This is a genomic window from Bacillus sp. FSL W8-0640 (assembly GCF_038007725.1).
Lineage (GTDB): Bacteria > Bacillota > Bacilli > Bacillales > Bacillaceae_G > Bacillus_A > Bacillus_A cereus.
Genome location: NZ_JBBOXT010000002.1, coordinates 230,686 through 346,028, shown reverse-complemented (window position 1 = coordinate 346,028; position 115,343 = coordinate 230,686). Strand labels below are relative to the sequence as shown.

Below are 115,343 nucleotides of genomic sequence, written 5' to 3'. Positions count from 1 at the left end.
CAACTTCCCTGGATTTGAAAATGTGTCGTTAATGTACAATGAATTAAAGGAAATGGTTACTAATGGTGACACATATAAGGATTGGCACATAGCTTTAAGTTCGATTAATGCTATATATGCAGTAACAGATTGTTCTAACGGCAAACTTTATATAGGTTCTTCATACAATAAGAATGGACTACTCGGGAGATGGAAAGAGTATGTCCATACGATACATGGAGGGAACAACAAACTTATACGCACACATAAGCAGGATGCCAAGGCTCACTTACAATTCCAATACTCTATACTAAAAGTACTACCTAAAGATATTACACCTTTAGAAGCAGTTGAAGTTGAGAAAAGATATAAAGAGAAGCTACAAACCATTAAGTATGGTTACAATGAAAACTAGTGTTAAGTGTTGGTTTAAAAGTATGTTCAATATAATAGAAAAGGTGAAAACAAATCTCCAAAACTAATTTTTATACTAATTTCTTTAATTAACTACCTTTAGAGAAAAGAGTTTGTATGTATAAGGTACTCTAAAACTTTAGCTTGGATGATGCGTCGAGCCCCCCTACAAAAAGAATATGACCTTACACATACTCATAATTCTTGGGCGTTTCAGAGGCAAATAATAACAGTAATTAAGAAGCTTAAAAGCCCCTATGTCTTTGTTTTTTGTATGTTTTTTAAAAATAATAATTCGGTGCGTGAAATTTTAAATATGTCTTGTTATTTTTTTCTTTATAGTTTAAAATTTGTATAGTATTTTATATGGATTATATGTTAAAATATAGATAGAAAATTTGTTTCCATTGTTTATACTCTATTGTACGTAGCGTGAAGGACAAACCTTACGCCCAGTTAACTCGGGCGAGGTTTGTCCTTTTTTTTTACTTTAAGGAGGAATTTACTATGAATAAAGTCTACAAAATTGGAGCAATTGTTACTACATTATGCGTTGCTTGTATCGCTATCTTTACTTTAACTAAAAATGAATCTGTTAACCCAGAGACTGTAACACCAAACAAAACAATTGTGTCAGCTGCAGAAACAAAAGGATCACCCGAAAATATTAAAGATATTTCAAAAGAAGAATTAAAGCAAAAAATACAATCCCATGAAGAGTTTATTGCGTATTACTATCAACCAACTTGTCATTATTGTAAAAAGGCAGCACCAGATATCAATAGTATGTCAAAAAAGCATGATAGAACCATCTATCGTATTGATATCTCTACGCCAGAAAATCAAAGTGCCTTTCAAGAGTTCGACATTCCTGGTACTCCAGTTGTTGTAGCTTATAACAGAGGCGAAGAAATTGAACGACTAGAAGGTGCAGTGTCAGCTGCTACATATGACGGATTCTTTGCGAGACGTAATTCGAGCGCTAGTTAATATAGTGCTCGTTTTTCTTTGTAAGAAAGGGGAATTTACATGCAACAAAACGCCCGTATTTATTCTTTAGACATAATAAGGGGGATTGCCATACTATGTATCCTATTTGCTAATCTACCTACTATGACGGGACTAGATTCCTTTAATCAAGCGGGTTACTCCGGTACAGATAAATTGATTCGCTTTTTAATAGATTTGTTTATACAGGCAAAATTCTATACTATTTTTGCGTTCTTATTTGGAGTAGGGTTTTATATCTTTATAAAAAATGCTGAAGCAAAAGGCTATTCTATGTATAAGCTGTTTAGTCGTAGATTGTGTATCTTGCTACTCTTTGGTTTACTCCACTTTATCTTTCTATGGTATGGAGATATTCTACACGCATATGCCTTAGCTGGCTTTATCCTATTGTTCTTTTATAAGCGATCTACAAAGCTTATCTTTATAGTTGGCTGCATCGCTCTACTTATTAGCTATACACTACATACCATTTTATTTATACAAGCAGGTTCTTCTATTTCTGCAGTACCAAGTTACTATCAATATATGTTTACGGGCCACACTACCAATGACACTGTAAATCTATTTACACATTATTCACATCAAGTAAAAGCTCGTCTGTTCTTTTTAATGACCGAGGAATTTCAACAATTACTAATAGGAATTCCGGAATATACAGGCTTATTTTTAATTGGTTTATGGGCTGGTAAGAAAGATATTTTTAACAGGGTATCGGAATTAATAAAGGAAATTAGATTTATCCAATGGATTTCGTTATGCATTTCATGTCTTCTCTCTTGTCCAATTATCTACTATTTTATAAAAACGGATGTCTATTACTCTCAGGATATTAAACTATGGATTCTATTTGGAGGGAAAACGCTAGCTATATTCTATATTTGTACTCTACTTAGGGTTTGTGAGAATAAAAAATATATAGAGCGGCTGCAACCCTTTATGAACGTAGGTAAGTATGCTTTAACGAATTACATTAGCCAAAGTATACTAACTCTTGTCATTCTTTCGTTGTACTTTAAAGATGTCTCAGAGGTATATTACTGGCAACTATGTATCTTCGGGATTTTAATTATCTTTGTGCAAATTATATTCAGCAAAATTTGGAGTAAATATTTTCGCTATGGTCCCATTGAATGGATATGGAGAAAAGGAATTTACAAAAAATAACCTATTTTTCACCAGTTTCATGCAATTAATTAAAAAAAATGATAAAATATCATATGAAAGATTAAAGATATATTTGTAATTGTAAGATGATGTTATTAAAATTAAAGTGGTTCAAGTCAGAGGAAGGCACCTTAGGTGTCTTTTCTTTATTAAAATATGTATTTTAACAAACCTTTAATACTTATGTATTAGATAATAATATTATTTAGTAAAAGGCATTTTTGGAGATAAGAGCCAACAAAAAAAGCCCTAACAGGGCTAAATGATTTTCTTCATACCACATTGACGACATTCTCTTAGAAAGATGAAATCTTTAACGGAACTTTTGAACGCGGTATTGCCACAGTTATCACAACGACCGCTAATTTTATCTGGGAACTCTTTGTATGTGTATATTTTACTTAGATCGTAGTGTTGTTCAGCTTGTTTATTTTCCATTCGTTTCACCCACATAGCAATTTCAATTAGTATAGCTTAACCATAATAACATGAAGTGTCCGCATAGTGGGTGCTGTTTATTTTTTAAAGTAAAGCCCACCGTTATGAAACAATTTTAAAAAGCCTTGCTACGATATAAATGTAGCAAGGCTCTTATATTTTTATATAAAAAGTAAATCACTTTATTATGACTTTAAATATACACTTTCATCAAAATTAACAAAATAATGATCTTTCCTATATGAAACTGCCTCCATAGTCGCAATAAGATTCTGTCCATGGAAAATATCAATTCGATAGAAACCAGTACGATAGTTTCGTCTTATTTCCGTGGCACGAGCAACCAATTTATCTCCCGCTTTAGCCGATTCAATAAATTGAATGGTTGTGGAAAGACCTAATGATGTCTTTCCATAAGCGTTACAAGCTACAGAAAAAGCATGATCTGCTAAGGCATAAATAACAGCTCCATGAACAGTTTCATGAGCATTTAACATATGGCTTTGTACCTCTAAAGTCGCTTCTGCAAAACCTACTTTAAACTCTGTTAGTTGAATTCCTAAGGATTTTGCATACAGATCATTCTTTACTTGTTCTAAAATTTCTGCATAGTGTTTTTCGTGGATTTGAAGTTCATCAATTCTATTTTTCATGACTAATTCCCCTTTAATATTTATTTTAAATGCTACCCCATCACTTTAATAATATGGTTCAATGATGAGGATCTCATTTATTAACTAGCATAAATATTCAAAATAAGAACTGTACTAACACCATATAGATAATTGTGCCACCCGCTATGGACAACAACATTTGTCTCTTCCATAAATGAAGTACCATTACTAACGCTACAGCAATCAATTCTGGAATACCATGACTACCAGTGAATAAGTTTACATCTTTAAAACAGTAAATCACCAAAAGACCTATGACTGCTGAAGGTAGTACTCTACCAAGGTACTGAACATACTGTGGCGTAGGTCTATCTGATGGGAACACCACAAATGGAAGGAATCTTGTAAGCATTGTTCCTAAAACAACCATGGAAATTGTAATGATTTGCTGGAATATACTCATCGTCATACGGAACCCTCTTTTCTTATTTATTTTCTAAAAAATGTAACGATGATAGAAATTGTAGTTATTTTAAATGACTTCAAAAAGAATGAATAACGTATATATAAATTACTTTAAATTTTGGACTTATTAATTTAATAAAAGCGAGGAAGTATTATATATATTAATTTTCCTTTAATTGAATTTCACTCGAATTAAGTTTATTTTTCTTCCGTAATACACTAAAAATATAACCACTCAAGCCACCTATAATAGATGGAAGTAACCACCCTAGACCTATACCGTAAAAAGGAAGATATTGGTCAAAGAATTCGTTGATTATTACAATCTTTAAGCCTGCAGAATTTAAGCCATCAAATATACTAATAATAAATGTGAATAACAAACTAACTCTATATACAGTGGGGTTTCCATTAAATATTGGGTGTAAAAACGTTAAGAAAATTAAGGAAATAACCATTGGATAAAGGGCCATTAATACAGGGACTGAAATTGTAATTAATTGTGTTAACCCTATATTTGCAACTAGTGTGCTAAAAACCGATAAGATAATAGCAATTTTTCTATATGAAAATTTTGGGAATAACCCATGAAAGAAAGTGGCACAAGAAATGATTAGCCCTACACTTGTAGTCAAGCATGCTACAGTAATTAATAAGCCTAATAAAATTGCACCATAAGAACCAAAATAATAGTTTGAAACTTTCGCTAAAATTTCAGCTCCATTATTTAAATGACCTAGTTTTTCGACACTAGAAGCCCCCATATAAGAAAGGGCTGTGTATATAGAAACCAAAAGTGTGGTAGCAATAGCAGTTGCTTTTGCACAAATAGTCATTAACTGTTTTTTAGTAGTAGCTCCTCTTTCTTTTATTGCATTTACTATAATCATTCCAAAGACAAAGGCTACTAAAGCATCTAGTGTTAAATACCCTTCTTGGAAACCTTTAAAAAATACATATGACGTGTTATATCCTTCAGAAGGAGATTGTAACCTTCCCATTGGTTTAACAACGGATACGATTACAAGTAATCCAATAAATGTCAATTTAATAGGAGTCAAGAATTTCCCCACTATATCGATAATTCTTGATGGATTAAGTGATAACAGGCATGCTACGGCAAAAAGCACTACTGTAAATATGGTTAATATAGTGGGACTTGCCCCATTTGATACATAAGGTTTAATTCCAATTTCGAATGATACATTACCTGATCTAGGAATTGCAAAAAAAGGACCAATTGCCAGATAGAGAACAGTCGTGAATACAATACCAAAAAGTGGATGAACACGACTGGCTAGTGATTGTATATCACTTTTTCCCGAAAAAACAAAAGCTGTAATTGCTAATAGTGGTAAGCCAACTCCGGTAACTAAGAAGCCAGCATTGGCTAGCCATACATTATTTCCAGCCATTTGACCAAGCATAGGCGGGAAAATTAAATTTCCTGCTCCGAAAAACAATGCAAATAACATGAATCCTAGCATTAGGATATAGGAAAAAGAAACTTTATTTGTCATAATAAATCCTCCAACTATAAAGTGTTATACAGTATTTTATTTTTTGCAATAAAGCTTCTGAAGAGGAGAAATCCAGTACAGATTAAACCGATGCATAGTGTACATTTTTTTAATGTTTTAAGACAAACAATGTAATTGTGATGATCCTTTGGAGCATACAAATTACTATGCGGAAGCCTTCTTTTCTTTCTCAATTGGCTTTTTTAGAACAGTAAGCATTGCTACAATCATAATCATGGCAGGGATAATAAAATTATTTCCACCAAAAATAAAAAGACTACTTATGGAAAGGATGAGGCCTATAAGAGCACTATGATGTTTCTTTTGTTTCATCCACTGTTCTACAAAAATAACAACAAAAAGAGCTGTCATAACAAACTCTAAGCCTTTTGTATTAAATTGTACTAATGACCCAAAAATGCCGCCAATTGTTGCTCCTAGTAACCAATAAGAATGGTTGAGTAATGTAACAAAAGTCATAAACCACCCTTTATCTACATTTTTCGGAATATCAACAGTAGAATTAATTGAAAAAGATTCATCACATAATCCATAAATAAGATAGAATTTTTTTCTCCCGGTGCCTTTATACTTTTCCAACATAGAAATACCATAAAATAAATGACGTGCATTCACTGTTAATGTTAGAAAAAGTGCATTAATTGGATCAAACGTAACTAGTAATAAATTTGCTGCAATAAACTCCATTGATCCCGCGAATATAGCAAAACTCATTATAATTGGATATATTGCACTGAAGCCTAATGAGTTCATATAAATTCCATAAGCGATTCCTAAAAATACAAAACCAGCAAGAATCGGTGCTGTATAGGGAAAAGCTGCAAGAAATGCAATTTTTATTTGCTTACTATTTTTCAAATCATTCACATCCTTATCCAAAGCTTTATTGAATGTAAATTTAACACAACAAATCCATACAATGAACGAATTTATTGTATGGATTACAATTTTTATAAGAAAATGTGTGTTATTCTACTGATAGAAGATGTGAGAGTAATCTATTTTCATATTTGTTATATAGTTTGTACAAAATATAACCATCGAGGTGTAACATGCCAATAAATTCATTTGATAATTATTTTATGTCTTGGAAACCAGATAAAAATTTATTAAAGCGTCCTTTTTATTCCTCAATCGCCGCACTACTTGAACATGATATTATAAATGGTTTATTAGCCCCAGGAACAAAGTTACCACCGCAACGAGAACTGGCGGATTTTCTGGATTTGAACTTTACGACTATTACTCGCGCTTATAAAATTTGCGAAGTTAAGGGCTTAATTTATGCAATCACAGGAAATGGAACTTTTGTAGCGCCTAATGCTGCACGGTCAATTACCATATCAACAGAACAAATGACAAACAGTATCGACCTTGGCTTTGTAGCATCCTTTGAGAAATCTAATAATATAGTAGCCGAAGTTATTCAAACGGTCGCAGGTAAAAGTTATTTGGAACAGCTACTCAATTACAATGATCCAACTGGTCTTCCTCATCAAAAAATGGCAGGCTTAAATTGGCTGCGTTCTTTTGGCATTAATGTAACACAAGAACATATGGCAATAGTTTCAGGTGCACAAAATGCCTTGGCCATTACATTAACTGCTTTATTTAAACCTGGCAATCGCATTGCAACCGACTTATATACATATTCAAACTTTATTGAGTTAGCAAAAATGCTCCATATTCAATTAGTCCCAATTCAAGGGGATGGATTCGGAATGCTTCCAGATGAGCTAGATAAGCAGTGTAGTCAATTAGATATTCATGGGATTTTTCTAATGCCCTCTTGTTCAAACCCTACTACGATTATGATTGCAGATTTTCGTAAGCACGAATTAGCAGCTGTCATTCGAAAACACCATTTAATTTTGATCGAAGATGATATACATGCATTTTTGACAGCGGGTATTATATCTGATTATCAACAACCTATGTTCAATTTGCTTCCAGAACAAAGTGTTTATATTTGTGGAACTTCTAAATGCATTTGTTCTGGACTGAGAGTTGCTTATATGGCTTTTGGAGAGCCGCTGCGCAATAATATTTTGCAGGCCATCTTTAATGTCAATGTTAAAACGTCTTCTTTAGACGGGGAGGTTATAACTGAGCTGATATTGTCGGGAAAGGCTCATGAAATCGTTAATCAAAAAAAATACCAAGCTCAAGCTGCAAATGAACTCTATTCAAAATATTTCCCTGACATCCCGTCTATTGGACATCCTCTGAGCTTTTACCGTTGGCTTCCTATCACAACTCATTCTGATGCTTTAAAATTAGAAACTGATTTACAAACGTGTGGTGTTCGAATTTTTCATTCTGATCGTTTTATTAGTGGGCAGACTACTCCTAGTAAATATTTACGTGTTGCTCTTTCTTCTACAAACTCATTAGATGAATTAGAAATAGGATTAGAAATATTAAAACAATATCTCAGTTAACCCAATAGAAAAAAGGTCTATAGTATATACTACAGACCTTTTTCATTAACTAAGTGAGAACCATGCCATCCTCTACAATTAAATATCTTAAAACTTCTCCATTACTAGCTTTTTTTACTTTTAATCCCTACATATTTTCATGTTTCATCCTACAATTCTTCTCTCATTTGCGATATTTAATAAATAGTATACCAAAAGTTTTCTAGTACACTATTAAAATTCATTCTTTCTAAGCCGTAAATAAAAAAAGTAAACCATTTTCTTTAGATTACTTTAGCATAACAGAAGATTGATTACTCCATCACGATCTAAAAATATTGCTTTCTTTTTCGCCATATTACTCTCTCCTTACCTACAAAATTTCTATCAAAAGATCTGAAGTATAATAACTATTAAGTTCATACTAGCATGAACGACAAATGATACTAGCAACCTATTAGAACGCACATATATTGCTGAAAGTACAAGTCCAATTAGAAAATATCCAAATACAAAAGGAAAATCAAAATGCATGATAGAAAAAAACAATGAACTAATTAATATACAACTAATTTTATTAAATTTACGGCTTAATATATTTATGGCCGCGTAACGAAATACAAGCTCCTCAACTAGTGGAGCAAGAATTACAATTGATACAAGAGCAAGAGGAGAAATGGCTACAGATTCAACATTACTTGATGTATTTACTGATTGTGTAGTTAAGTGAAATATACTTTTATCCAAAATACTACCAATTGTCTGTGCTAAGAATACTGCAACTATTCCTACTAAAATCCAACCGAACGATGCTTTTGAAAATTTAATCGATAGCTTCGAATCTTCCATAAATTCTTTCTTATATATAAGAAAAGTGAATATTAATATGAGTGAAAATCCTATTAGTTCCCAATGAACCAGTAGCTGCTGAATTGCTTGCTGTTGATTCCCCTGAATATCATACCAGCCTGTCTTCGCTAGTAATTGTACTCCTATAATTCCAACAAATTGAGTCATTATCAAATATATGAGTATGATATAACCTGATTTATGTAAGTTACTATTATTCATTTTATTATATTCACCTTTCACTTTTAGCGTCTTATTTATTATATATATTGAATATACGATAATAAAACAAATGTTTATGTACTATCAAACGTATTCAGGCTGCTTGCAAATGTTTTAACCCAATCTCTAACGCGCCTGTTCCTCCAAACCCTTGATTAAATATCATACTTCTTTGCGTATTCTTTTGCTACATCAATAGACACATGGCCACATGCACCTTTCTGTACTACAATAACATCACATTTTTTTATAACACTACGAAACGTTTTCTTTACACCACCATGATTTTTCCCATCGTGAAAAATTACCTGACAATCTCTTTTTTTCGCTAATTTCTCTAATGTTCTACCATTTGAACCACCTAAAACTAGAATTGTACTCATTTCTATTCACTCTCCACATCTTTAGTTTTTTTATATGTACTTGGTAATACTAATAATACAATTGTACAGATGACAATATTCAGGAATACCACACCCACTATTAATACAATTGCAAAGACTGGTAACAATAACATGAAAATAAAACCACTTACAAGCAAGCAGATGAATATAAATCCATTGCTCATGTCTTCATAACCATCTAATCCCGTTACAATATCTAAACTGTGCATCCAAGCTGTGATACTATCCCAATTTGTGATCAACAGGTATCCACTACCTACTAATAAAGCCCAGCCAAATAATGTCCCTAAAAGTCCCGAGCCTCTTCCAGAAGAATATCCTGCAAAATAGTTTGCTGCGGTTCCAAATAATAATCTCATTCTTTTTACCTCCACATCTATATCATTTCACTAATATATATAAATTTCATTTAACCATAACTTCATTGTATCAGAAAATTATGAATATTAAATAAATATTTTTAGGTACTCTTTATATTTTTTAATAAGGGTTGTGATTTTTATTCACAACCCTTATCTTTCAGCTAATCCACAGGTACTTCTTCTTGTCCATGTGGTATTTGTTCAATTGGTGTTACAATTTGCGCATACTGATTTACCTGAATTTTAAATTGTCGTGGTTCCAAGAAGTTTACCTGTTGTATTAAAACCTCTATATGAAATGTATCTACTTTTTTCCCACGGTCAATTTTGATAATACGTGCATTGTAAAACTTATCTCCATTTAGGAAATATCTTTGAACAGCTTCTGTAGCAAGCATACGTTCATTACTTGTCATTTTCATTGGTTCAATACCAAATCCAGCCTTTGTAAACAAATATGGAACATCATAACTACTATTAGAAATTTTTCGTAGTAAATCCTCTACTGTTTTCGTTTTCGCAGTATATTCTTCTTCTTTTGTATCAAATCCCTTTGGTTTATCTCCAAGCATCTCGATTTCATCTTGATTTACTTGTTCTTCCTCTTGCACTTGTGATTTCTTCATATAATCATGAATAGTATTATACGTGGCAACACCTGCCACTAGTATGATGATACCTAATATGACCAAGTACTTACGAGGCATATTGGATAAAATGTTGATTATTTTCTTCATCTGAAATTGGCAAGGATACCCCCTACTTCAAGCGTGTGAAGGGCGTAGCCCAACGATAAGTGGAGGAGGAATTGCCGTCAGATACGGTATGGTAGTTAAAATCGTAAGATTTTGTACCATATCAAGTACCTGAAACTTCCACCTTGCCTTCTCCTTTCTTTGTTTTGATTATTCGCTTTCACTAAAAAATGATATAGTTAATTTAGGAAAAAGGTGGTGAATATAATAACTACAATTACTGCAAAAATACAAATCTATGTTTCTGATAAGCAAGCTAAAAGTCTAAAGATAACAGCTAACGCTTATCGTAAGGCTTGTAACTGGTTATCCAAATATATATTTGAAACAAAAACTCTAAATCAAGTAAAACTTAACAATTTGTACTATAAACAATTACGCAATCTATTCGGATTGAAAAGCCAAATGGCTCAATCTGTGATGAAAACCGTAATTGCTCGTTATAAATCGGCAAAGTCAAATGGAAATGAATGGTCCTTAATTGAATTTAAACTTCCAGAATACGACCTTGTATGGAACCGCGACTACTCTCTAACCCAAAATCAATTTAGCTTGAATACACTAGATGGTCGTCTAAGGCTAAATTATGAGCGTAAAGCCATGAAAAAGTATTTCAATGGTACTTGGAAATTTGGTACTGCTAAATTAGTTAATAAGTATAATAAGTGGTTCTTACACATTCCAATGACAAAAGACTTCCCCGAACCTGATCATATTAATGTTAACAACATTGTCGGCATTGATTTAGGAATCAATTTTCTTGCAACTACCTATGATAGTCAAGGTAAAACTACGTTTTACAGCGGGAAAATCGTAAAGCATAAACGTGGTGCATTTAAAGCTACTCGTAAACAATTACAAAAGAAGCAAACGCCATCTGCTCGTAAAAAACTAAAACTAATTGGTTCAAGAGAAAACTGTTATATAACTGATGTAAACCATCGAATTACAAAGGCACTCATTGATAAATACCCTAGAGGGACGATATTTGTTTTAGAAGATTTGAAGGGCGTTCGTTCTGCAACTAAAAAAGTGCGAGTAAAAAATCGCTATATCTCTGTTTCTTGGGCTTTCTATCAATTCCGTCAAATGCTTGAATACAAAACTAAAATGAATGGACAGAAGGTAATTATTGTAGATCCAAAATATACTTCTCAAACTTGCCCTAAATGTGGACACGTTGAGAAAGCGAATCGAAATAAGAAACTACACACGTTTAAGTGTAAAAATTGTCAATATCAATCAAATGATGACCGTATTGGTGCAATGAATCTACACCGAAAAGGGATTGAATATATTGGTGTAGTTACCACAGGAGTATAACTCTTGCGGTAGGGGCGAAGTCAACCGTCCTTATGTTCCACCACACAAAGGCAGGAGAGCTATGCTCGTTCGCACTGCTGGGTAGGAACAAGCGTAGTTGTGCTCTATGAGAGTAGAGGCACTGTCGAACCTTGACAGACGCAAGCCCCCACTTCAAACGGACCGAAAGGTCGTTAAGTGGTGGGGTGTTGACCTACTCTCATCCCTTATCAGTCTATTACATTACGGATTTGCGACATATGTTGTCCTCTTGCCGTATAGTTTAGACCTGTAATTTGTACACCCTTATTATCACCAATATGAATCATTTTCTGATTCCCTAAATAAATAGATACATGGTTAGGATTTTCATAGAAAATTAAATCCCCTGGCTGTGCACGACCGATATCTGGCACCTGTTTTCCTTGTCCAATTTGAGCACCTGTCCAATCTCCTAGCTGGACACCTATACTAGTTTTAAACACATATTGTGTGAATCCAGAACAATCTGCACTACCTGCAGCTGGATTTCTAGCACCGGATACATAGCTCACTTTCCCTTGTCCAACCCATTTTTTTGCTTCTTCCAATACCTTTTGTCGTTTAGCATTTGCCATTGTAGGAGAACCACCAGATGATAGACCTGGATCATCATTTTTCTTAAAGAATTTCATTGGATCCGTTGGCTGGTCGTTAATACGAATTTGGAAGTCTAAATGGACAGCATAGTCATTCATATTAAGGAAACCAGTGTCTTTATCATAGTTAGAACCACCCATCTCTCCAATAATTTGTCCTTTCGTCACCATAGTTCCTTGTGCAATTGATATTTTACTCAAATGTAAGTAACGAGATACAATACCATTTCCATGGTCTACATAAACACCTAGACCTCCACCATTTACATTACCTGTTCGGACTACAATACCTGCTTCCATTGACCACACGGGGTCTCCAGCTTTTCCAGCAGTCATAGCTCCAATATCTACAGCATTATGTTGTTTTCCAACACGAACTGCATCAAATGTATCTGTAATACGACCTGATTTCGTTGGCCATTTCCAACCTTTATCAGAAATCCATTCGCCAGATGCATCTGCCACACACCCTAAATCTTTGTAATACTTCAAAACTTTAGAAACGTACGTGTAATCCCCGTAGCACGCGTTAACCTTTGTCCTGAAGTTATTTGGATCGGAGCAACCTGCTGGGTTTAAATGATTCTTACTTCTCGAGAACTCAATAGCTGTTTCCTCTGAATAGCCACCCTTTGCTAATGCATAGCTAATGAATCCTGATCCAAAATTATACGATTGTAAGGCGAGGGCTATATCTCCATTTGCCTTTGCTAACACGTCTTTAAATTCTTGTACGCCTGCTTCAATAGAAATATTAGGGTCTTTAATACATCCTATACGAGCACTTCCTTTTAGGTCTACACAATATGAACTTAAGTTCCCATGACTCCCTTCCGCTGCTTGCATCGGGTCACTTCCCTCTCCTTGTGATTCCTGCATCATTTGGGCAGCCAAAATACCAACATATTGAGCAACACCATGTTTTTCTGCCATTTCTTTAATTTTAGGAAGGTATCCTGTAACTTTTGCATTAAGGTTAACAGGCTCTCCGCCAGGACTTACATTACCTACACACATACCACCAATAAATCCACCAGTAGTAGGAGCCAGATGTCCATATAGCCCTTCTAACATCCCTGCGGCTAATATCTCACGAGCACGATCTTTTTGACTTTCACTAAATTTTGCAAGTTCCATCGCTTTCTCTAAACCGTGAGAAGATACTGTTACCTTTTTACTTCCGCTTGCATTAATTTCATCTATTTTTTTCTTAAAATCTGTATCTCCTAATATCTTTTTTACATCTGGTCCGGAATAACTTTCTGATTTAGTTTTTTGCATCTCCTTTTTCTTTTTTTCACAGGGACCATTTGGCCCAGCCTCGCATACCTCTTTTTCCATATATCCTTCATATTGGATATCCAAGAAATATGATATAGCATCATGCGGATCTTTACCAGTCAAATCGTTATCATACCGCGCCATATTAAAAGCGACAACCTCTCTCCAGTCTACATTTAGCGCCATTGAAATTTCCATATACTTTTTCACTTGTTCTTCTGTTTTACTTTCATCATCGGTAAATGGTACAAAAGATGCTAGAATAACACATACAGTAATAATAAGAGCCATAATGAGGGCAACAGGCAATCCCACTGCTCCCACAATAGCTCCGACAATTTTCACTACACCAGCTCTTAGCAGTTTGGCAGCAGCTTTCGCTGCCGCTCTTCCTGCTTTTCCTGCCATTTTTGCCATTTTCCCACTTGCCTGCATCCCCTTTTTCTTAATAAAGTGAGATGTCGCATCTTTTAAAGGGTTACTTTTCTTCTGGTTATTTGGATCGTTAGGATTTTGACTCATAGACTTGCCACTCCATACTTTCCATTTTCATTATTTCTGCTTCTTCGCTGTGCTAAGCGTGGGTTTGGCGCAAATGGAATCAGGTTTTGTGGGTCATGTTCTGATAAATTTAAATGTGTCTCTGTACGTACAACTTCGTCCTGTGTATGAGTTACTAAGATTTCTTCTCTCGGTTTAATACTGCTATCTTGCACTTCACAAACTCTTTCAATCCTTTGGTTTACTTGTAATCGCGTATCTCCTTTGCCGAACGGAGAAATACGTGACACTGTACCATCTGTTGTGGTAGCAACCATATAACTACGATCTCTTTCTACCACCATTTGCACATTTTGGTATCCCCCTTGATCTAAATCAGACATATAGAAGTGACCATTGTCTACCTTATGACTTACTGTAAGTGGCGGTTCACTAAATACTGGTTTCTGTTGTAAAGGTCTTTGATTTTGATTTCCTACTAATTGATTTGGATTAATATTGATAGAACGATTGATACTAATTTTCCCGCCACTAGAATCTTGAATATACGCTGGCGTTGCTTTCATACCATTACGATACTGTGTTAATTGACCGTCTGAAATATTTAAATCTTGATATACCACTTGTCCTGAACGAATGCTACTATCTCCACTACCATAACGAGATACAACTTGTGTCATTCCACTGGAATCTTTCGCTTCAATCCATGATTTATTATTTGTCGTAACAAGACGTACTGCACCTTGAGCAACTGATTGTCTTCCAGTAGCATCTGTTGTTGTTGGTACCATTCCCTGAATCTCTTGAATTTCTTTTGCTTCTGTTTGAACTGCTTTATTATAAGGATTATGTTTACTTACCATACGTGCAGTAGCTTGGTAAGCACCTGCACCACCAATTACACCTGCTGCATAGCTTAATCCTTTTGTCACATTGTAATGGCGTTCTGCTGCATTACCTCCTAATGAAGTATGAACGGCAGCTGCAGTTCCACTCATCACTCTTTGTACTGCATTTCCACCAGCCTGCTGAACAGCACTAGACGCATTAAAGTATGCTTGTGATACATTTTCCATACCTTTTGTATGCACGAGATGTTTGGCACCTTCCATCATACTTACACCAACCATCTTACTTTGCTGTGTCATACGTCCCACTGCTGAAGTTGGAATCGCCATTTTCCCAGCACTTTGCGAAATATTTGCTACACTAGCTGATGCATCCGCATACGAGCGCTCAATTTCAGAAACAGACAGATTTCCTGCACGTGCCATACTCGCTTGCGTTTGCGTAGCTGCAAACACAGCTTTATTGATTGCACCACCTGTCGCAACACCGTGTGAACGAACACCTTGAATCGCACTAGTAATTCCAGAACCTACTTGTTGACTCACTGTTCCAAGACTAGCATGACTTTGTAAACCTTTCGTCAATTGCGTAGCAAAGGCATCTTTATTAATATACGATTGATTATGTAGACTCTTACCACTCGTATCTTTTGCCTGTATGGGCATCGCACCCGCTTGTACCGCTGCTTGCTGAGCGACTGCTTTAAATTCATTACCTTTATCATTTAAATGAGATTGCCAAGCTTCTACTTTTTGCGTTTGAGACATAGTTGGAGACAAGTTCTTCATAAAGTTTGCTTTGTTCTCTGCTGCATATCCTTGTTTAAAGGATTCTGTAGATGCTTGTACTAAATTCCCGACATTACTTACACCTTTTTGTTTCTGGTTTCCATATCCATTTGCTAAACTATGTGTTTTTACACCATTTACCGCTTTTTGAATGCCAGATACACTAGATACACCCATTGCATTTATATTTGGATTGTTTTGTAATTGTTGCGATAGCTGAGAAGCAAAAGCTTCCTTATTAGCATAGCTAGTCCCATCTTTTTGTTGCACAATCCCTGCTTGTTCGGCAGCTTTCTGAGCATGATTTTTAAATCCTTGCACTTTTTGACTCAAGTGTTTGTTCCATGCAGCCTCTTTTTCTTGTTGTGGTACATCTGCAGGTAATTGCTTCATGAATCCAGCCTTATGATCTGCTGTATATGCCTTTTTAAATGCAGCAGTGGATGCCCCCACAAGTGAGTCTACTTGTCCCATATTTTGATGGCCACTCTCTAGTGTTTCTCCTTTTACTCCTTCAACTGCTTTCCCAACTTTTCCAAGTGCAAGTTGAGAAGCAAAGGCATCTTTATTTACATAGGACTTATCAAACAGGTTGTTGCCTTGCTTATCTTTCGCATCAACTGGCATTGCTCCAGCTTTTATTGCCGCTTGTTCTGCATGATTTCTAAATCCTTGAACTTTTGAGTTTATATGGTCATTCCATTTTTTCTCTTTCTCTTCCGCTGACATGTTTTCTGGTAATTGACTCATAAACGCATCTTTATGGTCTGCCTCATATCCTTTTTGGAATGCGTTAGTTGCAGCGTTAACTAAATCTCTAGCGTTTCCATATGGTGTAGCATTTTTCTTCATATTTTGTAAATCTTGTTTTCGCTGATTTTTGAAATGAGACATTTGATCACTATTTGTTTTTGCTACTTTTTTTGCAATCTCTGTATCGGATGCACCAGGGAATGCTTGTTTTAAACGACTCGCAACTGCAGAATCAGGATTATCCGCTTTCCAATTTTCAAAATCTTTCGTAGCTAAGTCTTGTGCAATATCTTCATCTGTTAACTCTGGGTATTGTTCTCCATTTAACCCTTTATACGTATCTAGACCTTTCTTCACACTAGAACCAATATGCTTCCCAGCACTAGTAACTCCTTCAAGTCCAGCTGCCAATGTTCTTCCTGTTACTGCACCAGGAACTCCACCTGCTTTACTTCCAGCAAATGTTCCTACTGCCATTCCTTCTGGTCCAAGTCCTGCGCCCATTGCTAATCCTGCGAGTCCACCCGTTGCTTTTCCAACCATGCTTCCAATTTGACCTGCTTTTAACATACGAGCTGCACGAGATGTTGTACCTATATCTGTTCCTAAATTGGCTCCTAACGCATTTTTAGGATTATCAGCATCTTCTTTTTTATCTTCCTCGCCTTCTTTTCTAGCTTTTGTCTTCTCTTTATTACTACGATGGTCATCACGTATTCCTTTAATGATGCCCGCCATACTTGCTAAGGCACCCATTCCAAGCATCGTACCTGCTCTATTTACTGCTCCCACCGTATTTGTACTTAAACCAATGAATCCTTTTACAATTTCGCCTATAGGAATAAACATAGCAAATAAGATTAATTTAATAATGGTATTATCTGATTTGCCTACTAGTACAAAAATCAACCATATAGTAATCGCATGGATACCTTGGATGAGTACTGTACCAACAAATTCACGCATCCAATATAGAGTTTGTTGTTTTTTTTGCGGAAATAGCCACATACCAACCATAACCGGTCCCATTAACATCAAAATATAAAGAGATACCGCTCGCATTAAATAGAAGAAGTTGGCCCATAGTGATAATCCTACTTCAATCAACATCGCAAAAATTTGAAATAAATAATCATCCTTATTTTTATCCATAGACAATTGGGCAATTGTCTGACCTGGTTTAAAAACATCTAGCGATTGTTCTCCTATTGCTCTTTTAAACTCCGATGCTACCCAAGTATTCATATCAAATATAATGTTATAGAAGAAATCTAAATGCCATATACAAATAGAAACGATCATTAAATCCTTCGCATATTCAATGATATATGTTCGATTTGTTGGATTAATGGCAGCAGCTGAATACTTTGCACCAGCAATTACAGCACTGACTAAGACTAAAAAGGCTGCAAATTTAAACATGACTGGTAATCCCGTATTCAATACACTCCCAGCTGTGTCGTCTTTAAATAAGAAATTTAATTTTGCACTATCCCCACCAAAAATTAAATCGGGGATAGTATCAATTAATTTATAGATTGGAGAAAGAAAGGTCTTGACCATAGAAACAATTAAGCCGCCGACCCATCCTATTATCTTATCAAGCATAATTTCACCTTCCTTTTCAAAGGTACGCTTTTATCCTGCGTACCCTTGTACTTTCTTCATATTATTTAAAAGCTCTTGCAGTACGGCTTCATTGGATTCAATGAACATCATTTCTTTATCTGATGGATCTGTTTGAATCCAAACTGAACTATCTCCTATGCGGAAAATCCCTTCACCTTTCCCTGAATTGTTGAGAATAATGTCAAGCTCCCCAGCAGTTAAGTTAAAGTTCTCTTGGATTTTTTTCTTATCAATCTTATTTTGCTCTAAGAAGAAATAAGAGAAAGTAGATTGCAAGATACCACGTGCTTTCACATTTTCTAAAATACGAACAAAGTCCTGACTTGCCCAACACATACCGGCATTTCTTTTACGTGAACGACGTGCTACTTTTTCTAAGAAGTTAACCGTTTGTTCATAGTCGATAAACTGCCACATCTCATCCACATATAACACTTTTCGTTTGATAGCGTGTTCTGGACTCTTAATCCAATGCTCCCAAATATAGTTTAGGATAACGTGAAAGGCGATTGGCTTTAAGAAGCCCTCTTCTAAATGACTAATATTAAAGTTAACAACACGTGATTCATTTAACTGTGTTTCTACACCGCGTCCAAAATTACTTTGTCCATCAAATAATGGTTTTGAACCATCACGTAAGAACGGACGAATCGCAGCAATTAATTCTTCTGCTTTCACATCGTCTCCATGGTTTTCCACTATCACATCATAAATTTCTTTTAACTCTGGCTCTGGCTTTCTCACTTGAGACTGAATTAATTGTCCGTCTACCTTCTTCACTTCATCCGTATATAAAGATGAAGGGTGAGAAGTAATACCATGTTTACTGAATACTTCACGAATCGCATCTTCTAACATTGTGCGCTGGAATACATTTAATCCTGGTTGATCAAAATCTTGTCCGCGAATAATAATGTCAAAGAATCCTAGTATTTCATTGATTTTCTCTAAAATAGGTACAAATCTTACATACTTCAAGCCATCACGCTCTACGAGTTCTTTCTTGTCATATTGTTCAAGCGCTTCTAGCTCTTCATCTTTATCCGTAATCTGAAGTTCTGTTACTGCAATTGCACAAGGGTTAATAATGATATTACTTTCAGGTGAAATATTTAAGTTAATACCACCTAATCGTTTGGTGATTTTTACGAATTCTCCCTCTGGATCTATGATCATCGCATGTGTATCTGCAAGTGATGTTTCACGAGCTAGCTTCATTTTTAAGAGTAAACTTTTACCGGAACCTGAAATCCCTGTCACACCAATGTTATAGTTTGGTGGACGATAATCTGCGTTACCAAATGAATTTAAAAATTCTACTTGGCCAGTAATTTTGTTCTTTCCTATTGGTATACCACCGTTAAATCTTCCGGATCCTGATACAAAGGGAGCAAATGTACATAGAGCACGTCTATCAATATTTCGATATGTATCTTGCAGAGTATTTGGTGCACCTAGTGGCATAACCGCTTTCAAGCCACTCTTCACACGATTCCAAGTACTCGCTATTTTAAAGTGAGATGCTTGCATTTCATCTTCGATATACTCACATAAAACATCTAATTCTTTCTTTGAGTCAGCATACGCAACTCCCATCGTGCTTACCATATAGGAGTCATTTTCATTAAATTGAATTTCATCCATTAGATTGTTTGTATCCTGAATTTTTGCATCTAAGTCTTTTTCTTGGTCAATATTTCCACGTGTACGTTGGAAAGAAAGGTTCGAACGTAACATCGTTAGCTGCATGTCTAACGATCGCATCGCTTTTGCTTTTGGCTCTTTATGAATATCAATCATGACATCAACCTCTCCAGCTGAGGTTAACATGTTCAGCCAATTGGTCTGCATCATACGAGGATACCCATCACGCGGAATATAAAACGGACGGAAAAAAGTATTACTTCCCAAAGATTGCTTAATTACCCCATAGTCCTCTGAATCAATTTTCATACCTTCTGGGGCAATGACATCAAACACAGTCGTTTGATTGTCTAATTGAGGCGGAACTTCTTCTTGTTCATATCCTTCCTCCTCTAGTTCCAATTCATCATTCTTTTCAGCTTCTAATTTCTTTTTTTCTTTTTTCTTCTTTCCAAACAATTTCATACTTATGCCACCCCATTATTTGATTTTTCAGCTTTTTCTTCCGCTAGAACTTTCTTCATTAACTCTAGTTTTCTCTCATTTGTTTCACCTGTTGAATACAGAGAGAAGTTCTCATTTTCAATTAAATCTTGGAAACGTGCTTTCACCGCTTTACGACGGTTAAACGCTACGTATAATAGTTCTATTAATTTATCTTTCGTTAACATTTCTACACTAATTTTTGCTTTCGATAGTAGATTTCGAGAAGCATTATAGCGACGATATAATTCGTTAAACGCTTTATCTACAATCTTTTCTTCCAATTCTTCCTCTGTATCAGCTGTAATCGTGCTAATATCCACTTTGTATGGATAAATTAAATATCGCTTTTGTTCATATCGAGGCTGCGAACGTTGCCAGTACTCTAAGTTGTCGATAACTTCTTGCCCATAAAGTACTGTCTCCGGCGTAAGGTCCTTCGCACCTTTCATTGTTTCTGTCATTTTTCGTACAGGATCTGTTAAATCTACAAACTTACTTTGGATATATACCTTCGTATTAAACTCTAATGTGGTTAACCAAGATTCAATTTTGATATCAATCGCTTCTTGTTCCGCATTAGAAAGTAAGTAATAGTTTACTGGGTGTGCTTCAGCAATTAGGACAAACGTATCATCATGATAACGAATCATATGATTATCAACTTCCTTAATGTCTTCTACAAAAGCACTAAAGAAATCCACATTATCCTCATCAATTTCCTCTGTAGCAGGCGTACTCTTTTTATTTTTCTTTCCATTTTTTTCTGCAGTACGTTTCTCTACCCCGCCATGACTTTTTCCCTTTTTCTTAGAGCCAAACATCGGTTTTCCATTCATTTTTCGATAAAAGAAAAACCCTACAATGGCTACCACCGCAAAATATATCATTTCTAACATCTATAAATTCTCCTTTACCCATGTAATTGGCTCGTATCCTTTTCTCCACTTGCCTTTTTCAGAACGGCTACGCATTTTGATAAGTAAATATTTATCTAAATACATATGTTGTTTTTCCTTATAAATAAATGCAAACGTTATTACAACTACTACTGTTGGTATTGCTAAAATTAAGCAAATAAAAAATGCTACTGCCGTATTAAAAGGTGCAAATAGCCGCCATAAGAATGGCACATATAAATAAAGGGATGCTCCTCCACCCAATAGATAAATCAATTGGCGTTTGCTCAGCACACCTAATAGTGTTTTTTGTTCCGAAGTCATATCAACAGGAACGGTTACTTTTCTCATTTTGTTTCCTCCCTTGTATAAGAGAAGCTCTCCCCAAATAGAGGAGAGCTTTTACAAACTCTTATGTTAAATTTTTGTAACCCAAGAAGCGATGTCGTATGCTTTGATCATGACAAAGCCTCCAATTGCCGCACAAGCTAAACCAATCATGGCTTGTGTACGGTTTTCAGGGTTTTTACCTTGTGCACCAGATAATTTAATAGCTGCAAATACAACGCAAGCTGCTACCCAAATCCCCCCAAAACCAATTAGTGTTGTTACAAGGGTATTCATGCTTTTCTGTACAGTGGTAGCATCTGCACCACTTGTGTGTCCTTTAAGACTACTCTCAAAACTACTTTTTGCCAGCAGAAAATCTCCTACCGGTGTTGTCATAAGTTTTGCAGACAACCAATTCAACATAATTCCTGCACCTCCGGGTGTTTTTGTTCACAAAACGCAAAAAGACCCCAATACACGCACACGTCCCCTAAGGACATGGCGCATATTGAGGTCTTCTCTTATATGCGAACTGATTAATTTTTTATTTCATTGTAAAATCTTATTACCCCTATATTATAGAAATACGATTTTTAAAACACAAGACTTTCTTTACATATTTAAGAAAAATAAAAACAAGATAGAATAATCATCATCTATCTTGCTTTTATTATGCGAAATCACTAAATTTTAACATTTCGAAATCCACGAATTAATTTGCAGTAACATTGAAATTCACGTTAAAATCCCTACCACCCCTATATACCACAGGATGATCAGCATTATCATACATAACTATTGTACTTACTATATATTCTCCAGACTGTGCATATGAGCTTAGCGGAATATTAGCAACCCACTTTTTAGTTTGAGAGTCATAATTTGCTGTCTCTCTCTTTTCTTCTCCTCCAGGGCCTTTTATATCTATGAACACATATTGGACACCAGAAACGTCATCTTCAGCTTCTACACTTACTTGTACACTTTCCCCCGCTTGGTATGTCTTTTTACCTACTTCTACTTTATTTAATGTAGGTGGTGCTTTATCTTCTTGATTAGTTGTCCCATTATCATTGTCTTTACCTGGATTCTCTGGCTCTGTTGTTGTACCACCATTTTTATCTTTTTCTGGTTTATTCGGTTCCGTTGTTGGTTTCTCTTTCATATTAATTGCATTGTATAAAAATTGCGCATATTGCTCACGAGTTACAACCATTTTTGGCTCAAACATATTGTTTCCTGTACCAGCAGCAATTTTATTTTCTTGTAATGCACTGATAGCATTCGTAGCCCAATAGTTTTTTTCCACATCTTTAAAAGTGGTAGTTGCTGTTGCTTTTAAATTAAAAGCTCTTGTTAACACAGCAGCTAACTGCTCGCGTGTTAGGATATTATCAGGTCCAAAATTCCCATCACCATAGCCACTCATAATACCAGCTTTACTTAGAGATAAGATTTCTTTTTCAAACATATGCCCTTTGACATCAGTAAATGGATTTTTAACATTAGGGTCATCTGTTGGTTTCAAATAATTATATATCATTCTAGCTACTTGACCACGCGTTATATTATCACCGAAACCAAAAATACCATTCCCGTAACCTGCAACAATATTTTTATTTGCTAAATCTGTAATAGCATTAAAGGACCAATGGTCTTGTGGAACATCATTAAACTTTTTGTCTTCTGCCTGCGCATCTATCATTGGTGTTAATGTTGTTGCTAACATAATACTGCCTGCTAATACCGTTTGTTTAAATTTCATAAATTATCTCCCTCATTCAAATTACGTTTATATGATTATTTCCCCTCAAAATAATACTTGAGTACACTCAACTACTTCATCTAAATAAATGTGCTAGACACTTTACGGAAGTTCATTGTAAATGTAAATATATATCTCTATATTTTAATTCCATAATTTATAATATGCAATATATTTCCTTTTTTTAGTTTAAAAGTTCTGAAACACAATAGATTATAAAAAAGGTATATACGCTAAAATTCTCTTCGAAATATTAATTAGAATGGGGAAAAATAAAAAACAGGCAATTGCATGTATGACGCAATTACCTGTTTTTATCAATTTCACCTATTTATTTTGTAAAATTTCATTTACCTCTTCAATAGTTAACTCAGCAGCCTCAGCAACCTTTTCTATAGGTACACCTACTTTAATTAAGTTTTGAATTAGTTGTATTTTGGTTTCTTTTACTGCTTTTTCTTCTGCCGTTTCTATTTCAGAAATTCTATCTTTTATTTCCTTTTCTCTTGCCTCATATATGCGTAAAAAATCCTTATCACTACTTAAACGCTCCCAATCCTCTATTGCCTTTTTCAAAACTGGATCTTTTTCCATCGCGATTCCCTCCAGGATTGTAGTTAATTTCTCATCTTCATATGCAGGAAATAATAATAGCCAACGTGCTAATATATCATCCCATGGATCCATTCGATCTTCTTGCCATTCTCGAATTACTTTTGGAATCTCAAGAAAGTGTAATTGCATATTCTCTGAAATTATGTGCTCCGATTTTTTGTTAATGACTACACCAACATTATGAAAGTCTTCTTCTTCTGGAAACAGTATGAAATCCACTATATTAATACAAATAGTTGGTCTTAATTCTGTATACTTCATCCCCTGAGTGATTTGGGAATAATACATGCCAGCCCAGTAGAACAAAGATCGCTCAATCATGTCTTTTTTGTCGCGAACCTGTATCTCTATATTTAATTTTATACCATTATTCAGAGTAGCTCGCAAATCTAAAATAGACAATTTATCATCCTTTTGCTCCCTTGGAAGATGTGGATCATCTAAATGCAAAGAAATGATTTCCTCATCTAAAGAGGATTGTAATACCGCATTAAGAAAACCAATGAGTATATCCTCGTTTCCCTCTACTCCAAACAAGCGTTTGAAAGCAAAATCAACTCGTAAATTTACTAGATTTTTTTTCATAGATGTATTCATATTCTCTTCTACCTTTCTTTTAGTTAATTTAAATCCTCTGTAGTAATTGGATATAAGAAAAAGATAGAATTACAAACTCTATCTTTTTCAATCTACCTATTTATTAAAATATCAACCTACTTTATGACTTTCACAACCTCTTAAATACAGGTTTAAATCCCGCTTGCATTGTATCATCCAGCCCCTTACCTTGCGTTGGGTTCCATGCAGCTATGATTACGTTATAGCCTTCTTTCTTTAACTCTGTCGCAAAATCTATAAGAGCTTTTCTTACTTTTTTATTCTCTACTAAATCGGCATCAAACGCTAAATAGACATTTTCTATCCCCATATCCTTTAATACAGGCATAGCAATTCGCCAAGCGTTTACACCAGGAATCGCAAGAACCGTTGTCCCTACTTCAGAAAGTTCTTCTTTATTAAATCTCTCTGGAACCAAATCAGCAATTAGATCTGCTTTCATAGGTCCCTCTGTAATCAGCACTGATTTTGTTTGATGCAACGTGCCAGACTTCCAATGTTTCAAATGTGAGCTTGGCACCGCTACATGTACAGGAAGTGGATTTTTACTACCTCCTGCACCAGTTCCTTGATTTTTGTTTGCTGATGAGAGCCACAAATATTTTTGCCCTTTATGAATCTTTACAACAATTCGTTCCTCATGAAATGGAATCTCTACCTTTTTGCTCACTTCTAGTTCGCCTTCAAAGATACAATCACCATTTTTAGTTATCTTTACAACATTAGGTTGTTCGATTAATTCCACTTGAACTCCAGTAGGTGCCGATTTTATATGAATGGAGTTTTTCACTTCATCAACACGAACCTGCCATCCAACAATTTGATTGTACTGGTTTCGAAAAGGAATCAATATACCAGGAGAACCTGACATCAAACGAAGAGAAAGTTGACCTTTCTTCATCTCATAAAATCCCGGAATTCCCTGCCAGCAGTTTTTATTCCCAATCTGATTAAATAATTTTTCCCAAACTGTCGTATATGTATTATTCTCTTCTAACTCAATTTGTTGTTTTAAAAAAGAGCGATATTGACGTACTTGTATTTGTTCTTCAGTCATTTTTCTATCTCGTAATAAATGTGTATGATGATGCTCTTGTAATCGTATGAAATCCATTAACTTACGATTAAACACATCTAATTCCTCATTATTTTTCTTATCATGAATCTGAACTTCATCCACCTCAGGCAATTGATACTTCTCTTTTCCATTTATGTAGTGAATATAGCTTGGATTGCCCGTGTTTTTTCCATAAATCCATTTACTTTCTACACGCGTACATGCTACCTTCTCTTGCGAAACATGCAACATGCAATTACCTGTATCATGACAAATCGGACACGTAATACGATAAAATTCCCACCAGCTACCTCTTGGATAAGCACTTGTTAAACGAAATTGACCTTTTTGAATGTTATAATTCATTTTTCCCCACTCCTTGTATAGTGTTTATTATATATGGAATAGATACTTCCATTAAACTATTTATACTTCTATTTAGATATTCTCTTTGTTCTCCTAACGGATATACAAAAGAATATGTATCACAAACTAAATAATCGTTTCTATGTTCTTAATCTAGCAAAGCTGATTCTACATATGCTTCAAATGCTCTAGCAAACATCTCATGATTTGTAGACCAATACTTTTTGGTTCTCTTCTTATCTAACTTAATGGCTGTATCAAAGTATACAGACCCTTTCACTTGATAGGATATTTCAAAAAGTTTTTCGCCTGTTTTTTTATAATGATATGCAGCTAACATTTGTGCGGTTTTCTCAAATTCTTTTTCAATTTTAAGCTCCATACGCGTCTTTGTTGCTCCTGATAAAGTATCAAGCTTCCTACACAAACTAGCATGATGTGATTCTAAAATATTTGAAATATTTCCTTTAAACACATCATAATTATCGATAACACCACCATAGAAATACCACTTTCTACTGTAGGCATTTTCCACGTTGATTATTCTGGCCACTTTTCCTTGTTTACAAGCATCTAACATAGCTTGCATCTTTTCCTTGATAATAGCAGGCAAGATATTCCCAATACTCTTCCCACTTGATAAGAAAGCAAGACTGCCATTTTGAAAATCATGACTACAATCATATAAGAAATGATCCAATGCATGTCCCCATTCATGACACAATGCCCCCACTCCATTATCACGAGTTAAATTAATGACTTTGGTAGAAGGTTCATAATGTGCTAATGCATTGCCGCTTCCTCTCGCACCAATCGCAAGTCCTAAGCGTCCTCCTAACCCTATATACTCAGGTGGAATCCCTAATATACGAGCTAAATCATGCAATGCTTCAGATACATGCCCAATATGCTCTTTTGCATATTGTTCAGTGCAATAATGACCAAATTGCATCCCCTTCAACCCAAACATAGCAACTACGTCTTCAGGTTTGGTAGCAATTTCTACTCCTGGCCCTTTTCTTTGCAGGGTATCTGGCAGTTTCCTACTCCAAGCAGCTGCGGATTTCTTACGAGTCGTAACCTTTTTCGTAAGTAAATCATTCCATGTTAGTTCATGTGATACACGAAGGTACGTAGAATTAATACTCTTTGAATTTGTGCAAAGTGATATGAATTTCTTACCTAATATTAATAATTCCATACCATCTGCATCAACAAACTCATCAAAATATTCCTCTACCATTCTTTTAAATGTGAATGTTACATTCTTATTTTTTCTAAATGCAGACCAACCATTGTTCATTTCCATTCCATAAGAGACCACAAGATCTACCCATTGTTCTGAGGTATGTACCGACTGTATATCATGCCATATTCTTCTACATGCTTGAACATATAGTTTCCTCGCAGTCGGTGTATCTACAATTGGCTTCTTATTAATTCTGCCCGCTAGCAGTTGCTTTAACTTTGCAACACGTGGCGGGACATCATTTTCTTTTTCTTGTTCAAAAGAAAATGGAATCAATGTGTTTCGATCCAATACATTTAGCGCCTCTACTGCGGATTCTTTTTCAATTTCCGCTAAAATATCTAGAGAAAATGATACTAAAAATAATTCTTTTAAAGCTCGTATTTCTTTCTTTGCTCCCACTAATTTCTCACCTACATCATAACTGTATCGATTGCGAACTTGTTTATCTGTTCTCACATCTTGTACCATTATGTCTTCTCCTACCTCTAAATCAAACAGTTCAAATAAATTCATACTGAAATCCTCCTGAATAAAATAAAAGACAGAAATTCATAGTCATTTTTCACTACGGATTTCTGTCATTCCCTCTATCTGTATACTTCCATATAGTTATGTAACTCACTCATTACGATACACTCACACCTGTTAAAGAGAATAAATCCTCTTTTGTCGGATTTAGTGCTTGTAACCAGCTATCTACCTCTAGAAAGTTTACTTTTTTTAATTGTTCACCTTTCTCCGCACGCTTAGCCACTTCTAAACCTCCATGGTGATGCACAATCATTACAAGATCATCTTTCTTGAAAATACAATCTACATCTGCAGAGTTTATATGTTGGTTACGTAGAATTGGTTTCCATTTCTTAAGTGAATAACCTTCTACATCTAAAAAGCCACGGATAGCAGTAAAGCGAAAACTCGTCCCTCTAAAACATCTTTCCAATAAAAAAAGGAAATCCCGTACACATCCATTAAAATGAACATGATACAAATAGATTTCCCCTGCTTGTTTTGCTTTTCGCTGTGACAAGTTTGATGGTTTAACGGAAAACTGATAACAATCTCGTTCCCAAAATGCTCCTTCTTTTGTAACTCTCATTCGTAATGCACGTAAACTTGGAATAAGTTCATCTGGATGCGCAGAACAAAATAAAGATACTACATAACTGATATTCATAAAAAAATCCCCCTAAATAATAATTTTTGCCCCGTGTAATAATGGGTTCTACCAATCAAACTGACTTGAAAACAACACAAAAAGGGCTTCTTCAAGTCGATTAAAAATGTGCATAGCAAAATAAGCTATAAATACACTAATCGGCTCAAAGAAGCCCTTTCATAAATGAAACAAGACGCAACTTGCTTCTACAACTCAACCACAACACAAAAAAGGTGTGGGAATAAACGGAATCAAATAAACAATAAATATAATTCCATATTAATGAATTCATACAAAAATTTCAATAATTTTATGTGTCCTTAAAATATCCAGCTCTTTTTTTAAAAAATTCATACGCTTTAACGCTACCTTGGTTTCTTCATCAAATGATATAATTCCCTCCTCGATAATATTGCTTTTAATATTGAAATTCTCTAAATCTCGATGTATTATATTTTTGTGTTTTTCTCAGTTCCCTTGCCGAGAATACATCATCACTTCTGAAAGAACCCATACTCCAACGGGTTCTTTTTTATTCCTCTTCTTGTAAATCCAATTATTTGAATGTAAAATTGTAAATAAGTTCTAAAATTTTGAATCGAGATGAACATTATGAAAAGTTTTGGTATGTTAATACTCTCTACTGTCTTTTCAGTGCTCCTAGTATATTATAATGTCATCTCCTTTTATAATAAGTTTTCATAAGGAAATACATATTATTGATTAAACGGTATCCTAGCTGTTGGATTCCTTATATCCTTAATTATCAACATAAAAGATATCATCAAGAAAAACTACAGAACCTCATAATAATAGGAGTTGATACATATGTGGAAAAAGATTAATAATTATAAGTTTCATCTAAAAGATTTAAAATTTATGACTTGGCTATTTCCAATTGTCGGTTTGTTATATGCCTATGAATTCTTTTCTGGGCTAATGTACCACCAGGAGGTTCGTTGGCTTAACTTAATATGCATGGCGATAATGATTATAGGATTTATGGATATTAGAAAAAAGCTTAAAAACAAAGATTATAAAGCGGCTTAAATCACCAAATACTCTTGAACTCATTTTCGAATTATTGTATTATATTTTCGGGTCTTACTTCATAAATCATTATCAAGAGAATCTGCAGGTTTGCAGGTTCTCTTTCACAAAATTGATGCACCTTTTCGTTTGTTTTTGTAGATGTTCAATCAAATTGAAACTGTATCCTTAGGTTTAATAAGTCCTAATAAAAACATAATAAAAAAAGAGTGCGATTAAGACATGCACTCTTTCAAAAGACTTTACCAATCTCGATGATCATCATGATCACGATCGCGTTCATGATTACGTCTACGACGACACTCATCACAATCGCAGTCACGTCTACAATGACAGTCGTTAAAATCGTTTCTTCTTCGTCTACGGCCGCAACCGCAAAAGACTAAATCATCCCAAAATCTATTACAATCTCGAGAATGTCCAAAATTATTATCCCATCCCATAGATATGATTCCCTCCTCTAAAAATAGAATTCATCATATTCTATGATTAAAAGGTAGAAATAGTTTGTTTACTAGCCTATGTTTCAAACTGATAATATTTCAATTTGCAAGTCTATCTCACGCCTTATCTTTCCTTAACAGCAAACAAGACGCCACCCAGATCACAGCAGCGCCTACGATAATTGCTATACACTTAATCAAAATCATTTATCCTCACATTATTTATTTCTTTGCTTCCATACCCCATTCTCTTTACGATAAATATTCTTGCCATCCATGAAGTCAGCTGTCTTACCCGGAATGTTATATTTCTTATTCTTTTTCTTTTTCTTAGCCTTCTTCTTCAGCCTTTTCTCTTCTTGAACAGCTTGCAAATCCGCCTTCCATTGCTTCAACAAATCCTTTTCACGTCGCATCGAATTTGTACCCCTCAGATTAAAATGTAAACCAAATAATTAGATTCTACCTATTTATATAGAATCCTTTAATCCAAATGTACATTTTGTTCAATAAAAAAAGAACACTATAAAGTGTCCTAAGCTTCTGAGTATAAAATATACGACAATGCCTTGCCATTTCTAATGGCGCAACCTAAAAGAGCTTTATAGCGGAATATATATAGCTCTCGGAAAAGGAATAAGTTGGTTGGCATTGATTCGATATTGTATGATGAAAGCCTCCTTATGTGCAAACGAAAGAGAGCACTCCCCCAATAAGTGCTCTCTCTTGAAAAAATATAGGGGAACATGTTGGAAACCGTTCAGTGTCATTATATGATACTCATTCCCGACTATGCCTAAGTCATGTATTAAAGGGACTTAATGTATAATTTCTATACAACAAAGAAAAAAGCACCCGAATGGATGCTTAAATTAAACTTATTCATTATCAATATCTCTACTTTCATCATTAACTGATTTCGGGTCTAACATGATTCCTATATCCGGTGGCAAAATTAACTCTATACCAGCTACTGGTTGATTGTCCTCATTAAAGTAATACTTCTTTATCTTATTCAACTCTTCATTTTTCTTATTTTCATTCATATTATCCCGCCTTTTATGTATGATATTAAAAACTTTTCTTAATATGTACATTGAAAGAGATATTATACTATTTTTCAACTCTCACAAAACTTTTGAACTACCCCCACTTTCACTTCGTTTAGAAGTGAGGGATTCCTAAGTAAAGAGTTCTATTGAACTCTAATTGATTAGGCTAACCCCGCAGTCCTTGCGGTTAGAAGCCTTATCGCTTCATTCTTTAGATTGATACTTGCGTTAATATCCCTATCATGGTGTGTACGGCAAGAAGGGCAATCCCATTTACGTAGGTTCAGATTTTTAACGTCTTTGTTTTGATATCCACAACAAGAACATAATTGGCTAGAAGCAAATGTTTTCGATACGACAATGACTTGTTTGCCATACCATTTTGCTTTATATTCCAACATGGTTCGAAACTGTGACCAAGATACTTCACTAATTGCTTTTGCTAACTTATGATTCTTTAACATATTCGATACTTGCAAATCCTCTATACCGATAACATCGTGGCTTTTGATGATTTCAGTTGAGATTTTGTCTAAGTAATCTTTTCTAGCATTTGATATGTATTCATGAATTCTAGCTACTTTTACTCGTTGTTTATTCCAGCGAGAAGATCCTTTCATTCTTCTAGAAAGAACACGCTGTGCTTTCGCCAACTTATCTTCTAATGATCGGAAAAACTTCAGATTTTCATAGGGTGTTCCATCTGACAAAATGGCGAAATCTTTTAGTCCTACATCTATCCCAATGTAAGAATGTGTTTTCGGAAGTTCTTGCACTTCTGTTTCAACTAACAATGACACAAAGTATCTACCAGAAGGGTTGCGTCTAACCGTAGCATTTAAAATACGTCCTTGTACTTCACGACTTTTGGCAAATCGAACAAGACCTAGTTTTGGCAATTTTATTTTGTTTCCTACGACAGCAATGTTTTCATTTGTTTGTTTTGTGGTGTAAGATTGTACGTTGTTTTTCTTAGATTTGAAACGCGGGGCACTAGTTTGTTTTTTGAAAAAGCGTGTATAAGCATCCGCAAGGTTGCGAACAGACGACTGAATCGCAATACTATCCACTTCTTTGAGCCAAACAAATTCTTTTTTTATGGCAGGGAGTTTGGCAGAGCATGTACCATATGTCAAACCTTTCCCCGTCTCTTTGTATGCGTTATCCCATAGAGATAGGAAATGATTGAATACAAAACGAGAACAGCCAATTGTTTTATTAATTAGGGTTGCTTGTGTTTTATTTGGATAGATACGAAATTTATATGCTTTATTAATCATCATTCATTTCACCTCCATTTCGGCATGTGTCTATTATACAACAAACATACATTCGATAGATAGTGAAGTAACACTTTATGTATATCGAACAATTAAGATGGCTTCCTGCCATCTCTTGTCCGAAGCCAATTCATCTCCCACCTACTCACTTCGCATTCCTTGAGGAAGGAGTCTTCTTGGCTAAAATGATAATAAATATCAAAGTCTGCTCTCGGTATAGACTTCTTGCCCTTTGGTTGATGAGACATCTTTACATAAGATTGAATAACTGATAGTGGCACTGCGAATACTGACTTATCCTTACTAAACTCAATAAGAAAAAAACATATCGCTCCCATCTTCTCCGCTTTCTCCAGGTAATCCAATTGATGCTGCGCAATGTTCTTTAAATCAAAACGTGTATCTTTCTCTGTAGACTTCGCTTCAAATGCTACAGCTCTCCCCTTATATACACCGTCATAGTCTACTGTGCTCTTTGCTTCATAGAATCCATTTAGTACACGGCCGCCTTTGCTCTTTAACACCTTCACAGGAGTCGGACGTTTGTTAATAAGCGCCACTCCCCCTCTTTGATACATTTCATTCGCTAAATTGATAAGCATTTCAAATGCCCTTCCACGGTTACCTTGTCCCAATGTTATTCTTCACTTTCTCTTAAAAGAATTATTTTTTTGAATTTTCTACTACCAATCATCAAAAATATCTTATAATCGTTATATACAAACTTATTTCAAGGAGTAGATAGAATGCCAGTTACACTCGAACTTATTCTTTTCATTCTTATAGCAATTAGTGCTGTTGGCTATTTGATAAAAGAATCTCAAAAAACTAAGAAAAGAACCCTTGGAATTTCACTAGAACTTTTAGTTCTTTTCTGGTCAATATGGAGAATATCAACTATCATAATTCAAATTTCAGAATATAATCTCTCGTGAATAAAATTCAATATTCCGTCAATACTGTATATGACATCAGATTTTCTCCTTATTCCCCCTTGGAGAAGCGAGCAGTTAGCTTTTGCTAGCTGCTCTTTATTTGTAAGAAGCACTCAATTAACTGGACTCACATATAATATTCTGACTTCCTTTCTTTATAAAATAGTCGTTATAAAATGAGGTTCGTTACGAGAGCACTTTACTAAGTGCTCTTTTTGGGTTTTAAAATAAAACAAAATGAAATTTTTATTAAGAAAACTTATTTATACCTTTCAGTTGATCGTTTTCTAATTCAAGTTCACTTATTCTTCTTTGCAGCTTTTTAATTGTGTTTATAGCCATCAAAGATATATCTTTAACTTCTTTTTCGGTTTCTTCATATTCTTCCGTGGTCATTAATTCGGTGTTTAAATTTCCTCTTAAATGTAAATGCCATAGTTCTGAAAAAGTTTTATCAACTCTCAATTAATCACCCCCGTTTTCTATTAAAATGAAGTTTTTATATAAAGTTTTCTCAACATCTATAACCTGGAAACACATTACCTTTTATGGTAACATATTGGTAATCCCATAAAATTCTATTGTTCCATTAAAAAGGACCCCTACCCCTTTTCCGGGTCCTTTTTCAACGTTTTCTACTAACATAGCGTTTTTTATTTAAATTGATGCCCTGCTTATTTGGACGCATTTACCAGTATTTTTACCAAAAAAATTCATGATATGGTTAATTAGTCGAGTACGTCATTACTTGACACATACCCTTAGAAGCCCCGCCGATAATCGGGGTTTCTTTTATTTAGATAACGATTTTATCTAAATCCATTCACTAATCTCATACTTTGACATACAATAATAGTGCCTTTTTGTATAATGTGAGTTCGTCACTTTCGTTATAATTAGGTATAAGGAGCGCTCTTTTTATTTGTTGTTAAATAAGGATTTTGTTTAAGTTTCTTTAACCTTATTAATTCCTTTGCGTACAGTATTATCACAAGAAATTCAATAAGTGCTCCGGTCTAGTTACCTTGAATTTCTTGCAAACCTTGTGGGAAGAATCCGTTTATTACAAACGGATTCTTTTATTTATCCATCATAAAATAACTATTTTGTTCACTTTTTTGATACATTTACGAAACATTCATATGTTATCTTCAGTAAGTTCTTTTCTTTTCATAAAATTGTGTGAGTTATACCGACACAAGAAGCCCTAGATCCCTAAATCTAGGGCTCCTTCGTTTAAATAACTATGTTGTTTGATTCATTTTATTAATAACTATATATTTAGACTTTGAAATATATTTGTGATTCCCACTTGTTTTCACATATGACTTTTTTCTTCGGTTATGGGATTCTTACGTAATAGTAAGGACCATTTTTTTATTCCAATAAGGATTTTGTGAAAAATTAACATATACATAAATTCCTTTAATAATTTCAATTTCTAATCAATCCATGTCTGTGTTATCAAATATTTCAATCACATGTAAAAGTTACGTAAAGATTGCTATGAGTCAATCCTTCCACCCCAGAAACGTTATATAATGAAATAGCAAACATTAAGTTTGTACCTTTCTGTACGACATAACTCTTTGCTAGGGGGAATCCTAGCTTTTTTTATTTAGTGCCCCTAGCCAGTAAATCCGAAGCCCATATTTCTTTCTGATTTCAATAATCCCAACGTTTCTACTGACCCTATGACGCCTACGAGTGCCTTGTTCAATCAAATGAATTTCTACCCTTTAAATACGTCATAACGCTATGTCTCCTAATCCAAATTCATTATTTCTTCTAAGGTTCTATCAGAAATATACGTGGTGATAATCTGTATCTTTCCGTATTTCTTTTTAGCCATTTCTATAGCTTCGCTCTCGGACTTCGCCTCAAACCAACGAAGCTTCCACTTCTCGTCTTTGTCGTAAAACTCTACTGAGTATGTCATAACGCTATTAAGCTTCAAGAATTTGTTCACGGTACTTGTTGCGGTATAATCAAAACTTCCGACTACATCCTCAAGTGTTAGTTGCTTCATGCCCCTAACCCCATTGGACGTGATTTGATTTTATTCTTATCTGCCTGATCCATAATTAATGCAGCGATTTCTTCATGTACTTTCCCTGCTGCAACGCCATTGTGTAATTCTCCTTTTCCAAATCCGATCCAATTCGTGGCATCCCATTTTCCCTCCAGCTGTAATTGATGAATTTCTCTTAACTCCGCAATAACGGCATGACGTCCTCTATCCACTTCGGAAGGACGACTTTAGATTGAATATTATCTAACATAGGTCTTTCACTCCTTATTTACTGAGAGAAAATTCATGGTATAATAGAGGTAGCTAATTTTAGGGAATGTTTTCTCTACAGCGCTCGTTGCCATCGAGCGTTTTTTATTTTTCAATAGCTAACTTTCTGAAAGTTTGTTAAAATTTAGTTACCGATATGTGTAACAACTGGCCTGTGCTTCTGTACGGGCTTTTTTGATGTTTTCACACTTCGAAATATCCAGGAACCTCTCAATAAGGTGAAGAATCCCTATTAAATCGCTGAACATTCAGACCAGTAAAAGTTTGTCTATGTTCATAAAACTGTAAAATCTTTATATAAAAATTTAATGAAGTATGTGTTAAACTTATTACATTCCAAGAAGTCCTTTACTTTTAGAATCGACAATTCTTCAATACCCTTAGTCTTGCCCTGCATCCCCTTGCAGGGCTTTTATCATTTAACTAGAGTGTGATATACCTCTTGTATGTTTCCTCAACCTTATCTGCGCTGTTATGTACACCCTTTGATCTTAAATCCTTTATAATCCACAAGATTTTCTTACGTTTATATTCATCACACTGCTGTTTATTTGTCATTCCGTGACCATCCTATCTTTTTGTCCCAGACATCTATTCGGTGTACCAGGTATACAAATACACATATTGCTGCTGATACAATTAACAGTGATAATGTGCTTTCTTTCATAATTTAAACCGCCTCCCTATCCATTTCTGAAATGATTCCGCGTTTCGTTAGAAGCTCGTTACACATGCTTCCAAGTCTCATTTCTTACACCCTTCCCTATAGTTGAATGTGATGTTCCGAATGTTCTAGCCATTGCTCTAGCTCCATACTTAGAGTGGCCTGGTTTGTATTGTTTTCTTATCCATTCAATTTGTTCTTCAGTAAAAACAGCTGTATATCAATGCTTTCTCACACTTACGGATAAGGATATGCAATAGTGCATTGTTCTGTATGAAGTACCCTGATGCCTATTTTATCGTATTGACCAGTGAAAGTTACGGCTCTCTTTTTTATTTCCTCTTTTTAAACTAGAACCTTTTTATACAACCTTCATAATATATATGGGACAACCTTAAACTCTTTTTTGAGAGGAATGATTAGATATGGCAGATTATTTCTGTAAAGATGGAAAGAAATATTACAAGAAAAAAGAAAAATCATGTAACTCTTCAAACTCCAATAACTGTTTCATAGAGACATTTACAATTTTCGGCTCTGAAACTACCCCTACAAGTCTTGAAATTCCACCCGGTTCTACAATTACCCTATTTGAAAATTTTACAACTAATCACAATAAAACTCTAATTCGCTTTAGTTTTAGCCCTGTATTTGCTGCGTTTGTTACATTGACTATTAGAACATTTAATTCCACAACTCCACAAACAATTACATTAACACCAGGAGATAGAAAAACTTTCTTATTTGAGGATGTTCAAAGTATTACTTTCTCAAATGCTACTACAGCTAACGCTGAACTTAGTCCATTATTTATCCAACAAACAACATGTATTTGTTGTGGTGAATCAAATTCATATTACTATGAGGGTAGTGACTATGGTTATTAGTAGTTATTATAGAGGGCTTCGGCTCTCTTTTTTTATTCACGATTTCTAGTACAATTAAAATAATTAAGAAACGTATAGGGTGCCCCGTCCAATCTCAACCGCTGAAGAAAAAGAACTGATCGAGAACATGTTCTTATGTTCCTTATTATCTGAAGAAGAAATACTAATTACATATTATGAAGATGGTTATTTACTCTCTAGCTATATGACTGTTGTTGGCATTGATCAGCAAAATAGTGCTGTTATATGTACCGATGCTTTTTATAACAAGATAAAACTGTAATTTTCTAATATAATAGGTGTAAAATAGAACAAATTAACGTTATCAAGTTAGGTTCATTTAAGGGAGTGTAAAAATACAAGGGAATCAATTAAAGAAGAACACAGCAGGAGTAGTTATTCATAATGACATTAAAAAATACCCCTTTCTAAATATACCTATGATCATTAATGAGGAAAACGGAATGGTTTATGAGGTATTAAACGTTGTTTTTTGCACTAATGATGCAGTAGCGATGATAACAACGGATGATTTTGCTACAACCAGGGTAAATGCACCGATTATAACAGTAAAAAACAATGATGGTAGTATTCAAGTATACCGCTTACCTTTAGAACTAGAACATTGGGTACTTTCTTGTATGCGTGCTGCTCCAGTGAAAAAAAACGTTTCCATGTAAGGTTGCTTTCGAAATCATTGAGACTAAATTTTATGTAGAATTTATGTAAAAAAGAATTGGTTACTTTTTTCCACCACTTATACTCTATAAATATAGCGCCATGCCTTTCAAAATCATTTAACCATGTTTCTTCTATTATATAAAACATCAATCTTCAGTTATATTTTGAGGGAATAGTACATCCATTTCTTCAACTGTTAAAATCCACTCCCCCTTTGTTTCCCTTCAGGTTTATAGTATTTTATTTTCCCCTCTTCAATCTATCCACTATTCCCTCCTTTTTAACTCTCCTTAATTCCATCCGCAGCGCATCTTGTGCTATTCTCCAACGATCGTCATAATTTCATCTAGCATAAATAACATCCTAACCACCCTCTCACTTCACCCAAAAGTTCCCCAAAACTGGAAGCATAAAATTGCCGTTCCAACAAACTTATGAGTAAAAGAATAGACACCATGTTACTTATCAGTAACAAACAAGAATTCAAGATTACAAATTCCAGAATGAACCAATTGACCATAATATTCCAATTGTAAGTAAAATATTGAAATATTTTACAATTCATTATAATATATGTATGAATTTACGGATTTGCTAACTTCCCTAAAATGAATGATAATTTATTAATAGAGAACTAGAAAAGAGGTGCAGAAATTGAAACGATTTACAAAGAAACAAAAAGTAATAATTATCATTTTTATAGTTTTTGTTCTATTAATTTTCTTAGGATTAATAACAATCAAAACTACTTTATTTGAGGGGAGCATTTACGTAAATTAACAAAGCATAGGGGGAATTATGTTGAAAAAACTAGTAAAACCAATCGTCTATCTTTTAGCCTTCATACTAACGTTCACAGGTCTTTTTGTGAATCAGTCTTTCGCCGCAACAGAAACAACAACTAACACCATCGAACAACAACAAATCGAATTTGAAAACCACATCAAGCATTTAGCTACAACTGATCCAGAAGCAAAAAAATCATATGAACAGTATACTCAATTAAGTGATGAAGATAAGAAAAACTTTGTGAAAGCGCTTAATAGTGAAGAATTTGTAAAAGCACTTCAAGCTACTACAACTTTAAATCCAGGTGAATCAAGATCTTTCAGTAATGGTTCTATCATAGCAAGTGTTGTCGAAGAAGTTAAACCTCAAAATGAGGCACCATTTAACACTCTTGCAAGTTATGCAGTTAAAGAAAGAAATGTAACACACAAAGTAGTTGTATATGGAATTTTCGCTAGTATCTATTGGGTGAAAGTTAGATTCCAGCATCCATTAGGCTCAAGAGATGTAACGAAAACATTAAGTGCTGATAATGGACACACTAATATTAATCCATCAATTATTGTAACTGACCAAGGGGCAAACCATTGGGCATCTGCTGGATGGGCTTTTGCAACTGGTAAATTTAAAATTGCAGCTACAGGTTCTTTAGGGTTCTGGTCATTCACACATGTTTTAAATTTAAAAGCTGATCCAGAATATACAACTGGTTGGCTTAACTAATATTTTCGCAATAAGCAAAAAAGAGTCTGTAATTAGACTCTTTTTTTGCAGAATTCTTATAAATGTTGATTTGAAATAAAGTTTAATAAAAGAATCTCTTCAAACATCTCAAAAGAACATATTAATTATTTCAATTACTAATTTTACAAACTTCCCCCATTTGATCAAAGTCTCCAGTTTGGAAGTCTTTTTTTGTTTTTTTACATTTTTAGTATTTTTCTTGTTCTTCTGCTTTTTAAGTTTTTTATTCACCTTTAGAACCCCTTCTATAACATAGTAAAGATTAATAATCTTTCACTACGAAATAAAGGGTATCTAACTAATTTTCATTTCTCTCTAACATTCATTATCACCCTTACGTGTCACTATCAACATTACCTACTATTTACACCCCAAGATCTATTAAGGTGAAAAACAATCCGTAAAAAAGGTGTACTTGTAATAATTTGTTATTTATTTTACATATACCAATTTTATACATTCCCGAAAGGTACACCTTTTGATACACACCCCTACCCCACATTAAAACCACATCTCCCGATAGATTTGATAAAAACCATTATTCAACATTAGTAAAAAATAGAGGATATTTCTCTAATATCCATCGGTAAATTCTTATCATTTTCCCATTGAGAGTTATAGCTCTCTCCTTTTTTATTTTCATTCGACATAATATGACAATAAATAAATGTTTATTTTGATAAGATTGTCCAGAAATATTACATTTTATATATCTTGGAGGAATTAAATTATGAGCAAAAAATTATTAATGGCTTTAGCATGCAGCGTGTTACTTATGGGATTGGCTGCTTGTGGTTCAAATGATAAAGCAAGTACATCAGAAGAACCAAAACAAGAAACTAAAAAAGAAGATGAACAAAAGAAGTTAGATGAGCAAAAACAGGAAGAGGAACAAAAGAAAATAGAAGAACAGAAAAAAGCCGAAGAACCAAAACAAGCTGAAGAGCAAAAACAAACTGAAGAGCAAAAGAAGTTAGAAGAACAGAAAAAGGCTGAAGAACAAAAGCGATTAGATGAACAACGCAAACAAGAAGAGGCTCAAAGACAACAGGAAGAACAAAAGAAACAACAAGAAGCAGCTCGAGCAAAAGAACAGGAACAACAAAAAGCTGCAGCTAACACAGCACCTCAGCAACAAGCTGCACCTAAACAAGAGAAAGTTCACTTTGCAAACTGTACAGACGCAAATAATGCTGGTTACTATGATATAACTCCAGATAGCCCAGCTTATGCTTCGCATTTAGATCGTGATGGCGATGGTGTAGCTTGTGAACGAAATAAAGGACATAAAAAATCTAGTAAAAAACATTAGATTTATGGAAAAGCACTCTTATGAGTGCTTTTTTATTTTACATTCGACAAAATATGACAATATAGTTGTAACTGTTTCTGTTATGATGTTTTAGAAATCTTACATTTTATATTTTTAGGACGGAGTGAAAAAGATGAAATCTAAAGGTATAGCGTATTTATTACATATTTTCCTTGGATTCTTAGGTGCAGGAAGATTTTATGTTGGGGATATTGGCATGGGTATCTTGAATCTTCTGACTTGCGGAGGATTAGGGATTCTATGGTTTATTGATTTATTCTTATTAAGCGGACGTGTGGATTACAAGAATGCATTATTCGCGGCCCGTACAGCTGGAACAAACAACGTAAATAACGTTAACACTGTTCAAGTTAATATTGATCCTAATATGTTGAAGGCAATGCAAACTGAACCTGCTGCTGCGACAGCAGGAAACAAAACAGATGGTGTTGATCTATCTAAGAATTAATCACGAAAGCACTCTTTTGAGTGCTTTTATTTTTTCTCAATGAACAAAACAACTTAACGTGGTAAGATAATATTTGGATTGGCGTCCAATACATATTATTAAAATTAAAGTGGTTCAAGTCGGAGGAAGGCACCTTAGAGTGTCTTTTCTTTATGAATAAGAGGTACAGCAGAAATAATAGATCATAGTTCAGAAATATAGACTGAAACTTCCGAACTATATTATTATTTCCTTTCGACATAATATGACAATTAATAGATATATAATCTGGTATTATTAATGAGGCAATCTTACATTTTACATAATTGGAGGAACAAACGTGGGAAAAATATTTAAGTTTGGATGCCTGGGCATTATAGCTTTATTTGTAATCGGAATAATTGCTATGGTTGCTGGCGGCGGAGATTCAACAGAAAAAACTTCAACAGACACTAAAGCTGTATCAAAAGAAGGTGTATCTTCTGATGTAAAAATCTCTGTAGGATCTATGGAAACAGTAGATTCTGTGGGTAATGAATACTCAAAAGAACAAGCACAAGGTGTCTTTAAGATTTTAGAAGTTACACTTACTAATAATCAAAAAGACGCTATCACTGTTGATACTAACAGCTTTAAATTGGTAGATAACAAAGGTCGTGAATTTACATCTTCAGTACAAGGTCAAACATCTTTTGACTTAGCTAACGGTGGAAAAACTGACTTCTTCTTAAAACAATTAAATCCTGGTCTAACACAGACAGGGAAAATTGTATTTGATATACCAAAAGATGCTGAAGGAATTTTCTTAAAAGCTAGTGGCGGTATGACAGGTAAAGAAATTAATTTAAAAGTAGAATAGGAAAAAGGTACTCGAAAGAGTGCCTTTTTTTCTTAACAACTGACATTACTTAATGTAGTAAAATAATGTTTGGACGGGAGTCCAATACATATTATTAAAATTAAAGTGGTTCAAGTCGGAGAAAGGCGTTTTAGGGTGTCTTTTTCATGTAAAAATGGATTCCTAAAACGCCTTAAATTAGTAAACTTCAATATTACTCTTTTTTATTGGTTTATTTTAACTTAATATATTAATATTAGATTAAAAATTTAATATAATTATTTGCTAATTATATTAATTAGATAGAGAGGATACAATATTATGGGTTATAAATTTCGTAGAATTATCCAGTTTTCCCCGGGTGTGAAAATTAACTTTACATACACAGGTATGGGAGGGAACTCTATTTCACCTGAATCAAGAACAACAACTTATGTACCTGGAACTGGAATCTCGTATACACCACGAATAGCTGAGTCAAACAATTATTATATACAACGAGGATATCAAGGACCAAACACTTCCTATCCCACTATGGATGAACAAGATTACAATACGGTAAATGCATTTGAGCCAGTAAAAGAAACCCAAACTTATCTTGTTACTGCTTTTCGTAAAAAGGATAATCAAGTAAACTCCGTAGGTAGAAAACTAATGAAACCACTTTCCATAATTACAGGCGTTTTTGCGGGCCTATTCTTAATTATGATGCTTATTATACCTGCTCTAATCATGGCATTCTTTTCTTTCCTATGCTATAAAAATATAAAAACACCATTTGCAGTTGTATGTCCAGAATGTGATGCTGAGAATCTATTCATTTTTGAAGAAGAGAAGATCGCTTGTCGTAAATGTGAGAGTACTCTTATAATCCAAAAATAAATGGTTCTCAAATTAACGTCTCTTTATTAGTCAAAACAATATAAACAGATAAAAAGATGGATAAGTGAATATCATTATTAACTTTGAAGCGTTTAATCCAACTATAAACGACTTAGCTATCAAACTTGCTATGGTACTGTTTATACCGTTATTCTTAGCATTGATTGTCAAAGTGATACTTATGAAATTTATGAAAGAATCAATTGCTGGCAGATTAGCAAGTCTATCTTTGTTATTCTTTATGTACTATGTATTTAAATTTATTACAGCGTAAAAGGCACCTTTGGGTGTCTTTTTTCTACATTAAAAATGCCTACCTATTTCCCTAGGTAGGCATTTTGTGACTTTGTATTTGCAAACGATGATATTATGACAAAACTCCTTAATCCCCAAACTCTCTGATCGTTCTTCTGCAATACGCTTAAAATGGTTCTATGTATACTAGTCTAAAGTACGAGCAGCTGCATAGAACGATCCAGAACCACCATTTCTGTGAGTAACTTTAAGCTTATATTTACCTTTTGAAAGAGTATTGTACGTATTTGTAAAACCTTTTCCTGCTGCTAACGATCCAGAACCAATAACATTACCTTTTGAATCTTTTAAAGACCAGTCAAGTGTACCTTTAGTATTGTTTGTCATATGAACTCTCATATCTGCTTTTTTTACATGCTCGAACGATACTTCTCTTTCACCATTTATCAGACTGAAATCATCTTTAAGTATTTGGGTACGTTGGATAATTGGTGCTGAATTTTTAGTATTATCTACACCTTCTGTACTTGCTGATGCTGCTCCAATCCCTCCAGTTAATACGATACCAGTTGCTAATGTTCCTACTACTAATTTCTTAAACATAATAAATCCCCCTTAAATATTTTTTATAACTTGCACCTTAAATGTATCACTTTTGTATATTTTGTAAATATTTTCAATTTGTAGAAATATTCATTTAATTATTAACAATATTGGGATTTTATTTTATCAAATGGAAAATAGAGGGGTTTGTGATGATATGTAATAATGCATGTTCATTCGGCGAAAGAATATGATAAACTCTAACCACCTGTTCTATTTTTTCAGTTATCTTGGAAACCTTACTTCTTATTTACCCAAATGGGAGGCGCTTTATGGCGTCTTTTTTTATTTTCAAGAAGATCTGCTCAATTGATTCTTAAATACATAAGGTAATGTGAACTCATTAAATTACATGGAATGAACCCTAGTTTTATCCTCTAATCTAAAGGAGGCACTATTGTTATAGGATATGGTGGTAGTTACGGTGAAAGCTGGAGGATTTGCTTTATTAGGGATAGTACCAACATTTCGCGAATTTTATACGCTAAGCAAAATTTCATAAAGAAAAAGCCGAGTTCCTATACGCTAAGAACTCGACTTTTTAGATTGATATATTCTGACTAAAAAACTCCCTCAAATAACTAAGGGAGTTTTTTAGTAAATTATAGTTTAGTAATATATTGTACTCATTGAGTAAACAATTTTGCATCCGCCCAGTCAGCATGATCATTGTCAATATTATCATTAGCATTATACGAAACTAACTCAAGTGTATTTTTCCCTGCAATATTTACTTCTACATGTTCAGCTGGATCTTGAGATTTTTTAACCGAACTTATATACAGAATTTTACCATCAGCGATTATCACAAAATTCACAGAACCATGACCAGCTGCTACTTGATCATCTATTCCTACATCTGCTGTAAATTTAGAATACTGTCCATTCAAATTGTACTTAATTGTACTATTTGCATGTGAGCCAATTCCTTTGTCATATTGCACACCATTAATAGATAACTTCGTTTTATAAAATGATTGGTTTTTATTATACGAAGAATAATTAGGATTTATTTTCTCTATATCTCCTACAACAGAAATCGGAGTCAACGTATCACTTAAATATACAGGTGTAGATGTAGCAGCTAAAGTGGTTGTATTTCCACTTACAAAAAATGTACAAATAGTAATCATTAAAACTGCAACTAAACTTAATACTTTAAACCGAAAACATTTTGGATTAATAACATACTTTGTATTCATATCAAATCCCCTTTCGATTTTTGTAAATTACCTCTCTAATCTTTACATATCAACCAAATTTTCAAACTATTTATATAATTATAAATAGTTATACAGAATTGTAAGAAAATTGAAAGTGTATTCCTATGTTTTTAAGTGAAAGTTGATACAGAGATTTTCGTATATCCTCAAAAAGGGACACCTATGTCCGTAGGTGTCCCTTTTTGAGGATACAAATGATTAAATTTAACTCTGTAACCCTAATACCTTAATAATCTCAATTGTTTTATTATCTTTTATTTTAAAATAAAGCCTTTTCCCTATACGTTCACTAATTACAATATTTCCAAAGGCTAATTTACGCAAATGTTGTACAATCAAATCCTCTGTAATTCTTGTTTGCTTACTTAAATCAGAAACTGACAACGATCCATATGTAATCAATTTACAAACAATTGATAATCGCGTAGAATTCCCTAATAACCCTAAAACTTTTATATTTTCTGTATAGAAACTAAAATCCATATGAAAAGCATGTAACAGATCTTCCAACCTCCTAAAATAAGATGAATATCAACCAAAATATCTTAACATAAAAATAGTAAAAAACACCCTAAAATATACCAATTATTCATTGAGAAAAATAATACTTGAATGGGAGTCCAATACATATTATTAGAATTAAAGTGATTCAAGTCGGAGGAAGGCACCTTTGGGGTGCCTTTTTATTTATGGATTTTATTAGAAAATATTTGAAATATAATACAGTAGATTATATTATTATGTGTGTATGATTTTTGGTTTTAAAAATCACAAAAATTAATAGGGGGGAAACAATAATGAAGTTAGGAAAATTAGCATTAATTGGGGCGTTAACTTTTAGCGGTTTTACTGCAATAGAAATGAGTAAGCATACCTCACAAGCAGCTACAGCTTACTCAGATCCACTTAATGATGATTGGGGATTTAAAACCATTGTGGATTTACAAAATTCAGAGGAAAGTACATATCAACCAGATTGGAAGATTGGGAATTTAATAACTGGTGATACATTTTACTTAACACAGCACTTTGGTAGAGAACATTTTGGTGCACAAATGAAAATTTTTAAAATCCACACAAATGGTACCCTAGAACGATTCCAAACATTAGAACCAGAATTTATTCCTGGAACAGAAATTTGGCAAACCCCTATCACAGATAGCTATACAAGCGGTACTTATGTCGCTGCAATTAAATATCGTGGTGAATTCACGTATTCAAATCAATTTACAATCAATTAGGGATGTAATAAATTGAAAAAAGGCTCCTTTGTGTATCTTTTCTTTTGTACATTATATCTATTACGTGCTCATTGATTTTTTATGTACGTTTGATATAATTACTGTAGTAGTATTACAGTAGTAGCTTGTGTATATAATAAAAGAAGAGATGCGCTAACATCTCTTCTAATAACTGCTACCGTCAGGGTGGTGGTTATATCATTTATTTTTTACGAAACCCACCCTTTTGCTTTGGACGGCGACGAGGAGTGGGTTTTTTGTTATCTTTTTCTAAAATTTGTTTCCTAAAAACATACGCAGAAACTTCACGTACAATGGCTTTCACAAATTCTTTTAGAAGCTCAAACAAAAACTCCATAGGTATATCACCTCCTTTCCTTCCAAATGGAAAGAAGGGATAACCAATCACCCTCACAATATACAGTTAATCCTATTCTATCATACTAGTACAATCTCACCAATATAAAAAAGACCACCATTACTGGCAGTCTTTTTTGGGTAGTTTTAGAGATTAAATTATAACATATTAATATACGAATGATAAATATGTTTTTCCTAAAGATACTATAAGTTTTTTATAATTCTTGATTTCTCAATCTTCATTGCATGATAAATTTTCCTATAAAAATTAACAAGTAACATGAAAATTATCAATCCACTAGATTATTAGAAAAAACTGGTTATCTATATAATCATTTGATAAAATATAGATATAATTTAAGAGGGTAAAGTTAATATAGATCAACTAAGTAATGCTAAGAAAATGTTTTATCGCATAAAAAAAGGCTCCATTGCTGGAGCACTCAAAATAAACAAACGAATTAAAACAAGAAACAGACAATTTAACTATATAGATAAAATATAAATAAATCTATATAATCAAAAATAAATATAAAGACCCTATTTATTGATGCTATAATAGGTTTACTCGATGATTGTTATATTTTTTTATGGTTTTTAAGCAATAAATACCTTCTTAACACCAAGTGTACAAGTAAAAGAAGACATCTTAATCCATGTCTTCTTTTCTTATATAATAACAACACAATAAAATTAAGATGGTTCAAGTCGGAGGAAGTCACCTTAGGGTGTCTTTTCTATGTAAATAAGCTACCCATATGGACAGCTTATTATAGTTTTTTTTGCTTAAAGTTCCTTTTATAGAATGAAATGTATGCTAACTATTTAATCCATCCTTCATAATAAGCAACATACTCCCCGCCATTGTCGTTTACGTACTTAATTCCTTTTAAATACCAGACGATTGTTCCGCCACAAGCTTGCTCAGTTTTAGTGTTACTGAAGTATTCGGATTTTTGTCTCTCTTCTTTTTTGTACTTACCATCAGTAGTTTTGTCATATTTACATGTGAACTGTATTGTTTCATTTGGTTTAGTTGCTATGTCTGCTGATGCAGCACCAATTCCTCCTGTTAATGCAATACCTGTCGCTAAAGCCCCAACTACTAATTTTTTGAACATAATAAATCCCCCTTTAATAGTTTTTTATAACTTGCACCTTAAATGTATCACTTTTGTGATTTTTGTAAATATTTTGAATTTGTAGAAATATTTATTTAAATTTTGTAAATATTTGTAATTTATTTTATCAAATGGAAAATAGAGGTATTTATAGTGATATGTAATAATGCATGTTCATTCAGCAAAAAATCGTGATAAAATCTAAGCACCTGTTCTATTTTTTCCAATTAAAATGGAAACCTTACTTCTTATTTACCCAAATGGGAGGCGCTTTATGGCGTCTTTTTTTTATTTTCAAAAGGCCATGCTCATTTAATCCATAAAAACATAAAGTAATTTGAATCCATTAAAATACATGAGTGACTCCTTATTTTTCTCCTACTCTTTAAAGGAGGAATTATTATGGGCTTTGGTGGTAGCTGCGGTGGCGGCTGTGGCTTTGCAGGAGGATTTGCTTTATTAGTTGTATTATTTATTTTATTAATTATTGTTGGAGCTTCTTGCTTCTGCTAAAAACTATGGGAAAAGACACTCTTATTTGGGTGTCTTTTCTTTTTTCTCAATATAAGAGCTATAGAAATATGCTATGGTTTTAATAGAAATTCCCTTTTGTGCAATGAGATAAAAATACCCAACAAAAACCCCACCTATTTCCGTAGGTGGGCCTTATCTTTATTACACAATACCAAATTATACTCTCATTTTTTCATAAACTTTATGCAATTATACATATTCATAAAAATTACACCAAATAAATATTACATATAGTAACATATAAATTGTGGATACATTCTATAAAGCAGATTCTTTTGAAAGGCGTAACATATCGATAATTATAAAAGGTGTGGCGTCACTCTAATACTGAACTCAAATCTCTTGTACTTTGTGAACTAACAATCTGGTGTATATTGATGTTTTATAGGATGTGTTTACACGTATAACAAAGGGATAATACGGATGGGTTTATACTAAATGAACGTGGTTCAAGTTAGAGGAAGGCACCTTAGGGTGTCTTTTTTTATAGGAGCCCGCCAAATCACCATCAACAAAAAAATAAGCGCCCCCAAAACGAAAAAGATGAGCTATCTTCTCAAAGTAACTACCTATAGAGAAAGAAGATTTCCGTTTAGGGGAGACTTTAAAATCTTAGCTTGATAGCGATGTGGTGCTAATCCAATATTAACTTTATACCAAATGAGTATCAGTCCAAATTACATGTGCTATCACACTCGTATCGTTTCTTGTCACATCAATATGGAATTGATCTTTTGCTTTTATATGGCATTTGTGTTTTGCTGCAGTGCTGAAATGTATTTCGTATTTCCCATCAATGTTTACTATCTCTATATCCTTCCACATGGTGTTCTTTTGAAAGCCAGTACCGAGTGCTTTTACTGATGCTTCCTTGATGCACCACATGATTGAATAGTTGATGTAACTCTCTTTTGCCCACATTACTTCTTGTTCCGTGAATAATTTTTGCAGTATCTTTTTATTTTTCCATCTTTCAATCTCTGTAATATCTATACCAATCCCTTTAATCATTAAGGGCAACTTTCTTACTTGAACTTGCTGGTTTTGAATTAGCAATGTATACCCCAATTAGTACAAATATCATACCAATTACTTCTTTCCAACTCATGACTGATCCATAGAGCACTACAGAAATTAAAGTCGTCACGATTGGTGTAAGATTTAGATACATACTCGCTTTACTTGCACCGATTTGCTCTACACCTTTGTTAAAAATAATATATCCAACAAGCGTACCGCATATAACCATATAAAACATTTCTAACCAGCTTTGTGCAGACATACTTGGTACTTTGTCCCAGCCACCTTCATATAAGGAAGAGATTGCTAGAAAAACAGAACCCATAACAGTCATAATCGTAGTTGCAAATAAAGGCGAAACATCTTTCATAACAGCTTTACCTACTAAACCATAAATAACGCCACATGCTAAAGCAGCTAAAAATAGTAAATCTCCCACATTAAATGCTAAAGAGAGTAACATATCAAGTGACCCTTTTGTAATAACAATAATCACACCGATTAAAGATAGCGATAAACTGATTCCGACCTTACTGTTCCATTTTTCATTTAAAAAGAGAATAGAACCTAGTGTAACGAAGATTGGCATTGTTGCAATGATTAATGAACCATTGATTGCAGATGTATAGTGTACACCTAAAAAGAAAAGAGCATTATACCCGAAAATACCAGTTAACGCGACTAATAATAATCCTTTCCATCTTTTCTTAATAGATCCCATATCCCATTCTGCTTTAATTGTTAAATACACCATAAGGATGACACCCGCGATACCGAAACGAAGTGTAGCCGCCACTAGAGGTGGGATTTCTGTTACGACATGTTCAGCTGTTGAGAATGAACCGCCCCAAAACAAAGGAACTAATAGAAGTAAGAAATAAATTTTGTTTGAATGGTTTTGGTTTTGCATCATTGTACCTCCTATTTGTTAAAAGTGCATACAACATGTTCATATGTTCAAACTTATAAACATGTTAATTAAAAAAATTAATATCCTGCTTCAATCGCAGATACTAATTCTTTCATATAAATTACAAAATTGCTGGTTGTCAAAGAGTAATATACTTCTTTTCCATGTTTCTTTGGTCTAACCAATTCTGCCTGTTTTAGTATTTTTAGATGATGAGATACTGCAGGTCTAGAAATTGACATTTGCTCTGTTATTTGAGTTACATTTAATCCATCTGTTTTAAGTAAAATCATAATAATTTGCTGCCGATTTACATCACCCAATGCTTGGAAAATGGGAGTCGCCAAATTAAATTGTTCGAGAATGTTTTCTCTGTTTTTGCATTCGTAATTCTCCATGATTCGCATCCTTTTTAATTAATATATTTGTAATGATACCATCAGTTAGAGGTAAATGAGCTAATATTACTGATGGTATCATAACTATCTGTATGTATAAGTATATCATCTTTTACAACGATAGTTAGCAAATATAGGAATTAAAATTCAAAGATTTCTTTAGCCTCTATTAATAAATCAACTACTTTTTGACATTCTTCAATCGAGTGGCTACTTGTAACACCAATACGTAATCGGCCCTTATTTACAGGAACACCTGGAGAAATGAAAGCTGCTGTAAACAATCCTTTTTCCATCAACCATGAAGTGACGCTTGCTGTCTTTTTATCATCTCCAACTAGAACAGGGACAATTTGGCTTACAGTATCTAATAAATTGAAACCATTCTCCTGTAATTTATCAATTAAGTATCGTGAATTTCTCCAAAGGTCTTCTCTTAATTGTAAACCGTGTTCTTCCATATATGTTAAAGAAGCAAGGGAAGCCGCTGCAACTGCTGGCGTAGATCCTCTTGAACTCGTATATGATGGTGCATAATATCTTATACCTTTTTCAATTTCTTTATTTGTTACAATAAATCCGCCAACACTACCTACAGCTTTACTCATTGTTCCAACAACAATGTCTACCTGGTCTAAAACACCAAAATGCTCCGCAACTCCTAGTCCGTTCGGTCCAACAACACCAAATGAATGTGCTTCGTCAACCATTACAATCGCGTTATATTCTTTTGCAAGTGCACATATTTTATCTAATGGTGCATAATCTCCATCCGCACTAAATAGGCCATCTACAACGATGATTCTTTTTCCTTTGTCCATGCTTTGTTTTAAAATAGATTCTAGCTTCTTTACATTATTATGTGGGAAGGATCGGATTTGCGCACCTGATAACTGGCTTCCCATGAAAATAGAAATATGATTTAATCTGTCATTTATAATGACATCGTCTGGCCCAGCTAATACAGTTAAAACCCCAATATTTGCAGTCATACCAGATGGGAATATAATTCCAGCTGGCTTATTGTATAGTTTAGCAAGTTTATTTTCTAGTTCATTATGAATCGTTGTATGACCACAAAAGATTTGTGCACCATATGTATTTGTACCAAAATTCTGAATCGCTTCGATGGATTTTTGTTTTAAATAATCATTCTGAGATAATCCTAGATAATCACAAGATCCGAACATCAACATCTTACCGTTTTCCTTTGTTGTAATGTAGTTGTCAGTTGTTGATTCAACTGTTGGGAAGAATGGATAAACGCCTTCTTTCTTCCAGTCTTCAAATTTTTCTACATCAAATCGAGTACGTGTATCAACTGTAGTCGTCATCTTATTAACTCCTTCTACGAATCATAATTTTCTTCCACATTAAGTTTGATTATAAAATCTGTTTATTAATTTAAACAAATTAAAACAAGTTTAAACTATTAAACTTGTAAACATGTATAAACTGCCTTTACCAGATCGTTAACAGTAGGCTTTGATTCTTTTGGATTTAAGTGCTCTTCTACTTCCAGCTCTTGATCAAATTCGTCTTGTAATACGATCATAATTTCTGCGAACAATAATGAATCCACATCTAGATCTTGTAAAGTTGCATCTAAAGCTACTTCATCTACTGAAGCTTCTTCTTTAATTACAGTGATGATCACATCCTGCACTTGTTCATAAGTAAATTTCGTTCCAGTTACGTTAGTCATAACGCACAACCTTTCCATATTTTGTATTTATTTGTTTACAATTAGAAGTTTATTCCAAAAAATGAGAAATGTAAATATTTTTTTCTAAAAAAAATTCTCTTTTTTTAGAAAACTTAGCTTTTTCTACTTCTAAATACAGACTAAAGTTTTGTTGCATTCGAATTGAATATACTCTTGTTTTTGTAGTAATTTCTCATGTATTTGCTTTAATTCTGACGCATACGAATTGTCTATTAGCATAAAAAGCTCTGTTAAATGAATCATAATCTCAATATCCAATAAGATTTTTTTTAGCTCTTTCTCAACCTGTTTTCTCTCTCCACAACCTTCCAGTCTAATAAACTCGTATGTGCAAAATTGCAATTTTTCGTTTAAGTTTTGAATAAAACAGCTGGTTTTTGCATCCATCATCCTCACCCCGCCTTCTGATACACATGAGAACTAATAAGATTATATTCAAATATAAAGAATTGCGTTTATAATATTAGCACAAAAAACAAAACACGTTACATATAATAACAATTTTATCCACAAATTAACAGTTGTTTTTTCTTCTCTGTGTAATATTTTGCTCTATTCTACTCGTTATCTCAGTCATAGCATGGGTTTTCTTACAGTTGTAACAGGATATGTCTCCTATATTTATTGGAGTAACATATGTAGAAAATGATTAAACTTTTTTATAAAAAAACGAGTCAATCAAAAATACTAAGAGCGTATTTTCATCAATCTTTAATTTCTAAGTTTTTGACAATTGGACCCTATCTCATTTACATGTCATATGTGCAAGCACCACATTTGTATTCACTGTTATTTCAACTATTTTTTCACAATCATTGTATTGTATACACTTAGTAATATATTTTAAAATTTCTTTTAATCTATCTAAGTTATTATGAATCTTAAAAAATGTGTTCACGTGTTACATTAAGTAAAGCAAAAATTTCCAAAGTTGCTTTTGTTTCCTCCAAATGACTAGCGATTCGAATTGTTTTTATTACAGCCTTCTTCCCTGCACATATATTCGTTTCTATATAAAAAATAAAACATCATTTTTGGTAATTAAGAAATAAGAAGACCTATCCGTTGAAGATAGGAGTCCAATGCATTCTGTATACTTGTATCCATGTTTTAAGAAGTAATTGTGACAGCAGCTTTTGTTCTTTTATCGTCTACAAAATTAACATTTTCTTCCTTTCATCTATTATTTTTCCAATATATTCTATTAAATACATTAAATCTATGCTACAATTATAAAAACATACGTTCTTTGAAAGGAGGAATTTCCATGTTCAAAAAGTTTAAAAAAGATACAATAGATAATGAAGCAACTATTATGATGGCTGAAGATTCATTCGATATTTTCTTATTCCCTACTAGCCGCGAAAACCAATATCACCTAGTTACAGAAAACTTCCACAATATGGGTTACAATCATTTTTTATTATTCGTCGACAGTGAAAATCATACATTACACATTTATGATGAGATTTCTAACGTCACAAGCGGAACGAGTGCAATTAATAGAATTGGCAAATATCTAATCGTTAAAATGTATGAATTATTAAATTTAAAAGACTATAAAAATGCAAAAGTACTTATTTATTTCCCTGAGTCACATAAAGATTTTGGTTTAGTATCTTACGGTTATCATGCAGAAATAGATGCTTTCGATTTCGGACTTGATATTAGTGATGTAACAAAATATCAACCATTTATAGAACTCGCTAAAAATCATGCATAGTTCATGAAATTGTTAGAAGAAATAGTAAGAAAAAAAGACAAAAGTATTATAACTTTTGTCTTTTTATTTTAAGGTTATCCATTCGTAACTTTCCCATTCTTTAGGCTTCTTATCATACTTTAAACGGCCAGTCGTACAGAATGAAGCAATTATCCATTGAATAAAATTCATCTTGGCATATGGATCTATACAATCTTCTAACTTCTTTAGCTGATAGCCTGTACTATTTTTCTGCCAAATTGTATATAAACGAAAATGAGTTGTCGTAACAAGTCTAGCTTTTGTTGTAACTTGCCATTTAGAAATTTTCGTTAAATCCTCTTTTACTTTTCTCTCATACTCTTGTTTTATCACCTTATAAGTCTTATCTTTATTAATTAATCCATTAGAGATTGTAAAAGGCATTTGATGCACCTCATAAACTGTTCCTTCTTCATCTCCTAAAATATTTGATTCTACTAGAAACATATTTTTTAGTTTTAACTGTTCTGTTAATTCTTTCCCGCTCCGATAAAATGGCTTCTTTATCTTCTGCAACAAGATAACCTGCACAATTAATCCTATCAGTAAAGGATATGCTAATACAAACAATATATTAATAAACATGTTTAAAATAATAACGCCTATTAGTGCAAAAATTGTAAAGTAAATATAGGTTTCTCTTTGATGAATGATTCTACTGTTCAAGCCAAGATACCTCCATTTTGATAGATAGTGAACGCAATATAAACCATCGCCCCTAGTAAAATAGAACAAGCCCCTGGGAAGCTCTGTATTAACTTTATTTCTTTCTTAGGTAGTTTTACACCAAATATAGAAGCTGCATGCTCCAATTGGTCTTTAATCGCTCCTACAAACCCTAAAATTTTAATTAATCGATAAACACTAGCAATCCAAAAGAATAGTAAATGGAAAGCTGTTAATGTAATTGCGGTAAGCATAGCCGATTCTTCTACTACATTGCTAACATATAAGGCTACCACCACCAGCATTTTCGTATCACCCGGTGAAGAAAATTTAAATGTCTCTAACAATAAGCCACATACTAAGGCCATAGTAAGTACAATTACAATCTCTTTTCCCGTTCGTATTCCTGCAAAATACGTAATACCTAAACCTACTATTAAAAAAATGAAATGCCATACATTTTTTGTTTTTCTATACTTTAAGTCAGTAAATACATTAAGTACCATATAACTTAGAAATAATCCCATGATATACAGGCTCATTTTCTTTACTCCCCTCTTAACTTCATATAAAAATACTGTGTAAAAAAGGGACCACTTTTAGAGTAGCCCCCACGTTTATTTTTATATTTATTTTTTATTCCAAGAATCTATATCTGCATTGCTTGATGCTTTTGTGAATCGAGCTAGAATTGTATCATAACCACCTTGGATTGCTTTCCATACAAACGGTCCAATTACTAATACAATAATTACCGCTAAAGCGATTAACATACCGTTTTCTGATGATAACTGTGAATCCTCATTTTTTAACCAATTCTTCATTTTTGCTAACATCGCATTTCGTCTCCTTTATATATCAATTTTAAGAATTTACTAAAATAAGAACTTAACTATTTAAATCTTTTATTACTTATTCCAAGAATTTACGTCTGCATTGCTTGATGCTTTTGTAAATCGTGCCAGGATCGTATCATAACCACCTTGGATTGCTTTCCATACAAACGGTCCAATTACTAATACGATAATGACCGCCAAGGCAATTAACATACCGTTTTCTGATGATAGTTGTGAATCCTCATTTTTTAACCAATTTTTCATTTTTGCTAACATGATTGAATCTCCCTTATCCATTTATTTGAGCTATACATAATAAACATCATTAACCTAAAACTTTTATTACTTGTTCCAAGTATTCACATCTGCATTGCTTGATGCTTTTGTGAATCGAGCTAGAATTGTATCATAGCCACCTTGGATTGCTTTCCATACAAATGGTCCAATTACCAGCACAATAATGACCGCCAAGGCGATTAACATACCATTTTCTGATGATAATTGTGAGTCTTCATTTTTTAACCAATTCTTCATTTTCGTTAACATATATTTTGCTCCTTTACCTATTCCATTTTGAATAATGTTTTTCTATATACTTGCAAATCCTTGCATTAAGGATTGAATAACAATAACCATTGGATAAATCACAATACATCCAATAACTGCGACGTTAAATTTATTCATTTCCATTGGTTTATTTTGAATGAGACGGTTATAGTTCTCATGTTTTAACTCACGCATCATTTTAATCTGTGCATCCATAATACGAAGACTCTGTACCTTGTCCGTTTTTTGCGCTTGTTGCAATGCAATAGTAAAGATATTTACTTCTGGACTATTTAAGGCTGCTGCAAAGTTTCTAAATGGTTGATCCGAACCCGCATACATTTCTAATTCCGCTGTAAGTGTAGATACATACGGTCGAAGATGTCTTCCAGCATATATCTGCGCCTTTTTTACTGCTTCTAATGTTGTATGTGTTTTTAACAACTGCAGCAGTGGAATTAGATACTCTGGTAATTCGAACTTCCTAGCTTCTATCGCCTGCTTGATTCTTCTCTTTAATAGATAATCAGGATAGAAATAAAGCAGTGGTGAAATCAAAACACCCACTTTAAATAAGTAGTAATCATGAAATACCGTACATATCAAGAAAACCGAGGTGAAAATGACGGGATACGCAACCTTCATTTTCAAATATTCTTCTGGTTTCGTATCCAAACCAGCTTCTTCTAATTTCTTCTGGATCTGCTCTTTCTTTTCTTCTGTCAGATACTTATGTGATAACGACTGGAAGGGAGCAAGCATCATTTGATTTAAATTCTTTTTTTCAATTCGTTTTGCATTTTCTACATAGTTTGTAAGTAGGCTACCGCTGTCTTTTTTACTTTGTAGAAAGGTAGAGAATACCCAGTACATGACAACGAATACCACTAAAGCTAAAATCGTAGCCACTTTATTCCCCTCTTTCTGTTGGATTATAATTTGCAATCTTTTCTACACAGGTTGCTAAGAAAAAGACAATGAACATATTTACCGCTAATGCAATTTTCCCCATCATAGAACCTACTAAAAATCCATATGCTTCTTTTGACATCAACATAATTACAATCGGCATGGCAATGACGATTAAGCAGTTTTGTACAAATGCACGTTGTGCTTGTGACAAACTAGAACGTAATCTTGCCAAATATAGCTTTTGTTTTTCGAAATCTTCTGCAATATCTAATAAGACTTGTACTGAATTTGCCCCACCTTCTCGGCTACACACTTCCAACATTTCATGGAAGAAAACCAATTCTCTAAAATTAAAAGTTTCATTGAATCCTTTAAATGCACGGTGCATTGTAGTTCCACCTTCTAATAAAAGAGAAACTTTTTCTATTTCTTCTTGAATACTCTCATGCATCATTGGCTTTACTTGTACTAACACGCGTTTAGCGTTATTACTAATTTGAAGCGCATTCGCTACCGCCTTCATATAAATTGAGAGACGGTCAATGACAACCAAGTAGTAACGTTTTTTTCTTCGATAGAGAAGAAATCTCGGAACTAAAAATCCACATAAAGCAGAAATCAGTGTAAAAGGATCTCTTCCAAAGGAGAAGTAGAATATTGCTGCTATACTCATTCCGGAAAGAATCGTATATACCCAGTACATGCTTTTCGTCAATTTCCACTCGTATTTTTGGGCTTCTTGGATAACAGATTGTGGCAGATACATTCGTATGCCTTTAATATTTCTTAATTCCAAGCGCCTTTCTTCTTTCTCATTTTCTTGTACAAATTGCGAAAGAGCAGAACCTTTAGATTTCGCAAAAAGTAAAACAAGCAATACTACACTAATAAAGATTAATAATATACATCCATAAGCTAACAAACTATGCATACTGCACCTCCTGTTGTGAAAGGAATGGTGCATAAAGAGCTGGGTTTACAGAAGAAGAATGGAATTTCCTCTCCATTTCGGCTGACATTCTTGCTGTAATTTTATGCTGGCCATGAATCTTTCCTACTCTTTCATTCATTTCATCATGTTCCTCGTATGTCGGAATAAACTGAGAAAGTTGATTAAATTGTATATCACCTTGATAATCCAATAATTCGATCATCTCTGTAATATAACGATTCCCATCATCTTTCTTTTCGAAAAAGACAATCACATCAAATGTCTGTGAAATTAATTCATATAAATACTGAGCACCAATATTCGCACCGCTTTGTAGACACATAAGCATTAAACGTCTTACTGCTTCTTTTGCACTTCTTGCATGGACAGAGGTAGAACCAGAGTGTCCCGTTTGGAAGAAGTTAATCATTTTCAGGGCTTCTCCCCCCCTTGATTCCCCTACAAGTAATCTCTTTAGTCCTTGACGTAAAGCATTTGTTAACAATCTATCAAAATCAATTGCATTTTCTTCAACTTCGGATGCCCTACATTGCATCGGAACAAAATGATGCTCTGGAAATATGCGATGTAAATAGAGTTCAGGATTATCTTCCACTACAAGAGTACGTTCATTCTTTGGTATATGAGAAGCAAGGTACTTCATAAACTCCGTTTTCCCTGTTCCTGTTGCTCCAGCAATTAAAATATTCATTTTGGCTTTCACAGCTGCTGCCAAAAAGTCCAACATCTCTTTCGATGCTTGATTTGTGGATAACATACGTTCTTCTGAAGCACGAAGATGATCTGCATTCTTACGAATAGTAATTGTTGTACCAAGTCCAGCAATCTCATCTAAGGCGATATTGATACGAATATAAGGGAACACGCAGTCGACAGATGGCTTTGCTGTATTAAGTGATTCTGACGTACTGTTTACCATCTTATAAGCTAAGGCTTTTACATCTTCTTCAGCTTCATATCGATACTTGTACTTGCATTCTCCCTCACCAATTTTTTCGTATATAATCTCTTTTATTCCATTGATATAAATATCTGTTACATCTTTATCATCAATCAGAGGTTGAATAATTCCAAATCCCACAATATCGTCACACACCATGTTCAGTAACTGTTCAGAAGGTACCTCTGAAATGACGACTTGATTACTTAATAAGAAACTTTTGATGATTTGCTCTACAGCTGCTTTTTTTTCCTTATTCATAAAAGATTCACTTAAGATATCACGATATTCTTTAACTAAAAATGCACGAATTTCATCTGTTATATCTTTAATTTGTTGAGCTGTAGTTGTTCCTAACTTTCGAGCTGATTTGGAACGAATCATATAACCAAAATGATATAAATCAACTCGATTTCGCTTTAAGGCGACTTGTTTTCCCTGTAAATAGCCCCACATACTACTGCCTCCCTTTTAATTTCGTAAACCAAAGAGACCCTTTTTCATAGAGGATGTATGCTGGGTTGGAATATCAAGACCAGCTGCTTCCATAATGTGATGGACCTTTGTATTAATTTGCTGGGAACCAAACTGCATCCCCCATTCGTAACTCGTACGATCCCTGTCATACGGAATTGTCACCGCAATTTTTTGTGAAGAAAGCTTTTCAATATCTTCTACATAATCCTCATCTCCCATATTTAAAACATGAATCATACGAGGCAATGTTAGCTTTGCTTCTTCTAGTAGTTGTAATTCTCTTTTAATTGCTATTGCACCACGAGGGTTGCCATTTAACACATGAACAACAAGGTCTGATTGGTATAGGATTGGATAACTCAGAACCTCAGATAATTCAGTTGGTACTGATAGAATGATAAAATCGTATTCTGTATCTACAAGTGATTCTATAAATGTAGTTACAAACAGTTCTTTGTTTTGAATCTCTGGGAATTGAGCTAAGTTATAACCTGATGGAAACACCAGAAAATCCATCTTATCATGCAATTTTTGCATCAACCTTGGATTCACTTTTTTCTCTAATAAATCTTGCTTGGTACAAATATACTGTGAGAGATTGTATTCATTTTCTTTTCTCACAAGCTCTAAGATGTTTTTACTATCGTGGCTCAGACCAGTTCCAACTGCAAAGCTTGGTCTTACTTGGTCTGCTTCAACATAAAGCACCTTTTTCCCTAAATGAGCTAATTCATTTGCCATTGCAATACTTAATGTGCTTTTCCCTACATTTTCGTTTGTTGCATAAAAGGCCATGATTCTTCCTTGCCGCTCCATCTTAATAACCCCTTTCTTACTTGGATTCGTTCAGATACTGTGCTACATACTCTTTTACATTTTTAGAAATTGGATTAGTCGAATGCTTCTCTACATAGTTTAAAATGTTCTTTTGATCAGATATTTGTGAGAATCCTTCAGCTGGTTCTAATTCTTTCCCTGTTTGTTCCACCTTTTGCCCAACTGCAACAGGAATGACATCTCCAAGTGTTTTTGCACGATTTAAGTATTGAAGTTGTTCAGGTGAAACAGCCAGTGTGTATAATCGCGTTACTTTAGGCTTTTGTTTTCCTTCTTGTTCTTCTTTTGATTCTTTCTTTTCTAGCACAAATGCATCTTCTGTGTTGCTATCTTTTGCAGCGGTCACACGTACACGTTGGAACAGACCACCGAAGACAACCTTCTCATTGTCGCCTTCTTTAACAACCTGTTTGAAATACAAGTCCACATACGTGTTTGGGATAATACTATTCCCTGAACTTGTTTCCAAATCAACGAGTAACGGGAAAGCTACTTCTCCTTCTTTCAAATTTAAAATAGCAGAGTCCGGTAACTCTTCTTTCTTTACTACTTTGTTTTTAAAGAGATAGCTATTTTCAGTAATGGGCTGTCCATCATTTGTCCACTTCCCTACAACCTCTTTTTTATTTGCACGTAATGCATTTGGGGGAATCGCATCACCAGGTAATGTTCGTTCCACTAGCATGTCTTCTTTAATTTCTGTATGCGCAGGTATATCCTTTGCGGCTACAACAATTTTCGTTGGTTTTACTGCATTTTCGACTGCGAAATGATTGTACCCATAGATACCCGCTACTGTTGCAGCAGCTAAACCTACCGCAATAATCTGCTTCTTTTGAAACTTAGATGGCTTCAATGTTTGTATTCCTCCTTATGTAGCCTTTAAACGCAAAAAAAGGACACACCTATGGCATAATGCGCCTTAGGTGTGTCCTTTTAGCTAATCTAAAGTCTATATGAAAATGTTGGATTTGTTTTCTTTAATATTACAATTTCAATATTATGATATATAGAGTTTTATGTCAATCATTTCTAAAAAAAATATTATTTTTACCATTTTAAATCTCTGATTCCAAAACTTAAAAAGGTTGTCATATCAAGGTTTTTAAGCTATTAATCAGCTCATAAATATTGTGAAATTAGTCTAACTTAACTGCATATTTCAGGGTGGTCGGTTGCTATCCTTTCTCTTTCATTTTATGGAGAAAGGAGGTGATCGCATGAAAATACTTTCCATAATAGTAATTGAAATTTTAAAAGTAATTGTTAGAGAAGTCGCTGAATTTTTTGCAAAACGAATAGGTAAATACCTATCAACGTCTTGGAAGAAAACACAAAAAAAGCGACGAAAAACGAAAAGAACCACCCACAATGCCTGCAAGCGTGTGAAGGGCGGTTCTAAGAAAAAATAAACTTTTTTTAGCAACTAGCCACCTTGCGGTAACAGTTACATAAGGCGAGATGTTGGAGCATCTCGTCTTCTTTAGTTTATGAAAAAACTATTGTTATAATACTTCTACACTTATTATAACATCAACTATTGTACATGTTATGCAGATTTATCCGCGATAGTTGATAAAAAAAACATTATTATTAAAACGAAATCAATTTTGTTCCTGTTTCAAAATACTTTGCAGGAGCATAACTTGTCCCATTTCGATCCCGAAATTCATTTCCAATATATAACGATACAATCATTGCGATTACTCCAACAAAAATCACTCGTCTCACACGCTGCTTTTTCTTTTTATCCACTCAAATTTCCCCTTTCTATGAAAAAAGGCACACCCCATTAAGGGGTGTGCCTTTGGTTTATCCATTCAGCTACTAGTTTAAGAAGGATTATATACTTTTGTCGATTCAAGTCATTATACAATACTATTTAACTAATTTCTATTCTTCATATAGTACCAATTTGACAAATCAGTAATAATATTTTCCTTTCCAACCCAATTCCAACCTGGTGTTTGCACAGGGAATGGAAGATCCGCAAGTACCCTTCTCTTTTTGAAATCATCGTACGCAACACCTTTAATTTCCACTTCATTTGTCAGGCACAAACTCATTTCATTCACACCTGCTGGGTTTGTTTCAACATTGAACGTATATTTTCCATCTTTCGTTTTTAATGGCGCATACCATTTACGTTGGCCATCAATAATTTTTTCTTGCCCATCCCAATATAAAGACTTAGTTGCTCTTTTACTATCGAAGACATGTCCTGTTACTTCAGACAAATACATATTTTTAGGTAGAGATTTTGATGTTAAGCCATTATTAGAAACACTCTCTAAATCCTGTGTTGTTTTTAGTCCTTCGTCTGCAAATGGATATTGTGCAGTTGCTTTTGTAAATACACCTGGATAATTGGCATTCCAATCATTTTTGTATTTTCCGTTTACTTCATAAGAAAAACCATACCCAGCATGGAGCTTAGATGGTGCTAAACTATCAATACTTCCACTCAATGTTTCATAGTACATTTCTCCAATTGTATCTTCTTTAGACACACGTTCACTTACTGTTTCTACCACACCTTTTACACTCGTTACTCCGCACATCCCTTTTTCATGAGATGGTGCATAGATAGCTGTTTTAATAGGATTATTTTTGTATGTGGTTTCTTCTATATCTAGCCGATTACCAACAGGGTTAATTTCTGCCTGAATTGTTCCTTTCCCCTTATGTTGCCAGCCAAGGTTCAAAGTTTTCTTTTCCCCCTCAGTTAATCTTACCTTTTCTGATGCTACTTGTTGTCCATTATGCTTGAGCACGACTACTGTTTCAGGATTTGCATATTTCGCTTCTAGTGCATCTAACTTTTTAATTTTATTTTTCTCTTTTTCTAACTTCTGCCTTGCTGAATCTAACCTACTTGCTGCACTGTCCAGTCTATTTTCTTCCCAAGAGCAGTCCCTATCATAGTAGTGATCCTTCCCGTCGGCATCTACCTCATGAATTGGATTACGACGGCAATAACTAAGACTAGACTGCGCACTATCTCTATCGGATTCAGAACTATTTACTTCTTGCTGGGACTTATTAAAATTGTTATTTACCTTTTCTCTATATTGGTCACGTTCTGGTTTAAAATTATCACGCGAGACATCTATTCTTGTTTTTATATTTTTTCCTTCTCTTCCTGTTTCTCCTTCGATTCTGTCACTAGAAAAGTCAATTTTATATTTAAAGTCATCTTCATCACCTGGATCTGGGTTAGGTGTTACTTCAGTACCACAGTTACCATCTATATTGAAATCAACAGTTTTCTCGTTTGATTCCCTCTGAACAGCATCAAGAACTTTAATTTTCGCAGTATATCGGCCACACAGTTGTGGCTGCCACTTTAGTTCTTCTGACTTAAATTGCCCTGCATCACCCTCATTTGGTTTTTGATTATCTTTTTGCGGAGTTGAACGCAGGTAATTTTCTTGATGGTACACAGTTTCACCATCTTTTGTAATATCTAACATCCATTTAACTCGGTTTCGTTCTCCAGCAGCTTTTTGATAAGGGTTTATTGTTGTTCCATTAGGATCCCGGTCATTGTATCCTTTATTTTTACTTACATATTCAAAACCGTTAAATGTTAATTTTACGGGCATATCTTTTTTCCCACTCGTAGCTTTAAAATCTTTTATTTGAGGTTTACTTGTGCGTACATACCACAGGCTATACCTATTCACATCATTTACACCACCAGCCCCTGCATATCCGCCAGAAAGATAGGCAATGTCCCTAATCCAATAGAAATGACCATAAGATTCATAGGATTCTTGATTTGTAATCTTATGTGGAATTAAATATTTTAAAACAAACTGAGAGTTACCCCAATATTTATCTGTAATTATGTTATTTGTAATTCTCTCCACTTCAGTTACCATTCTATCTCCCACTACAACTAAAGGATTAATGTAGCCGTCATTTGATATACGCACATAAGGGTCTGAATGGTCTTCATTTTGGATAAGGTTTTCCCTTGGATTCCCCCAATTAAAAGAACCATTATAAACAGCAGGAAAATGTATATCGGCTTTATATGCAAACTCTTTTGGCTTATAGCTACTGCCAGACCTAAGTAGTTTTCCCTTTAATTGTAATTCATCTGATGCTAAAATCGTAGTTTCATTTCCATCATAAAATGGTACATCACTATTTCCCGCACTTGCTACTGACGGTAATAACAAAATTAAAGAAGTACAGGTTAATAATATTTTTTTTCTCAGTTTCATAAAATCCCTCCTTTAAACATAAAAAAGGACACACCTGTACCTTGGGAGGTACGTAAGGTGTGTCCTTTACGTAAATAAATCAAATTTATTCATTAATTGTTATATTACATATTTCAATATATCAAATGAAACATTGAATTGCAATGATATTATACACGTACTTGAATGTACATCATGTGGTCAGCTGTAGAATGCCCTACACGAATCTTATAGTTTCCTTTTTCATAGTTATTAATTTCTTGAGCATCTACAGTTTCTTGAATTTCTTTATCTAGAACTAAATCAGAATTTAACATCGTAGTCCACTTTTTAGCTAATTCAATAGTTGCTTCGTTATTATCTAAGAAAATAATTTTAAAATCATTCTCACTAGTTGCATTAACGTATACTTGTGCCCCAATTGTACCTTCTGGTAAATACATGTTTTTGTCAATTATTCTAATAGTTCCATTTAAATCTGCATACTTAAGGTTAGTGCCATATTTAGCATTCACACTCTTGATAAGATTTTGCGCTTCTGTAGAAATTGATTTTTGAGCCATTGGATTTTTCATAGCGTTTGGATTATACGTAACTTCCTCTGTAACTAAAGCTTTATCTATACTTGATGGTAAATTTGTATCTGGTTTTTCTTCTGGTTTTGTTTCAGGTTTTGGATCTGGCTTCACTTCTGGTTTTGTTTCAGGTTTTGGGTCTGGCTTCACTTCTGGTTTTGGATCTGGTTTTGTTTCAGGTTTTGGGTCTGGCTTCACTTCTGGTTTTGGATCTGGTTTTGTTTCAGGTTTTGGGTCTGGTTTTACTTCTGGTTTTGGATCTGGTTTTGGGTCTGGCTTCACTTCTGGTTTTGTTTCAGGTTTTGGGTCTGGTTTTGTTTCAGGTTTCGGGTCTGGTTTTACTTCTGGTTTTGTTTCTTTTTCAACTGCATTAATAGAGTTATATAAGAACTGACTATACGCTTCACGTGTTACAAACATTTTTGGAGAATACATATTACCTCCTGTACCAATAGTAACTCCATTTTCCTCTAATGCACTAATTGCACCGTAAGACCAAGAATTCTTATCAACATCTGAAAATTTTGTTGTTTTCGTTGCCTTAAATTTAAAAGCATTTGTAAGTACTTGTGCCATTTGTTCACGAGTTAAAATATCATCTGGACCATATTTCCCGTCACCAAAGCCATTCACAAGTCCTGCTTTAGCAAGTGCTAAGATTTCTTTTTCAAACAAATGTCCTCTAATATCAGTAAACGGATTTTTGAAGCTAGCATCTGCATCTGCTGGTTTTACGTACATATAAATCATACGAGCAACTTGCCCACGAGTTACATTGTCACCAAAGCCAAAGATATTATTTCCGTACCCTTGCACTACTTTACGGTTTGTTAAATCATAAATTGCTTTTGTAGACCAGTGATTTGCTGGAACATCATTGAATTTTAATGAGTCTGTGTTATCAGCCTTAGCAGTAAATGCTCCTGCTCCTAGTAATGATGTACCCATAATTGTTAATGCTGTTGCTGTTTTTAAAAATTTGTTAGCCATTGTTTGTTCCTCCAAGTATATTAGTTTTTTTATAGATTCCTTTATTGTACCGAATTTAAATATAAAATCCATATAATTTAACATATAATTTTATAAATTAGCATTTTTTATAACCGCTGTTCTGTATGGGAAATATTACCATATAAAAATAGACTTGTAAAGTATTTATATGTATTTATTTATAAATATATATTTCTAGTAAAAAAACTACACTTTTCAGTATAGTTTTTACCTCTTTTTATACATATTGATATTTTCAACGGAAATAGATTTGCCCCATTCCATCTTTGTTAGCCCATATCGGTGCTTTCACACTATCAATCCCTATCATTTTAAAAATAAAGAAGTGATGTTCAGCTTTTATCTTAAAATTTAATGGCTGATTATGATCTACGCGCCCTTTAGTATATTCATATTTCCATCCATCCATATTCTGCTCTTTCATTTTCTTCTCTATATCAGGAATTAGATTTACGTTTTTTCCTTCATATGTGTACTGAAAACCACCTGTTTGTTCTGCTAACTCTACTGTACTAGAAGCAAAATCATGTGCCTTTACTAACTGCATTCCATACAGTACACCTTCTGGTATAAGAGTTATCAATAATAAAGAAAGCGTTAGAAAAAGCGCTGTTGTTACTGTATTTTGCATTTCTTACACACCTACTTTTTCTTATTTATTTCACGTTTCCTCCATCTTTCTTGTTGTCAGAATCTGCTTCATAAATAAATATGTGTTTTGCGTTACTCTTAATGCTGCCTTTCTTTTCATCAAATTGTTTAGTATAACTAGCAGCTTCGGCATCTCCTTCAACGGCAATCATTGCAGGTTGCTCTTGTACGGCATGTGCAAAAAACTCTCGTTTTGATGCAGGATCCTTAAATGTTGCATTTTGTTTATATGACTTTTCAAATTCTTTCTTTGCGATTTTTGTGTCAATAGCAATTTCTTCTTGTGCTCGTAAAACACCTACTTTTACGGCTTTATCCATTGCTGTACTTCCAGCACGTTCTAATGCAGACTTATTATCTGTGTTTGTTGTATCTCCAATAATCATATCTGTCATTAAGAATAAACAACCAACAAATAATAATATTGAAGCGGCCCCTATAATAAATTTTTGCATCTTCTTCACCCCTCCTTAATTTTCAGACTTCCGAAATCGAAATCCACTTAAAATGGAACTTTTCTTTTGATTCAACAATTGGTTTGGCAGCAATAACTCTGCTATTTCCTTCATTATTCCTTCAAGCTCTTTATAATAGTTCCGACTAGATAGTAACGTACTACTTTTTAATTGAGATTCAAATACATCCTCTATCTCATATGGTGATAAGGCAGTTAATACCTTATCTCCAAAACATTCTTCTACTACTTCATGCTTTAAAAGTGCAGGAGAAAACTTATTCCCAATGATTCTCGTTTTCTCTAAAGCTAAGTAAGAAACGAGCTTTCTCTCCTTTTGTGTAAGAGGATGCGCTATCTTTAGCAATTGATGCAAATCTGGTTCTGCTACAAAGAAAATAAAATCTGCCATTTCACATATTTCATGGTATAAATCTTTATCCCAATCATACCCAGCATCAATAATAGATATAGGCGCTTCTTGGTTAGCCAATAATACCTTAATAAAATGGTCAAAGTCCTGCTCTGTTTCGTTTTTTAGCTCTTGGTCCACTATAGGATTCTTTACGATATAATTTATTCTTCCTTGCTTCCATTTTGGAATTGATAATATATCAGATTCCTTTTGTAACATCTCTTTATATCGCTGCAACATAAATTCACTACGATAGTTTTCTGGTGCTTCTGTATATCCCTTTAATAAAGGATACGTATATCCATCATCATATAGATTCTCTATATAGTTCACATCAATCTGTAGTTCATTTAAGTAAGCAGCTAAAAGATGTGAAACAAAAGTTGCACCACTTTTTTTGTTCATGCTGGCCACAACAATTGTTCTTCTCGGAATAGCAATACCAATTTGTTTTTCATATACCGGCTCAAAAGCCAGTTTATATTGTTTTTTTATAATAGGCGCTTTTGGCGTCTCATTTGGAACAGACTTACGCTTTTGCTTCTTTTTAAATAGTTTGTTGGAATTAGAGGTAGCTTCATTTTTGCCACCTTCCTCTAATTCACTTGATACTTCCTCTTCTTCCTCATCAACAGGAACTTCGGGCAACTTTGTTTGTTGTGGTGCCTGACTTACTCCCACAATTTCCGCTACATTTTTAATATCCGACTCCTGTAGCAGCTGCGGGATAACTTTATTATCAATATCAATTTTACGAGAGTTAAAAATGTCATAGATACCCAGATAAATCAGTTTCGCCAAAAACTCATCATCATTTTCACGCTCTGTAAATACCACAATACGAATATCTCGATTAAAACGAATATCTCTTAATTTCTGTAAGATAATCAATTCACGTTTCTCTTCATGTCCTGCATCAATATTTAATCGTTTCTCATTAATACATAGAATATCGGGCTGTTCTGTATCTAGAATTTCATCTAGATACTTGATATGCATCACATCACTATCAGCTACTTCAAATCCCGCACCAATAAAATCCTCACGTAAATATGCCGTATATACAGTATCGCTAATAGCTAAAACGATTTTTTTCACCATAGTTAACCTCCTACAAAATCTAACGTTGGATTAAAATCATGTTTTCAATTGGAATTTGTGCTTGAAGATGAACCTTCCCGATAATCTCATTCAGAATATACTCAATTTCAACTTGATCCATTGTACGTGGAGCTCCAAAATCAGAATTTAGTTTTACTCGTATTTCTAATCGATCTTGTATCTCATGTAAAGGTGTACCAAGATAAAGAATGCTGTAGTATAAAACACCATCTTCAATATTTTTTTGAATCATATCCTTTGTTTGATGAATAAATGTAACCTCAGCAAGCTCAACAAAAGGATTATCGATTGTTACTTTGCTATTCCAATTTAAATTCCAAATCTCGCAATGTTCTTCCGCATGTACAACAACTCCATTAACAGAAGGCGTAATAGCGAAAAGACGATCCACAGGAACTTTGGTTAACGAGGTACTATTACCTTTCTTTAATTCAAGTCCTTTTTCCAATCGCTCATGTTCAAAAGCATATTCAGCACCAGTGAATGCAACTTCGCAAAATACTTGTTCTAACAATGGACGAATCCCCTCATATGTTCGTATAGCAAATACACTAAATTCCTGTGTTTCATCTGTACGAATGATTTCGTACAATTCATATTCAGATGCATTTGCTAAGGCAAAAGGAATATCTTTTATAAAATTCGGCTCAGTATATAAATTCTCAGGAATTTGTGTTTCAGGATGATTTATAAACTCAAGGCATAATTGATATCCTTTTAAAAATGCATTCTTAACAGCTGCAGGGAATAGAGTTTCAAAACGTTTTACATTATTTTTAAACGTTTTTTCTTCAATTTCGTTATTAAATTCTCTTTCCTGTAAGATATTTGCCTTATTCCCTAGTAATAAAAAGTAGTGATTAATAATGCGACTAATATCCTTTTCAAATGCTGCATTGTCCTCACAATACTTTGTAAATCGTTCTTTACTCATGTTCACAATTTCGTTCATAGTTTCAAATTCTCCCTTTTTATTGTTATTTATACAAAAAAAAGACACACCGATGGCAGGTTATGTGCCTTCGGTGTGTCCGTTTAGCTAGAAATTAAATCTATTAATTTGTATATTTCTCTTGATTAATTGTTGTTCACGTATAAGAATACCTCTATGAATTTTAAAAGTCAATAGATTAATTACACCCTTGGAAACTTATATTTATTCCCTCTTTCTATTTTTTTATGTATTTAATTTAAAAAAATACAAGTAATTAAATGTAAAGAATCACAAGTATTTTATATAAAAACAACAAGAACTATATATAACTAAACTCAATTATGAATTATAAAGAGATTCAACAAATACCTCTAAAACCTTGTATTACATACGTTCATTGATATTAAGCTAAATTCACTATCGTAATATCCCCAATTCATACAAGTTTTACATCATAGAAACCACAAATTAAGAAGTTAAATAACATATTACTGAGAATTCACAAGTTTAGAATAATATTACTAAGATAACCACAAGTATTGAATCGAATTATAAACAAACTGAATCGTAACGAAATATAACATAAATCGATTATATACTTCCGTAAAAATGCTAATAGATATATTTTCCTAAATAAAAAAGCATGTTTTCAAAGTAAAGAACATGCCAAATAACCCTTGCTTTTAAGTAATTTTTTAACAAGGGCTACCGTATATTTTTTTAAAAAAAATCACATGAATTCCGGGTAAACACCATTCTTCTTATGATAATTTATCATTGCATCGTGTTTTTCCTCTGTAGACAAGTTTTTTTCCTTAAAACCTATCCAGGACTCTCTAAACTGTACACGCATAAATGCTGGAATAGAGAATATTTTTTGCTGTTTCATACAACTTTCAACTTGATCTAATGCATAAGTCATTGCGTAAATTAGTAATTCACTTTGTTTTTGTTTTGTTGGTAAATAGATCGCGATATCAACAATCTCTTGTCTAAATGCGGTCATTATATTTTCTTTATCTTTTTTTCGTAAGGCTTGTCCCATGTGTTTTAAACGAGACACCGCTTCTTTTCTGCACTTTGCTACTGGTCTATGTAATTCTTTTTTATCATTCTCAATTACGCAGTTTGAAGAAAATACCACGTTGAACTTCTCAATGATGATTTGTTTTACCTGTTTTCTTACATTTGTAATTCTTGTTTCATTAGATTTCTTCTCTTTAGAATCGATTGCAGTAAATTGCACAATGGGGTTAATAATTTCTATGTAGCGTCTTACTTTCTTTGCATTACGATTTAATCTCTTTTTTAAGGAAGACATCTTTCTTGTAATCTGAAACTCATTAATTTTATGTTTATAATGTTCCATACCCACTTTTCTTGAAAAAGTATTGATTAAATCTAACAGGAATATAATCCCTCTATTATCACGAGCCTTTACTAGACTACTTATTATCGTTGTTTGAATTAGGTGAAATGGAATACGGAAATACGATAGCGATATACCTGTCATCTTTGCAGTTTCTGCAGTAGTGTGGTTATACAACGCATAATCTACAATTTCATATACAGTACGATTTCCAACAGGTGTTTCTTTTACGAGTCTACGCTCCAAACAAACTTGAAAACCTGTATAAATTGTTGTGTAGGGAATCCCACTTTTTTTAGCAAGATCCATTATTTGAAATTCACGTGGTAGCATTCCTATATCATTGCATTCAAAGTGAAGCAAGATGTAAGTAGCTAAAGCTGAAGATGGTAACTCTTTTCTTTCATTTTCTAGTTTTACGATGTTTAATAGCCCATCAAAAAATTTAACCCCATGAATATTAAGACTTTGCTCAAAAAATTTTAATTGCGTATTCATAGTTGCCTTTTACTCCTCTCCCAAAAATAAAAAAGACACACCATTGGCAGGTTATGCGCCTTCGGTGTGTCCGTTTAGCAAGAATTTTAATTTCATTTATTTGTATATAACTCTTTCGCGATTAATATTCATGTACAAGATTATCTTTATAAAAATTAAATGTCAATACCTTTTCATGTTTAATTTTCATAAAATAATCCCATAATAATTTTAAATAACAATTGGATTTGCACCATAGATAACTTTTATAATTAATAATATGCATTTAAGTTCTTCTCTCTTTCATTTAGATAACCCCCTAGGATAGCTTTAATTTTCAGAAACATAATATGTCTAGAAAGTTACTTACAAAAGATCCGAAGTTTTCACATAAAAATCTTACGCTCATTATATACATTCGAATCCACATAACATTAACATATAATTCTCCATATTAATGTTATGTAAACAGTGAAAATACATTTTATAAAATCGACTCACATTAATATATCAACTGACATTAACATATAATCAAAAACTTAACAGAAAATATCAATGTCATATCAATATTTTCTAAGCAGCAAGTACATACATTCACTCAATATCATTAACATCCTATTAAAAAATATAGATTCGAATTTTCCTCATCTTCATTTAAATAAGTTTTCAATATATTGCTATATAAGAAGTTAATTAAATACAATCGTGTGGTTTTCATACAAAAAACTTAAAATATATATGTTCAATCAAATTTTCAAAACCAAACAATATCAAAAGTGATATTAATGTTATGTAAACAATTTAGGTTTTTTAAGAGTCAGTCACATTGACATATCAATTAACATTAACATGTCATCGGAATTCACAAGAAAAATGTTAATGTCATATCAATATTTTTAGGTGTTTTGTATGCATGCTACCATTTGATATAATTGTTATCCTTTTAAAGTAATACTTCTTAGTAGAACATATTATAAATAGCTAGAGAACCAGCAACTTGAAACTATAACGAATGAATTACTAAAAAAACATAAAACTTCTAATGAAATACAAAGTTCCATCTATTAATATTTTTTAAAAACTATAATGTTAATATTTAATAATTTCGGTTGATATAAAATTGATAATAGATATAGCGAATTTTAAAAATATCAATCTTATGTTAATGATAACACTATAAATCTTCTTAACGGTATCATCTAATAGCTGATAGATAGATCAATTTCATACCCTTTATTCACACACACAATACGCTAGGATACATATTGTGAAACAAACAACAAATATTGTAGGACTAAAATGATTTTTAGTTAACAAGACATTGACATCTGAACGAATTCATTTCCTCATTGTACTTTCTATGTTAATGTTAAATTTCATGTTAATGTCAACAATAAGTTGGAATTACCTCTAAACGGGAAGACACTGCTATAATATGGAACATGTTGTTTGAAATTAGATGAATGATGTCTTTAGGACGTTTAAAAAACACCAGTATTACCGTAACCACATAAAACCATCTCAAATATTCCATGCAGCATGGAGTGGGTATTGAATCTCATAGTTTATTTATGTTGATGACGATTCTATACTCTAACTATATTTGACCTCATAACATACTACTAATTTAGTAATATTATTATCTTTATTTCTAGCAATTATACACTATAATTTAAATCCCCTAGATTAAGTCTACTTTTTTTCCTCAATATCAATGATTATCTCCTTATAACTTGTTTACAAAACAACTATATTTCCTTATCATTAGTATTAAGTAACGTATTTTGTTAATCTCATAGCAACTATCATTGATCTCACTAATGTAAAGGATCGAGATTTTCGTTGATAGCACATTACCATTTATATACTTGAAGTTAATAATAACACTAATAAACCAGGTATATTCTTGCATTTATAGTTAATGTTCTGTCAACAAGAACATGCTAACATGTTAATTTCACATTTCATATGAGTCACTGGATGTACTGGGATTTGTATGAATATCACCACAATACTGCCTAACATGTTAATTTCAGTTCACATGTTAATTTCATATTGGGTGTTCATGCATTGATTTTTAAGGAGGTAGTTACAATGATTGAACAAAAAAACGAATCACAAGACCATCAAATTAACGATGATGATATATTAACTGATAATGTTTTTGAAAAAGCATGGCGAATAACTGAATTCTCTAAACTAGTTGGACGTCATCATAATACCGTTTATAATTGGTTCAATATTCTAGAGGAAAAAGGACTTCACGAAACGTTAAGAACCCAAAATACCAATGAAAAACTCTATAATACATTAGATCTTGAAATCGCTCTATTTATTAAGCTAAAAAGGGATGAAAAATGGTCTTTAGATGCAATTATTGACCTTTTACCACACCAATTTGATTTAAGACCTGTATCACCAGAGAATCAATCAAATGAGGTATCTACTGAATTAAACCTTCAGGCTACTGCAGAAATCATTGAAAAAATGGTATCTAAACAGTTAGAAGAGAAAATAAAACATATTGAGTCTCGTTATGAAGAGAGAGTAGAGAGTATACTTAAACAATTGCCACAGCCAGAGGATGAAGAAACCATAAAATTGCGTCAACGTCAAGATAGACTGGATAACTTTATTATTGAGCACAGAGCACGACAAGAATTAAGAAAACAAGCAGAAAATCTGTGGAATAGTAAACCTGAAGAGGAACGTACTAGGAAAGCAGGTTGGTTTAAAAAAGAGGAAGATTTGAGTAAAAAGCAACTCTTCATTGAACAGTACATACAAGATAATATTATTGATTATATAAAAACTCTTATGAATGCTGTAGAATAATAAAAAAGTCTGGATAAACATCCAGACTTTTTTATTATTTTGTAGTACCAAACATCTTATCTGGATCTAGAAAATCTGCTAATTCATTATCTTCATTTATCCCAGAATTTTCATCTTCATCATTGCCCATGTCAATAAAATCTCCAAACGCAAACCCTAAATCTTCATCCTCATCTATACTCTCTATTGTACTAATTTGGGACTTTGTATATTGAATTTGACTTTGTCTTTCCTTAAACTCATTAAATTCTTCTACTAATCCTTTAGATAACCTTGATGGTAACGCATCAGTTTTATAGAACGTATACACGCTTCCTAAGAAATCATTTTTACTTATTAGATATCCATTAAATACAGTACCATTGATAGGTAGATTATTTGAAACTTCTACTTTAGCGTCATCCATAAAGGAATCATCAATGTTTTTTTGCTCATCCAAAATAGCCAACATGCCAAAATGATGTACTTTTGATGCTTCAACAGAACCATCATTATTTCTTTTCATTAAATCAATTGGATGGTGGAATGAACTTCCTCTTAATGACTCTTGGAACATCTCTATAATCGCATGACTATTTTCTATTTGGTTCATATTACGAGAAACTTTATTAATTACTAAGCAGCCCGTTTTTTCAAGTAAAATACGTTTAAAGTCTTGAGAGTCCAGTATTACAGAAGTACCAGAACCATTAGCAGCAGTGTTTAACTCATGAATAATCTCACTAATCCGTTGATTTGCATAGTCTCTTGAATTAGCAATACCTTTTTTCTCATTTTCATTTAATTCCTTAAATTCATCATAAAAGTGCTGGTTATCAGCAAATACTACAAATGCTACACCTTTAGATTTGTCATTTGCTAGTTTCCAAATCTCTTGTGAAAATTTATTTACTTGTCGTAGTACATCTGGCCCATCAGCTCGGACAGGAAGTGTCACCACAATTCCCATTTTAATAAAATCTTTACGCTCAATAGCATTTTCAAAGGCTATTCTTGCAAATTTTGCTTGATTTGCTTTAATCTCAGCCATTGGATATTGTTGTGCAACCTTTTGTAACTCCTTCCTAATTATCGGCTTGTTATGAAATGCCGAAAATTCTTCAATAGCCTTAATTATTGTAGAAGTTCCTGTTCCTCCACCTAATCCAGCAAAAAATAGAACAAGTTCATCCGATGGTCTTACACGTTCAGTGATAAAGTCTTTTAATTTTTCTTTTGCTTCTTCATTTGAATCTAGAACTTTAACCGCGCGCTCTGGGTTTTTACCTAAGCCACCTAATTTAAGTGAAACCTGATTGCTTTTGGGCACATTTTTTAATTCAGCTAGATCTCCATCATTACTATTTAGTGCTAAGCAGTTATATACTGCTGTCCCATCTGTATGCTTATACTCCGCAAACTTGTCTACCATTCTAGTACCAGCTTGACCAAAACCAACCATCGTCATTTTAACTGCCACTTCATTCTTCAAGAAGTTTTTCGCCATTATTTTATCTCTCCTTATTCACTTTTTTTTCTTTTCCCTAACTCAATAAGTACTTGTTGTCCTCTATAAGTTGAGATTAAAAATTTATATGGATGCATAGTCTTTTCATAAATTAAAGACATTGATGATAATGTACTTACACTTATTTCAGCTGAACGTCTTGATATATTTGTACGTTCAACCTCTAGTGAATAAGATTTTCCTTTTTTTTTCTTTACTCGCCTGTCTATAACTACATTTTCCACTATTTCATTAATGGATATGCCCCTCATGTATTTTGTCTCTTGGAATTGTTTATTTACTACGTTTCCTATGTATAGAAATACACTATATAGTATCTCGTCTTGTTCAAGAATATCAGCAAACATGTTTACTACTTCATCTGTAAACTTAATTGTTTGATATTTTTCACTTAATATTTCGTTCAAGTTGTCCCCCCCTAAAACATTGGTTAATTATTCCTAGAAACATAGTACATCATTATACGCCGTATATCAAGTCATTCTATATAAAACTTATATAGAATGTGTATATATAAGTTTTATATATCATCAAATAGAAACAATCTACATTTCCCATAGCCTCTTCTATGCGACGTATATATAAAGCGTGCATGTGATATGTCAATTTGACACTTCATGTAATTTACATTTTCATAATATTTTTTTTACCATTATGATTACATGAAATAAAAATATAAAAAAAGATTTTATTTCATCATCAAAAAACCTATATATCACCTAATTATAATTTTATACACCTTATATATACGACTTACACATACACTGTATATGTAACGCTATATATTTCAACAACTAATACCTTCTTAATTGTCAGTTATATATAAACAAAATATAATAAAGTGCATATACAAAGCTTATATATAAGTTTTATATATACACTTTACATATAAATGATGAAAAACACCTGCATTTTAATAATTTGCACTACACTCATGTATTTATGTTGATAAATGCTTACATTTTTTTACACAGTTCACTTCTTGTTAAATCAGAGATTGTTAATGTTATGTTAATTGTGTTACTGATCCACCTAAATATATGTGTAATGAAAAAAGGACGGTCTATATACGAACCCGATTTCTTATCAATTTCAGTAACTTTTAAAAGTTTATTAAGGATGATTGTTAATTTCATATCCACAAAATCACTAGGTTATTTAGTTAAATACTTTATAGATTAGAATAATTGAAACTTTGCTTAGACCTTTCTAACATTCTTACTCCATCAATTTCATATAAACAAAAAACGGTTCCCCAAGTTTGTTACATAGGTTTACAATTTAGTGAATGAGAATTCGATAGAACTTAGATTAATATACAAAACCTATGAATGTACTTGAAATGTACCGTTGATAAGATAGAAATAACATTAATTTTCCTCTTACTAAATCGCCGTTTCAACACGGGGGAGGGAAACTAAAAACTAAATTTCCAATATAAACCAGTATTAAAAATAAACATCCAATCAAGTAATAAATAAAGAAAATCATCCTTGATTCCCAAAATCCTTTTATAATTTTTGAATAATTGTAATCCATCAAAATTTTAATATCTTAATCGGCTTCGTGTTAGGACGGCATAGTATCACTTTATTAGTAACTTTTTCCTGAGTAATTGTTAGTTACCTAGTAGTACTTCGCCCTAACAATCAGGGGAATCTAATAAACCCCATGAGGCTAATGATTTACTATAGATTTTTAAAGGTCATTACCACCACAACTTTGGGGTACAAGAATAGGTATCTCTAGAAAAGAAATTCTCAAATTCATTTTTTCTTATTTTACAATCAATATTTAGATGTAATAGTATATAAAATACTACTGATTTTGTTTAAACTTAATTATAAATAAGAGGTGTATATAGTGCCGCAGAAAGTGTATAAATATAAAAGGGCAGGTACCCAGAAATATTTTCATCTAAAAGAAGCAGACATATTTGTTTTTACAGTTTTATATTACAAAAGAGCTCTTACAACAAGACAAATCACAACGTTATATAGTGCATTTGAGAGAAGAGAATGTTCAGAAGCTAGCATATTCACAAAGCTAGATCGATACTCACAATACGGCGCTATCCTAACTAAAAAGATTGATAAAAGAGAGGATAGTATAACAAAACGAGCTTCATTCTCTTTAAAAGAAAAAGCTATTGAATTCTTACAAAAAATAGGAAAACTTCCACCGAACGTTTCTAAAAAAAGATATTCACGTGTAATTACACTTCATACTTTATGTGCACGTGAAGTTTTTGTACGTACTCTACTAGCTATTACTAAAAAGACATTTAGTAATGAAATATTAAATGAGTTAGATATCCGTTCCTATTACCTAAAGAAAAACATGACAATTCAAGAGACTCAGTTACCTTTGATTCCTGATGAACACATTTCATATCATAATAAAAATATTTATATAGAGATGGATATGTGTAAAGAAACTAATGCTACCTTAGTTGAAAAAGTAGGGAAGTACATAGATTACGCGCAAAAAACTGATAAAAATGTAACGGTTGTTTTTGTTCTTTATGACAAGTCGATGTTTCTTGCGCAAGATGCAGAACCACCATACGTACGTATGAAAAATCTCTTATTTTCTATGCGAGAATATCATGAACATTTAATGAATCTACCAAACCTAAATATGCACATCTGCTCTTTGAAAGAAGCTGGAGATGTTATTTCAGATATCATTCTAGGAATAGATGATAACCAAAACTTTGAACAAGATATTCTTTTGCCTTTATCTCAACGCACAGTAGGAGATGCCGATTGGCGTTATGCATTTGTTGAACAAGTTCAAACATTTACGGAAACAATAGATGGTGGTCTTAGACGAACGTATAGGAGAGATAAAGATGTTATGCAAGATTTCTTCTTTATTTTTGGGAATGAAAATGATTACCGAATGATTGCTAGATTAGACGATGTTGTGTTTTCAAGAAGAGAAGGTGATGAAGGGGTACCACTTGTTGTGATCTATCCAAAGCGCAAAAAGGCTAGAGATATACTTTTAATGGACACTTATGACAACGTATTACTGCTATCCCTCCAAAATGAAGGTGTTACTATCGACGCGGATGAACAGATCATGGCGCGTACTGCAAATAACATACACCCGAAAAGACGCAAGCTTGTTGAATTATATTAATCGTTTATTTTTTATATACTTTTATACAATTTTATTGATTTTTATTATTTAAGGTGATAGAATTACGTTTGAACTAAACACTAAAAACTACAATCAAATCAGAACATATGAAATTAAGGCAAGCGACACACGCTGTTTTTACAGTGGGTGTCGCTTGCCTTTTTTTATATGGAGAAAGGTGGAAAATCAAAATGGATTTACAATATGCAACTACTACTGGGGAAGTGCTCTCTGCTAGAGAAGCATTTAAAAACCCGGAACTAGTCCTTAATCATATTACAGAAGAGGGAGCAACGTTTAGTGTTTCTCTACAAGATATCCAAATTCCAGGGAAACCAAATTTCTATTGGTACGATGTCATAATTGAAACGGCAACGGATAAAAAAATCGAGGTAAATATCGCGGTACTTTCTCAACAAGAATACAATCAACTCTGAGAGAGAGAGAGTATTGATTTATATTTAAAACAAACTGAAGATGCAGCAGAATTCTTTCTCGAAAAATCAAAGGAACTATTCCAACCAGAATTCAATAATCGATTTCAATTTAAACATAAAGCTCAACTATATCTGTAAGAAGTAGGTGAGCCTATATGGAGACATTTAAACAACGATTACCGTTATTTACTACAATCGGCTTAATTAGCGGATTTATTCTTTCATTTGGATTCGGTTTAGTAAACTACATCAAGTTACTCTACTATGCATTTGAACCACCGTCTTATCCTATAGAAATTACATATGTACCGCTTATTCTAATGTTCTTTTCTTTACTGTTAGGAGAATTTAGCTTTAGGTTTTACAGCCGTATTCCAGCTTTACATGTAAATAATGGGAAATTAATAATTTTGGTTGCTTCTCACTTTGCAGTTGATATTCAATTTTTATGGTTTGCAACTGCTCCGATCCATGCAAAGGTTATTCCTTATCTAACGGATAAATCAAATCATCTTAATTTTGGTGATTATGAAGCCTTAGGTCATGTCTTAACAGGCAATTTTCACACACTCACTATGATTTTTGTATTTTTACCAACAGTATTTATGATTTTGTTTACACTTTGGTATAGTGGGCATATTGTTCGTTACCGGGAAGAGATACTAAAGTGGGTACAAAAATACGAATATAAAAATCACAAATTACAAAAATGGTTTAATAGCCAAGAAGAACAAATATATCCTGATGTAGAAATTGGACCACATATTGAACATAAAGAAATGGTGCGAATTAAAGGGAAAGATAGAACGTTAAATGGTATCATTATTGGGCCAATTGGTTCTGGTAAAACATCAAGTTTAATTATTCCTATGATAAATCAAGATTTACACTGGATGGTGCGTTTCATAAATAAGTTTGAAACTGCTTATAAAAAGAATGATTATGATACAGAAGAAGTAAAAGGAACATTTTTAAATGGTGTCACTGTTATTGAACCCAGTAATGATTTATGTCAAAAAGTATTTAAATTGGTACAAGCACATAAGATCCCAGCAAGCTCAGTTTATTATATTGATCCAACTAATCCTGATACCAAAAATATAAACATTCTGCGGGGACCAGTTGATAAAGTAGCAGAGGTCTTCGCAATGGTTATTCAAGGTTTGTCTGAATCTAACAATGCATTCTTTGAACAAGCTCAACGTAACCACCTTAAACAGCATATCTATTTATTAAAGCTTCACACCCCGCAAAAAGATGTCACCTTCGACGATTTGATTGAGATGTATGACGATGTAGAACGTGTTCACCGTATGCATAAACTATTAAAAGTACAGGTCGAAAAGTTATATGATTTTGTTCAAAGTGGCGCTGCTTCACGTGACCAAAAAAATGAATATAAAATTATAAAAGGTATTGATGAATGGTTTGATAATACCATTCGTGAAAAAATGGATTTTCAAGGTGAAGCAGCGGTTTATAAATCAGGAAAATACCGCGGACAACCAATGCATTATGACAGAGAAGAAGAATATGTAAAAGGTTTACGCAACATATTAAAAGATTTAGCTTCAAACGTTTTAATACGACGTGTTTTATTTGGAAAATCTGATTTTGATTTCGATGTCCATGTGCGCCCATACGGGCATTTAGAGATTCAACTCTAGCAAAGTTGTAGGCTCAGGTCTCACAAAAGCCTATCATCAACCAACTTATCCGTGAAGGAAACTGAACGGGGAGTGTAGCATGTTGGTAAAGCCATAAGTTAATTAGTTACCAAATTACGACTGAATGGCCAGATGAAACGTATAGACAAGGATGAAAGCTAAACTGCTTAAACGATAGTCCAAAGGGGGATATCGAACCCCATGACGAAAGGTAACTAGTAACGTTATGTAGTAATGACCATTTAACCAGGTGTACGCTAAATGGTATAGAAGGACGAGGTCTCCATCCTCAAGTCCCAGAGATCCATTACTAACTATCCACTGTAGGTGGAAAAGGACGAAAGTCGCATCCGACACTATACCAAGCTCATCTCTAAATGTACTAAATGGGGATTACCTAAGTTGGAACGCCAATACAAACTGGCTATTAAGGATGATACCAAGTGTAAAACAAGGTATGTGGCTTATGAATATCCAATAAGGTAACGGAGTTTCCGTAGTAGTCAGAGATAGGGAAAGCCTATTACAGGGCGAAGGGAAACAGTTTATCAGTTTAATACAAATTAGGAAGGAGCGTGAGGCTCTTTGAGAAATCCAAATGAGGTATTAAACAGCCTACGTACCATGGCTAGTAATACAGATTACAAGTTCAAGAGACTATACAGAAACCTGTATAACCCAGAATTTTATTATATGGCATATTCTAAGATATACGCCAAAGAAGGCAACATGACCAAAGGTACGGATGGAAAGAATATCGATGGAATGAGTATTGAAAGAATTAACACTCTTATAGACAAAATTAAACACGAGACTTACAAACCTTATCCAGCTAGACGGATTTATAGGATCAAAGCTAATGGTGGTAAAAGACCACTAGGCATCCCTTCTATGGATGATAAAATCATACAAGAAATAATACGAAGTATCCTTGAGAGTATATATGAATCTACGTTCTCCGATGATTCACATGGGTTTAGACCTAAAAAGAGCTGTCATACTGCGTTAATTCAAATTCAAAAGACATATAGAGGGGTACGATGGTTTGTTGAGGGGGACATAAAAGGTTTCTTCGATAACATAAATCACCACTCACTTATAAATATCCTTAAAAGAAGGATTGATGATGAAAAATTTATAAGGTTAATTTGGAAGTTTCTCAGAGCAGGTTATCTTGAAGAATGGACATATAACAACACATTCTCTGGCACCCCTCAAGGAGGCATAATCAGTCCCATACTATCAAATATTTATTTGAATGAACTAGACAAATTTATGAAGATCTATAAACAACAATTTGATAATGGGGCAAGAAGAAAGACAAATCGTGATTATGCGTACCTTTCAGATAAGAAATACCGACTACGAAAAAAACATGAGGAACAATGGGGACAAATGTCAGAGGACGAAAAAAGAGAAGTTAAACTACAGTGGAACAAACTACACAAAGAACAGCTCTCTATACATTCAAAAGAACCTATGGACGAAAACTACAAAAGAATTGTATATACCAGGTACGCAGATGATTTCCTCATAGGAATAATAGGTAGTAAAGAAGACGCTATTCAAGCCAAAGAAAATCTTACGATTTTTCTTAAAGAAACCCTTGAACTCGAGTTGTCACAGGAAAAGACTCTCATAACCCATAGTGAAAAATTAGTACAATTTCTCGGTTACGATATTACAATCTCAAGAGAAGAAGCAATAGCAAAAACAACCCATAGAAGGACAAAAAGGGTATTCTCTTTCACACCCAAACTATACGTACCCAAAAACAAATGGATAAAGAACCTATTTCAAAAAGACGCACTAGCAATTGATAAAAATACAGGTACTTGGAAACCTAAACACAGAACCTATCTAAAAGATAATGACGACTTAGAGATTTTAAGTATCTACAACGCAGAAATTCGTGGTCTATATGAATACTACAAGTTGGCGAACAACGTAAGTGTTATAAATAAATACAAATACATAATGGAATATAGTATGTATAAAACGTTCGCTAGCAAGTACAAAAAAAGTGTTAAACAAATTCTCAACAAATATAGAACCAATGGGAAATTTGGTATACGATACAAAACTAAAAACGGTGAAAAGATAAGATATCTTTATGACCAAGGATTTCGGAGACACATAAGTATAGATACCAAAACAGAAGTCGATATTCTCCCAAACACCTTAAAAATGTCTGGACGAACAAGTCTCATTGAACGATTATTAGCCGAAGAATGTGAAGTGTGTGGCAAAAAGAACCTAGCTATCGAAATACACCACATAAGAAAGTTAAAAGACCTAAAAGGTAAGAAAATGTGGGAGAAAATGATGATCGCTAGAAAAAGAAAAACCATGGCACTCTGCCATCAATGTCACATAGATTTACACTCAGGTAAGTTGGATTGATAAATGGAGAGCCGTATACTTGGAGACGAGTACGTACGGTTCGGGGGGGAGTACTTGGAAACCTATCATAGAAATATGATAAGGCGCTGGGTACTTACCCTACTTAGAGCAGGGTGGCATTCTACTTGTTAATACTGCAAAAGGGGAATTAGCAGACCTTTCTAACGTATTAGGAAAATTTGTATTGCTGAGTATGCAGAATGCGGTATTCCGTAGAGAACCAAACGTCTCACCTTACCATCATATAATTGTTGATGAGTTCCCGGATTATGTTGTGCGGCCGTTTAAAGAATTCCCTGCCCAATCTCGTAAATATAAAGTAATTCTAACAATCGCTAGCCAAACGCTGTCCCAATTAGCTCTCGACTTCACAGAACAATACATGTTTACTTTATTAGGTTCATTCCGTAACAAAATGATATTTGGAGATGTGACACCATATGATGCAAAAATTTTCTCTGACATGTTTGGTGAGAAAGAGGAATTTAAAGAGGCGGAATCCGAACAGGGCATTTCTCCTATGCAAGAGAATCCAGTTAGTCGACTAGGATCAACCTATCAAAAAACGAAAGAAGTTGTTATGTCACCAGGAGATATCATGGCACAAGGTGCATTCATCTGTGCTGCTCGTATTGTACAAGACAATCATGTCCAACCCGTACAACAAATTACGAGTAACTTTGTACCAAAAGAAGAATTTGCTCAAGCTATTACACAGGTAGATGAAGGTATGGGCCGATATTGGGAAAATGAACGTCTTCGTCTTATTAATGAATCTATTGCAAAAGCAAATCCTATGAAGCATGTAGACGCAGAGAACATGAAGAAAATACAACCTTTGTCATCTATGCAAGAGATTATGATGGAGCAAGATAACTCTATAGAAATAAATGGGGAGCAACAACACATTGTATCATTGGAAGATTATAAGGAAAACAAGTCTCAAAATGAAACTCTACCTAATGATCCTGCAGAAATGAGCCAGCAGGGAAATGTCGGTGATGAAATTGAAAATAAGTTGTATGAAGATATTAAGGAATTTATTATCGAATCACAACAAGTCTCGCCATCTCTTCTGCAAAGAAAATTCAAGATTAGCTACATGAAATCTATGCAATATATTGAGAAGTTAGAACAAAATCTAGTTGTAAGTTCTTACACAGGGGATGGTCCTCGTAAAGTATTAATTTCAAATAATAGTAGTACATCAGAAGAAACAAGTGTTATTACTACTCATTCATCTGACAATACTATTTCACCGGAAGTAGCAATTCCAATTGAAGGCGAAGAAATCAAACAAGAAGAAACTAGCTCCTTTAAGGATATTCTATACGACGATGTTTTAAGTTTTGTGAAGGAATCGGGAAGTATCTCTATATCTGTACTACAAGACACGTTTAAAATTAGTTATACACGTGCATCGAGATTAATAGAAGCCCTACAACGTAATGGTGAACTGCCTGTAATAGCAGAAGAAACACATGTAGAAATCAACACGGTTCAAATTGAAGAAACGCTTAATCAAACCGAAGAAAACAAGCTAGATGAAGATGTAGCAAAAGTTTACGAATCTATTAGTATTACAGTTCAAGAAAACTTAGAAAAAAATAGAGAAGATCATTCGAAAAATAATGAGAAGCAACCAGAATATAAACCTATGAGTTACAAAGAACGCCAAGAGCACTTAAAATCTCAGCAAAAAAATAAGAATAACACTTCGCAGTCGCTACTTAATAAAATTGAGAAACCTAAGCAAAAAACATCGAACGTAATGAGTAAGGAATTGAATAATTTTTTTGATTAATAGTTTGTAAACCTCAAATTAAATCTAGTATTGGTATAGTCAGCATTTCAGAAAAACCACGCTAAACCAAAAATAAAATAAGCTGCTCTATAGGCAGCTTATTTTATTTTTGGTTTAGGAAGTAAAAGCAAACTTTTTCTATCCAAAAGAGGCTTATTTTTTAAGCAGTTTCTTAATTCGGATCAGTAATTGTACCTGAAAATAAAGGGAAATTCGCATGATAAAACATTTTTACATCTTAAAATCCCTTTATTATAAAGATATTTGGTAGTATTTAATTAGCCTTTAACTTAACCTCAAATTTAGGGGAGATGTATAAATGAACATCGGTAAACAGATACAATACTTTCGTAAACGGGATAACATGTCCCAAGAGAAGTTAGCAGAAAAAATTCATGTTTCCAGGCAATCTATTTCTAACTGGGAAAATGAAAGGAACTATCCAGATATTCATAATTTACTAATGATGAGTATTCTCTTTAATGTCTCCCTGGATGATTTAGTTAAAGGAGATGTAAAGATCATGAAAGAAGAACTTCAAAAATCAACTTTCTTTAAGTGGAGTTACATCATGTTAGCATTAATGATTCTACTTCCTATTTCTATTGCACCTGTATTTTATTTTTTTGGTTATTACGGTCTTATAATACCTGTGTTACTTACGATTTTGCTTATGCTTTCATCGTCGAAGCTTGAAAACTTGAAAAAAGAGCATAATTTAAAAACTTATCGTCAAATAATTGATTTTATAGAGGGAAAACCTATAAGTGAAGTAAAGCCTAATATAAAAGATAAATTATTAAAAATAGGTTTGATGCTTGCAAGTGCTTTAATTAGTTATAGTTTGATTTATTTAGGATTGAGTGTATTTGGAAGATAACTTAGAAAACTATTAAAAGTCCTCCGGATTGTTTAACTGGAGGACTTTTGTCTTTACATAATTATCGTTAGCGGAAGTTGTTTTACCTAAAAATAAAGCCTTTACTATACATTTTTATTCATACCTTTAGAGGAGTTTTTTGCTACAAAATAGCCTGTCATTCCAGATATAAAGCTCGGTGGTAAACTCCAAAAAAAGAATCTCCAATTGTTTGTAATTACTGACAGAATGAGAAAAAAAGCAGGAAGTCCTATCATGACCATGAGCGAAATTTTTTGATATTTGTTCAAAGGCTTACACTCCTTTCAAAATAAAAAGCCAACCCCTTCTGTTTAGAGAGAGTCAATCTTTATTTTGTTTTTCTAACAGTTGAATAACCTTATCCAACTTTTGTTCAACTGGATCCTGTTTTTTGTGATTGTTGGTATGCCGAATTATACGTATAATCCCGCCAAACAGTGCACCGATGATTACTAAAATAATAGCAACTCCTATGTAATACATAGAGTTTTCTAAAGGCATTATTTAGAACCTCCTTTTTCCCTATTTTACCATTTAAGAGAAATGATATGTTGTTTGATTTTGGTTGTATATTCTATACATGTGAGGTTAACATAACGTCTCATTATTGGTAGCAAGGAAAAAGGGGAATCCTTAACCTCAGAAAGACTCCCCTTTTTTATTTTCTATAAAGCTATTCATCTTTTTATACATTCCTATTATGGCACGCTTTTAGGTTTCTCGTTTGTTACTGGATTACTCGAAAAATTGTATAAAATTTTGCATACTCTTAGCGTGGTTTTTTCCGAAATACTAGCGGTCCCCCTAGTAAGGCTGCATTCTAGATTTTGAATTAACCTATAGCAAAATTATGATTTAAAAATTATTCTTGCATTTGAGTAAATAGAGAACACTGAAGGTAACGAAGAACAGCATAAATATAAGCGTATGAGTTATAAAGAGCGCCAAGAGCATTTAAAAGCTCAACAAAATAACAAGAACAACAATACACAATCACTACTTAATAAAAATGAGGAACCAAAAACCAAGGCATCAAATGTTATGAGTAAAAGCCTGGATGATATATTTGGTAATATCGAAAGCTAACTCTTTAATATTCAGATCCTACATCTCGATTAACTTATATAATTTTTAGAAGACCCATCTACCTAAAATATGATAAAATAAAATCAATGATTATGTAAAAAATATACACAAATAGAAATTAATAGAATAGAGGTTGATAAATATCAAAAAATCTAATAATTTATTGCACTGTACCCTAATGTTTATAGGCGTAGTTTTCCTTTTGAGATTTTTTGAATACTTGTTTAATATTACAATATATACTCAAATGAATGATTCTTTTATAATAACCCTGATTTTTTTGATAATGTTTTTTCTCCCTACAAAAGTAAGACAGTATATGCTAAAAAAAATTCATTGGTCATTTTTTACTGACCTTAAAAATTACTTATATGTATTTGGGGGATATATCATTGTATTTGTTTTATCACAGTTAGGGAGTTTGATCTCTATAATAGATCAAACAATAGATTCCGAAACAATACAGATTACATCCATGTCCCACATAGTAGTATTTATTTTAGGGGTGGCTATTATGACACCCTTTTGGGAAGAAATGTTTTTTAAAAGAATCGTATTAGATACATTAGATTGTTACATACCATTTTTGCTTAGTGTCTGCATAGTATCCATTATTTTTGCATCATTACATAGCATCCCAATGGAATATCGTATTTTCCCATTTATCTTGAGTGTTGTAACTAGCTTTATATATAAAAAAACGAATTCATTATTAGCACCCTTTTTTATCCACTGTCTATGGAACTTAACCAGTATTATTTGAAAGAGCCCTTTTTACAAAGGGCTCTCTTTTAAACTGGTACTCTATCAAGAGTAGTAATTCTCTTATTCACTGTTTCGTCAGAAATAAGCTGTCCAATTGGATTATATGTTTTAACTCTTATACGATAATCTTTTACTACAGTATAATCTTTGAATTGACGACTTGATGAATACACTTTAGAGCCTCCAATTTTAATTGTAGCTCCTTTATACGAAAATGATATCTCTCCTGTAACTGATGAAGTACTACTTAATGTAACAGTTCCCTTATACGTTCTAGAAACTAAGGATTGAGAAACAATACTACTTTTATACTGATTACAAGTAGCACATAAAGGTTTTGGATCTTGGATACCGAAATTTGCTGGATTTAATACAGCATTTTCATATGAAATTTCAATTTCATATGAGTTTTGAGGTTTTGTTTCAGCTGAAGCAGAGGGAGTAAACCCTACTAAAATAGGTATTGCCAATAATGAAGCTGATAGACTCGTTATTACGCTTTTCTTTAACAAATAAATCATCCTCCTTTATTATTATTCAACCAAAAATAACATATTTATATCAAAAATGTAATATTTTGTTAAAATTTTATATATAAAGATCGAAAGGCAAATATTGGGATACCAAGGATTATTACTGTTTTTTATTTCTCCACTTAATGTAACTGTAACTTGTATTATAGATTTAATAATATTTCTGCTAACAATTTTTCTATTAAACTCAAACTAATTTTATACTTGCAAAAATCATGCGATACCATTATATTTGTATTATTAACTATATAAATAAATTATAATTTACGTGAAGGACACACCTTACGTACCATCCCAACGGTACAGGTGTGTCCTTTTTTACGTTCTAGGAGGAAAATATAATGGCAGAAGATAAGACAAACACTCAAACTGTAGAAGAACTTGGAATGGCTTTTGAAACAGAGAATCCACAAGGTGACACGTTGTTAGAAACAAACTTTAATCAATTTGAGCGAGTACGTGATCATGAACTAGAGGAATTAGCCCGTATGAAACGTGAGCGTACTGTAGGAAAAGGCTTGATTACAGTCGTATCTGAAAAGCTATTCCCAACTAAAAACGGAAAGTCTGAGCGTATACAAGTACTTACAATGCAAATTGGTACTCATACAACAGCATATTGTCCCATTACAGAGGCAGGTATAAATGTTCCTAAAAATCCTCAATGGCTAGTTGGTAGAACAAAGCCTTTAATCATTGAACACTTCCAGAAAACGGAGGAAGGCAACTTTGCTGTTGTATCTATCACAGCAGGGGAATTGGCACTTCAAAAAAAATTATATGAAGAAGTGACAGCGCAAGAGGGCAACAAGGTATACACAGGAACCGTTTCAGGACATATCCCATCTGCACAAACGGTCTTAGTTGAAGTGCATGGTGTAACAATAGGTGTAAGGTACTCACACTGGTCCTATACATTCGTTCGTCCGGAGGATATTGTCATTGGTGATGTTGTAGAACTTATCATCGATAAAGTAGGGGAAAAGAATGGCCGTTATGAATTTAGAGGAAATAAAAAGAAACTAGAAACAGATCCAATTGAAAAGTTGTTAGAACTAAAGAAACGCCGTGACCGATTTGTAGGTAAAATTGTAGGGGTAGACGCTATTGCGGGTATTTTCGTAGAGGTTGCTCCAGGAATTCAGTTTAAAGGACTTAAGAGCCGTAATCTTGCCAATCCAACTATAGAAGATGCGAAAAATCAAACGATTGTTACATGTGAGCTGCTTAATATCGACGCCAAAAATAGAAAAGGTACAGTGCGTATCCTAAATTATCCGCAGGGACAAAGTAAAAAAACTAATTCGTCAATTTTCCAATTTTAATGGATGACTATGCGTACAATAGAGAAACAATTGCCTACTTATGTCCCTTCTATTCCTCATTTATCAAGTGAGGATGTACAGGGACTTAAAATATATCGAATACATGAACTGGATAAAACCTATGTATTCCATTCTTTTGACGAATTGGTTAAGTTTAAGCAGCGTTTAACAGAAGAACAGTATACCGTACTTGCTTTCATCGGTGTTCATACATCCGTTCGATTTAATCATTTATTATATTTATTTAAGGATAAATATTCACGTAAGAAAATAAATGATGCACTTCAAGGATTACTTTACTACCGTTTAATTGAAAAATGGCAGGTGGAGAGTTTTGATATGGAGATCTTTGAAGAAACGTATACGTTATCCGATAATGGTTATAAACTCTTAAAATACTGGCAAGGAAATATGTTCTTCTTTGCTCCAGAGCGAATTGATAATCATGGTAAATATGTTCACCTACGTTATTGGCATGATATAGACCTAGTTTGCCACCTGCGTTATGCTCCATCCTTTTTAGGGCATATTATGCACCCATCTATTAGTAAAGGGGTTTTTACCCCTCCTTTAAGTTTTGCTGTGCAAGGCGGAGTAGATCATAAATTTAATTTCGTTGTATACTCCACCCTATTAACAGATAAAAAGGATCGCTTAAAACGAATTATTTCTCGCTGGAAAGATTTCGTAGAATCAGGAAAAGATGTTATTATGCAAGATTTAGGAAACAATCCTACCGTCTTAGTTATATATGTTTCTACTGAAAACCAAGCAAAGCAAATTAATAATGAACTATTACTCGACCTGCTCCCTGGTAAAGTATTGTTATGTATAGGAGAAATCTTACATGTACAAGGATTACAACATGCATTTTACCAGCCCCTTGCAGAAGGGAAGATTAAACAATTAAATACAAAGTTATTTACAACAAACTAAGCCACCCTTACAAGCTATTGATTTCATTTAAAGGGTGGCTTGTTGTTTGGAACTTACTTGAACTATCTTATAATGTTGCAGGGGTTAAATGAAAAGTGGATGTTCTTTCAATTAAACGACTAGATGGTTGTTGTGCAGTAACTGAAGCAGAAGTAGCTTCAACCTTTGGCATATCAATGATACTTGTCCCCACAATACCAGTAAAAGCTAATGCATCTATTAAGTTATAAACAATAGAAAATACAAATTTAATGTTAATAATCCCATATCTACCTCTATACAAAGTACAGATTTTACGAAATAATGTTCTTTGACACCTTTATTCAGGAAAACAACATATACAAATATGATCATCCGTATGAAGGAATATATTTGAAAGGGGTAACACATTGCTACGTATACAACGAGGCTACATGTATGATCCAGATGATAATAAGGTCATTGTGAACGAAATTTTCTACAACGCTGCATCCGAACAAAAGTTAGGAAGCAAAATGGGTGTGTTTGCTGCAGACAAGCTACCTACTTCTATTTTTGAAAAGATCCAAGAAAACGCAAGTATGTCTTATATGGAAAGTATGGAAGTAAAAGAAGAAACTATTCAAGAAATTTTTTATTATTTAGATCAAAATCAAAAGCCAGAAAAACTTTATTTTGAAATGCAGTACATGGATTAATACCAAGAACTGAAAATAAGAGGGGATTTTCAGCAGGAGAAACAAGGGAGCTATTATTAATACATATAACAACCGCATAGAAGGTCCCTTCTTATCTTCATTCTAGTAAAAACAATTGAATATTATATAAAAATAGATTAATATAAACGTATATTTATTGTTTAATTGATTCCGTTTATTCCCACACCTTATTGTGTTGTGGTTGAGTTGTAGAAGCAAGTTGTGTCTTGTTTCAATTGTGAAAGGGCTTCTTTGAGCCGATTAGTGTATATATAGCTTATTTTGCTATGCACATTTTTAATCGACTTAAAGAAGCCCTTTTTGTGTTGTCTTTAAGTTAGGAACTATATGTATTAGACCATTTGGGATAAAAGAATAATTAGAGGAATTTAAGCACATTTTCAAGGTGCTTTTTTCTATATTGAAGGGGGAATTACAAATGAATTTTTTTCAGGTTAGTTATGGATTAAATCTTGCTATAAAAATTATTGCAGCAAATAGTCCATATGAAGCAGTAGGATTTTATTTAATGGAAGCGCAAAGTGAATATGGTGAAGTGGAGTACGTTAATATTCAACTATTAGGTTTGTGTGAGCGAGTAAAGGTAGATTATGGGCATATGGCAATCTATGAAACCGTAGAGGGAATTTATCATCGTCAAAAAATAGTATATTTTCCTTGTGTTATAGCAAATTTACTACCATAAATTTAATAAAGTAGGTGTATATTATGGATGTTGAAAAAAATTTAAAAGAGATTTTATATTGTAAACAACTTATGAGGGATATGTTCTCTTTATCAATTGAGGGAATTAAATATATAGGTAAAGGGACAGTTTATATGTATTTTGCAGTAGTTTCAGAGCATGAACCGAATCTTTTCTATCGTATAGATAAAGATCTTGATACATTCAGGTTTGAAAAAGGCTCCTGGGTCTACGCTATTACACTGTAAAAAAGCGAATTTAGAGAATATCGAATATTAAAAGCGGTATGAAATTACAACCAAATCCAGGACCTTATCATATCCTAATTTTGTTAAGAATTTCTGAACTCTCCACTTTTAAGAACAATTCATAAAAGAGACATAGTACAGTAAAGATAGAATGGAATGAAGTTATAGAAAATATGAGATTTATATATACGTAAAGAACTTGTTGCAATGCTAAAAGCACAAGGAATTAGAAAATGTAAACCTGAGAGGAGTACTACAATATGATTACAGTTAACCGAGGATATATGTATGATCCAGATGATAATGAGGTCTTAATTACCGAAATTTATTATGAAGCTGCTACAGATACTAAATTAGGAAGTAAAATGGATAGCTTATCTTACTCAGCCATTCCTAATGAGATTAAAGAAAAAATAGAAGCAGCTACTTCATTATCCTATGTGGAAAGCGTTGAGATGTCTCAGCAATTAGCTGTCGTATATCAAAATGAAATTAACATGTATGGAAAACCAGAAAAATTATACTTTGAGTTAACTAGTATATAAGAGGGAAAAAAGACATTGGACGTATTTGTTCAATGTCTTTTTTATTAATTTATAGAGGAGAATATAAAATGAATAGCGTAACTGAAATAGAAACAAGTCTTTGGACAATTTGTGTAGGGGATATTTTTAGCAATGGTCGTATGCCGTACCATCTAAAAGTGTGTAGAGATAATAAAGTTGTTTAATTTATAATAAAGTCCTTTAAAAAATAATTAAGTTGTTTACTTCTTTTAGGATTAACGAAGTAGTTTAATGGAAGAAGAATTTATAGTAAGTGTTATAATAATCAATAGCTTAAACAAAGGGGGAAGCATTTTTGCACAAACTCAATGCATTAATACCAGAGCTATCAGTTTCAGATATAGAGCAAAGTTTAAATTTCTATTCGGAAATTCTCCTGTTTAAAATTGAATATCAAAGACCAGAGGATAAGTTTGCTTTACTGTCTTTAAATGACTGCCAGATTATGATTGAAGAAGTAAATGGTCATTGGAGTACTGGGGAGTTATCTTATCCCTACGGAAGAGGAATTAATTTTCAAATTATCATAAATGATATTGATCCACTATATAATAGTTTGAAAAAGAACCAGTATCCAATTAAATTTGGTATTCAAGAGAATTGGTATAGAGCTGATACTAAATTAAAGGGGCAAAAAGAATTTTTAATTATGGACCCTGATGGTTATCTATTAAGATTTGTTCAAAATTTAGGTGAAAAAGATGTTGAGGCAGATTAAGATATGTAAAATAGGATGAAAATTTAGTAAATGGAGCAAGCTACTTTTTTCAATAAGAGGCATTAGTTGAAGAAGAATTAACCAACTTTATTATTTTTATAAATTACAGGCTACAACAATTAAATTTAATTTTAAATAACTTTAAAACCACCTACAAGTTAATTTAGTAGGTGGTTATTACATTTCTTAGACTTAAAATTAAACAACTTTATTGTCACTGAACACATTGTTAGATCGATTGCATAATTCGTGCGAGTTCTTTTTCTAAAGCAGCGGGCTCGTTTGCATAATTGTAAATCCCTAAAAACTTCTCTATAGCCTCTGGATGGGAACTGATTAGCTTATTGACAGCATCCTGTTGTTCAGATATGCGTTCATTCTTCGAAATTTGGCATCCCATGTGAAACCGAACCATAAACTCATCTTCTATTGCCTTTTGATATTCTTCAGACATTTGATTTGATTGATCGGATTGTGCCTTATATTTTGATAGAATATTGGATAATATACGTGCTCCATATATAGCATCATGGATACCCTGCACCATGCCAGGATCTTTAAAACAAACTGCATCTCCAACCAACGCCCATCCTTTTCCCATTCCTTTATACCAGTAATTATCATATCCGAGAATGCCTTTGACCGGTTCTACTAGTTCTGCATTTTTCAAGCGCTCCCCAATTGTTGTATTTGGAAAGTTTTCTGTAAAGAAATTGAGTAGACAGCTTTCCGGATTTAATTTTAACTGTTCTATCAATTCCTTATTTTCTAATGGAAAAATGCCGACAATTACATATAAATCATCATTCGTCGGAAAGAGAATGGCTGTATTATCTTTTATCTTGTATACTTCAAATTTAGGGACATTATCGTGGCGAAATCCAGAGAAATACCCGAAATAGATGCCGACTGTTGCCGGAATACTTATTTTGAGTTCACTTTTTACCAGCTTGCGAATAATAGAGGATCGGCCGTCTGCCCCGACTACCAGGCGAGCTAAAAATTCTTGTTTCTCGTTGTCGCCGTCTAAACCTTTCACGCCTATCACTGTTTCGTCATCACGGATGACATCCGTCACACGAAATCCTTCTAAAACAGTTACATTCATTTGGGATTTGGCTTGTTCAAGTAGAATATGATCGAGATAAGTTCTTCTAATACAATAACAACTTTCCTCTCCGTAAACCTCAGGCATGAGACCTTCTATCACGGTATCCTCAAATTGAAATTTAATATCCCGTACCGGCGGTGCTTTTGTTTCCAATAACTTGTCCATGACACCGATTTCTCGAAGAAGAGCGACAGTATTATTGAAAAAGGTATGGGTTGATAATGTGTCTCTTGGAAAATTCGCTCGGTCCACTAACAACACATGGAAACCTGCCTTAGCAAGATAAATTGCCAGGGTAGAGCCGGCACATCTAGCACCGGTAATAATGACATCATACGTCTTATTCATCGTATCACTCCATTTTCAAGTACAATTATTAACTTGCTTATCCATTAGTAGAGTTCTAAAGTTAATGCCCCTACGAGTTAAAGTAATGGGGAAAATTGATAAGAATGCACTACATACATAAATTATGGAAGCTAAAACGAAATAAGTACAGAAAAAATTGGACATATAACTTACAATTTATATACATTTATATAATCATAATGAAGCAAAAGACGCATTATGTATATAAATAATAAAGTTCTTTAAAACATAATAAAGTCGTTTAATTTACAGAAGTAATTAAACGACTTTATTGTCAGGTATTATTGCATAAAATAATCAGGAGACATATTATAAGTGTTATTCAACTTATCCCAGAAGGAATTATCAGGACGTTTTATACCCCTTTCATACATTCCTATCAGAGTAGGGTTATAGTTTAGTTCGTTCGAAAATTGAGGTATTGTTAATGATTTACTTTGTCTAAATTCTCTTAGTTTCCAACTTTTAATTGATTTCAAAATTTTTAACACTCCTTTTATTACGGTTTATTTTTAGTATCTCATAAGTTAATGATATATTGTAAAGATTTAACATAGTATTTTAAACAACTTTATTTTCACTTGAGTAACATTATATGGTGTAGAAATGCTGGTTTATCCAGTGGAAATTAAATATCTATATTATCACTGGACAAAAAGTTGTAAAAATTGAAGTAGAAGATTTGACGAAACCAGACGATGCGAAGATATATAGTATACCTGTTCATCCTAAAAATCATAGAAGACGTATGAAAATAATGGATGTATCAGAACATATTTCTTATCGAGCTTGGTATTATAATGAATTTTGGAGCAAATAATATACTTTGGATGAAAGAGTGATACGGTTGTTTCACTCTTTTTTACTTGCATTAAAAATAAAGATAGTTTAATATACAGATATATTTATTATTTAATTGATTCCGTTTATTCCCACACCTTATTGTGTTGTGGTTGAGTTGTAGAAGCAAGTTGCGTCTTGTTTCATTTATGAAAGGGCTTCTTTGAGCCGATTAGTGTATTTATAGCTTATTTTGCTATGCACATTTTTAATCGACTTGAAGAAGCCCTTTTTGTTTTGTCTTCAAGTTTGGAGTTATTGTATAGCCAGCACTTTAGGCAATTATTTTATTAATTAGGGGGAAACATCATGAATTTAATCACGAAAAAATCACAAAGGAAATCACAAAATGATGCTCATTTACATGACATTATTGAAGAAATTAAAGAACTAGCTAATCCTTTATGGATCAGTTCTGTATCAATGTTGCAAGCGCACAATCAAAACTTCAATACGAAAGCTACGACATTTAAGGATATTACCATTTCTGATTTAAGAGATTTGAAAGTCAGCTTAAGTCTCATTTATGCAGCAAGGAATATCAGTTGTAAAAGTATAGAGGATTTGAATAAGCGTCTATCCATTCAATCAGGAAAAGATATTACTTCCTATGAGGATTGGTTGCTTCATGAAAACAGAGGAATTATATGTGAAATGATTGATGAATTTCGAAAGAAAGAGTGGAAACACCCAGATTCGAAATAAAAAGTAATACAGGAGGATGATTATGACGAATATAATGGAAAGTTTACAAGCTGAATTTCCGTTCGAACAATTAGGTTGGAAAATTACACATACATTTGAAAGCCAAGGTCGTTTTTTTGCGTATGTAGCTCCATTTGTTGACGCACGCGCCATTCAGGACCGATTTGATGAAGTCTTTGGTATTGATAAATGGCAAGTGTCTTATGAAAAATGGGGTGAGAAGGCTACAAAATGTACCATTTCAGTGTTTTTGAATGAACGTTGGATATCAAAAGAGGATGGCAGTGAAGAATCTGATTACAATGCTGTAAAAGGTGGATTTTCCAATAGCTTAAAAAGGGCCGCAGTCCTTTGGGGCGTGGGAAGATATTTATATAATATAAAACCACATAAAGTAGAGCTTACTACACAGGGTAAGGGGAAAAATGATATCTATGTTTCTTATCAAAGGAATGGATATTATTTTACACCACCTACTATGTTACAGCAAAAAAATAAACAAGGAAGTTCACAGAAGGAACCATCGAATGTACAGCGAAGTCTGGAATTATTAATTCAAGACATACAAAAGCTAGTAAAGCCTTTAGGAATTACATCTACGGATATTTTGCGTGCCTATAATCACAATCATAATGCACAGGTTAGAACATTCGAAGATACAACGATTGGTGGATTAGAGGACATTATAACTCGTTTGCAGTTGATTCATGAGGCCATAAATATAAGCCATGGGAATGAAGAACAGCTTAGCCGTTGGTTATCGACTTTTATACCTGGAGATATTACGTCCTTTAGAGAATGGTTACTTCATGATCATACAGAAGCCATTCATCAACTCATAGAACAGTTAAAAAAACAACAAAGCGCGTAAAGCTTTGTTTTATAGCAGGGAAACGAATGAACAGGATATGAGGTCTGTTCTTTTTTTATTACTTTTTTGGAGGGGTTTATTATGAAATTTACTATTAACCGTACATTATTTATCGAAAAATTAGAGAAAGCTAGTGCTACTGTAGACGTTAAAAACCCAATGCCGGCATTACAAGGGGTTTTATTAGATTGTAATTCAAAGGGAATGATTTTAATGGGTTCAGACGGTACAGAAACAGTAACATTAGTAACTCGCTTTAATGTAAACAGTGGGGATTGTACTGAACCGGGGAAGGTGCTTTTTTCAGCTGCTCCGGTACTTAAAACGATTAAGAAATTCAAAAGTGAATTCATCGGTCTTGAACATAAAAATAATGAGCTAAAAATCGTAGAAAGTAAGAAGAAACAATTTAGCTTTTGTACCATGGATCATGAAGAATATCCTAAAATTAAAATTGAAGCAGGGGAAGATTGGATTTCACTTTCACAAGAACAATTTGTATCGATGGCCAACGGAACATTACATGCTATTCCCGCAATGGATACACGTAAGATCCTAACAGGTGTGAACTTAAAATCAGTTGATGATAAGTTCTTTAGTATAGCAACTGATGCTCACCGTTTAGCCCGTTTACATTTTGATTGTACGCAGATCACTATCGCAAAAGATGGTGAAGTCGTGTTACCAATTAAGTCTCTTAAAACAGCTCTTAAGCTCTTTAATCGTGCTTACGTCAGAAGGAAAAGAAAGCATCCATCTTAAACCACAAAATTCTCAAGTAGGTACTGCAAGTGTAGAAATTCCATGTAATCAAGTAGAAGCATTTACATTGGCTTGTAATGTGGAATATCTGCTGCAAGCACTACAAACGATAACTTCTGAAACAATCGTGATAAAAATGATTAGTAATCAGAGACCTATCGTTGTAGTAGGAGCAGAGGATACAACTCACTCTAATCTGCAGTTAATTCTACCGGTTCGCGTGTAAGGGGGCATCCAAATGAGTATGAATCACAGTGACTGCTTTGACTTCTTATAGTCAAAAGAAGTCCTTCCTAATAATCAAGAACTTCGTCAATCCTTTGAATCGATTATAAATGGATTTATTTCGAACGAAATGCCTGATTTAGAAAACATACCATTAGAACATATAGATGAATTTGAAAAGCAATTTGAGCAGCTGCGACATTATGTCACGTTTTATAGTGATAATGCATTTCGTATAAATGGTCCAGATTGTGAATTAAAAGAAATGCTATATTTACATCTTTTCACTGAACAACTAGAAGATGTAGAAAAGCAGGGGCTAGAAGATGAGATATTTATTTAATCAAGGAAATGAGATGAAAGTATACATTCGGATACTACGCATACAAAAATTAATTCGTAAATATAACATCCCATTCTTAATCAATACCAATGATTTTCACAGGGACAAGTTGCATGTCACAAGTGAACTATTATTCGAGTCGCTTGCGCGTTTTAACGAGCAAACACGTATATTTTGTCACTTTGCCTTTGGAACTGAAGAAGACCTGTTAGATGGGACGTTATTTAGCTCAGAAGACATGTATTCGAATTTTGCTTCAGATATTAGTTCTATGGCTGCGGAAGGATGTTACTTCGATACAGCTGGTTACTATTTATGTATAGGATCGGAACATATAACACAATCTGATTTTCAATTCGTGTTATATGAATTTCCGTTTAACACCTATCAAAGTGAAGCGTATCCCAGTCATATTTTGATTGAATTTCTAGAGGATGGTTATGAACAGTACTCATTTGATGAATGGGTACTTTCTTATTATAAAATTATAATCCGTCAGCTGCTTCAGAACCACAGCGCGTTATTACCAATAAGTTCGCTGCCATGACTGTTGCTCAATTCGTCAACGAACTCTTTGATGAAGGTACGGTATCGAATCATTATATCATTTTCCAAGCTCAAAAGGCTTTTACGAAAGCTGCACCAATTGAGGAGTAATGATATAGGAGGGGACAAGATGAGAGTGTATCAATTAGATTCCACTCAATTACAATACAGTTTAACACCAACAAACATGTGTAATGGTGTTCTACAATACTACCAATATAAGCAGTATACCGTTGTATCTGTACTTGATTTATCAAAGCAAGATTCCGAAATGATACCATTGCTTCTGGCTTGTTTAGCAGAGGCTTTGATTCATTTCAATCCGGATTCTTTTTTAGCGAAGGATGAATCTAGCATCTTATATTGATGTAGAAAGAACTTTAAAGGATTTCATAGTATCTCTGACCATGGATTTTTACAAGATTTCAAGCAGATATACGAATGTTATCAAGCATTGCAGAACGTTGGGAAACAAGAGAAAAATATAAAAATAAATATGTAATAGCAAGGAGAAGAGAAACGCATGTATAATATACTTAAACGTCTATTTAATTACATTATCCGAGGGGTGATTCGGATTAACGAAGAGGTACAAAGGGAATTGGATCTATTGGTGCAAAAGATTCGTGAAACTGTGTCTTCTGTCCAAAAAATCATCCTTTTTGGCTCTCATGCATATGGCACACCAAATGAAGATAGTGATTTTGATCTCTGTATTGTTGTGGAAGGTGTAGGAGAAAGAAAAAGGGAAGTCATTAATTGTATCAATTGGGGTATTTACGATGTTATGGAAACACCAGTTGATATTTTAGTGTATGGGCCAGAAGAGTTTCTAGAACGTGCTAACCGTACCGTAACTATGGAACATAAGATTGCACTAGAAGGGAAGGTCCTATATGAGAAATACTGAGGATCTAAAAGAGTGGGTAATTATCGCAAAATCTGATTTAGATTCTGCTAGTTACTTATCTCATATGAAACCTTTCCCCACTGCAATTATTTGCTATCATAGTCAACAATGTGTGGAGAAACTTCTAAAAGGATTTCTTGCACTAAACGGTAGGACAGTCCCAAAAACTCATAACCTTTTAATGCTGCACAAATCTTGTTGTAGATTAGATGCGGAGTTCTCATTGATTTTAGAACAATGCGTGCAGCTGAATGGTTATGCTACAGACATTCGTTATCCGTATTTCGAAGCTCTTACCGTTCAAGATGGGTTAATGGCTATACAACATGCTAAAAAGGTAATGAATTTCTATAACGAAAAATTAAACAAGCTGAATATACATGAAATCGTAATTGATTAAAAATAGAGGGTATACATAAGAGAGAGTGCCTATAAAGAGGGACTCTCTTTTTCTATTTAAAAAAGAGGAGCTAATAATGTAATGACGAACATTTATACACAAATTAAAGAAGAAATGAAAAAAAGGACAAACCTCATCCTGATAGGGATACTTAGGTTTGCCTTTTTTTATGTGGGTAATGATATGTTTAATTACCATTATTATAACGCGATTTACAAATATTTTCAATTAGGTCAGACATCTTATTAACAAGCACACTAGTTATATTAAAAATCTATTATAAATATATATCTTATATATTAAAAAGAAATAAAGATAAAACTTTTATAGGTTAGTCAAAATAGAGGTTAGACTTACTCCTACAAGGGGAAATTTGATATAAGAACATAAAAAATCATAAATGACAGAAAAAGTATCCATAGATTCAAGGATTATTAGACTTTTAATTCTACAAAAAAGCAGAAAGAAAATACTATATTTCTACATGAAATCGGAAAGAATTTGATACCAATCGCATTATATATATTCAACCTTGTAAATAGAAGTTGTTTTACTTATTTTGGTGATCAAGTTGATATTAATCCTCTAATTATCCACATTTCATTCAGATTAGGTGGCTATTTGTTAACATTACTCAGTATTTACACATAACTCACATTATTATTGATGATTTTTATTAGATAAATACAACAACATTAGTAATTACAATGATTTTAGAAAGATTATATCCACATTGGATCCTTCTTGTCCTCATATCCACTATTTTTATAATTTTCCTTTTGATTTTTTGTAGGTATTATGAGATAGGTTTTAATACATTAGAGGAATACACTCTCGTATTATGTGGAGAGTTATGTATTGATAGAATCAAATTTGTATAGAAGTGCATAAAAAAAGACTCCATTTTACATGAAGTTCTTTCGATTTAGTATTTATAAATAGATTATTAGGAAGGTGTTACTAATCAAATAAACACGAATAGCCCTCCACTTTTGTTTTTTTCAAAAATAGAGAGCTCGTTGCTATTATTTTATTTCCATTGCGGTTAGTACCTGATCTGGAGATGTTATTGTTACACCAGCACGTGCTAAACGTTCGAAGTTACGCATAAACTCTAGTAAATTAAACTGTTTTGGTAGCTCAATCACACGCAGCTGCTCTTGTGGTAACTTATCAATTTCTTCAATAAACCATTCACGTACATCACTTGGAATTATGCGTTCTTTATGGCCACGTACTTTTAATTTTTCACGCATTTCAATTTCTAAAGCGATATATGCATGGAGATTAACACCCTGATCATACGCATATTTTCTAAATAACGTTTCTTCCTGGTATTTTAGATAATTACGGTGATAAGACTCTTCCGTCACTGGTACCGCAAACTTCTGCTTCAGTAGTGCATGCACATTCTTAAACATCTTCTTAATATTGTGAAGAGAGTACATAGAATAATGTAAACCGAAATTAAAGACAGCTTGTTCACGGTCACTATTTCTCTCTTTTGGTATATGTTGCGCAATAAGAGGATAGATACCTTCTTTCGCAGCTGCATCAAGAATTTGATATTGAGATGTTTGATGTAATAGTTTTTTCAATGTATATACAATTTTCGTTGGATATCCTTCTTTTCGATCAATCATGTCACGAAGTCCGCGAATTACACTGCGGATTTGACGATGACAAGTATGTTTTAATACATGAATGAATTTATTCATGTCTGCAGACAGTTCACCGATATTCATTTCTTGTAGAACTGCTTCGATAAATTTCGCTTTACGAGCATAGGTAGTTTTTGGTGTAAATGGATCCCTATGTTGTTCTTCTCCAGCTTCTTTCGAACATAAGAAGTCTGAATGGATAGACAGATATAATGTCGTATATCGTTTTGTATGCTTTACACCTTTTTGCATTTTGCAAATTTTGAACAGGGGATTCCCCGTACATGGTAATGCCGTTGTTAATTCGTCGATAACGGCACGGATTTGATGCGGATATTTTTTATGTAAGAAACGATACATCCCACCGAAGTGAGTTTTGTTGCCTCTTTCGTCCTGCTTGTCCAATGAACGCTTTAACGTTGTTTCTGTATGTTGTTGCATGGCGATGTCTAAGAATAGTTTCTTAGACGCTACAGATAACTTAAAGAAAGCCTTGGTAAATACAACAGGACTAATATATACGTATGGATTTGCTTTTTCTGATTCCTCATTCATAAAATGAGTCAGCTTGATTGTATATCGGCCATCTACTCCGTTTTCAATGGAGATAATGTTATGTAAGTTTAATTTCTTTAATGCAATATAGAATTGAGAGTGTTGGATATAAGCAAATTCTTCTTTGTATTGCTTGTAATCTTCCCACATCATATGTATTGTTACATTTGGAATGACACCATTAGTAAAGCATTTCTTATGTAGATATAAGAAAACTTCGAGATCAGCATTCGTAATGCCGTATAATTTATGTTTTCTTCCCGTTTTTTCTGCAAGTGCAGACAATGCGCGACGTGAAAAAGATGGTTTGGCTTTTTCGACAAAGCCTTCTTCGTCAGCAATACGTTCTTCGTATGTCATGTGCTGCAGAATATCTTCTAAATATGTATCTTTATAGCTGTAGTACTTCTCCTCAAATGTTTCCACAAACTTTTGCCAAGATTTTAGTGTTACTAAAACTGCGTTTGTTGTTTTCCCATTTAAGCTACGTTGATTACGTATCACAAATGATTTCCCCATCTTTTTCACCTCCGTTCTACAAATTCAGAAATATATGTCAAAATACTATAAAATATACCAATTTTGATTATAGCAAAATGAAAAATGCTGAAATGTGCTCCTTTAAGAAGAAAAATAGCAACTTGCAACAGCTTATGAAGCTAGTCGTATCAAGGGTTAAGAGAATTTCTTAATTTTTTTTTGTGTTAAGGATACCGCAAACGTGTTGCAAGTTTGATGATATGTATATGAATGAGCAGAAAAACACCTAAGCCCTTGATATATAAAGGATTAGAGTAGAAATGGCAGTGGATTTAGGGAAAGGATACCGCAAACATGTTGCAAGTTGGTGAGGATAATCATTTAAAATAAATTACAATGATTATCCTTGATGTAAAAGGATTTGTTGGTATTTATAGATTGGAAATAGGGGAAAGATACCGCAAACAGTGTTGCATCTTGGGTGAAAAATAAGGGAAAGAATACCGCAAACGTGTTGCAAGTTGAATGATACATAAAGAATTAAATAAAAAACCTTTAAAAGCTTGATATATATGGGGTTGGAGTGAAAAGTGGTAAGGAGTTAGGGAAAGGATACCGCAAACATGTTGCATTTTATGTATGTAACTTACTCAAAATATAAGAAAAGTGGCTTAAAAATTTTAAAATTACTAGGTTGAGAAATAAAATATACTGTTGCAAGTTGAATGAAATAGGTAAAGGATACCGCAAACGTGTTGCAAGTTGAATGAAATAGGTAAAAGAAAGAGCAACCATGTTGCAAGTTGAGGATTTAAGGAAAGTAAAGCGCAAAAGAAATGCAAGTAAAGAAGAAATAGGTAAGAGAAAGAGCAACGTGTTGCAAGTTGAGGATTTAAGGAAAGCAAAGCGCAAAAGAAATGCAAGTAAAGAAGAATAGGTAAAAGAAAGAGCAACGTGTTGCAAGTTAAGGATTTAAGGAAAGTAAAGCGCAAAAGGAATGCAAGTAAAGAAGAATAGGTAAAAGAAAGAGTAATCTGTTGCAAGTTAAGGATTTAAGGAAAGCAAAGCGCAAAAGGAATGCAAGTAAAGAAAAATAGGTAAAAGAAAGAGCAACGTGTTGCAAGTTGAGAATCTAAGGAAAGCAAAGCGCAAAAGGAATGCAAGTAAAGAAAAATAGGTAAAAGAAAGAGCAATCTGTTGCAAGTTAAGGGGTTAAGGAAAGAAAGACGCAAAATCTTGTAAATATCTGTTACAATAAATTAAATATAATAGTAGTAAGAAACCTTATAATGAAAACTACTTTGTTGTGATCCATGGTTTAGGGAGGAATATAAAGTGGATAACTTAATACAAATGTTTCGAGATGCATTACTAATCTCTGAGCCAATTTATAAAACGAATGAGCTAGTATGGGAGAAGTGGAATGCATACTTTAAAGATGTTGAAAACAACAATAATAAAGTATTAACCTCACCCCATGCTTCTTCATCATTTACTGCATTAGTGTCTTGGTTAGAAAAAAAGCAAGAATCCGGTATTACATTAGTACAAATTTATGCGAAAATTGATTCCTATAAGGAAGAAATATATAAAGAAATTGAAGGATTTATAGAAAAAGAATTTCAAAATGTAGCACCTTCAAGTTCAAAAATATTAGAAAATGATCAAAATATAGATAAGACAAACGTAGTAAACCATGAGGATTATTATGAGGTAAATAACTCTGCTGTTTATTATAAGCTAAGAGATGGGATTGCAAAAAATCAATTTGAAGAAGATGAGTTAAGTAAGGTTTTACAATATCCTATTGATACAAAATCTTCTAATGGTGTAGCACAGCTTTCTTCACACAAAGATGAAGATTTAAGACTTACAAATATAGAAGAAGCTGCTCGGTGGAATACCCTTGTCGATGATGTAATGAGTAATATGGATGATTTAACGGCAGATTGTTTAGATGCAATTACAATACAATGGATAAACGAAGCAAAATCTCCAGACGAATTCATTGATTTTTCTTATGAGCAAGTTTTAGAGATGTGTAACATTCCAAAAACAGTAGTTAAAAATAAAGAATACTATAGAGCGGAAGATAAAATTAAAATAGCAAAGAGAATTGCGGCTTTAGCAAGTATTTTTATCTATTTAAATGATGATAATGAAGTCGTAGTATTAAATGACCGTGAAGACGATGGGGAGCGACTAGAATTAAAGCGTGAGGTTGTTAAACGATTATTTGTATTAGATTCGGTTGTATTGTGGAGGCATAGTGTTACAAATGAATATATGGGCATTGAATCTTGTCGTATTAAACCAGGTAGCTTTTTAACCAATTATTTATACGGATCAAATAATACAACGGCATTATTGTCTAAAAAAGCACTTGAATACAATAGTTATAGACACAAATATCATAAAAGGTTAATTCGATACTTAACATGGCAGTGGAGAATTAGACAAATGTATTCATCATTGAAAAAGCCATATTCTATAGGAGGGGATAAGGGATTACTATCAGTAATGGATATCCCAAAAGATTGGAAGCCAAATCGTATTAGAGAACAATTAGAAAATGTTCTAATGGATTTAGAAAATGAAAAAGTAATCTCTCATTGGGAGTATAGTGATCCGCTTGATGAACAACAAATTGGAAAACGTAACTGGTTTAAAAATTATTATGCAAACTTAGGAATAACGATTTTACCACCTGAGGAAATGCTACAATCAATGGATAGGGTAATTGAAAAGAAAAGTATAGAAGAACCTCAAGAACAATTACCTGAAGTAACAGTTGTTAAAGAGGTAAAGAAGACTGTAGAATCAGTTGAACAAATAGAGAAGAAAATCCGTGACCAAATACTGAAGGTACACAATGAAAAAAAAGTAAGCATACGTGAAATAGCAGATGAAATTAGTATTTCTCCGTCTACATTATCTAGGTTTTGTAATTATAAAACGAAACGTTTATCTAAAAAGGCATTAGAAAAGCTAACGAAATGGTGTGAAAGACAAGAAATATTAGAGAAGATGTAACATGAGCTAAAAATCTCTATTAGAAAAAACACATACAATTTGTATGTGTTTTTTTCTAATAAAGAATAGTAACTACCTACTAAATATTAAAATTGTTATTAATATTGTTTTGTGAGAATGAATTCAATTAAGATATTAATTGAAAATATTAATTGGGAGGATGTTAGAGATGGAATTAAATAATTGGGATGGAATTAGTATTGAAAAAAGTACAAATGTTAACAAGGAAGAAATGGAGTTGTTATTACTAGCTGACCCTTCAATAGAAGTAGTTAATGGATACCTAAAAAAGGGAGAATGCTTTGTTTTAAAAAAAGATACGGTTACTGTAGGTATTATGATTTTAATTCCTACTTGCCCTGAAACAATTGAGATTATAAATATAGCAGTTTCCGAAAAAGAGCAAGGAAAAGGATATGGGAAATATTTACTTAAATTTGCTATAGACTATGCTAAAAAAGAAGAATATAAAACTATAGAAATAGGCACGGGAAATTCTAGTTTAATGCAATTAGGCCTTTATCAAAAATGTGGTTTTAGAATAACCAGTGTGGATAAGGATTTTTTCTTACGAAATTACAATGAAGAAATATATGAAAATGGTATTCAATGTATGGATATGATTAGGTTAACGCAAAATTTATAAAAATTATTTGTACATAAAAATCGCAACACCCATTAAATATGGAGAGTTGCGATTTTTTTTGTTGTAATGCGTTATTATGATTTGTGGGTAGCATTAGTGAGTATATGTATTTAAGAATTATTACAAAATCAACAAGTGTTAATATATTTATCTGTTATGTCAACAATTTGAATATATTTCAAATTGTTTTTTATAATTCAGATAGATCTTTTTCCATTAATTTTAATGAAAAGTAAAAAACATAAAATTTATCCATTTTAGTTATGGTTAAATGTTCATTTAAATATCCAACAAATGGAATTTGTTGGATGATTATGTGCGTGATTTTTTCTTTATTTAAGGATGAAAATTGTACTAAATGTAGATATAACAACTATTATGTTGTTTTAATGATATGAAAATATTTGATTTTTCAAAGAGAGAATTTTCGGAATAATAAATATTATTATATATTGAGAAAGTAAAAAAATAGAAAAATATCAATTGAATCCCAAAAAAATACGTGTGAATATTATAGATATAAATAACACCTTGATATTTCAGATGAGTTTTCTACAAATTTAGATGTTTATTGAATTAGGAGGATTGATAGTGCTAAAAATGTAGTTTGTTGCTAATTCAGTTTTTTATATGCATCCATGGGATTTTAGAACGCACAGTTATTATTTGCTAGTATGCATTTTAATATCAAATCTTTTGGGGAAGTGATAAGTAATGGTCACAGTATTAAATAATGAAACTAAAAGTTTATTAGTTGAAAAAATTGCAAATAAAAATGCGTGTATTGGATATGTAGGCCTAGGTTATGTTGGACTACCATCGGCTCTTAAATGTTTAGAAGTAGGTTATGCGGTAAGAGGTTTTGATAAAAATTCAGCAAAAATAAGAAAACTAGAACGTGGAATAAGTTATATCAGTGATATTCAAGATACTGAAATCCAAGATGCTTTACATACAAACAGATTTTTTGTTAGTACAGAAATGAATGATATAAACGAATGTGATGTTGTAGTTATATGTGTTCCTACACCATTAGAAAGAACTAGTAAACAACCAGATTTAACATATATTCATTCAGCAGTTGATGAAATAGTTAAATACATTAAAAAAGGTACATTAATTATCTTAGAAAGTACTACTTATCCAGGTACTACAAGAGAAGAAGTTTTATACAAATTAGAACAGAAAACTAATTTTAAAATTGGTGTAGATATATTTGTAGCATACTCTCCAGAGCGAATCGATCCTGCAAATCAATCGTTTTCAATTCAAGATATTATAAAAATCGTAGGTGGAGTTACATCTAATTGTACCGATTGTGCAGCAGCTTTCTATAGTAACTTAATTAAGGATATTCATAAGGTAAGCAGTCCAGAAGTAGCAGAGACAGCTAAGTTATTAGAAAATACGTATCGTTTTATAAATATCGCTTTTATTAATGAAATGACACAAATTTGTAATGAGTTAAACATAAATATCTGGGAAGTAATTGATGCCTCAGGAACTAAGCCATTTGGATTTCAAAAATTCTATCCTGGCCCTGGCGTAGGAGGACACTGTATTCCGATTGATCCTATTTATTTTAAGTGGATTGCAAATAATAAGGATTTAGCAACAAAAATGATTGATGTGGCAAGAGAAATTAATGAAAACATGCCTAAGTACGTTCTTAATAGAGCACTACAGTTACTAGATGATAAAGATGGTAAGGATATTCTTATGGTTGGTGTTGCATATAAAAAGAATGTTAATGATGCTAGGGAATCGCCAGCTTTGGATATTATGAATGATTTAATGATAGAAGACTATAACGTGGATTATTACGATCCGTTTATAGAGGAACTCATTGTGGGCGATAACACATTGAAAAAATCTATAGATTTAAACCTAAGTCAATTAGACAAATACACTTTAATTATTGTTCATACGGATCATGATTGCATTAATTTTAAATTGCTTAATGAGGTAAATTGTTTAATTTTAGACACAAGAAACATATTTAAAGATGAATCAGTATATAAAAAAAATATTATAAGTTTGTAGGTGATTACATGGTAGAGTTTATTCCTTTTTATCGACCGGAAATCAATGATGAAGATATAGAGAGGGTAGTTTCTGCCCTTAAATCTGGATGGCTTTCAAAGGGGCCAAAAGTGATAGAGTTTGAAGAGAATTTAAAAGAATATCTGAATACTGAACATGTAGTAAGTTGTAATTCAGGGACTGCCGCATTACATTTAGCATTACTGTCTCTGGGAGTTGGATTAGAAGACGAAGTAATAGTTCCAAGTTTTACTTTTTGTTCAAGTGTAAACGTTATTATGCATGTAGGTGCAAAACCTGTATTTGTAGACATAGATGAAGAGAATTTATGTCTTGATCTTCAAGATGTTAAAAGAAAAATTACTAAAAAAACGAAAGCAATTATTGCAGTTCACTTTGCTGGATATCCGGCTAAATTAAAAGAACTTCAAAAATTATGTAAAGAATATGGACTGTTTTTGATAGAGGATGCAGCGCATGCATTAGGAACAAAATATGATAATACTTTAATTGGTACACATGGAGATGTTATTTGTTTCAGTTTTTATGCCACAAAAAATATAACAACAGGTGAAGGTGGAGCGTTAGTCACTAAAAATGAATCGATTGCTGAAAAAGCTAGATTATATGGTTGGCATGGTATCACCAAAAATGCATGGAATCGTTATGGTGAAGAAGGAAGCTGGCGTTATGATGTTCTATTACCTGGGTTTAAATATAACATGATGGATCTACAAGCTAGCTTGGGTATTAGTCAATTAAAAAGAGCTGATGAAATGATTGAAAAACGTAAGAGAATAGCTGAAAGGTACCAAGAGGAATTAAAAGAGGTTCAAGAGTATATAACGTTACCTAATTATACTAACGATCCAAGTGTAAAACATGCATGGCATTTATTTGTTATAAAAATTAATTCTAATTCTCCTGTTAGTAGAAATCAGGTAATTCAAGAAATGAAAAAGAGAAATATTGGGCTTAGTGTTCACTTTATTCCTGTTCATATGCATCCGTATTATGAAGAGAGATTTAACGTATATTTACCTAAAACGGAAGAGATATTTAATCAAATTATTTCATTACCACTGTATAGCGCTCTTACAGACAATGAAGTTGAACATATTATAACGTCTTTAAAAAGTCTATATCAATTAAAAATAGGGAGGTAAATATTTATGAAAATTGGGGTTATTGGTGGCAGCGGATTTATTGGTAAGCATGTTACAAAGGAGTTACTAGCAAGGGGGTATGAAGTAGTTATATTTGATAAATTTAAACCGAGTATTGATGTTCCTTTTAAGGAAATTGATATTTTAGATATTGCAACATTAAGAGAAAATCTTATTAATGTCGATGGGGTAATCCATTTAGCTGCATTAGTGGGTGTTGATAATTGCCGTTTAAATGAAGAAGATGTAGTGAGGGTGAACTTTGAAGGTACGAAAAATATTGTACAGGTTTGTAACGAAAATGGCATAGAAAAATTATTGTTTTCTTCCAGTTCGGAGGTATATGGGGATGGAGTGAGTGTTCCGTTTAAAGAAAATGATATTAAAATCCCAAAATCAGCTTATGGAAAAGCTAAATTAATGTCCGAAGATTATTTGAAAGAATACGCTAGTAATAGTTTGAAAATTAGAGTGGTACGTTATTTTAATGTATACGGTTCACAACAAAATGATAACTTTGTAATTTCTAAGTTTTTAAAACAAGCTCATAGTGGTGAAGATATTACTATTTATGGAGATGGACAGCAAATTAGATGCTTTAGTTATATAAGTGATATTGTTAACGGAACTATACTAGCCTTTGAATATGAAGGAGAGAACTTTGCAGATTTTAATATTGGCAATAACAAACCTATATCTATGGAAGAACTAGCAATAAAAATTAATGAATTAATGGGCAATAAAAGTAAAATTAAATTTCTTGATTTAGGTGAAGAGGGAGTCCGAAATTCTAGCATTGAAATCTTTAGAAGAATCCCTTCAATAGAGAAAGCTAAATTATTTTTAAACTATCAACCAATTATTTCATTAGATAAAGGACTAGAGATAATAATAGGGGAGAAGTATGGAAACACAGTATCTATATCCTAAGAATCCAAAGAAAATTAAGTATCCCATATATTCTTCTCTTTGGAGTATATCTGATCATGTATTTTTTTTGAAAAGTGTATATAGACCTAATGATTCTAAACTTAAAAAAAGTCTTCAAGCTCTTTATCCGGATGCAGAAATTGTATTAACTAATAGCGGTACATCTGCATTAGTAGTTGGTTTAAAGTACCTAAAAGTGGCAAAGGGAGATGAAGTAATTCTATCAAACTTTAATTGTCCTAATGTGATAGAAGCAATATTAACAGTGGGAGCAAAACCTGTATTAATTGATTTAAACACTAATCATTCAATTTCTCTTAATAAAATAAAAAAACATTTGAATGCTAATACAAAGGCGATTATTCTTACGCACTTGTATGGATGTCATGACGATTTAGAAATTATTGACTGGGCTAGAGAAAATAATATTTATATCATCGATGATGCTGCACAAGCAATGTTTTCTTATCAAAATGGAAAGCCAGTTGGTAGTTTAGGCGACATTGGTATTTTAAGTTTTGGGGGAACGAAACCAATCCCAAGTATTGGGGGAGGAGCGTTACTTCTTAATCGTACAATAAGTGAATTATGTGACATGGATGAAGAAAAGAAGGAAGAAGTGATTTTAGATTATAAGAATCATTTAAAAACACAATTAGCTATAAAAATAAAAAAGAGTAGAGTACTGAGTTTATTTACTAATTATTGGAGGGAATTAGAGATTCTGCCCTCCTATAATAATAGTAAATTAGATTCTCTACCGGAGAAAACGGAAGTTATAAATCCAAAAAGAATGTCTATAGTACGTTCATTGTTAATTGATAAACACCTACAGAAAACAAAGAAGATTTTAGAAATAAATATATACAACGCTAGTCTGTGTTATACAATGCTACAGGAAATTGAAGAAAAGTATGGCGTTAAGATTATATTTTCAACTCAGAACGTTTATTTGAACTATTTTACCATTATATTCAAAGAACCATCTGATAGGTATGAGTGTTCTGTACATTTAGCGGAAAAAGGTATACAAACTTGTTGGAACTATTTACCCCTAAGTGAAATTCCTATTTTTTCGAAGTACGCAACCGAGTCAGAAAATATAGATTTTTTATGGCCAAGGGTATTATCAATACCTTTTAAATATCCTTTAGTAGACAAGGACCTTAAGTATATATGTAGTCAAATTCTAAAATATTTAGAGAATAAGAATTAAAAGGTGATTATATGGAAATCGAAATATGTACTGACGCCCAATACTGGGATGCTTGTATGGAAGAATATAATGGTTCTGTATTTCATAGTTTCGAATGGGGAAAGTTAATGGAATTATTACCTGGTGTTCAATTTTTCCCAGTACTAATAGAAACACGAGATACAGTAGTTTTATCTCCTATGTATGTACAAGATGGTAGGCTATTGGGAAGTTTAATTGGTTATGGAGGCCCAATAATAATTGGCCAAGATAAATTAGATTTTTCAGTTTATGAATCCATAATAAATAAGAAGTTTGAAAATAAAATTCAAAAGCTTTTATTACCTATAACAATAAATCCTTTTCAAAGTTATAGTAAGGAAAAGTGGGATTATAAAGAAACTTATATGTTAGATCTACCAAATAAGTTTGAGGATTTATGGACATCGTGTTCTGGGAAAGCTAGGACAAGTGTTAGGTATGCACGTAAACAGAATGTTGAAATTCGTCCTATAACTGTAGCGGAATTAGATGAGTTTTACCAATTATATCAAGAACATAATAACAGTATAGGAGCGAGTTATTCATTTAGTAGAGAGTTTTTTTATCATTTAGTTCTTAATTTACAAGAAAAAATCCTTTTTTTAGGGGCATTCTTAGAAGAAGAACTAATTAGTTCCAGCCTTTTTATAATGGATAAACAGGTTTTATATTACTGGATTAATATTAATAATACCAAAGGAAAAAATTCGCAATCTTCATATTTACTACTAAATGATGCGTTTGAATTAGCAATTCATAATAAATTAAAGTATGCGGATTTAGGATATTCACATAATAAAGGGATTGCTAGACCTAAGATATACTGGGGGGCAGCTTTGAAAAAATGTTTTTGTTTAAAAGAAAGGATTTAAACTATGATTATTAGTGGCCACCAACCAAGTTATTTACCTTGGTATGGTTTTTTTGAAAAAATTCATAAATCAGATGTGTTTGTATTTCATGATATAGCACAATTTGAAAAAAAAGGTTTTTTAAATAGGAATCGTATTAAGACTTCACAAGGAGCGTCTTGGCTAACGGTTCCAATACAAACGAAGAATTATAAAGAAATTCCATTTAATGAGTTAAAGATAGACAATACTCAAGATTGGGAACGGAAGCATTGGAAAACGATAAGAATTAATTATTCTAATGCACCTTATTTTAATGTATATAAGGATTATTTAGAGGGTTTTTATTCAGAAGATTGGATTAATTTAAATGATATGAATATGAATTTTATTCATTTTATTATCCGTGAATTAAACATTAATACGGAGCTATATTATGTATCAGATCTAGAAGGGATTACAGGTAAGAAAAGTGATTTTGTATTAGAATTGTGTCAGAAATTTAATGCCAGTACTTATTATTCTGGAAGTTTAGGGCAAGATTATTTAAACGAAAATGACTTTGAGAATGAGAATATAGAAATTATCTACCAAAGAATAAGAGATTATTCCTACAAGCAATTATTTGGAGAATTTATACCACATTTATCTATTTTAGATATTTTACTAAATTGTGGGCCAAAGGAAACAGAAAAATTAATTAAAGGAGTCTAAAATTCTATGAATGTACTTGTATTTGCCGCTCATCCGGATGATGAAATAATTGGTGTTGGTGGAACAATAGCGAAACACGTGAAACAAGGTGATGATGTACATGTTGTAATACTTGCAGAGGGAAAATCTTCTAGAGCTAAAGAATATAAAGAGCTGGATTTAGAGGTTAAGAACTTATCTTATAAAGAAACAGAGGGGGCATGTACTACACTTGGTGTAAAGAGTTTTGCAAGACTAGATTTCCCTGATAATCGTCTTGATACATTACCCTTACTTGATGTAGTGAAAGAGATTGAAAATCACATTGAAAAAGTAAATCCTACAATTATTTATACTCAATATGGTGGAGATATAAATATTGATCATACTGTTGTTTACAGAGCAGTAATGACAGCGACACGCCCTCTGCCAGATACTAATATCAAATGGGTATTTGCATATGAAACTTTATCTTCTACAGAGTGGAATTATAATGAAAAAGATAAGTTTCTTCCTAATTATTTTGTGAATATTGAAGATCATTTGGAGGAGAAATTAAGTGCGATGAGACATTATGAATCTGAGTTAAGGGAATTTCCTCATCCACGCTCTATAGAAGCAATGAGACATAACGCATTTGTATGGGGTGCCAAATCTGGATACCAAGCGGCTGAGGCATTTATGTTAGTAAGGGGGACATGGTAGGTGAAGAGAATATGTTAATACCACAGGTCCCGTTCTTTGGTTTAGATAGTAAACAGATTGATTTAAAATGGGTTGAAAAAGGCTATGGATTAGAAGCAAATATTTTTGATGGGAAATCTTTATTTGATAACTCATATACAAAAAGGTTTTCTGAGGTCCTTTCTTTTGTTCAAACCCTTAATCCATCCTTGTTAACGCTGCATTTTCCTACTGATAATGCAGACTATCTCAATGATGAATTTATTAAAAAGCAACTATATGAATTTATTGACCTTGCTATAAAGTATAATGCATCAGGTATAACAGTGCATGCTAATCAATTTATGAATGTCGCGGAATTTCAAAACTATAATCTTCTTGATAATAGAAAAAGGATTATAGAGTTCTTTAACATGCTAGACGAAGAAATAAAAGGAACTGATATATGGATTGGCGTTGAAAACCTACCCATTATTGGAAACTTGGGCGATGACTTTGATCCTATATTTATATATCCCGAAGATTTTACTGATTTGGTTAATTTGGAGTTATCTAACGTTGGAATAACATGGGATATATGTCATTGGTCTATAACCTATCTTACACGTTTAGGTATTTCTAAATTAT

The 115,343-nt window shown here is 33.1% G+C and carries 111 protein-coding genes and 13 pseudogenes (2 of these 124 only partly in view); 57 read left to right on the top strand and 67 right to left on the bottom strand.

The genetic code is table 11. From position 1 onward, the window contains the following. The 3 genes from N2V80_RS28870 to N2V80_RS28860 form a co-directional block, all read left to right on the top strand. On the top strand, window positions 1–394 hold the end of the coding sequence (locus N2V80_RS28870; protein WP_061655258.1) for a GIY-YIG nuclease family protein. Its footprint begins 449 nt before the window's first position; only the last 394 of its 843 coding nucleotides appear in the window; its start codon lies beyond the left edge, outside the window; its stop codon occupies window positions 392–394. Window positions 395–900: 506 nt separating this feature from the next. Beyond that, window positions 901–1,383, top strand: coding sequence for a thioredoxin family protein (locus tag N2V80_RS28865; protein ID WP_001045585.1), 483 nt, complete (start codon window positions 901–903; stop codon window positions 1,381–1,383). A 39-nt stretch (window positions 1,384–1,422) separates the two neighbouring features. Then, window positions 1,423–2,568 (top strand): DUF418 domain-containing protein, encoded by a 1,146-nt coding sequence (locus tag N2V80_RS28860; RefSeq protein WP_061655727.1) that lies wholly within the window; start codon window positions 1,423–1,425, stop codon window positions 2,566–2,568. A 258-nt stretch (window positions 2,569–2,826) separates the two neighbouring features. Here N2V80_RS28860 and N2V80_RS28855 read toward each other — a convergent pair whose 3' ends face one another. The 5 genes from N2V80_RS28855 to azlC form a co-directional block, all read right to left on the bottom strand. Beyond that, the gene (locus N2V80_RS28855) at window positions 2,827–3,006 is read right to left on the bottom strand and encodes a hypothetical protein (RefSeq protein ID WP_080450975.1); all 180 of its coding nucleotides are present in this window, start codon (window positions 3,004–3,006) and stop codon (window positions 2,827–2,829) included. A gap of 185 nt (window positions 3,007–3,191) precedes the next feature. Then, a complete protein-coding gene (locus N2V80_RS28850; RefSeq protein ID WP_061655729.1) occupies window positions 3,192–3,659 on the bottom strand; it encodes a hotdog fold thioesterase in 468 nt (155 codons plus the stop codon). 97 nt (window positions 3,660–3,756) lie between these two features. Next, complete coding sequence (locus N2V80_RS28845) at window positions 3,757–4,089, bottom strand: branched-chain amino acid transporter permease (protein WP_061655730.1); 333 nt, start codon at window positions 4,087–4,089, stop codon at window positions 3,757–3,759. 157 nt (window positions 4,090–4,246) lie between these two features. Next, window positions 4,247–5,605 carry a branched-chain amino acid transport system II carrier protein gene (gene brnQ / locus N2V80_RS28840; protein WP_098985286.1) on the bottom strand — a complete coding sequence of 453 codons (1,359 nt, stop codon included), beginning with the start codon at window positions 5,603–5,605 and terminating at the stop codon, window positions 4,247–4,249. A 165-nt stretch (window positions 5,606–5,770) separates the two neighbouring features. Continuing rightward, window positions 5,771–6,505: an azaleucine resistance protein AzlC gene (gene azlC, locus N2V80_RS28835; protein WP_253859394.1), complete on the bottom strand. Its 735-nt coding sequence runs from the start codon at window positions 6,503–6,505 to the stop codon at window positions 5,771–5,773. 173 nt (window positions 6,506–6,678) lie between these two features. On the opposite strand from azlC, the gene N2V80_RS28830 reads away from it, so the two are divergent. Beyond that, window positions 6,679–8,067 carry an aminotransferase-like domain-containing protein gene (locus N2V80_RS28830; protein WP_061655733.1) on the top strand — a complete coding sequence of 463 codons (1,389 nt, stop codon included), beginning with the start codon at window positions 6,679–6,681 and terminating at the stop codon, window positions 8,065–8,067. Window positions 8,068–8,433: 366 nt separating this feature from the next. Here the strand turns inward: N2V80_RS28830 and N2V80_RS28825 are convergent, their stop codons facing one another. From N2V80_RS28825 to N2V80_RS28810, 4 genes and pseudogenes are all read right to left on the bottom strand, one after another. Beyond that, on the bottom strand, window positions 8,434–9,117 hold the full coding sequence (locus tag N2V80_RS28825; protein WP_061655734.1) for a CPBP family intramembrane glutamic endopeptidase: 684 nt from the start codon (window positions 9,115–9,117) through the stop codon (window positions 8,434–8,436). A gap of 94 nt (window positions 9,118–9,211) precedes the next feature. After that, window positions 9,212–9,500 (bottom strand): annotated as a pseudogene (locus N2V80_RS28820) (DUF2325 domain-containing protein). 2 nt (window positions 9,501–9,502) lie between these two features. Next, complete coding sequence (locus N2V80_RS28815) at window positions 9,503–9,880, bottom strand: hypothetical protein (protein WP_061655735.1); 378 nt, start codon at window positions 9,878–9,880, stop codon at window positions 9,503–9,505. A gap of 164 nt (window positions 9,881–10,044) precedes the next feature. After that, window positions 10,045–10,620: a hypothetical protein gene (locus N2V80_RS28810; RefSeq protein ID WP_061655736.1), complete on the bottom strand. Its 576-nt coding sequence runs from the start codon at window positions 10,618–10,620 to the stop codon at window positions 10,045–10,047. Window positions 10,621–10,845: 225 nt separating this feature from the next. Between N2V80_RS28810 and N2V80_RS28805 the strand changes: the two genes are divergently transcribed. Beyond that, window positions 10,846–11,961, top strand: coding sequence for an RNA-guided endonuclease InsQ/TnpB family protein (locus N2V80_RS28805; RefSeq protein WP_061655743.1), 1,116 nt, complete (start codon window positions 10,846–10,848; stop codon window positions 11,959–11,961). A gap of 209 nt (window positions 11,962–12,170) precedes the next feature. Here the strand turns inward: N2V80_RS28805 and N2V80_RS28800 are convergent, their stop codons facing one another. From N2V80_RS28800 to N2V80_RS28750, 11 genes and pseudogenes are all read right to left on the bottom strand, one after another. Further along, on the bottom strand, window positions 12,171–14,381 hold the full coding sequence (locus N2V80_RS28800) for a lysozyme family protein (protein WP_061655737.1): 2,211 nt from the start codon (window positions 14,379–14,381) through the stop codon (window positions 12,171–12,173). Next, window positions 14,378–18,358 (bottom strand): hypothetical protein, encoded by a 3,981-nt coding sequence (locus N2V80_RS28795; RefSeq protein ID WP_061655738.1) that lies wholly within the window; start codon window positions 18,356–18,358, stop codon window positions 14,378–14,380. Before N2V80_RS28795 ends, N2V80_RS28800 begins: the two co-directional genes overlap by 4 nt. 30 nt (window positions 18,359–18,388) lie before the next feature. After that, a complete protein-coding gene (locus N2V80_RS28790; RefSeq protein ID WP_061655739.1) occupies window positions 18,389–20,488 on the bottom strand; it encodes a VirB4 family type IV secretion system protein in 2,100 nt (699 codons plus the stop codon). Between the two features lie 2 nt (window positions 20,489–20,490). Continuing rightward, window positions 20,491–21,405, bottom strand: a complete 915-nt coding sequence (locus tag N2V80_RS28785) for a hypothetical protein (protein ID WP_061655740.1) — start codon at window positions 21,403–21,405, stop codon at window positions 20,491–20,493. Beyond that, window positions 21,406–21,756 (bottom strand): PrgI family protein, encoded by a 351-nt coding sequence (locus N2V80_RS28780; RefSeq protein ID WP_061655741.1) that lies wholly within the window; start codon window positions 21,754–21,756, stop codon window positions 21,406–21,408. 66 nt (window positions 21,757–21,822) lie between these two features. Next, the gene (locus N2V80_RS28775) at window positions 21,823–22,158 is read right to left on the bottom strand and encodes a hypothetical protein (protein WP_061655742.1); all 336 of its coding nucleotides are present in this window, start codon (window positions 22,156–22,158) and stop codon (window positions 21,823–21,825) included. A gap of 715 nt (window positions 22,159–22,873) precedes the next feature. Further along, window positions 22,874–23,500: pseudogene (locus N2V80_RS28770) on the bottom strand (S-layer homology domain-containing protein); the annotation flags it as partial. Between the two features lie 327 nt (window positions 23,501–23,827). Continuing rightward, window positions 23,828–24,712 (bottom strand): Rpn family recombination-promoting nuclease/putative transposase, encoded by an 885-nt coding sequence (locus N2V80_RS28765; protein ID WP_061654638.1) that lies wholly within the window; start codon window positions 24,710–24,712, stop codon window positions 23,828–23,830. 130 nt (window positions 24,713–24,842) lie between these two features. Continuing rightward, on the bottom strand, window positions 24,843–26,156 hold the full coding sequence (locus N2V80_RS28760; protein ID WP_061654637.1) for a DUF3854 domain-containing protein: 1,314 nt from the start codon (window positions 26,154–26,156) through the stop codon (window positions 24,843–24,845). Then, window positions 26,146–27,921, bottom strand: a pseudogene (locus N2V80_RS28755) (LPD1 domain-containing protein). The gene N2V80_RS28760 and the pseudogene N2V80_RS28755 overlap by 11 nt, the downstream one beginning before the upstream one ends. 112 nt (window positions 27,922–28,033) lie before the next feature. After that, window positions 28,034–28,585: a hypothetical protein gene (locus N2V80_RS28750; RefSeq protein WP_061654636.1), complete on the bottom strand. Its 552-nt coding sequence runs from the start codon at window positions 28,583–28,585 to the stop codon at window positions 28,034–28,036. Window positions 28,586–29,179: 594 nt separating this feature from the next. On the opposite strand from N2V80_RS28750, the pseudogene N2V80_RS28745 reads away from it, so the two are divergent. Next, a pseudogene (locus N2V80_RS28745) lies at window positions 29,180–29,377 on the top strand (hypothetical protein). Window positions 29,378–29,395: 18 nt separating this feature from the next. Further along, on the top strand, window positions 29,396–29,617 hold the full coding sequence (locus tag N2V80_RS28740; RefSeq protein WP_061654771.1) for a hypothetical protein: 222 nt from the start codon (window positions 29,396–29,398) through the stop codon (window positions 29,615–29,617). A 242-nt stretch (window positions 29,618–29,859) separates the two neighbouring features. Here the strand turns inward: N2V80_RS28740 and N2V80_RS28735 are convergent, their stop codons facing one another. The 5 genes and pseudogenes from N2V80_RS28735 to N2V80_RS28715 all read right to left on the bottom strand — a co-directional run. Further along, entirely contained in the window at window positions 29,860–30,060 is a 201-nt protein-coding gene (locus N2V80_RS28735; protein ID WP_080450850.1) for a hypothetical protein, read from the bottom strand. Window positions 30,061–30,278: 218 nt separating this feature from the next. Next, the gene (locus tag N2V80_RS28730) at window positions 30,279–30,476 is read right to left on the bottom strand and encodes a hypothetical protein (protein ID WP_061654772.1); all 198 of its coding nucleotides are present in this window, start codon (window positions 30,474–30,476) and stop codon (window positions 30,279–30,281) included. Window positions 30,477–30,938: 462 nt separating this feature from the next. After that, a complete protein-coding gene (locus N2V80_RS28725; RefSeq protein ID WP_080450851.1) occupies window positions 30,939–31,106 on the bottom strand; it encodes a hypothetical protein in 168 nt (55 codons plus the stop codon). Between the two features lie 167 nt (window positions 31,107–31,273). After that, window positions 31,274–32,395 (bottom strand): IS200/IS605 family element RNA-guided endonuclease TnpB, encoded by a 1,122-nt coding sequence (gene tnpB, locus N2V80_RS28720; RefSeq protein ID WP_340981036.1) that lies wholly within the window; start codon window positions 32,393–32,395, stop codon window positions 31,274–31,276. A gap of 170 nt (window positions 32,396–32,565) precedes the next feature. Further along, a pseudogene (locus N2V80_RS28715) lies at window positions 32,566–33,027 on the bottom strand (Holliday junction resolvase RecU); the annotation flags it as partial. 111 nt (window positions 33,028–33,138) lie between these two features. Here N2V80_RS28715 and N2V80_RS28710 point away from each other — a divergent pair. Beyond that, window positions 33,139–33,327, top strand: coding sequence for a hypothetical protein (locus tag N2V80_RS28710; RefSeq protein WP_001145518.1), 189 nt, complete (start codon window positions 33,139–33,141; stop codon window positions 33,325–33,327). Between the two features lie 249 nt (window positions 33,328–33,576). Here N2V80_RS28710 and N2V80_RS28705 read toward each other — a convergent pair whose 3' ends face one another. The 3 genes from N2V80_RS28705 to N2V80_RS28695 form a co-directional block, all read right to left on the bottom strand. Beyond that, window positions 33,577–33,792 (bottom strand): hypothetical protein, encoded by a 216-nt coding sequence (locus N2V80_RS28705; protein ID WP_061656001.1) that lies wholly within the window; start codon window positions 33,790–33,792, stop codon window positions 33,577–33,579. A 1,300-nt stretch (window positions 33,793–35,092) separates the two neighbouring features. Then, window positions 35,093–35,356, bottom strand: coding sequence for a hypothetical protein (locus tag N2V80_RS28700; RefSeq protein ID WP_061656002.1), 264 nt, complete (start codon window positions 35,354–35,356; stop codon window positions 35,093–35,095). After that, window positions 35,353–35,571 (bottom strand): hypothetical protein, encoded by a 219-nt coding sequence (locus N2V80_RS28695; protein ID WP_061656003.1) that lies wholly within the window; start codon window positions 35,569–35,571, stop codon window positions 35,353–35,355. The genes N2V80_RS28700 and N2V80_RS28695 overlap by 4 nt, the downstream gene beginning before the upstream one ends. Before the next feature lie 1,147 nt (window positions 35,572–36,718). Between N2V80_RS28695 and N2V80_RS28690 the strand changes: the two genes are divergently transcribed. From N2V80_RS28690 to N2V80_RS28680, 3 genes and pseudogenes are all read left to right on the top strand, one after another. After that, window positions 36,719–37,180: a hypothetical protein gene (locus N2V80_RS28690; RefSeq protein WP_061656004.1), complete on the top strand. Its 462-nt coding sequence runs from the start codon at window positions 36,719–36,721 to the stop codon at window positions 37,178–37,180. A 79-nt stretch (window positions 37,181–37,259) separates the two neighbouring features. After that, complete coding sequence (locus N2V80_RS28685; RefSeq protein WP_061656005.1) at window positions 37,260–37,463, top strand: YolD-like family protein; 204 nt, start codon at window positions 37,260–37,262, stop codon at window positions 37,461–37,463. 73 nt (window positions 37,464–37,536) lie between these two features. Then, a pseudogene (locus N2V80_RS28680) lies at window positions 37,537–37,909 on the top strand (hypothetical protein). Window positions 37,910–38,007: 98 nt separating this feature from the next. Here N2V80_RS28680 and N2V80_RS28675 read toward each other — a convergent pair. Next, a pseudogene (locus N2V80_RS28675) lies at window positions 38,008–38,223 on the bottom strand (MarR family transcriptional regulator). A 436-nt stretch (window positions 38,224–38,659) separates the two neighbouring features. Between N2V80_RS28675 and N2V80_RS28670 the strand changes: the two are divergent. The 6 genes from N2V80_RS28670 to N2V80_RS28645 all read left to right on the top strand — a co-directional run bounded on the left by N2V80_RS28670 (window position 38,660) and on the right by N2V80_RS28645 (window position 43,148). Further along, window positions 38,660–39,373, top strand: a complete 714-nt coding sequence (locus N2V80_RS28670) for a hypothetical protein (RefSeq protein ID WP_253859401.1) — start codon at window positions 38,660–38,662, stop codon at window positions 39,371–39,373. A gap of 751 nt (window positions 39,374–40,124) precedes the next feature. Next, window positions 40,125–40,706 carry an excalibur calcium-binding domain-containing protein gene (locus N2V80_RS28665; protein ID WP_061656006.1) on the top strand — a complete coding sequence of 194 codons (582 nt, stop codon included), beginning with the start codon at window positions 40,125–40,127 and terminating at the stop codon, window positions 40,704–40,706. Between the two features lie 133 nt (window positions 40,707–40,839). Next, a complete protein-coding gene (locus N2V80_RS28660; RefSeq protein ID WP_061656007.1) occupies window positions 40,840–41,175 on the top strand; it encodes a TM2 domain-containing protein in 336 nt (111 codons plus the stop codon). A 319-nt stretch (window positions 41,176–41,494) separates the two neighbouring features. Then, on the top strand, window positions 41,495–42,013 hold the full coding sequence (locus N2V80_RS28655; RefSeq protein ID WP_061656008.1) for a DUF4352 domain-containing protein: 519 nt from the start codon (window positions 41,495–41,497) through the stop codon (window positions 42,011–42,013). A 300-nt stretch (window positions 42,014–42,313) separates the two neighbouring features. Then, window positions 42,314–42,874, top strand: a complete 561-nt coding sequence (locus N2V80_RS28650) for a DUF4236 domain-containing protein (protein ID WP_061656009.1) — start codon at window positions 42,314–42,316, stop codon at window positions 42,872–42,874. Window positions 42,875–42,938: 64 nt separating this feature from the next. Continuing rightward, the gene (locus N2V80_RS28645) at window positions 42,939–43,148 is read left to right on the top strand and encodes a hypothetical protein (protein WP_001021325.1); all 210 of its coding nucleotides are present in this window, start codon (window positions 42,939–42,941) and stop codon (window positions 43,146–43,148) included. Window positions 43,149–43,315: 167 nt separating this feature from the next. Here N2V80_RS28645 and N2V80_RS28640 read toward each other — a convergent pair whose 3' ends face one another. The 3 genes from N2V80_RS28640 to N2V80_RS28630 all read right to left on the bottom strand — a co-directional run bounded on the left by N2V80_RS28640 (window position 43,316) and on the right by N2V80_RS28630 (window position 45,438). Next, window positions 43,316–43,732 (bottom strand): hypothetical protein, encoded by a 417-nt coding sequence (locus tag N2V80_RS28640; RefSeq protein ID WP_000473849.1) that lies wholly within the window; start codon window positions 43,730–43,732, stop codon window positions 43,316–43,318. Between the two features lie 626 nt (window positions 43,733–44,358). Beyond that, window positions 44,359–44,934 carry an NPCBM/NEW2 domain-containing protein gene (locus N2V80_RS28635; protein WP_061654761.1) on the bottom strand — a complete coding sequence of 192 codons (576 nt, stop codon included), beginning with the start codon at window positions 44,932–44,934 and terminating at the stop codon, window positions 44,359–44,361. A gap of 225 nt (window positions 44,935–45,159) precedes the next feature. Next, complete coding sequence (locus N2V80_RS28630; protein WP_000347619.1) at window positions 45,160–45,438, bottom strand: ArsR/SmtB family transcription factor; 279 nt, start codon at window positions 45,436–45,438, stop codon at window positions 45,160–45,162. A gap of 314 nt (window positions 45,439–45,752) precedes the next feature. On the opposite strand from N2V80_RS28630, the gene N2V80_RS28625 reads away from it, so the two are divergent. After that, entirely contained in the window at window positions 45,753–46,196 is a 444-nt protein-coding gene (locus N2V80_RS28625; protein WP_061654762.1) for a DUF5065 family protein, read from the top strand. A 202-nt stretch (window positions 46,197–46,398) separates the two neighbouring features. Here N2V80_RS28625 and N2V80_RS28620 read toward each other — a convergent pair whose 3' ends face one another. Together N2V80_RS28620 and N2V80_RS28615 are read right to left on the bottom strand one after the other, a co-directional pair. After that, window positions 46,399–46,554, bottom strand: coding sequence for a hypothetical protein (locus tag N2V80_RS28620; RefSeq protein WP_000394762.1), 156 nt, complete (start codon window positions 46,552–46,554; stop codon window positions 46,399–46,401). A gap of 823 nt (window positions 46,555–47,377) precedes the next feature. Further along, window positions 47,378–47,677, bottom strand: a complete 300-nt coding sequence (locus N2V80_RS28615; protein WP_061654822.1) for a hypothetical protein — start codon at window positions 47,675–47,677, stop codon at window positions 47,378–47,380. A 402-nt stretch (window positions 47,678–48,079) separates the two neighbouring features. Between N2V80_RS28615 and N2V80_RS28610 the strand changes: the two genes are divergently transcribed. Further along, a complete protein-coding gene (locus N2V80_RS28610) occupies window positions 48,080–48,190 on the top strand; it encodes a YjcZ family sporulation protein (RefSeq protein ID WP_000505681.1) in 111 nt (36 codons plus the stop codon). A gap of 672 nt (window positions 48,191–48,862) precedes the next feature. Here the strand turns inward: N2V80_RS28610 and N2V80_RS28605 are convergent. From N2V80_RS28605 to N2V80_RS28580, 6 genes are all read right to left on the bottom strand, one after another. Further along, window positions 48,863–49,222, bottom strand: a complete 360-nt coding sequence (locus N2V80_RS28605; RefSeq protein ID WP_061655854.1) for a holo-ACP synthase — start codon at window positions 49,220–49,222, stop codon at window positions 48,863–48,865. Further along, window positions 49,215–50,141, bottom strand: coding sequence for a DMT family transporter (locus N2V80_RS28600; protein ID WP_061655853.1), 927 nt, complete (start codon window positions 50,139–50,141; stop codon window positions 49,215–49,217). The genes N2V80_RS28605 and N2V80_RS28600 overlap by 8 nt, the downstream gene beginning before the upstream one ends. Window positions 50,142–50,218: 77 nt before the next feature. Continuing rightward, complete coding sequence (locus N2V80_RS28595) at window positions 50,219–50,539, bottom strand: ArsR/SmtB family transcription factor (protein ID WP_044306992.1); 321 nt, start codon at window positions 50,537–50,539, stop codon at window positions 50,219–50,221. Window positions 50,540–50,679: 140 nt separating this feature from the next. Continuing rightward, on the bottom strand, window positions 50,680–51,873 hold the full coding sequence (locus N2V80_RS28590; protein WP_061655852.1) for an aminotransferase class I/II-fold pyridoxal phosphate-dependent enzyme: 1,194 nt from the start codon (window positions 51,871–51,873) through the stop codon (window positions 50,680–50,682). Window positions 51,874–51,971: 98 nt separating this feature from the next. After that, window positions 51,972–52,244: an acyl carrier protein gene (locus N2V80_RS28585; RefSeq protein ID WP_044306994.1), complete on the bottom strand. Its 273-nt coding sequence runs from the start codon at window positions 52,242–52,244 to the stop codon at window positions 51,972–51,974. 129 nt (window positions 52,245–52,373) lie between these two features. Beyond that, complete coding sequence (locus N2V80_RS28580; RefSeq protein ID WP_080450989.1) at window positions 52,374–52,655, bottom strand: hypothetical protein; 282 nt, start codon at window positions 52,653–52,655, stop codon at window positions 52,374–52,376. 877 nt (window positions 52,656–53,532) lie between these two features. Here N2V80_RS28580 and N2V80_RS28575 point away from each other — a divergent pair. Then, window positions 53,533–53,988: a hypothetical protein gene (locus N2V80_RS28575; RefSeq protein ID WP_061655851.1), complete on the top strand. Its 456-nt coding sequence runs from the start codon at window positions 53,533–53,535 to the stop codon at window positions 53,986–53,988. Window positions 53,989–54,051: 63 nt separating this feature from the next. On the opposite strand, the gene N2V80_RS28570 is transcribed toward N2V80_RS28575, so the two are convergent. The 10 genes from N2V80_RS28570 to cpaB all read right to left on the bottom strand — a co-directional run bounded on the left by N2V80_RS28570 (window position 54,052) and on the right by cpaB (window position 61,031). After that, window positions 54,052–54,675 (bottom strand): hypothetical protein, encoded by a 624-nt coding sequence (locus N2V80_RS28570; protein ID WP_044306996.1) that lies wholly within the window; start codon window positions 54,673–54,675, stop codon window positions 54,052–54,054. Further along, the gene (locus tag N2V80_RS28565; RefSeq protein WP_061655850.1) at window positions 54,672–55,217 is read right to left on the bottom strand and encodes a hypothetical protein; all 546 of its coding nucleotides are present in this window, start codon (window positions 55,215–55,217) and stop codon (window positions 54,672–54,674) included. Before N2V80_RS28565 ends, N2V80_RS28570 begins: the two co-directional genes overlap by 4 nt. Window positions 55,218–55,304: 87 nt before the next feature. Next, window positions 55,305–55,511: a hypothetical protein gene (locus N2V80_RS28560; RefSeq protein ID WP_000879952.1), complete on the bottom strand. Its 207-nt coding sequence runs from the start codon at window positions 55,509–55,511 to the stop codon at window positions 55,305–55,307. Window positions 55,512–55,583: 72 nt separating this feature from the next. Then, window positions 55,584–55,787 carry a hypothetical protein gene (locus tag N2V80_RS28555; protein ID WP_000879955.1) on the bottom strand — a complete coding sequence of 68 codons (204 nt, stop codon included), beginning with the start codon at window positions 55,785–55,787 and terminating at the stop codon, window positions 55,584–55,586. Between the two features lie 66 nt (window positions 55,788–55,853). Then, window positions 55,854–56,057 carry a hypothetical protein gene (locus tag N2V80_RS28550; protein WP_000956355.1) on the bottom strand — a complete coding sequence of 68 codons (204 nt, stop codon included), beginning with the start codon at window positions 56,055–56,057 and terminating at the stop codon, window positions 55,854–55,856. 42 nt (window positions 56,058–56,099) lie between these two features. Beyond that, the gene (locus N2V80_RS28545; protein WP_061655849.1) at window positions 56,100–56,966 is read right to left on the bottom strand and encodes a hypothetical protein; all 867 of its coding nucleotides are present in this window, start codon (window positions 56,964–56,966) and stop codon (window positions 56,100–56,102) included. Between the two features lies 1 nt (window position 56,967). Next, complete coding sequence (locus N2V80_RS28540) at window positions 56,968–57,900, bottom strand: hypothetical protein (RefSeq protein WP_061655848.1); 933 nt, start codon at window positions 57,898–57,900, stop codon at window positions 56,968–56,970. Next, window positions 57,893–59,317 (bottom strand): CpaF family protein, encoded by a 1,425-nt coding sequence (locus N2V80_RS28535; RefSeq protein WP_061655847.1) that lies wholly within the window; start codon window positions 59,315–59,317, stop codon window positions 57,893–57,895. Before N2V80_RS28535 ends, N2V80_RS28540 begins: the two co-directional genes overlap by 8 nt. 15 nt (window positions 59,318–59,332) lie before the next feature. Then, window positions 59,333–60,154 (bottom strand): AAA family ATPase, encoded by an 822-nt coding sequence (locus N2V80_RS28530; protein WP_061655846.1) that lies wholly within the window; start codon window positions 60,152–60,154, stop codon window positions 59,333–59,335. Between the two features lie 16 nt (window positions 60,155–60,170). Beyond that, complete coding sequence (gene cpaB, locus N2V80_RS28525; RefSeq protein WP_061655845.1) at window positions 60,171–61,031, bottom strand: Flp pilus assembly protein CpaB; 861 nt, start codon at window positions 61,029–61,031, stop codon at window positions 60,171–60,173. A gap of 364 nt (window positions 61,032–61,395) precedes the next feature. Here cpaB and N2V80_RS28520 point away from each other — a divergent pair, with 364 nt between their 5' ends. After that, window positions 61,396–61,587: a hypothetical protein gene (locus N2V80_RS28520; protein WP_061655844.1), complete on the top strand. Its 192-nt coding sequence runs from the start codon at window positions 61,396–61,398 to the stop codon at window positions 61,585–61,587. Window positions 61,588–61,768: 181 nt separating this feature from the next. On the opposite strand, the gene N2V80_RS28515 is transcribed toward N2V80_RS28520, so the two are convergent. The 8 genes from N2V80_RS28515 to N2V80_RS28480 all read right to left on the bottom strand — a co-directional run bounded on the left by N2V80_RS28515 (window position 61,769) and on the right by N2V80_RS28480 (window position 71,415). Further along, window positions 61,769–61,930, bottom strand: a complete 162-nt coding sequence (locus tag N2V80_RS28515) for a hypothetical protein (RefSeq protein WP_172793979.1) — start codon at window positions 61,928–61,930, stop codon at window positions 61,769–61,771. Between the two features lie 131 nt (window positions 61,931–62,061). Next, entirely contained in the window at window positions 62,062–64,407 is a 2,346-nt protein-coding gene (locus N2V80_RS28510) for a hypothetical protein (RefSeq protein WP_061655843.1), read from the bottom strand. Between the two features lie 149 nt (window positions 64,408–64,556). Further along, on the bottom strand, window positions 64,557–65,951 hold the full coding sequence (locus N2V80_RS28505; RefSeq protein ID WP_340981026.1) for an S-layer homology domain-containing protein: 1,395 nt from the start codon (window positions 65,949–65,951) through the stop codon (window positions 64,557–64,559). Between the two features lie 256 nt (window positions 65,952–66,207). After that, on the bottom strand, window positions 66,208–66,603 hold the full coding sequence (locus tag N2V80_RS28500; protein WP_001181745.1) for a DUF4320 family protein: 396 nt from the start codon (window positions 66,601–66,603) through the stop codon (window positions 66,208–66,210). Window positions 66,604–66,628: 25 nt separating this feature from the next. Continuing rightward, on the bottom strand, window positions 66,629–67,078 hold the full coding sequence (locus tag N2V80_RS28495) for a hypothetical protein (protein ID WP_061655388.1): 450 nt from the start codon (window positions 67,076–67,078) through the stop codon (window positions 66,629–66,631). Window positions 67,079–67,093: 15 nt separating this feature from the next. After that, complete coding sequence (locus N2V80_RS28490) at window positions 67,094–68,593, bottom strand: hypothetical protein (protein WP_061655387.1); 1,500 nt, start codon at window positions 68,591–68,593, stop codon at window positions 67,094–67,096. 19 nt (window positions 68,594–68,612) lie between these two features. Continuing rightward, entirely contained in the window at window positions 68,613–69,566 is a 954-nt protein-coding gene (locus N2V80_RS28485) for a hypothetical protein (RefSeq protein WP_061655386.1), read from the bottom strand. A 712-nt stretch (window positions 69,567–70,278) separates the two neighbouring features. Further along, on the bottom strand, window positions 70,279–71,415 hold the full coding sequence (locus N2V80_RS28480; protein ID WP_061655385.1) for a hypothetical protein: 1,137 nt from the start codon (window positions 71,413–71,415) through the stop codon (window positions 70,279–70,281). A 2,073-nt stretch (window positions 71,416–73,488) separates the two neighbouring features. On the opposite strand from N2V80_RS28480, the gene N2V80_RS28475 reads away from it, so the two are divergent. Beyond that, a complete protein-coding gene (locus N2V80_RS28475; protein ID WP_048535743.1) occupies window positions 73,489–74,229 on the top strand; it encodes a MerR family transcriptional regulator in 741 nt (246 codons plus the stop codon). Between the two features lie 34 nt (window positions 74,230–74,263). On the opposite strand, the gene N2V80_RS28470 is transcribed toward N2V80_RS28475, so the two are convergent. Beyond that, on the bottom strand, window positions 74,264–75,715 hold the full coding sequence (locus N2V80_RS28470; protein WP_061655384.1) for a hypothetical protein: 1,452 nt from the start codon (window positions 75,713–75,715) through the stop codon (window positions 74,264–74,266). Window positions 75,716–75,729: 14 nt separating this feature from the next. Beyond that, window positions 75,730–76,143: a hypothetical protein gene (locus N2V80_RS28465; protein WP_061655383.1), complete on the bottom strand. Its 414-nt coding sequence runs from the start codon at window positions 76,141–76,143 to the stop codon at window positions 75,730–75,732. A gap of 1,456 nt (window positions 76,144–77,599) precedes the next feature. On the opposite strand from N2V80_RS28465, the gene N2V80_RS28460 reads away from it, so the two are divergent. The 6 genes and pseudogenes from N2V80_RS28460 (at window position 77,600) to N2V80_RS28435 (ending at window position 86,074) form a co-directional block, all read left to right on the top strand. Continuing rightward, complete coding sequence (locus N2V80_RS28460) at window positions 77,600–78,883, top strand: replication-relaxation family protein (RefSeq protein ID WP_061655382.1); 1,284 nt, start codon at window positions 77,600–77,602, stop codon at window positions 78,881–78,883. 191 nt (window positions 78,884–79,074) lie between these two features. Beyond that, a pseudogene (locus N2V80_RS28455) lies at window positions 79,075–79,458 on the top strand (hypothetical protein). A 17-nt stretch (window positions 79,459–79,475) separates the two neighbouring features. After that, the gene (locus N2V80_RS28450) at window positions 79,476–80,987 is read left to right on the top strand and encodes a conjugal transfer protein TraG (RefSeq protein WP_080450929.1); all 1,512 of its coding nucleotides are present in this window, start codon (window positions 79,476–79,478) and stop codon (window positions 80,985–80,987) included. Between the two features lie 585 nt (window positions 80,988–81,572). Then, window positions 81,573–83,390, top strand: coding sequence for a reverse transcriptase domain-containing protein (locus N2V80_RS28445; protein ID WP_061655381.1), 1,818 nt, complete (start codon window positions 81,573–81,575; stop codon window positions 83,388–83,390). Window positions 83,391–83,490: 100 nt separating this feature from the next. Continuing rightward, window positions 83,491–85,194: pseudogene (locus N2V80_RS28440) on the top strand (DNA translocase FtsK); the annotation flags it as partial. Between the two features lie 319 nt (window positions 85,195–85,513). Next, window positions 85,514–86,074, top strand: a complete 561-nt coding sequence (locus N2V80_RS28435) for a helix-turn-helix domain-containing protein (RefSeq protein ID WP_061655380.1) — start codon at window positions 85,514–85,516, stop codon at window positions 86,072–86,074. Between the two features lie 104 nt (window positions 86,075–86,178). Here the strand turns inward: N2V80_RS28435 and N2V80_RS28430 are convergent, their stop codons facing one another. Both N2V80_RS28430 and N2V80_RS28425 read right to left on the bottom strand, forming a co-directional pair. Next, window positions 86,179–86,364: a hypothetical protein gene (locus tag N2V80_RS28430; RefSeq protein ID WP_061655379.1), complete on the bottom strand. Its 186-nt coding sequence runs from the start codon at window positions 86,362–86,364 to the stop codon at window positions 86,179–86,181. Window positions 86,365–86,416: 52 nt separating this feature from the next. Further along, window positions 86,417–86,596, bottom strand: coding sequence for a DUF4083 family protein (locus N2V80_RS28425; protein WP_061655378.1), 180 nt, complete (start codon window positions 86,594–86,596; stop codon window positions 86,417–86,419). A 426-nt stretch (window positions 86,597–87,022) separates the two neighbouring features. Here N2V80_RS28425 and N2V80_RS28420 point away from each other — a divergent pair, with 426 nt between their 5' ends. Then, window positions 87,023–87,181 carry a hypothetical protein gene (locus N2V80_RS28420; protein ID WP_176526242.1) on the top strand — a complete coding sequence of 53 codons (159 nt, stop codon included), beginning with the start codon at window positions 87,023–87,025 and terminating at the stop codon, window positions 87,179–87,181. A 178-nt stretch (window positions 87,182–87,359) separates the two neighbouring features. Then, window positions 87,360–87,944 (top strand): CPBP family intramembrane glutamic endopeptidase, encoded by a 585-nt coding sequence (locus N2V80_RS28415; protein WP_340981024.1) that lies wholly within the window; start codon window positions 87,360–87,362, stop codon window positions 87,942–87,944. A gap of 28 nt (window positions 87,945–87,972) precedes the next feature. Here the strand turns inward: N2V80_RS28415 and N2V80_RS28410 are convergent, their stop codons facing one another. After that, window positions 87,973–88,467, bottom strand: a complete 495-nt coding sequence (locus N2V80_RS28410; protein WP_253859357.1) for an LMxysn_1693 family intestinal colonization protein — start codon at window positions 88,465–88,467, stop codon at window positions 87,973–87,975. Between the two features lie 353 nt (window positions 88,468–88,820). Between N2V80_RS28410 and N2V80_RS28405 the strand changes: the two genes are divergently transcribed. Continuing rightward, on the top strand, window positions 88,821–89,804 hold the full coding sequence (locus tag N2V80_RS28405; protein WP_061655376.1) for a hypothetical protein: 984 nt from the start codon (window positions 88,821–88,823) through the stop codon (window positions 89,802–89,804). A gap of 9 nt (window positions 89,805–89,813) precedes the next feature. Further along, window positions 89,814–90,740 (top strand): hypothetical protein, encoded by a 927-nt coding sequence (locus N2V80_RS28400; RefSeq protein WP_061655375.1) that lies wholly within the window; start codon window positions 89,814–89,816, stop codon window positions 90,738–90,740. 67 nt (window positions 90,741–90,807) lie between these two features. On the opposite strand, the gene N2V80_RS28395 is transcribed toward N2V80_RS28400, so the two are convergent. Then, window positions 90,808–91,023 carry a hypothetical protein gene (locus tag N2V80_RS28395; RefSeq protein WP_061655374.1) on the bottom strand — a complete coding sequence of 72 codons (216 nt, stop codon included), beginning with the start codon at window positions 91,021–91,023 and terminating at the stop codon, window positions 90,808–90,810. 130 nt (window positions 91,024–91,153) lie between these two features. Here N2V80_RS28395 and N2V80_RS28390 point away from each other — a divergent pair, with 130 nt between their 5' ends. The 5 genes from N2V80_RS28390 to N2V80_RS28370 all read left to right on the top strand — a co-directional run bounded on the left by N2V80_RS28390 (window position 91,154) and on the right by N2V80_RS28370 (window position 93,655). Beyond that, the gene (locus N2V80_RS28390) at window positions 91,154–91,417 is read left to right on the top strand and encodes a hypothetical protein (protein WP_080450930.1); all 264 of its coding nucleotides are present in this window, start codon (window positions 91,154–91,156) and stop codon (window positions 91,415–91,417) included. Between the two features lie 439 nt (window positions 91,418–91,856). Beyond that, a complete protein-coding gene (locus tag N2V80_RS28385; protein WP_061655372.1) occupies window positions 91,857–92,123 on the top strand; it encodes a hypothetical protein in 267 nt (88 codons plus the stop codon). A gap of 23 nt (window positions 92,124–92,146) precedes the next feature. Beyond that, entirely contained in the window at window positions 92,147–92,371 is a 225-nt protein-coding gene (locus N2V80_RS28380; protein WP_061655371.1) for a hypothetical protein, read from the top strand. 260 nt (window positions 92,372–92,631) lie between these two features. Continuing rightward, entirely contained in the window at window positions 92,632–92,916 is a 285-nt protein-coding gene (locus N2V80_RS28375) for a hypothetical protein (protein WP_061655370.1), read from the top strand. Between the two features lie 316 nt (window positions 92,917–93,232). Further along, entirely contained in the window at window positions 93,233–93,655 is a 423-nt protein-coding gene (locus N2V80_RS28370) for a bleomycin resistance protein (protein WP_061655369.1), read from the top strand. A 229-nt stretch (window positions 93,656–93,884) separates the two neighbouring features. On the opposite strand, the gene N2V80_RS28365 is transcribed toward N2V80_RS28370, so the two are convergent. Continuing rightward, a complete protein-coding gene (locus tag N2V80_RS28365) occupies window positions 93,885–95,114 on the bottom strand; it encodes an NAD(P)/FAD-dependent oxidoreductase (protein WP_061655368.1) in 1,230 nt (409 codons plus the stop codon). Between the two features lie 302 nt (window positions 95,115–95,416). Next, a complete protein-coding gene (locus N2V80_RS28360) occupies window positions 95,417–95,626 on the bottom strand; it encodes a helix-turn-helix domain-containing protein (RefSeq protein WP_229196313.1) in 210 nt (69 codons plus the stop codon). A 658-nt stretch (window positions 95,627–96,284) separates the two neighbouring features. Here N2V80_RS28360 and N2V80_RS28355 point away from each other — a divergent pair. The 9 genes and pseudogenes from N2V80_RS28355 (at window position 96,285) to N2V80_RS28320 (ending at window position 100,737) form a co-directional block, all read left to right on the top strand. After that, window positions 96,285–96,680: a hypothetical protein gene (locus N2V80_RS28355; RefSeq protein WP_061655367.1), complete on the top strand. Its 396-nt coding sequence runs from the start codon at window positions 96,285–96,287 to the stop codon at window positions 96,678–96,680. A 22-nt stretch (window positions 96,681–96,702) separates the two neighbouring features. Beyond that, the gene (locus N2V80_RS28350) at window positions 96,703–97,551 is read left to right on the top strand and encodes a Rad52/Rad22 family DNA repair protein (protein ID WP_061655366.1); all 849 of its coding nucleotides are present in this window, start codon (window positions 96,703–96,705) and stop codon (window positions 97,549–97,551) included. A gap of 81 nt (window positions 97,552–97,632) precedes the next feature. After that, window positions 97,633–98,539, top strand: a pseudogene (locus N2V80_RS28345) (DNA polymerase III subunit beta). A gap of 12 nt (window positions 98,540–98,551) precedes the next feature. Then, a pseudogene (locus tag N2V80_RS28340) lies at window positions 98,552–98,881 on the top strand (hypothetical protein). Further along, a complete protein-coding gene (locus tag N2V80_RS28335; protein WP_061655365.1) occupies window positions 98,865–99,428 on the top strand; it encodes a hypothetical protein in 564 nt (187 codons plus the stop codon). The pseudogene N2V80_RS28340 and the gene N2V80_RS28335 overlap by 17 nt, the downstream one beginning before the upstream one ends. Next, window positions 99,380–99,538, top strand: a pseudogene (locus N2V80_RS30600) (ThiF family adenylyltransferase); the annotation flags it as partial. The gene N2V80_RS28335 and the pseudogene N2V80_RS30600, both read left to right, overlap by 49 nt. A 19-nt stretch (window positions 99,539–99,557) precedes the next feature. After that, window positions 99,558–99,929, top strand: a pseudogene (locus tag N2V80_RS28330) (hypothetical protein). A gap of 21 nt (window positions 99,930–99,950) precedes the next feature. Beyond that, window positions 99,951–100,337, top strand: a complete 387-nt coding sequence (locus N2V80_RS28325; RefSeq protein WP_061655364.1) for a nucleotidyltransferase domain-containing protein — start codon at window positions 99,951–99,953, stop codon at window positions 100,335–100,337. Further along, window positions 100,324–100,737, top strand: coding sequence for a HEPN domain-containing protein (locus N2V80_RS28320; protein WP_061655363.1), 414 nt, complete (start codon window positions 100,324–100,326; stop codon window positions 100,735–100,737). The genes N2V80_RS28325 and N2V80_RS28320 overlap by 14 nt, the downstream gene beginning before the upstream one ends. A gap of 1,025 nt (window positions 100,738–101,762) precedes the next feature. Here the strand turns inward: N2V80_RS28320 and N2V80_RS28315 are convergent. Beyond that, window positions 101,763–103,472 (bottom strand): hypothetical protein, encoded by a 1,710-nt coding sequence (locus N2V80_RS28315; RefSeq protein ID WP_061655362.1) that lies wholly within the window; start codon window positions 103,470–103,472, stop codon window positions 101,763–101,765. Between the two features lie 754 nt (window positions 103,473–104,226). On the opposite strand from N2V80_RS28315, the gene N2V80_RS28310 reads away from it, so the two are divergent. From N2V80_RS28310 to N2V80_RS28260, 11 genes are all read left to right on the top strand, one after another. Beyond that, on the top strand, window positions 104,227–104,370 hold the full coding sequence (locus N2V80_RS28310; RefSeq protein WP_242245455.1) for a hypothetical protein: 144 nt from the start codon (window positions 104,227–104,229) through the stop codon (window positions 104,368–104,370). Between the two features lie 398 nt (window positions 104,371–104,768). Further along, the gene (locus tag N2V80_RS28305; RefSeq protein ID WP_061654766.1) at window positions 104,769–106,466 is read left to right on the top strand and encodes a helix-turn-helix domain-containing protein; all 1,698 of its coding nucleotides are present in this window, start codon (window positions 104,769–104,771) and stop codon (window positions 106,464–106,466) included. Window positions 106,467–106,635: 169 nt separating this feature from the next. Continuing rightward, a complete protein-coding gene (locus N2V80_RS28300; protein WP_080450849.1) occupies window positions 106,636–107,112 on the top strand; it encodes a GNAT family N-acetyltransferase in 477 nt (158 codons plus the stop codon). A 714-nt stretch (window positions 107,113–107,826) separates the two neighbouring features. Continuing rightward, window positions 107,827–109,155 carry a nucleotide sugar dehydrogenase gene (locus N2V80_RS28295; protein ID WP_061655873.1) on the top strand — a complete coding sequence of 443 codons (1,329 nt, stop codon included), beginning with the start codon at window positions 107,827–107,829 and terminating at the stop codon, window positions 109,153–109,155. Between the two features lie 8 nt (window positions 109,156–109,163). Next, a complete protein-coding gene (locus tag N2V80_RS28290; RefSeq protein ID WP_061655872.1) occupies window positions 109,164–110,321 on the top strand; it encodes a DegT/DnrJ/EryC1/StrS family aminotransferase in 1,158 nt (385 codons plus the stop codon). 6 nt (window positions 110,322–110,327) lie between these two features. Continuing rightward, a complete protein-coding gene (locus N2V80_RS28285; RefSeq protein WP_061655871.1) occupies window positions 110,328–111,251 on the top strand; it encodes an NAD-dependent epimerase/dehydratase family protein in 924 nt (307 codons plus the stop codon). Then, complete coding sequence (locus N2V80_RS28280; RefSeq protein ID WP_061655870.1) at window positions 111,226–112,467, top strand: aminotransferase class V-fold PLP-dependent enzyme; 1,242 nt, start codon at window positions 111,226–111,228, stop codon at window positions 112,465–112,467. Before N2V80_RS28285 ends, N2V80_RS28280 begins: the two co-directional genes overlap by 26 nt. 11 nt (window positions 112,468–112,478) lie before the next feature. Continuing rightward, entirely contained in the window at window positions 112,479–113,360 is an 882-nt protein-coding gene (locus N2V80_RS28275; RefSeq protein WP_016513570.1) for a GNAT family N-acetyltransferase, read from the top strand. A gap of 3 nt (window positions 113,361–113,363) precedes the next feature. Next, window positions 113,364–114,053: a WbqC family protein gene (locus N2V80_RS28270; RefSeq protein ID WP_061655869.1), complete on the top strand. Its 690-nt coding sequence runs from the start codon at window positions 113,364–113,366 to the stop codon at window positions 114,051–114,053. 6 nt (window positions 114,054–114,059) lie between these two features. Further along, window positions 114,060–114,737: a PIG-L deacetylase family protein gene (locus tag N2V80_RS28265; RefSeq protein ID WP_061655868.1), complete on the top strand. Its 678-nt coding sequence runs from the start codon at window positions 114,060–114,062 to the stop codon at window positions 114,735–114,737. Between the two features lie 11 nt (window positions 114,738–114,748). Next, window positions 114,749–115,343, top strand: partial view of a TIM barrel protein gene (locus tag N2V80_RS28260; RefSeq protein ID WP_061655874.1) — the 5' portion only. The gene runs 341 nt beyond the window's last position; only the first 595 of its 936 coding nucleotides appear in the window; its start codon is at window positions 114,749–114,751; its stop codon lies beyond the right edge, outside the window.

Bases quoted from the DNA above. Each gene is read 5' to 3' on its own strand.
- N2V80_RS28605 (WP_061655854.1), bottom strand. From the start codon at position 49,222: ATGATTAAAGGGATTGGTATAGATATTACAGAGATTGAAAGATGGAAA.
- N2V80_RS28780 (WP_061655741.1), bottom strand. From the start codon at position 21,756: ATGAGAAAAGTAACCGTTCCTGTTGATATGACTTCGGAACAAAAAACA.
- N2V80_RS28285 (WP_061655871.1), top strand. From the start codon at position 110,328: ATGAAAATTGGGGTTATTGGTGGCAGCGGATTTATTGGTAAGCATGTT.
- N2V80_RS28535 (WP_061655847.1), bottom strand. From the start codon at position 59,317: ATGTGGGGCTATTTACAGGGAAAACAAGTCGCCTTAAAGCGAAATCGA.
- N2V80_RS28425 (WP_061655378.1), bottom strand. From the start codon at position 86,596: ATGCCTTTAGAAAACTCTATGTATTACATAGGAGTTGCTATTATTTTA.
- N2V80_RS28630 (WP_000347619.1), bottom strand. From the start codon at position 45,438: ATGGATTTTAGTTTCTATACAGAAAATATAAAAGTTTTAGGGTTATTA.
- N2V80_RS28660 (WP_061656007.1), top strand. From the start codon at position 40,840: ATGAAATCTAAAGGTATAGCGTATTTATTACATATTTTCCTTGGATTC.
- N2V80_RS28815 (WP_061655735.1), bottom strand. From the start codon at position 9,880: ATGAGATTATTATTTGGAACCGCAGCAAACTATTTTGCAGGATATTCT.
- N2V80_RS28785 (WP_061655740.1), bottom strand. From the start codon at position 21,405: ATGTTAGAAATGATATATTTTGCGGTGGTAGCCATTGTAGGGTTTTTC.
- N2V80_RS28585 (WP_044306994.1), bottom strand. From the start codon at position 52,244: ATGACTAACGTAACTGGAACGAAATTTACTTATGAACAAGTGCAGGAT.
- N2V80_RS28625 (WP_061654762.1), top strand. From the start codon at position 45,753: ATGAAGTTAGGAAAATTAGCATTAATTGGGGCGTTAACTTTTAGCGGT.
- N2V80_RS28810 (WP_061655736.1), bottom strand. From the start codon at position 10,620: ATGAAGAAAATAATCAACATTTTATCCAATATGCCTCGTAAGTACTTG.
- N2V80_RS28300 (WP_080450849.1), top strand. From the start codon at position 106,636: ATGGAATTAAATAATTGGGATGGAATTAGTATTGAAAAAAGTACAAAT.
- brnQ (WP_098985286.1), bottom strand. From the start codon at position 5,605: ATGACAAATAAAGTTTCTTTTTCCTATATCCTAATGCTAGGATTCATG.
- N2V80_RS28860 (WP_061655727.1), top strand. From the start codon at position 1,423: ATGCAACAAAACGCCCGTATTTATTCTTTAGACATAATAAGGGGGATT.
- N2V80_RS28420 (WP_176526242.1), top strand. From the start codon at position 87,023: ATGAGTTATAAAGAGCGCCAAGAGCATTTAAAAGCTCAACAAAATAAC.
- N2V80_RS28710 (WP_001145518.1), top strand. From the start codon at position 33,139: ATGCCAGTTACACTCGAACTTATTCTTTTCATTCTTATAGCAATTAGT.
- N2V80_RS28565 (WP_061655850.1), bottom strand. From the start codon at position 55,217: ATGAGCCTGTATATCATGGGATTATTTCTAAGTTATATGGTACTTAAT.
- N2V80_RS28795 (WP_061655738.1), bottom strand. From the start codon at position 18,358: ATGCTTGATAAGATAATAGGATGGGTCGGCGGCTTAATTGTTTCTATG.
- N2V80_RS28595 (WP_044306992.1), bottom strand. From the start codon at position 50,539: ATGGAGAATTACGAATGCAAAAACAGAGAAAACATTCTCGAACAATTT.
- N2V80_RS28520 (WP_061655844.1), top strand. From the start codon at position 61,396: ATGAAAATACTTTCCATAATAGTAATTGAAATTTTAAAAGTAATTGTT.
- N2V80_RS28295 (WP_061655873.1), top strand. From the start codon at position 107,827: ATGGTCACAGTATTAAATAATGAAACTAAAAGTTTATTAGTTGAAAAA.
- N2V80_RS28385 (WP_061655372.1), top strand. From the start codon at position 91,857: ATGAATTTTTTTCAGGTTAGTTATGGATTAAATCTTGCTATAAAAATT.
- N2V80_RS28310 (WP_242245455.1), top strand. From the start codon at position 104,227: ATGTTGCAAGTTGAGGATTTAAGGAAAGTAAAGCGCAAAAGAAATGCA.
- N2V80_RS28700 (WP_061656002.1), bottom strand. From the start codon at position 35,356: ATGAAGCAACTAACACTTGAGGATGTAGTCGGAAGTTTTGATTATACC.
- N2V80_RS28550 (WP_000956355.1), bottom strand. From the start codon at position 56,057: ATGTTAACGAAAATGAAGAATTGGTTAAAAAATGAAGACTCACAATTA.
- N2V80_RS28480 (WP_061655385.1), bottom strand. From the start codon at position 71,415: ATGAATACGCAATTAAAATTTTTTGAGCAAAGTCTTAATATTCATGGG.
- N2V80_RS28790 (WP_061655739.1), bottom strand. From the start codon at position 20,488: ATGAAATTGTTTGGAAAGAAGAAAAAAGAAAAAAAGAAATTAGAAGCT.
- N2V80_RS28560 (WP_000879952.1), bottom strand. From the start codon at position 55,511: ATGTTAGCAAAAATGAAGAATTGGTTAAAAAATGAGGATTCACAGTTA.
- N2V80_RS28580 (WP_080450989.1), bottom strand. From the start codon at position 52,655: ATGATGGATGCAAAAACCAGCTGTTTTATTCAAAACTTAAACGAAAAA.
- N2V80_RS28690 (WP_061656004.1), top strand. From the start codon at position 36,719: ATGGCAGATTATTTCTGTAAAGATGGAAAGAAATATTACAAGAAAAAA.
- N2V80_RS28650 (WP_061656009.1), top strand. From the start codon at position 42,314: ATGGGTTATAAATTTCGTAGAATTATCCAGTTTTCCCCGGGTGTGAAA.
- N2V80_RS28410 (WP_253859357.1), bottom strand. From the start codon at position 88,467: ATGATTTATTTGTTAAAGAAAAGCGTAATAACGAGTCTATCAGCTTCA.
- tnpB (WP_340981036.1), bottom strand. From the start codon at position 32,395: ATGATGATTAATAAAGCATATAAATTTCGTATCTATCCAAATAAAACA.
- N2V80_RS28510 (WP_061655843.1), bottom strand. From the start codon at position 64,407: ATGAAACTGAGAAAAAAAATATTATTAACCTGTACTTCTTTAATTTTG.
- N2V80_RS28620 (WP_000394762.1), bottom strand. From the start codon at position 46,554: ATGGAGTTTTTGTTTGAGCTTCTAAAAGAATTTGTGAAAGCCATTGTA.
- N2V80_RS28325 (WP_061655364.1), top strand. From the start codon at position 99,951: ATGTATAATATACTTAAACGTCTATTTAATTACATTATCCGAGGGGTG.
- N2V80_RS28400 (WP_061655375.1), top strand. From the start codon at position 89,814: ATGCGTACAATAGAGAAACAATTGCCTACTTATGTCCCTTCTATTCCT.
- N2V80_RS28610 (WP_000505681.1), top strand. From the start codon at position 48,080: ATGGGCTTTGGTGGTAGCTGCGGTGGCGGCTGTGGCTTTGCAGGAGGA.
- N2V80_RS28750 (WP_061654636.1), bottom strand. From the start codon at position 28,585: ATGAATATCAGTTATGTAGTATCTTTATTTTGTTCTGCGCATCCAGAT.
- N2V80_RS28725 (WP_080450851.1), bottom strand. From the start codon at position 31,106: ATGAATGAAAATAAGAAAAATGAAGAGTTGAATAAGATAAAGAAGTAT.
- N2V80_RS28670 (WP_253859401.1), top strand. From the start codon at position 38,660: ATGTTGAAAAAACTAGTAAAACCAATCGTCTATCTTTTAGCCTTCATA.
- N2V80_RS28485 (WP_061655386.1), bottom strand. From the start codon at position 69,566: ATGAACGAAATTGTGAACATGAGTAAAGAACGATTTACAAAGTATTGT.
- N2V80_RS28315 (WP_061655362.1), bottom strand. From the start codon at position 103,472: ATGGGGAAATCATTTGTGATACGTAATCAACGTAGCTTAAATGGGAAA.
- N2V80_RS28575 (WP_061655851.1), top strand. From the start codon at position 53,533: ATGTTCAAAAAGTTTAAAAAAGATACAATAGATAATGAAGCAACTATT.
- N2V80_RS28555 (WP_000879955.1), bottom strand. From the start codon at position 55,787: ATGTTAGCAAAAATGAAAAATTGGTTAAAAAATGAGGATTCACAACTA.
- N2V80_RS28470 (WP_061655384.1), bottom strand. From the start codon at position 75,715: ATGGCGAAAAACTTCTTGAAGAATGAAGTGGCAGTTAAAATGACGATG.
- N2V80_RS28800 (WP_061655737.1), bottom strand. From the start codon at position 14,381: ATGAGTCAAAATCCTAACGATCCAAATAACCAGAAGAAAAGTAACCCT.
- N2V80_RS28640 (WP_000473849.1), bottom strand. From the start codon at position 43,732: ATGTTTAAGAAATTAGTAGTAGGAACATTAGCAACTGGTATCGTATTA.
- N2V80_RS28775 (WP_061655742.1), bottom strand. From the start codon at position 22,158: ATGTTGAATTGGTTGTCTGCAAAACTTATGACAACACCGGTAGGAGAT.
- N2V80_RS28265 (WP_061655868.1), top strand. From the start codon at position 114,060: ATGAATGTACTTGTATTTGCCGCTCATCCGGATGATGAAATAATTGGT.
- N2V80_RS28320 (WP_061655363.1), top strand. From the start codon at position 100,324: ATGAGAAATACTGAGGATCTAAAAGAGTGGGTAATTATCGCAAAATCT.
- N2V80_RS28530 (WP_061655846.1), bottom strand. From the start codon at position 60,154: ATGGAGCGGCAAGGAAGAATCATGGCCTTTTATGCAACAAACGAAAAT.
- N2V80_RS28500 (WP_001181745.1), bottom strand. From the start codon at position 66,603: ATGCAAAATACAGTAACAACAGCGCTTTTTCTAACGCTTTCTTTATTA.
- N2V80_RS28600 (WP_061655853.1), bottom strand. From the start codon at position 50,141: ATGCAAAACCAAAACCATTCAAACAAAATTTATTTCTTACTTCTATTA.
- N2V80_RS28735 (WP_080450850.1), bottom strand. From the start codon at position 30,060: ATGGGATGGGATAATAATTTTGGACATTCTCGAGATTGTAATAGATTT.
- N2V80_RS28435 (WP_061655380.1), top strand. From the start codon at position 85,514: ATGAACATCGGTAAACAGATACAATACTTTCGTAAACGGGATAACATG.
- N2V80_RS28350 (WP_061655366.1), top strand. From the start codon at position 96,703: ATGACGAATATAATGGAAAGTTTACAAGCTGAATTTCCGTTCGAACAA.
- N2V80_RS28830 (WP_061655733.1), top strand. From the start codon at position 6,679: ATGCCAATAAATTCATTTGATAATTATTTTATGTCTTGGAAACCAGAT.
- N2V80_RS28495 (WP_061655388.1), bottom strand. From the start codon at position 67,078: ATGCAAAAATTTATTATAGGGGCCGCTTCAATATTATTATTTGTTGGT.
- N2V80_RS28280 (WP_061655870.1), top strand. From the start codon at position 111,226: ATGGAAACACAGTATCTATATCCTAAGAATCCAAAGAAAATTAAGTAT.
- N2V80_RS28335 (WP_061655365.1), top strand. From the start codon at position 98,865: ATGAGATATTTATTTAATCAAGGAAATGAGATGAAAGTATACATTCGG.
- N2V80_RS28475 (WP_048535743.1), top strand. From the start codon at position 73,489: ATGATTGAACAAAAAAACGAATCACAAGACCATCAAATTAACGATGAT.
- N2V80_RS28505 (WP_340981026.1), bottom strand. From the start codon at position 65,951: ATGGCTAACAAATTTTTAAAAACAGCAACAGCATTAACAATTATGGGT.
- N2V80_RS28845 (WP_061655730.1), bottom strand. From the start codon at position 4,089: ATGACGATGAGTATATTCCAGCAAATCATTACAATTTCCATGGTTGTT.
- N2V80_RS28390 (WP_080450930.1), top strand. From the start codon at position 91,154: ATGTATGATCCAGATGATAATAAGGTCATTGTGAACGAAATTTTCTAC.
- N2V80_RS28275 (WP_016513570.1), top strand. From the start codon at position 112,479: ATGGAAATCGAAATATGTACTGACGCCCAATACTGGGATGCTTGTATG.
- N2V80_RS28730 (WP_061654772.1), bottom strand. From the start codon at position 30,476: ATGCGACGTGAAAAGGATTTGTTGAAGCAATGGAAGGCGGATTTGCAA.
- N2V80_RS28865 (WP_001045585.1), top strand. From the start codon at position 901: ATGAATAAAGTCTACAAAATTGGAGCAATTGTTACTACATTATGCGTT.
- N2V80_RS28540 (WP_061655848.1), bottom strand. From the start codon at position 57,900: ATGCATAGTTTGTTAGCTTATGGATGTATATTATTAATCTTTATTAGT.
- N2V80_RS28405 (WP_061655376.1), top strand. From the start codon at position 88,821: ATGGCAGAAGATAAGACAAACACTCAAACTGTAGAAGAACTTGGAATG.
- N2V80_RS28355 (WP_061655367.1), top strand. From the start codon at position 96,285: ATGAATTTAATCACGAAAAAATCACAAAGGAAATCACAAAATGATGCT.
- N2V80_RS28760 (WP_061654637.1), bottom strand. From the start codon at position 26,156: ATGAATTATAACATTCAAAAAGGTCAATTTCGTTTAACAAGTGCTTAT.
- N2V80_RS28380 (WP_061655371.1), top strand. From the start codon at position 92,147: ATGGATGTTGAAAAAAATTTAAAAGAGATTTTATATTGTAAACAACTT.
- N2V80_RS28615 (WP_061654822.1), bottom strand. From the start codon at position 47,677: ATGTTCAAAAAATTAGTAGTTGGGGCTTTAGCGACAGGTATTGCATTA.
- N2V80_RS28635 (WP_061654761.1), bottom strand. From the start codon at position 44,934: ATGAATACAAAGTATGTTATTAATCCAAAATGTTTTCGGTTTAAAGTA.
- N2V80_RS28450 (WP_080450929.1), top strand. From the start codon at position 79,476: ATGGAGACATTTAAACAACGATTACCGTTATTTACTACAATCGGCTTA.
- N2V80_RS28740 (WP_061654771.1), top strand. From the start codon at position 29,396: ATGTGGAAAAAGATTAATAATTATAAGTTTCATCTAAAAGATTTAAAA.
- N2V80_RS28590 (WP_061655852.1), bottom strand. From the start codon at position 51,873: ATGACGACTACAGTTGATACACGTACTCGATTTGATGTAGAAAAATTT.
- N2V80_RS28290 (WP_061655872.1), top strand. From the start codon at position 109,164: ATGGTAGAGTTTATTCCTTTTTATCGACCGGAAATCAATGATGAAGAT.
- N2V80_RS28375 (WP_061655370.1), top strand. From the start codon at position 92,632: ATGATTACAGTTAACCGAGGATATATGTATGATCCAGATGATAATGAG.
- N2V80_RS28490 (WP_061655387.1), bottom strand. From the start codon at position 68,593: ATGGTGAAAAAAATCGTTTTAGCTATTAGCGATACTGTATATACGGCA.
- N2V80_RS28855 (WP_080450975.1), bottom strand. From the start codon at position 3,006: ATGGAAAATAAACAAGCTGAACAACACTACGATCTAAGTAAAATATAC.
- N2V80_RS28665 (WP_061656006.1), top strand. From the start codon at position 40,125: ATGAGCAAAAAATTATTAATGGCTTTAGCATGCAGCGTGTTACTTATG.
- N2V80_RS28850 (WP_061655729.1), bottom strand. From the start codon at position 3,659: ATGAAAAATAGAATTGATGAACTTCAAATCCACGAAAAACACTATGCA.
- N2V80_RS28270 (WP_061655869.1), top strand. From the start codon at position 113,364: ATGATTATTAGTGGCCACCAACCAAGTTATTTACCTTGGTATGGTTTT.
- N2V80_RS28825 (WP_061655734.1), bottom strand. From the start codon at position 9,117: ATGAATAATAGTAACTTACATAAATCAGGTTATATCATACTCATATAT.
- N2V80_RS28415 (WP_340981024.1), top strand. From the start codon at position 87,360: ATGTTTATAGGCGTAGTTTTCCTTTTGAGATTTTTTGAATACTTGTTT.
- N2V80_RS28365 (WP_061655368.1), bottom strand. From the start codon at position 95,114: ATGAATAAGACGTATGATGTCATTATTACCGGTGCTAGATGTGCCGGC.
- N2V80_RS28765 (WP_061654638.1), bottom strand. From the start codon at position 24,712: ATGAATACATCTATGAAAAAAAATCTAGTAAATTTACGAGTTGATTTT.